71 protein-coding genes, 1 rRNA gene and 2 riboswitches are annotated in these 86,970 nt (G+C 25.7%); of the genes, 22 read left to right on the top strand and 50 right to left on the bottom strand.

All coding sequences use genetic code 11. From position 1 onward, the window contains the following. From ACYUE0_RS10030 to ACYUE0_RS10010, 5 genes are all read right to left on the bottom strand, one after another. A 23S ribosomal RNA gene (locus ACYUE0_RS10030) occupies window positions 1–143 on the bottom strand; the annotation flags it as partial. Window positions 144–921: 778 nt separating this feature from the next. Beyond that, on the bottom strand, window positions 922–1,620 hold the full coding sequence (locus tag ACYUE0_RS10025) for a DUF3298 and DUF4163 domain-containing protein (protein WP_460270422.1): 699 nt from the start codon (window positions 1,618–1,620) through the stop codon (window positions 922–924). Window positions 1,621–1,892: 272 nt separating this feature from the next. After that, window positions 1,893–3,299, bottom strand: coding sequence for a cysteine--tRNA ligase (gene cysS / locus ACYUE0_RS10020; protein ID WP_460270421.1), 1,407 nt, complete (start codon window positions 3,297–3,299; stop codon window positions 1,893–1,895). Window positions 3,300–3,519: 220 nt separating this feature from the next. Then, window positions 3,520–3,972 carry a hypothetical protein gene (locus ACYUE0_RS10015; protein ID WP_460270420.1) on the bottom strand — a complete coding sequence of 151 codons (453 nt, stop codon included), beginning with the start codon at window positions 3,970–3,972 and terminating at the stop codon, window positions 3,520–3,522. Window positions 3,973–4,182: 210 nt separating this feature from the next. Beyond that, window positions 4,183–4,551: a hypothetical protein gene (locus ACYUE0_RS10010; RefSeq protein WP_061995969.1), complete on the bottom strand. Its 369-nt coding sequence runs from the start codon at window positions 4,549–4,551 to the stop codon at window positions 4,183–4,185. Window positions 4,552–4,948: 397 nt separating this feature from the next. Between ACYUE0_RS10010 and ACYUE0_RS10005 the strand changes: the two genes are divergently transcribed. Together ACYUE0_RS10005 and ACYUE0_RS10000 are read left to right on the top strand one after the other, a co-directional pair. After that, window positions 4,949–5,176 carry a DUF378 domain-containing protein gene (locus tag ACYUE0_RS10005; RefSeq protein ID WP_010298401.1) on the top strand — a complete coding sequence of 76 codons (228 nt, stop codon included), beginning with the start codon at window positions 4,949–4,951 and terminating at the stop codon, window positions 5,174–5,176. 129 nt (window positions 5,177–5,305) lie between these two features. After that, entirely contained in the window at window positions 5,306–5,947 is a 642-nt protein-coding gene (locus ACYUE0_RS10000) for a DUF2284 domain-containing protein (protein WP_460270419.1), read from the top strand. Here the strand turns inward: ACYUE0_RS10000 and ACYUE0_RS09995 are convergent. Continuing rightward, window positions 5,937–6,374: a hypothetical protein gene (locus tag ACYUE0_RS09995; protein WP_460270418.1), complete on the bottom strand. Its 438-nt coding sequence runs from the start codon at window positions 6,372–6,374 to the stop codon at window positions 5,937–5,939. The genes ACYUE0_RS10000 and ACYUE0_RS09995 overlap by 11 nt on opposite strands. A 59-nt stretch (window positions 6,375–6,433) precedes the next feature. Here ACYUE0_RS09995 and ACYUE0_RS09990 point away from each other — a divergent pair, with 59 nt between their 5' ends. Then, a complete protein-coding gene (locus ACYUE0_RS09990) occupies window positions 6,434–6,751 on the top strand; it encodes a hypothetical protein (protein WP_061995966.1) in 318 nt (105 codons plus the stop codon). A gap of 115 nt (window positions 6,752–6,866) precedes the next feature. Next, window positions 6,867–8,309 (top strand): NADP-dependent glyceraldehyde-3-phosphate dehydrogenase, encoded by a 1,443-nt coding sequence (locus ACYUE0_RS09985; protein ID WP_460270417.1) that lies wholly within the window; start codon window positions 6,867–6,869, stop codon window positions 8,307–8,309. A gap of 235 nt (window positions 8,310–8,544) precedes the next feature. On the opposite strand, the gene ACYUE0_RS09980 is transcribed toward ACYUE0_RS09985, so the two are convergent. Continuing rightward, window positions 8,545–9,261, bottom strand: a complete 717-nt coding sequence (locus ACYUE0_RS09980) for a lysophospholipid acyltransferase family protein (RefSeq protein ID WP_460270416.1) — start codon at window positions 9,259–9,261, stop codon at window positions 8,545–8,547. Window positions 9,262–9,443: 182 nt separating this feature from the next. Between ACYUE0_RS09980 and ACYUE0_RS09975 the strand changes: the two genes are divergently transcribed. Continuing rightward, window positions 9,444–10,289 carry a ComEC/Rec2 family competence protein gene (locus ACYUE0_RS09975; RefSeq protein WP_460270415.1) on the top strand — a complete coding sequence of 282 codons (846 nt, stop codon included), beginning with the start codon at window positions 9,444–9,446 and terminating at the stop codon, window positions 10,287–10,289. A 320-nt stretch (window positions 10,290–10,609) separates the two neighbouring features. On the opposite strand, the gene ACYUE0_RS09970 is transcribed toward ACYUE0_RS09975, so the two are convergent. From ACYUE0_RS09970 to ACYUE0_RS09925, 10 genes are all read right to left on the bottom strand, one after another. Beyond that, the gene (locus ACYUE0_RS09970) at window positions 10,610–11,509 is read right to left on the bottom strand and encodes an undecaprenyl-diphosphate phosphatase (RefSeq protein WP_061995962.1); all 900 of its coding nucleotides are present in this window, start codon (window positions 11,507–11,509) and stop codon (window positions 10,610–10,612) included. Between the two features lie 164 nt (window positions 11,510–11,673). Then, window positions 11,674–12,807, bottom strand: coding sequence for a hypothetical protein (locus ACYUE0_RS09965; RefSeq protein WP_460270414.1), 1,134 nt, complete (start codon window positions 12,805–12,807; stop codon window positions 11,674–11,676). A gap of 203 nt (window positions 12,808–13,010) precedes the next feature. After that, window positions 13,011–14,582 carry a phosphoenolpyruvate carboxykinase (ATP) gene (gene pckA / locus ACYUE0_RS09960; RefSeq protein ID WP_061995960.1) on the bottom strand — a complete coding sequence of 524 codons (1,572 nt, stop codon included), beginning with the start codon at window positions 14,580–14,582 and terminating at the stop codon, window positions 13,011–13,013. 488 nt (window positions 14,583–15,070) lie between these two features. Next, a complete protein-coding gene (locus ACYUE0_RS09955) occupies window positions 15,071–15,487 on the bottom strand; it encodes an HIT family protein (protein ID WP_061995959.1) in 417 nt (138 codons plus the stop codon). Between the two features lie 144 nt (window positions 15,488–15,631). Continuing rightward, on the bottom strand, window positions 15,632–16,600 hold the full coding sequence (locus ACYUE0_RS09950) for a nucleoside hydrolase (protein WP_460270413.1): 969 nt from the start codon (window positions 16,598–16,600) through the stop codon (window positions 15,632–15,634). A 337-nt stretch (window positions 16,601–16,937) separates the two neighbouring features. After that, a complete protein-coding gene (locus tag ACYUE0_RS09945; protein ID WP_460270412.1) occupies window positions 16,938–17,696 on the bottom strand; it encodes an acyl-CoA dehydratase activase in 759 nt (252 codons plus the stop codon). A gap of 53 nt (window positions 17,697–17,749) precedes the next feature. Beyond that, complete coding sequence (locus tag ACYUE0_RS09940) at window positions 17,750–18,898, bottom strand: double-cubane-cluster-containing anaerobic reductase (RefSeq protein ID WP_460270411.1); 1,149 nt, start codon at window positions 18,896–18,898, stop codon at window positions 17,750–17,752. 235 nt (window positions 18,899–19,133) lie between these two features. Further along, window positions 19,134–19,988, bottom strand: coding sequence for an FAD-binding oxidoreductase (locus ACYUE0_RS09935; protein WP_460270409.1), 855 nt, complete (start codon window positions 19,986–19,988; stop codon window positions 19,134–19,136). 134 nt (window positions 19,989–20,122) lie between these two features. Continuing rightward, entirely contained in the window at window positions 20,123–21,073 is a 951-nt protein-coding gene (locus tag ACYUE0_RS09930; protein WP_460270408.1) for an L-lactate dehydrogenase, read from the bottom strand. A 335-nt stretch (window positions 21,074–21,408) separates the two neighbouring features. Further along, window positions 21,409–22,308: a LysR substrate-binding domain-containing protein gene (locus tag ACYUE0_RS09925; protein ID WP_460270407.1), complete on the bottom strand. Its 900-nt coding sequence runs from the start codon at window positions 22,306–22,308 to the stop codon at window positions 21,409–21,411. Between the two features lie 234 nt (window positions 22,309–22,542). On the opposite strand from ACYUE0_RS09925, the gene ACYUE0_RS09920 reads away from it, so the two are divergent. Further along, window positions 22,543–23,562 carry a YeiH family protein gene (locus ACYUE0_RS09920; RefSeq protein ID WP_061995952.1) on the top strand — a complete coding sequence of 340 codons (1,020 nt, stop codon included), beginning with the start codon at window positions 22,543–22,545 and terminating at the stop codon, window positions 23,560–23,562. Between the two features lie 29 nt (window positions 23,563–23,591). Here the strand turns inward: ACYUE0_RS09920 and ACYUE0_RS09915 are convergent, their stop codons facing one another. The 8 genes from ACYUE0_RS09915 to ACYUE0_RS09880 all read right to left on the bottom strand — a co-directional run bounded on the left by ACYUE0_RS09915 (window position 23,592) and on the right by ACYUE0_RS09880 (window position 31,805). Continuing rightward, a complete protein-coding gene (locus ACYUE0_RS09915) occupies window positions 23,592–24,929 on the bottom strand; it encodes a D-serine ammonia-lyase (RefSeq protein WP_460270406.1) in 1,338 nt (445 codons plus the stop codon). Between the two features lie 327 nt (window positions 24,930–25,256). Beyond that, complete coding sequence (locus ACYUE0_RS09910; RefSeq protein ID WP_061995950.1) at window positions 25,257–25,601, bottom strand: TM2 domain-containing protein; 345 nt, start codon at window positions 25,599–25,601, stop codon at window positions 25,257–25,259. Between the two features lie 6 nt (window positions 25,602–25,607). Then, window positions 25,608–26,054 (bottom strand): TM2 domain-containing protein, encoded by a 447-nt coding sequence (locus ACYUE0_RS09905; RefSeq protein WP_061995949.1) that lies wholly within the window; start codon window positions 26,052–26,054, stop codon window positions 25,608–25,610. 162 nt (window positions 26,055–26,216) lie between these two features. After that, entirely contained in the window at window positions 26,217–27,659 is a 1,443-nt protein-coding gene (locus ACYUE0_RS09900; RefSeq protein ID WP_061995948.1) for an amino acid permease, read from the bottom strand. A 411-nt stretch (window positions 27,660–28,070) separates the two neighbouring features. Then, window positions 28,071–28,205, bottom strand: coding sequence for a hypothetical protein (locus ACYUE0_RS09895; protein WP_279282970.1), 135 nt, complete (start codon window positions 28,203–28,205; stop codon window positions 28,071–28,073). 4 nt (window positions 28,206–28,209) lie between these two features. Then, a complete protein-coding gene (locus ACYUE0_RS09890; RefSeq protein WP_460270405.1) occupies window positions 28,210–29,502 on the bottom strand; it encodes a hypothetical protein in 1,293 nt (430 codons plus the stop codon). 252 nt (window positions 29,503–29,754) lie between these two features. Further along, window positions 29,755–31,395, bottom strand: a complete 1,641-nt coding sequence (gene hcp, locus ACYUE0_RS09885; protein WP_460270404.1) for a hydroxylamine reductase — start codon at window positions 31,393–31,395, stop codon at window positions 29,755–29,757. 218 nt (window positions 31,396–31,613) lie between these two features. Next, on the bottom strand, window positions 31,614–31,805 hold the full coding sequence (locus ACYUE0_RS09880; protein WP_061995945.1) for a hypothetical protein: 192 nt from the start codon (window positions 31,803–31,805) through the stop codon (window positions 31,614–31,616). Between the two features lie 224 nt (window positions 31,806–32,029). On the opposite strand from ACYUE0_RS09880, the gene ACYUE0_RS09875 reads away from it, so the two are divergent. Next, on the top strand, window positions 32,030–33,634 hold the full coding sequence (locus ACYUE0_RS09875; RefSeq protein ID WP_460270403.1) for an amidohydrolase: 1,605 nt from the start codon (window positions 32,030–32,032) through the stop codon (window positions 33,632–33,634). A 72-nt stretch (window positions 33,635–33,706) separates the two neighbouring features. On the opposite strand, the gene ACYUE0_RS09870 is transcribed toward ACYUE0_RS09875, so the two are convergent. Continuing rightward, window positions 33,707–34,666, bottom strand: a complete 960-nt coding sequence (locus ACYUE0_RS09870; protein WP_460270402.1) for a patatin-like phospholipase family protein — start codon at window positions 34,664–34,666, stop codon at window positions 33,707–33,709. A gap of 377 nt (window positions 34,667–35,043) precedes the next feature. On the opposite strand from ACYUE0_RS09870, the gene ACYUE0_RS09865 reads away from it, so the two are divergent. Next, window positions 35,044–36,693 carry a SulP family inorganic anion transporter gene (locus ACYUE0_RS09865; RefSeq protein ID WP_460270401.1) on the top strand — a complete coding sequence of 550 codons (1,650 nt, stop codon included), beginning with the start codon at window positions 35,044–35,046 and terminating at the stop codon, window positions 36,691–36,693. A gap of 36 nt (window positions 36,694–36,729) precedes the next feature. Here the strand turns inward: ACYUE0_RS09865 and ACYUE0_RS09860 are convergent, their stop codons facing one another. The 9 genes from ACYUE0_RS09860 to ACYUE0_RS09820 all read right to left on the bottom strand — a co-directional run bounded on the left by ACYUE0_RS09860 (window position 36,730) and on the right by ACYUE0_RS09820 (window position 47,653). Beyond that, entirely contained in the window at window positions 36,730–38,229 is a 1,500-nt protein-coding gene (locus ACYUE0_RS09860) for a phytoene desaturase family protein (protein ID WP_460270400.1), read from the bottom strand. A gap of 36 nt (window positions 38,230–38,265) precedes the next feature. Continuing rightward, window positions 38,266–38,907 (bottom strand): undecaprenyl diphosphate synthase family protein, encoded by a 642-nt coding sequence (locus ACYUE0_RS09855; RefSeq protein WP_061995940.1) that lies wholly within the window; start codon window positions 38,905–38,907, stop codon window positions 38,266–38,268. A 234-nt stretch (window positions 38,908–39,141) separates the two neighbouring features. Next, window positions 39,142–40,401, bottom strand: a complete 1,260-nt coding sequence (locus ACYUE0_RS09850; RefSeq protein WP_460270399.1) for a Gfo/Idh/MocA family protein — start codon at window positions 40,399–40,401, stop codon at window positions 39,142–39,144. Between the two features lie 49 nt (window positions 40,402–40,450). Beyond that, the gene (gene nagA / locus ACYUE0_RS09845; protein ID WP_460270397.1) at window positions 40,451–41,545 is read right to left on the bottom strand and encodes an N-acetylglucosamine-6-phosphate deacetylase; all 1,095 of its coding nucleotides are present in this window, start codon (window positions 41,543–41,545) and stop codon (window positions 40,451–40,453) included. A gap of 493 nt (window positions 41,546–42,038) precedes the next feature. Then, window positions 42,039–42,965, bottom strand: a complete 927-nt coding sequence (pfkB, locus tag ACYUE0_RS09840; protein WP_460270396.1) for a 1-phosphofructokinase — start codon at window positions 42,963–42,965, stop codon at window positions 42,039–42,041. 5 nt (window positions 42,966–42,970) lie between these two features. After that, complete coding sequence (locus ACYUE0_RS09835) at window positions 42,971–43,822, bottom strand: class II fructose-bisphosphate aldolase (protein WP_460270395.1); 852 nt, start codon at window positions 43,820–43,822, stop codon at window positions 42,971–42,973. Window positions 43,823–43,963: 141 nt separating this feature from the next. Further along, window positions 43,964–45,142: an SIS domain-containing protein gene (locus ACYUE0_RS09830; protein WP_460270394.1), complete on the bottom strand. Its 1,179-nt coding sequence runs from the start codon at window positions 45,140–45,142 to the stop codon at window positions 43,964–43,966. A gap of 24 nt (window positions 45,143–45,166) precedes the next feature. Then, window positions 45,167–46,144 (bottom strand): BadF/BadG/BcrA/BcrD ATPase family protein, encoded by a 978-nt coding sequence (locus ACYUE0_RS09825; protein WP_460270392.1) that lies wholly within the window; start codon window positions 46,142–46,144, stop codon window positions 45,167–45,169. 414 nt (window positions 46,145–46,558) lie between these two features. Then, the gene (locus ACYUE0_RS09820) at window positions 46,559–47,653 is read right to left on the bottom strand and encodes a HEAT repeat domain-containing protein (RefSeq protein ID WP_460270390.1); all 1,095 of its coding nucleotides are present in this window, start codon (window positions 47,651–47,653) and stop codon (window positions 46,559–46,561) included. A 693-nt stretch (window positions 47,654–48,346) separates the two neighbouring features. Between ACYUE0_RS09820 and ACYUE0_RS09815 the strand changes: the two genes are divergently transcribed. The 10 genes from ACYUE0_RS09815 (at window position 48,347) to lipA (ending at window position 58,829) form a co-directional block, all read left to right on the top strand. Beyond that, window positions 48,347–49,423 (top strand): M24 family metallopeptidase, encoded by a 1,077-nt coding sequence (locus ACYUE0_RS09815; protein WP_460270389.1) that lies wholly within the window; start codon window positions 48,347–48,349, stop codon window positions 49,421–49,423. A gap of 188 nt (window positions 49,424–49,611) precedes the next feature. Next, window positions 49,612–50,409, top strand: coding sequence for an N-acetylmuramoyl-L-alanine amidase (locus tag ACYUE0_RS09810; protein WP_460270388.1), 798 nt, complete (start codon window positions 49,612–49,614; stop codon window positions 50,407–50,409). A 174-nt stretch (window positions 50,410–50,583) separates the two neighbouring features. Continuing rightward, on the top strand, window positions 50,584–51,816 hold the full coding sequence (locus ACYUE0_RS09805) for an aminopeptidase (protein ID WP_460270387.1): 1,233 nt from the start codon (window positions 50,584–50,586) through the stop codon (window positions 51,814–51,816). A 259-nt stretch (window positions 51,817–52,075) separates the two neighbouring features. Further along, window positions 52,076–53,344: a hypothetical protein gene (locus tag ACYUE0_RS09800; protein ID WP_460270386.1), complete on the top strand. Its 1,269-nt coding sequence runs from the start codon at window positions 52,076–52,078 to the stop codon at window positions 53,342–53,344. Between the two features lie 46 nt (window positions 53,345–53,390). Then, complete coding sequence (locus tag ACYUE0_RS09795) at window positions 53,391–54,107, top strand: DUF6320 domain-containing protein (RefSeq protein WP_061995254.1); 717 nt, start codon at window positions 53,391–53,393, stop codon at window positions 54,105–54,107. 164 nt (window positions 54,108–54,271) lie between these two features. Then, window positions 54,272–55,576 (top strand): condensation domain-containing protein, encoded by a 1,305-nt coding sequence (locus ACYUE0_RS09790; RefSeq protein ID WP_460270385.1) that lies wholly within the window; start codon window positions 54,272–54,274, stop codon window positions 55,574–55,576. Between the two features lie 23 nt (window positions 55,577–55,599). Next, on the top strand, window positions 55,600–56,316 hold the full coding sequence (locus ACYUE0_RS09785) for a DUF6320 domain-containing protein (protein ID WP_460270384.1): 717 nt from the start codon (window positions 55,600–55,602) through the stop codon (window positions 56,314–56,316). A 313-nt stretch (window positions 56,317–56,629) separates the two neighbouring features. After that, window positions 56,630–56,845, top strand: coding sequence for a hypothetical protein (locus ACYUE0_RS09780; protein WP_061995251.1), 216 nt, complete (start codon window positions 56,630–56,632; stop codon window positions 56,843–56,845). A gap of 105 nt (window positions 56,846–56,950) precedes the next feature. Next, window positions 56,951–57,931, top strand: a complete 981-nt coding sequence (locus ACYUE0_RS09775; protein WP_460270383.1) for a lipoate--protein ligase — start codon at window positions 56,951–56,953, stop codon at window positions 57,929–57,931. A gap of 37 nt (window positions 57,932–57,968) precedes the next feature. Then, a complete protein-coding gene (gene lipA / locus ACYUE0_RS09770; RefSeq protein WP_460270382.1) occupies window positions 57,969–58,829 on the top strand; it encodes a lipoyl synthase in 861 nt (286 codons plus the stop codon). A gap of 57 nt (window positions 58,830–58,886) precedes the next feature. Here lipA and ACYUE0_RS09765 read toward each other — a convergent pair whose 3' ends face one another. From ACYUE0_RS09765 to ACYUE0_RS09735, 7 genes are all read right to left on the bottom strand, one after another. Beyond that, a complete protein-coding gene (locus ACYUE0_RS09765; protein ID WP_157450862.1) occupies window positions 58,887–59,063 on the bottom strand; it encodes a hypothetical protein in 177 nt (58 codons plus the stop codon). 184 nt (window positions 59,064–59,247) lie between these two features. After that, window positions 59,248–59,889, bottom strand: coding sequence for a peroxiredoxin (locus tag ACYUE0_RS09760; RefSeq protein ID WP_460270381.1), 642 nt, complete (start codon window positions 59,887–59,889; stop codon window positions 59,248–59,250). A 198-nt stretch (window positions 59,890–60,087) separates the two neighbouring features. Then, window positions 60,088–61,161 (bottom strand): ornithine racemase Orr, encoded by a 1,074-nt coding sequence (gene orr / locus ACYUE0_RS09755; RefSeq protein ID WP_460270379.1) that lies wholly within the window; start codon window positions 61,159–61,161, stop codon window positions 60,088–60,090. Between the two features lie 452 nt (window positions 61,162–61,613). Further along, window positions 61,614–63,059 carry an amino acid permease gene (locus ACYUE0_RS09750; RefSeq protein ID WP_460270378.1) on the bottom strand — a complete coding sequence of 482 codons (1,446 nt, stop codon included), beginning with the start codon at window positions 63,057–63,059 and terminating at the stop codon, window positions 61,614–61,616. Between the two features lie 190 nt (window positions 63,060–63,249). Further along, window positions 63,250–63,423: riboswitch (Lysine riboswitch) on the bottom strand. A 116-nt stretch (window positions 63,424–63,539) separates the two neighbouring features. Further along, window positions 63,540–66,758 (bottom strand): ligand-binding sensor domain-containing protein, encoded by a 3,219-nt coding sequence (locus ACYUE0_RS09745; RefSeq protein WP_460270376.1) that lies wholly within the window; start codon window positions 66,756–66,758, stop codon window positions 63,540–63,542. A 242-nt stretch (window positions 66,759–67,000) separates the two neighbouring features. Then, window positions 67,001–68,308: a hypothetical protein gene (locus ACYUE0_RS09740; RefSeq protein WP_460270375.1), complete on the bottom strand. Its 1,308-nt coding sequence runs from the start codon at window positions 68,306–68,308 to the stop codon at window positions 67,001–67,003. 390 nt (window positions 68,309–68,698) lie between these two features. Next, window positions 68,699–69,109, bottom strand: a complete 411-nt coding sequence (locus ACYUE0_RS09735; RefSeq protein ID WP_061995243.1) for a hypothetical protein — start codon at window positions 69,107–69,109, stop codon at window positions 68,699–68,701. Between the two features lie 205 nt (window positions 69,110–69,314). Between ACYUE0_RS09735 and ACYUE0_RS09730 the strand changes: the two genes are divergently transcribed. Next, window positions 69,315–69,941: a Crp/Fnr family transcriptional regulator gene (locus tag ACYUE0_RS09730; protein WP_460270374.1), complete on the top strand. Its 627-nt coding sequence runs from the start codon at window positions 69,315–69,317 to the stop codon at window positions 69,939–69,941. A gap of 90 nt (window positions 69,942–70,031) precedes the next feature. Here the strand turns inward: ACYUE0_RS09730 and hpdA are convergent, their stop codons facing one another. From hpdA to hpdB, 3 genes are read right to left on the bottom strand one after another with little or no spacing between them, the layout of a single operon-like run. Next, complete coding sequence (gene hpdA / locus ACYUE0_RS09725) at window positions 70,032–70,967, bottom strand: 4-hydroxyphenylacetate decarboxylase activase (RefSeq protein ID WP_460270373.1); 936 nt, start codon at window positions 70,965–70,967, stop codon at window positions 70,032–70,034. 9 nt (window positions 70,968–70,976) lie between these two features. Beyond that, complete coding sequence (gene hpdC, locus ACYUE0_RS09720) at window positions 70,977–71,234, bottom strand: 4-hydroxyphenylacetate decarboxylase small subunit (RefSeq protein WP_460270372.1); 258 nt, start codon at window positions 71,232–71,234, stop codon at window positions 70,977–70,979. 1 nt (window position 71,235) lies between these two features. After that, window positions 71,236–73,932, bottom strand: coding sequence for a 4-hydroxyphenylacetate decarboxylase large subunit (gene hpdB / locus ACYUE0_RS09715; RefSeq protein WP_460270370.1), 2,697 nt, complete (start codon window positions 73,930–73,932; stop codon window positions 71,236–71,238). Window positions 73,933–74,207: 275 nt separating this feature from the next. On the opposite strand from hpdB, the gene ACYUE0_RS09710 reads away from it, so the two are divergent. Both ACYUE0_RS09710 and ACYUE0_RS09705 read left to right on the top strand, forming a co-directional pair. Beyond that, entirely contained in the window at window positions 74,208–74,969 is a 762-nt protein-coding gene (locus tag ACYUE0_RS09710) for a DUF4931 domain-containing protein (RefSeq protein ID WP_061995239.1), read from the top strand. A 62-nt stretch (window positions 74,970–75,031) separates the two neighbouring features. After that, window positions 75,032–75,241: a cold-shock protein gene (locus ACYUE0_RS09705; RefSeq protein ID WP_010299124.1), complete on the top strand. Its 210-nt coding sequence runs from the start codon at window positions 75,032–75,034 to the stop codon at window positions 75,239–75,241. A 69-nt stretch (window positions 75,242–75,310) separates the two neighbouring features. Here ACYUE0_RS09705 and ACYUE0_RS09700 read toward each other — a convergent pair whose 3' ends face one another. The 4 genes from ACYUE0_RS09700 to ACYUE0_RS09685 form a co-directional block, all read right to left on the bottom strand. Then, window positions 75,311–78,607, bottom strand: coding sequence for a collagenase (locus tag ACYUE0_RS09700; protein WP_460270369.1), 3,297 nt, complete (start codon window positions 78,605–78,607; stop codon window positions 75,311–75,313). Window positions 78,608–78,912: 305 nt separating this feature from the next. Then, window positions 78,913–80,457 carry a methyl-accepting chemotaxis protein gene (locus ACYUE0_RS09695; RefSeq protein WP_460270368.1) on the bottom strand — a complete coding sequence of 515 codons (1,545 nt, stop codon included), beginning with the start codon at window positions 80,455–80,457 and terminating at the stop codon, window positions 78,913–78,915. A 43-nt stretch (window positions 80,458–80,500) separates the two neighbouring features. Beyond that, window positions 80,501–81,505, bottom strand: a complete 1,005-nt coding sequence (locus ACYUE0_RS09690) for a ketoacyl-ACP synthase III (RefSeq protein ID WP_061995236.1) — start codon at window positions 81,503–81,505, stop codon at window positions 80,501–80,503. A 32-nt stretch (window positions 81,506–81,537) separates the two neighbouring features. Further along, window positions 81,538–81,625: riboswitch (cyclic di-GMP riboswitch) on the bottom strand. A 272-nt stretch (window positions 81,626–81,897) separates the two neighbouring features. Beyond that, on the bottom strand, window positions 81,898–82,764 hold the full coding sequence (locus tag ACYUE0_RS09685) for a radical SAM protein (protein ID WP_061995286.1): 867 nt from the start codon (window positions 82,762–82,764) through the stop codon (window positions 81,898–81,900). Window positions 82,765–82,922: 158 nt separating this feature from the next. Here ACYUE0_RS09685 and ACYUE0_RS09680 point away from each other — a divergent pair, with 158 nt between their 5' ends. Then, a complete protein-coding gene (locus ACYUE0_RS09680) occupies window positions 82,923–84,545 on the top strand; it encodes a WG repeat-containing protein (RefSeq protein WP_460270367.1) in 1,623 nt (540 codons plus the stop codon). A gap of 68 nt (window positions 84,546–84,613) precedes the next feature. On the opposite strand, the gene ACYUE0_RS09675 is transcribed toward ACYUE0_RS09680, so the two are convergent. Beyond that, entirely contained in the window at window positions 84,614–86,647 is a 2,034-nt protein-coding gene (locus tag ACYUE0_RS09675) for a methyl-accepting chemotaxis protein (RefSeq protein ID WP_460270366.1), read from the bottom strand. Between the last annotated feature and the right edge of the window lie 323 nt (window positions 86,648–86,970).

Here is an 86,970-nt window from a genome sequence, read left to right as displayed (position 1 = left end):
TAATATAATTAAGTAGGTTTCCCCATTCGGAAATCTCTGGATCACAGGCTATTTGCGCCTACCCAAAGCTTATCGCAGCTTATCGCGTCCTTCTTCGGCTCCTAGTGCCAAGGCATTCACCCTGCGCCCTTTGTAGCTTGACCTAAAAGATTGTCATAAACTTCGTATTACGTCGTCAACTTCAGTTACTGTGGTACTCACTTACATAAGTAAGCTCCGTTCCTCGTTCCTTCGTTTCCTAGTACTACTTGTTTCTGCCAACTTTTCAAATGTTCTTATAAACTACGTACTGTGTCGTCAACTTTCTTCGTTCCGATGCTCATTTACATAAGTAAACTCCGCTTCTCACTCAGTCGTTTCCTAGTACTACTCGTTTCTAAGAATTCTTTGTCATTTATACAAAAGTTCCCATAAAATAGTTTATATTTTAAGGTTTTTATTGTCTTGACGAAATTGTTATATCTTTATTTAAAGGTTTAACAATGTCTTTTTATCACTGTGCAATTTTCAAAGAACAAAATATGTTTTTTTATGTCATTTCTAGACTGCTTTTTTATGGTATCATTTTGTTTTTTATATGTCAATAGTTTTTTATTTTTATTTGAGACATTTTTTCAATATACTTTTAATTATTCTAAAATTATATTGAAATTACGCTTACATTAGTATAACCACATAAAACATTTTTTATTTATAATAAAAAATAAGGGGTAGATACCTTATACTATAAAATATCTATCCCTTATCTTTTTTAATGTAATTTTCTAAACTTTCTATTCCCGTTTTTAAAATTTCTATATCATTTGTATTTATACTATTTGAGGTGGAATTTTCAATACTATCTTACAATATGAACTAATTATAAAAGCTTTCATCCTATATTTTATAAAAAATTTCTTAACATATTCATCATATATATATTTATATACTTTTTAAAGGTATTTTAAATTGTGGTATTCCTAAAGTGTATGGACCTATATCATTCATATCAAAATATATAACTACATCTTTTCCGTCGCAATAAAAATTAAAATTTTCATTTGAATTAATTTTTTCTATATAATACTTATCTTTACTTTTATGAATTTCTTTTCTTAATTGTGTTTTTAGTCTTCTGCACTCTTCATCACTTACTAAATCCTTTAAAGTTAATAATTTGTTTTTCTTTAAATCAATGTTATACGCTTTCTTCTCTTTTATTTCATAATTTCCACCAGTAAACTTATATATATTAAGTACTATACTCATTATTTCTTTTCCTGTTTTTATGTCATAATCCATCTTACATCTATAATTTTTCAAATCATAATCATTTAATTCAGCATATTCATGATCATCTACGCTTAAAGCTTCTATATCTTTTTTTATAAAAGTTATATCATCATGTATTATTTTGTTTATATCCTGTTCTAAATTTTTATCTTGCAACCCTGAAAGTTTAGGACTTTTTATGTTATAGTCTACTTTTCCTGTAGTAAATATTTCTTTATCTTCTATTACTATAATATTAGATGACTCTATAGCTTCAACATTTAAATCCAATTTCACGCAAACAATAAAAGTAAACAAAATACATATTAACAATACAATTTTGTAGTTTTTAAAATACTTTTCAAACATAATTTCACCTCCATATTTCAATAATGATATATCAAAATTTACATAGATCACTTTTAATGTTAAATTAACTTAGGTATATCTTACCATTTTATTCCAGTAAAATCTCAATTATTCTGTAATCTATATATATTTTTTTATTACAATACATCATAATTATTGACAGTTTATGGTTTTTATAGTTCTTTTAATGTCTTATTTTTATATAAACTTTTAAATTTTTGTCATAAAAAAAAGCATCTCAAAATGATTTTATCATTTTGAGATGCTTTTTCTTATTTTAATCTCCAAGTTGTTCCTTCTTTACTATCTAATATTTCTATATTCATTTTTAGCAATTGATCTCTTATCTCATCTGCTCTAGCATAATTTTTAGAACTTCTCGCTTCATTTCTTTCTTTTATAAGATTTTCTATTGATTCAACATCTATATTGGATAAATCTTTTTCTACAGATGTTAATTCTAAAGATAATACTTTATCAAAATCTTCTATTAAAAATTTCTTTTCTAAATTTGTTAAATTTTCATCTTTTAAAACATCTAAAAGCACAGTAAATGCATTTGGAATGTTTAAGTCATCGCTTATTTGTTTTTTAAATTTTTCATTATAGCTATTTATATTTTCATTGTTAAATCTATCATTTTCACAAACATTTTCTAATATTGTAGCAATTCTTTTCTTAAGCGCTTTAAAAGATTTTCTAGCTGCATCTAAATTTTCGAAACTAAATATTAATTGTTTCCTATATCTTGATTGTAAACAAAAATATCTATAATCTAGTGGTGAAAACCCTTCTTCTTCTAATCTTTTTACCGTTAAAAAGTCTCCAGTTGATTTAGACATTTTGCCACCATCTAATACTAAAAATTCACCGTGCATCCAATAATTAACCCATTTTTTTCCGCTATAAGCTTCTGATTGAGCGATTTCATTAGTATGATGTACTGGTATATGATCAATACCTCCACAATGTATATCTATTCTGTCTCCCAAATATTTCATTGACATTGTTGAGCATTCTAAATGCCAACCTGGAAAACCTCTACCCCATGGAGATTCCCATTGCATTATTTGATTTTTAAACTTAGAGTTCGTGAACCAAAGTACAAAATCAAGAGGATTTTTCTTATTTGGATCTACTTCTATTCTACTTCCTGCTTCCAATTCTTCAATACTTAAATTTGCAAGTTTTGTATAGTCCTTAAATTTATCTATTTCAAAATATACATTTCCATTAGATTGATATGTATACCCTTTTTTTTCCAAAACCTCAATGAAATTTATCATCTCTTTTATATGTTCAGTTGCCCTACAAACCACATTAGGCCTTTTAACATTTAATTTTTTACAATCATCTAAAAATGCTTCTTCATAGAATTTTGCTATTTCCCAAACTGTTTTCTTTTCTCTTGAAGCACCAAGGGCCATTTTATCTTCGCCTTCATCACCATCTGATTGAAGATGTCCCACATCTGTTACATTCATTACATGTTTAACTTTATAACCAGCATATTCTAAAGACTTTTTAAGTACATCTTCAAATATATATGTTCTTAAATTTCCTATATGGGCATAATTATAAACTGTTGGTCCACAAGTATACATACCAACTTTCCCTGGAACTACAGGAATAAATTCGTCTTTTTTTCTTGTTATTGTATTGTATACATAAAAGCTCATTTTCAACTCTCCTTTTTGTAGGTTTTTAATCAATAATAATCACTTTAATTCTATTATTTAATCTTAATGTTTTTATATTATTTTACATTAACTCTCAATATTAAACTTATTTAAATTGTATCACATTGAGATAAATTTACAATAATATTTAATAAATTAGTTTAGTATACTAAAATATAAAAATACAGAGTATATTAACTCTCTGTATTTTTATATTTTACTATTTACATATATTTTTTATCCAATTTACTAAACTAATATAAAAATTTTCTGTTTTTATCTCTTTTGTATTTATATACTTCTCACCTATTATATGACATCCTAAAAATAAACTTTCTTTATCAAAACATAAATTTTCATCAGCACCTAATGTAATTAAAATAACTTTTTTCCCATTTAAAATATTACCAAAGCTACTTCTTTTTATACCAAAATAAGATTTATAAAACCAACTAGGAAAAAGTAATATTAAACATTCATATTCCTTAAATTCTTCATTTATTTTTTTCACTAATAATACATCCTGAAAAAATTTAATATACTTATTGTTATTTTTTAAATCAGGCTCTATATTTTGTAATTCTATAATTTCACAATTTAACTCCTTCTTTATCCTATGTGAAACTTCTTTTAATAAACCGTTGCATGAATGAAATACTAAAAGAGTTTTCAAGTTATCACTCCTTATTTTATTGATAATTACTTCTTATATATTTAAATTAATATTTTATTACAATTATATGTAATAAAATCACTTTTATATCTAAAGAGTTGAAAAATACTATTTTTATATTTTAATTCTTTTTTAATTTATATATATATGTATAAACTATAAAAAATTTAAAACCTTTTGATTTAAAAATCAAAAGGTTTTAAATTTTTACTATTTCTTATTTTTCACTCTATTTGGTTTTGCTTTTGGTTTTATAACGTTGTTGTTACTTTTATTGTATTTTTTATAGCCACTATCATTATCTGTTTTTACATTATCAAATCCTTTTAAGAATCCACAAAGATCCATAAACCATAAGAATAATATTACAAATATTGTTGGTATTATATATTTGTTAACAACAATAGGCATTGTTGGCCATAAAAAATTGGGAATTAGAAATATAGCTAGTGCTAAAATTAAAACTACCCATTTATTAATTTTTAATTTTGAAAATACATATACTCTTAAAGCACTGTATGCAATTAAAGAAATAATTGAAAAAAGTATTATTTCTAATATCATAGTTACTATTGCCATTTTATTCTCCCTCTTTCAATATTTTTAATGATTTCAATACTACAATTATATAGTCTTATTAACAAAGTAACAAGTTTTATAACAGATTTTTATTTTTAATCTTTATAATTTATGTTAAAATTTATCTATAGGATTTCAAGTTAACTTTTAAAACTATTTACATCAAAATTTAGATGTCCAAAATAGTGAAACATATTCCAAATACTTTAAATACAAAAAATTTTAAAGTTATTGAATAAATTTGAATTTAAGCTTGTTTCCCTATAACACTATAAAAAATTTGATATAGATGTTTCTAACATTCCTTTTATTTTATTATTACATACATTTTTCTGAATAAATTAATATTTTCAGGAAATAATAACATTTAAATAATAAATAAAAGGAGTGACTATTAATGAAAGTATTAGACACAATAGCTCTTATATTAGTTATAATCGGTGCAGTAAACTGGGGACTAGTAGGATTATTTCGTTTTGATTTAGTAGCTGCATTATTTGCTGGCTCTAGTGCCTTTGGATCAATAAGTGGATTTAGCAGAATAATCTACGGTTTAGTTGGATTATGTGGTTTATATGCAATTTCATTCTTTGCTAAAACAAACGATTCCCATAGAGATATTTAATATTTCTATATTAGTGAATATGATACAAAACTCTAATATATCATATTCACTTTTATTTTTATTAACGCTTAAAATAGAAGGGGGTTAAGGAATGTTATTTATCAAAAATACTTTCCTATAAAAATTCATATGAAGATGTTAAAAGAAAACTTTAATATTAAAAAAGCAACTATTACGGAACTTTTAAATTATTACAAACCTGAAACAATTAATAATTATTGCAAAAAATGCGAAAAATATAATAAAGTTTGGTCTTGTCCAACTTTCAGCTTTGATACTATGAATTACATAAACAATTATGAATTTGCTTATATAATTGCATACAGAATTAATATAAATGCACAAAGCAATATAGAAAATGATTTTAATTCTATAAAAAGACTTATACCTGAAGTAACTGAATATAATGATGATTTTGATAAAATTTTTAAAACCTTATATTATAGTGCACGTTTTCATTTGGACAAGCTTCTGCTTAGTTTAGAAAAAGAATTTCAATCATCTTTAGCTATTTTCTCTGGAAGATGTTTATTCTGCAAAGTGTGTCAAAAGGAATATGGATTAAAATGTTTAAATGAAACTAACTTAAAATACTCTTTAGAAGCACTAGGTTTTGATGTTGCAGATATATTAAAATCATTACTTAATATTGAAATTCAATGGAGTAAGGAATCTTCTTCTCAATATGTTACTTGTGTATCTGCACTTTTCTCAAAAGAAGAAATTGATATTTCAAATTTAAATAAATCCATTTCTAACATTATTGAGTAAATCTAATTTGTACTAATAGATTATTACCAACTTTTCTTATAATTAATATGCTATAAACAACATTTTCCCTTAATAATTCCTCAATTATTTTGCTTATTTCTATATCTAGATTTTTTATGGTGTTTTTATTTTTATCTATAATATTATATGCTTTCCCCTTTTTTTCCAAAAATAAATTATCCCATTGTTCTAAATTTAAATCACCTTCTAAATTGAAAGTGATTCCTTTTTCAATTAGCATTTTTCTTATTTTCTTATATTTAAGTTCCATATTTTCTATTTCTTTTTCTATTTTTTCTAAATTTTGTTTTTTATAATTTATATTTTTTTTAGTAAATTCTATGTTTTTTTCTATATTTAAATTCTCATTGTCTAGTTTATTCATATATTTATTTATTTTTTTTATATATTTTTTACTATTAAACATATTTTTATCTTGCCTTTCTTTTCTTAATATATATACAATATTATTGAGGTGATTTTTAAATGGAAGAATTAGAAAAATTGTTAAGTAGATTGGTTGATTTTCTTATAATTACATTTAAAAAAATAAATATTTTTTTAGTTACTTATTATGATAAACTATTATTTTATTTTAATAAACAAAATACTATTAAAAAAATGTATGAACCGTCTATAAAAAAAAGAACAGAAGAAAATGCTAAATTAAATGATACTTTAAAACAATTAAAATTAGAGGAGTACACACTAAATAACTCCATAAAAAATGCTAAAAATAAACTCTTTATGTTAGAGAAAAAAATAGACTCTACTGAAGATTGTATTAAGAATACTATGCCTTAATACTACCAACTAAATTTATATAAAAATTTCTCTTTATAAATTTTTCAATAATTGCTAATACTAAAACTTGATTATGATTATTAAATAAAAACAATTTATAAAGAGGTGATACATTTTGATTAACTCTATAAAGAAAGATAATATTTATCATAACTTATATGATGGTAAATGGATTATATCTGATAATACTATAGATATATTTTCTCCAATAGATGGAGAACTAATAGGAAAGGTTCCTGCAATGTTAAAAGATGATGTTAATAAGTTTTTAGAAAACTCAAAACTTAGTCAAAAACATTGGGAATTAACTTCTATAGACTCGCGCGCTAATATATTATATAAAACCGCTAAAATTCTTGAAGATAATATAGATGAAATTTCTGAGATTTTAATGTTAGAAATTGCAAAAGATAAAAAATCATCTATATCTGAAGTAAAACGTACTGCTGATTTTATTAGACATACAGCTGATACTGGCCGAAACTTATATGGAGACTTTATCCAATCAGATAGTTTTCCAGGCTTTTCAAGGAATAAATTATGTCTTGCAACACGTGTTCCATTAGGTGTAGTTTTAGCTATATCTCCTTTTAATTATCCTATAAACTTATCAGCATCTAAAATAGCTCCTGCGTTAATGGCCGGTAATAGTGTTTTATTAAAACCACCTACACAAGGCTCGATAAGTGCATTATATTTATCTAAAGCTTTTATGATGGCTGGTCTTCCACATGGGGTTTTAAATACTATTACTGGAAAATCCTCATCTATTGGTGATTATCTTGTATCTCATGAAAACGTAAATTTTATAAATTTTACTGGTTCAACAAAAGTAGGTAATCATATAGCAAGTATCTCTAATATGATTCCACTTATGATGGAATTAGGAGGTAAAGATGCTGCAATAGTTTTAAAAGATGCAGATATTGAAAAAACTGCTAAGGAAATCATTAGTGGAGCATTTAGTTATTCTGGTCAAAGATGTACTGCTATAAAAAGAGTATTAGTAATTGAAGACATAGCCAATAATTTAGTTGATGCTCTTTTAAATGAATTAAAACAACTTAAGGTTGGATTACCTCAAGACAATTGTGAAGTAACACCATTAATTGATAGTAATTCATGTGATTTTGTTATGGATTTAATAAAAGATGCTTTAGAGAAAGGTGCTGATTTAATTACCGGATATAAAAGATCTGGCAATATAATATATCCTACATTATTAGATAACATATCGTTAGATATGGACTTAGCTTGGGAAGAACCTTTTGGTCCTGTTCTCCCTATAATAAGAGTAAGTTCTAAAGAAGAAGCTATACATATAGCGAACAAATCGCAGTATGGCCTTCAATCTTCTATATTTACCCAAGATATAAATGATGCTTTCAACATCGCAAACAAACTGAACGTTGGCACCGTTCAAATTAATAGCAAAACAGAAAGAGGACCAGACCATTTCCCTTTCTCTGGTGTAAAATCTTCCGGTATGGGAACACAAGGAATAAGGTATAGTATAGAAGCTATGAGTAGATTAAAATCTATAGTTATTAATATTTAAACTAAAAAGCAACTTTAAAATAAAATTCACTTTAAAGTTGCTTTTTTATATAGCGTTCCAAATTAAGTTTTAAACTTATTCATTTATCAAATGAGAAAACTCAAATTAATATTTCTATCAATAACTAACAGATTATTTTAGTTAAGAGTTAATTCTTAACTAACTATATTTGTACTTATTTTTCTCAACTGATAACAAAAATTTAATGGATAAATTTAAATTCGAGCTTGTTTCCCTATAGTTTTTTTAAAGTATTGTCTATAATATCCTGACATTTTTCTACTAACCCATTTAACTCATCTTTAGATAAGTCTTTTGTATATATAGGTTCATGAATTATACAAATACAATCTTTATTTTCTTTTTTAGCATCTTTGTATCCTTCATAAATCTTATACGTACCTTTAACTGTAACTGGTATAATTGGCATACCTGACTTTATTGCCATCCTAAGACTACCTTTTTTAAATTCACCTATTTGTCCATTCTTACTTCTTGTTCCCTCTGGGAAGATAAGCATAGACTGTCCATTCTTTAAATTTTCAGTTCCTCTTTGTATGGCTTTTATACCTTCTCTCGGATTTTCTCTGTCTAAAAATACACACCCTATTGCTTTACACCAATATGATAATACCGGTATCTTTTCCAATTCTTTTTTAGCAACAGCTCCTAATGGTTTTTCTACTACTGAAAATATTAATGGTATATCCACTATACTTTGGTGATTAGATACATATAAACACGGACCTTCTATCTCATTTTCTTTGCCTTTTACTATTATATTAAGTCCAGTTGCTTTTAAAAGAAATTTAGACCATTCCTTTCCCTTAACATTTGTGTAGTCTTCATATTCCTTTTTTGATTTTTTCTTTAACTTTTCAGCTTTAGGAATAAAAATAGCCGAAAATACTGTATATATTACAGTTTGTAATAAAAACCAAAATTTTCTCATTTATATCACCTACTCTTTAAAATTTACATAAATTATACCTTTATCTAACTAAGCTCTATTTTTTATTATACCAATATTATAAAAAAAAAGTCTATATGTAAGCATGTTTTTATTAGTTTTGTTTAATTTATTACCTTTTGGATAAACTTTTTAATATCACTATATAATAGAGGTGTAGCTATTTGAAAAAATGTATTTACAAAAATTATATTATTATTTTTATATGTATTATATTTTCTTTATTTTTACTTATCCCTAAAAATAGATATGATAAGGAATTACTTATCCATTATATCGATGTTGGACAAGGTGAAAGTATATTAATACAAAATGAAAATTTAAACATTTTAATAGATAGTGGTACTGAAGATACTTCTGCCAAACTATTAAACTATCTAAAAAAACAAAATGTACATAATCTAAACTATGTTTTTCTAACTCATCCTCATGATGATCACATAGGTGGTATTACTTATATATTAAAAAACATGAAAATAGACAAAATATTTTCTCCTAAAATCACAGCCAATACCCCTATTTTTAAAAATTTCGCAAAAGAATTAAATTCAAAAAATATTAAAATCGATCCTCTTATAGCTCCAAAAACAATGAAATTAAATAAAAACATTAAAATAGAAGTATTTTCTCCAACCAAAGATTATTATGACAACTTAAATAATTACTCTTTAGTGTTTAAATTAAACTTTAAAAATTATAATTTCTTATTTACTGGAGATGCTGAAAAAGAAATTGAAAATGAACTTCTAAATTTAGATATAAAATCTAATATTTTAAAAATTGGACATCATGGAAGCAAAACATCTTCTATTGAACCTTTTTTAGATAAAGTTAATCCTGATATTGCTATCATTTCCTGTGGACTAGGAAATGATTATGGTCATCCTAATAAAACACTTTTAAATAATTTATTAGATAGAAATATTAAGCTTTATAGAACAGATTTAAACGGTTCTATAACCTTAATTTGTGATAAAAACTCTATAAAAATAAAAAAAGAAAAATCTTAACAATTTAATTCTATATTATATATAGGGTTCTAAACTAAATTTTAAAGTTATTAATTTATCAAGTGAGAAAGCTTAAATTAATATTTCACCAATAATTAACAGTTTGTTTTAGTTAAAAGTTGTGGTGATTATTACTTACTTTTATCAGCTGATAATAAAAATTTAATGAATAAATTTAAATTGGAGCTTGTTTCCCTATAGATATAAAATTTTTGTAGCAAACAACTTTTAAAGTTAATCTAAAGTCCTATATTTTATAAACCAAATATTTAAAGAGCATCTTTCTTATATTTATTTCAAAGATGCTCTTTTAATCAATATTATAGGCTTATTACATTTGTAAAAATTAATACAAATAATATTATAGAAACAAATATTCTATATATAGCGAAAGTTTTCATTGGTTTCTTTTTTAAGTAATTAACAAATTTATCTACTACTATTAATGCTACTATAAACGCAACTAAAAACCCAATAGCTAATACTAGCCACTCTCCACTAGTTATTCCATTTAAATTTTTAAATATCTTTAACCCTGAAGCACCAACCATAACTGGTATAGCTAAGAAAAAAGAAAATTCCGTTGCTGCCACAGTAGAAATTCCACCAAACCATCCTCCAATTATAGTAGATGAAGATCTAGACATACCTGGCCACATTGCTAAACATTGAAACACGCCTACTTTTAACGCTTGTGCCGAATTTATCCCATCTATATCCATAGTTTTCTGTTTCTTTTTTAATGGTTTCTCTGTTAATAATAGTAAGAAACCTCCAACAAATAATCCTATAGCCACAGTAAGTGAATTAAACAAATACTTGTCTATTAAATCATCAAATAATAAACCTAATATCATTGCAGGTATAGTTGCTACAATGATGTTTTTCCAAAACTTTATACTAGTTCTTTGCTTATAATTTAAATTTTTCACTCTTCCCTTTTTGGTAATATTATTCATAATATTGCCAAATATAGTCCCTATAGCAATAAATAATTCTTTAACTGAACTGAATAATTTTTCCCAATATAATACAACTATTGCAAGTATAGCACCAAGTTGTATTACTATAGAAAATATATTAGCAAAGTTTCCTTTAAAATTTATTAAATCTCCAACAATAATCATATGTCCTGTAGATGAAACTGGTATAAACTCAGTAATTCCTTCTACTATAGCAATAATTACTGCCTTAAGTATTAATATCAAATTTAATTCCAAATCTTTTTCCTCCTTGATAAATACAAAATTTCTCTAATTAGTATTTCATAAAAATTGTTTTATAATTAACACCACGATTAATATTATATCAAAAATTTAAACCTATTACTATTTTTGCAAAAAATTTTCAAAGCAAAATAGGAAGCAATTTAATGCTTCCTATTTTATTTTCTTTCAAAAAATATTTCTCTTATAGGTTTTTTTCCATCTATTGAAAGAGATATTTTAGTTTTTCCTTCTAAAATTGATAAGTCATAATAATCATTAACTTCTGAGTAAGTTCCATCATTTAAACTTATATAGTATTTTTTCATCATAACACTATCATTAAATACTCCTACTGTAAACTTAATTGCTCCGTCCGTATCTTCTTTTTTATCTTTTTTAGATATTATTAATGTGGGAATTTCATCTTTATTTTTATCACCATTAATTATTTGTGGATTCAAATTAAACACATCGGATTTAGTTACAAATAAAGTTGGACTTATATATCCACTTTGATTTTCAATTTGAATATCCTCCGGATTTTTAATAAATGTTACAAAAGAATTACTTTTAGGCGATATAAACTTATTATTATCTATGGCAATTGTATAAGTATTAAAATACTTTTCCATATCTTTTTTATATTGTTTTATTTCTTTTTCTGAATTTAAACCAACAATCTTTACATTTTCTAATCCATTTTCTATAATTTCAACAGCACTTAGCGGAACATCGTTTAGTGTCATATAACAACTGTTGCCACCATCTATCATTACCCATTTTCCATGTACATTGCTCCATACTTCAACTACTTTAAATCCTTGTCGAGGCTTAGGTTTCATATCGTTTTTAGTAGCTAATGAACCTTTCCTTACATATGTTCCTAATGTGGATAACGATTCTTCTAAAATTATAGAATATCCATCATCAGACAGTGATTTAGTAGTTGTCATTTTTTCTAATATTTCTTTTGTTGTATCTCCATTTTTCATAGCACTAATATTAAATTGAGCTTTTTCATTAATCCAATTGATTATAGCAAAAGCTTTTTCTATATCATTTCCTGATTTTTTTACTATATCATCAAATTTATATTCTTTTTTTATACTTTTTTGATAATCGTTTTCTCCATCCATATAGTAAAATTTTATATTATTTCCTTCATATATATTATTATAATTTGTTATTTTAACATTGTATTTATAATCATAATAGGCAAGTTTATTTTTATTAAGTATAACAAATATTCCAACACATACAATTATCATTAACAAGCCTACTATTTTACCTTTTTTTGGGCCCTTACTCATTTTAAGTCCTCCTAAAATATTTCTTAATATTTTTATCGCCCTTAATTTTAATTTATTAATAGTTATTGTAATTATTTTTTTATATTTATGCATAATTATATTTTTGAAATACTAAAATAAAAAGGTTATACAAAATTTAAATTTTGTACAACCTCTTTAAAAGTTAAAATAATCCTTTTGTTTGGTAACAATTGTATATGAATTTATTTATATTCAGGACCGGCGTTTAATATGTCCTTACTAACATTTTCAAATTTTTTAAAGTTATCTTGGAATTTTCCAGCTAACTCTTTTGCCTTTACATCATAGTTATTTTTATTTTCCCAAGTATTTTTAGGATTTAAAATTTCACTTGGTACATTTTTTATATCTTTTGGCACTAAAACTTTAAATATTTCATGTTCTTCAAATTCAGCTTTTCTAAGGTCTCCATTTAAAGCAGCCTTTACCATTGCTCTTGTATATTTTAAATTCATTCTTTTTCCAACACCATATTCCCCACCAGACCATCCAGTGTTAACTAAATAAACCTCTGTATCATGTTTAATTATTTTTTCACCTAATAATTTAGCGTATACTTCAGGATTCATTAACATAAATGGTTCCCCAAAGCATGCTGAAAAAGTTGCTTTTGGACTTGTTATTCCTCTTTCTGTGCCTGCTAATTTACTAGTGTATCCTGACATAAAGTGATACATTGCAGCTTCTTTTGTTAATTTTGATATTGGTGGTATAACACCAAATGCATCTGCAGTTAAGAATATTACAGTACTTGGGTTTTGACCTTTTCCACTTAATTCAGCATTATCTATATACTCTACTGGATATGCTCCTCTAGTATTCTCTGTTAACTTTTCATCATCAAAATTTGGATTTCTTTTTTCATCTAAGATTACATTTTCTAAAACTGCTCCAAATTTTAAAGCATTATATATTTGAGCTTCTTTTTCTGCATCTAATCTTATAGTTTTTGCATAGCATCCACCTTCAAAATTGAATACACCATCATCAGACCATCCATGTTCATCGTCACCAATTAACTTTCTATCTGGAACAGCTGACAACGTTGTTTTTCCTGTTCCTGAAAGTCCAAAGAACACTGCTGTGTCTCCATCTTGTCCTATATTAGCAGAACAGTGCATTGGGAATACACCTTTTTGAGGTAATAAGAAATTCATTACTGAGAATATTGATTTTTTAATTTCTCCTGAGTATTGAGTTCCCCCTATTAATATAATCTTCTTTTCAAAATTTACTAAAACAAAAGCTTCTGAATTTATACCATCTTCTTTACCATTAGCTTTAAATCCTGGAGCTGCTATTACTGTAAATTCTGTATTATGCTTATTTAATTGTTCTTTTGTAGGTCTTCTAAATAACTGAGTTGCAAAAAGAGCTTGAGATGCGTATTCCGCTACAACTGTTATGTCCATTTTATATTTTTCATCTGCTCCTACGTATCCATCAAATACATACAGGTTTTTGTCTTCTAAATAATTAATAACTTTGTTGTAAAGTTTATTAAAAGTTTCTTCATCTATTGAAAGATTAGTATCATTCCAGTTAACTAATGATTTTATACTTTCTTGACAAACTATAAATCTGTCTTTAGGCGATCTTCCTGTATATTTTCCTGTTTCAACAACAATAGCTCCACTTTGTGAAAGTTTACCTTCTCCATTTTCAAGTGCAAACTCAACTAATTGTGATACTGCTAAATTTCTATATATATTCTCTGATGTTTTAATTTTTAAATTTTCTAAGTTAATACTCATTAATATTCCCCCAAATAATTTTATATTTAATTAATTTACACCTCGTAAATTATATGTATTTTTTTTATTTATTAACACTAAATTTATTAATTTTAAATATATTTGCTATATTTTTTTTATATTTATAATTTTTTATGTTTTCTTCTGACAGTTATTAGTATAACACTTTTTTATAAAAAGTACAGTATATTTTTCGTTTTTCTTCGCAAAATGTTATACTTTATATTTTTTTGACGACTTTATTGTGTATAAAATGAATTTTTTCTTATTTTTTTATTCAATTTTGAGTCATTATTTACTTTTATGAATAATTATATTTTAATGATTTATTAATTGTTTTACATTGGCATATATTCTCCAGCCTTACAAATAGTTATTTTACATGTTCTCATAAATTATGATAATTTTAACATTTATTATATATATTTCTTTCAACTTCACAAAAAAAGCAAGTCCTATATTTTAGACTTGCTTTTTATAATGAATATTTATATTTTTAATTTTTTAATTTTTTCTATTAATTTATTTTGAGTCTTATTTAAAATTAAATTTGCACAATACTTATTCTCTGGATCACCATAATTAAATCCGTCATTTTCATATCTAGGAATTACATTTACATGTAAGTGGGATAAATCATTAAAAATTCCACCATTCTGAATTATAGTTATGCCATCTGGATTAAATGTCTCTTGTAATAGTTTACTCATACTTCTTAAAATATCAGAAAGATTATTTAATTCTTCCAAAGTTAAATCATAGATTTCTTTAACATGCCTTCTAGGTAAAATCAATAAATGTCCTTCATTAAATGGAGCTTTGTCAAGAATTACAGAAAAAAAGCTATTTTCATAAACTTTATAAACCCCTAATTCATTATTAGCCAATCTACACCCTAAACACATAATTTATCACCATACCTTTAAATTTATTAATACTTCATAAGTATTATTTTATATTATAAAGTAATGTATTTCTATAAATTTTGAATTTTCAAGAATAGATTTAATTTTCTAAATTTTCCCATTTATCATTTAATTTTATAATTTTTAAAACAATAAACCTATATATTTCTCCACTTCTTCTTCTTTATCTTTTAATAATAAATTTATAAATTTTTTTAAAAATTTCTCTACATCCACTTCTGTAAGTATTATAGAATTATGTTCCTTTTGCCATAAATTATTTTTATCTACTATACACATCCCCTCTGCAATGCCCTCTTTACAAATTTCTGTGTAAGTAGAAAATCCTTTACATATACTTTTATCTATAAAATATCCTACAGCTAATGGATCATTTATAACTGAACCTATTATTTTATCAAATCTCCAATAAAACTCGCCATAAAATTTTGTTATTTCAGAAACTACTTTTGATAACTTTCCATCAATCATTCTGATAAATTCAACCATGTTTGGGGTCAAAACTGTTTTATTAGTAACATCCAATCCAATAATATGTACTTTTTTACCTAAATTTTTCAATACATAATCTGCAGCATAGGGATCGACATAATAATTAAATTCAGAAACTGGTGTACAATTCCCACATTCTTTAAAGGTTCCCCCCATAGAAACAAATTCATTTAAATTTTTAAATGCGCTCTTATCTTTCATTATAGCTTTAGCTATATTAGTAAGTGGCGCTAATGCTATAATAGATACTTTTTCATTGTTATGTAAAGTTTCTATTATAAAATCTTCTGCGCCATAATTTAATACTCCATTTTTGACTTTTGGTAGATTAGTATTACCTAACCCATCAGCTCCATGTACATTTTCTGCTTTTTCTAATTTTTTATAAAGAGGCTTGTTATTTCCTAAGTAAATAGGTATATGAAGAGAATTAGTAAGTTCTAGTGCTTTTAATGCATTTTCTCCACAAGTATTTAAATCTACATTTCCTCCTACTATAGTTATACCTAACACTTCTAATTCTTCTGAATTTAAAGCTAGCAATAATGCTAAAAAATCATCTATTCCTGGATCACAATCAATTATAACTTTCTTTTTCATAAATTCCTCCTATGTTGTTTAATTTAAATTTAAAATAATATTTTTAATATCTTTTTTATAATGTACATGTTTTAATGTGCAAAGCATTTATAAACGATAAGTCTTATATATCATACAAATTTTCTAATTATTTTTCAATTAGAAAATTTTCAACACAAATATAATATTTTAATAATAGCAAAAGAAATGCCTTAAAATGACGAGTAAATCATTTTAAAGCATTTCTTTTAATTTATATAATAAGAAATAGAAATTTTAGTCCTATAGAAAATTAATTTCCTAGAACTTCAGTTGAAAGTTTATTTACTAACAACCTAAATATAATAATTCATTATAACTATTTAATATTTTTGGCCAAAAGTGCTGCCCCTATTGCCCCTGCATGATGTGCAAGAGTATGAGTTTTTACATCCTTCCCAAGCTTTTTGCCTAAACTTTTAACTACATAAGGGCAATTACTAAGACCACCTGTTAAATAATACTGTTCTCCATCTCCAAATTTATTACAAAGTGATGAAACCTTATTAACTACAGAATCTATAACTGCAAAAGCTATATTTTCCTTTTTTTCACCACTACCAATCAAACTTATGACCTCTGATTCAGCAAACACTGTACACATAGAACTTATAGTTACACCACTACCACCTTCAGCAAAATTACATAACTCCTCTATACCTAAGCCTAAAATATTTGCCATTATTTCTATAAACCTTCCTGTACCTGCTGAACATTTATCATTCATAAGGAAATTAGTTATCATACCTTCTTCTATTGATATAACTTTAGTATCTTGTCCACCTATATCTATAACTATAGCCTTATCGCTCATTAAGTATGCAGCACCTTTCCCATGACATGTAATTTCAGTGATCTCTTTATTTGAATATGGTACAGAAACCCTACCATATCCAGTTGCTACAACTTTTCTTTTTTCTTTTGTTATACCTTTTGAATTTAGTATTTCCTCTATTTCTCTTGCAGTTTCTTTACTATTCCATCCAGTTTTCATTAACAATGTATCTATAAGCTTGTCTTCCTCAAAAACTGCAACTTTAGCTGCTGTTGATCCTATATCTATTCCTATATAATACATCTTTTACTCCTTTTCAAAACTTTCACTTTAGTTATTATCAATCTATAATTTTACTAAAGCATTTCAATAAATGCTGCTATTCTTGTTTTTATTTGACCTAAATCTGTTTTAGAGTAATCAGTTTCTAAGCTCATATATTGTACATTTTTTTGATTTTTGACAAAGTTCTTTACTTTCATTGATTCTACATTATAAGTATGACAAGCTTGTAGTGTAACGTCTATAACACCATCTACTTTATACTCATCTATAAGCTCATCTAAAAGTTCTAATCTACCATCATTATTTGACATTACAGAGCATGGTATTTTTAAATATTTCTCTGCAATAGCTTCAATTGGGTCTCTATTTTCATCTACAAGCTGAGCTTTTTCTTTTACTCCACCACAATTTTCAAAACATACAACTACCCCACCATTTTCTTCCACAGTTCCTACAACTTTTTCTATAGCTCCTCCAATAGGGCATCCTGTAATTAAGATTCTTTTTGCATTTTTTGATATTTTACTTCCATTTTTATTATATTCTTCTTTTATATCATCAATCATTTTTCTCATATTATTATTTTGTTCTATTTTATCAAAACTAAATCCAGTTCCTTCTAGAACCTTATACATTTGAAGTCCTCCTATTGGTGGTGGAGTTAACTTTGATAATGAATAAAACTCTTGAAGTAATTTTCTCTCTTCATTTTTTATTTTTATAGCTTCTCTTAATTTTTCATCTGTAATTTTTACATTAAACTGTTTTTCTAAACATTCTTTTAAGTATTCTATTTCATTTTTCCACACCTTTAATGCATGTTCTCTATCCTGAGCTTGTGGTAAATGCATTACATGCATAGGCTTTATTTTGCCTAAATATTCATACATTTTCTTTTTTCCATCACAAGTAGTTTCTCCAACTAATAAATCTGAAAAATATGTATATGGACATTTTTCTGTTAAGGCAAATCCATAGCTTGATTTTATAAGTGGACATAAATTTTTAGGAAGATGTTTTTCTGCATCTGGTATTGGTTCATCACTCATACCACAAAGTCCTACTGGAATAGCCCCTGATGCATATATAACCTCGTATGGAGTATATGTACAAAATACACCTACTACATTTTTTCCACTTTCTTTAAAATTCTTAACCTTTATAAATCCATTCTTTCTTGCTTCACTAAACTCTTCAAAAATACTTGGTAAATTATTCATCCTTTTTCCCCCATATTTTATATATAATAAATAAAATTTTTCATATTTTTATTTTTCTACTTCTATGTATCATATTATTATACTTAACCATTTTTTTCTATTGTTATAATATTTTCAAATAGTTACTAGTTATTTATTATGAATTTGAATTTTTAAAATTAAAATGTTCTTAAACATTCTTATAATAAAAAGTCTACTTGATAGTAGACTTTTTATTATAAGAATGTTTTTCCCTTTACTCAAGCATATCTTGTTTAGGTCCAAAAAATTCAAAATTAATATATTCTTCTTTAACACCTAATTCTTTTAATGCTTTATAAATTCCTTTCATAAATGGAGGTGGTCCACAAAAGTAAAAATCACCATTTAACGGTAGATTGTTTTTAATCCAATTGTAATCTACTCTCCCTTTAAAGTCATAATCTTTACCTAAACTATCATCATCCTTAGGATTGCTATAAAAAACTATATTCCTTACATTATCTCTATTTTTCATAATTTCTTTCATTTCATCTTTAAAGGTTTCAACATCAGAATTTTGTATAGCCTGAATAAAGAATATTTGTTTTCTTATTTTTACCTCTTCATAAAGCATAGATATAAGTGGAGTTATTCCTATTCCTCCTGATATTAATATAAGTGGTTTTTCTTTATTATTTTCATTTATCATAAACAATCCCATAGGAACCATCCCATAAATAATATCACCTACTTCCACTTTGTCATGCAAATAATTACTTATAAGTCCACTAGGCACTTTCTTTACGCTTATTCTATAAAACTCTTCATTTGGCATCATTGATAAACTATAAGTTCTTATCTCATCTTTATACTTTTCATCTTCACTATTTAATTTTATAGTAAAAAATTGCCCTGGCTTATGTTTCAAAAGCTTACTTTTATCTTTTGCTTTGAAATAAAATGAAATCACATCATTATTTTCTCTAATCTTTTTAACTACTATAAATTCCTTAAACCCATTCCATGCCATAGGCTTTGCAGAATTAACATTAGAATTGCTATACTTACTCATAATTTCTTGTATAGAATATTCCGACTGTTTTCCATAAACATCTTTTATTTTATTCATTTAACTCACCCCTTAAATACATTATACACTATATTGTTTAATATTGACTATCTTTTAGTAAGTATTATCCATGTTTTTGATTAATAAAAAAGACTATATGAAAAATTTATAGAAATTTTTCATATAGTCTTTTTTTAATAACCTAATTTAGATATGTATTCTTTTAAAATAGTGGCTGAATTATTAAATTTATATTTTTCATTTTCTTTTAAATCTAATTCAATTATTTTTTCTATTCCATTCTTACCTAATATACTAGGCACACCCATATATACATTGTTTTGTTCATATTCTCCTTCTAATAAAGCAGAAACTGGAATCACTTTTTTCTCATCATGAAATATAGCTTTAAGAATTCCAACAACAGTAGCTCCTATGCCATAATAAGTACTTCCCTTACCATTTATTATTTTCCAACCAGCTTTAGCAGTTTCTTCTACCATATTATCTAGATCATTCTCTTGAAACTTATCGTAATTACTAATTAATTTTAAAAAGGATTCTCCTGCTACAGTTACACAAGACCATGGAACCATTTGAGAATCCCCATGTTCTCCCATAGCAAATGCTTGTATTGATTTTGTATCTATTCCACCTAGTTTTTCTGATATTATTGATTTTAATCTAGCTGTATCTAGGGCCGTTCCTGTTCCTATTACTTTATTTTTAGGAAGTCCTGATAACTTTAATACGTGATATGATATTACATCAACTGGATTTGATGCTAATATAAAGAATCCATTAAATCCTGATTTCATAATCGGCTTTACTATTGAATTACATATTTTAGCACTGACTTCTAAAGTGTCTAATCTTGTTTGCCCTGGTTGTGGAGGTGGTCCTGCAGTTATTACAACTGCATCTACATCATTACAATCTTCATAACTACCAGCTCTAACTTTAGTTCTTAAAGACATATATTCTACAGAATGCATTAAATCTAATGCCTCACTTTTAGCTCTATCCTTATTAATATCTATCATTATTATTTCTTCACATACACCTTGATTAACTAATGCATAAGCACAACTAGAACCTACTAATCCAGTCCCAACAATTGCAACTTTTCTTGATTTGATTGACATTTTAATCTCTCCTTAAACCTAAAACCTAAATATATTAATTTTATATCAAGTTTCATTTATAAAATCGTTAATATTTTAACATTCAATTCATTAAACATATTGTACAACTTTTATAATAAAATGTGAATACTTTAACGTTTATTCGCAATTTTTGCAACATTAAAGCTTTTAGATTAAAGTTTTTAATTAAAACTTTAATCTAGTTTGAATTTTTTTTAACAATTAAAACATCAAAAATACTTAGGATTTATTTCTTCAACATATTAGCGGATAAATCCACTAATATGTTTTTCTTATCTTGTAAATGTATAAATTAGAGTTTAAAATTCTATATTTTATTTAAGATAATTTATAGTAGCTGAATAATCTATAAGTTTTTTTATAAAAACATCGGTAGCCTTAGAAATCATCATATCTTTTGGCGTTATATAAGAGAAATGTCTTTTATAATTTTCTTTTAATTCTATTACAGACAATTCTTTATTTTTCACTCCTTCTTCAGCTACATAATTTGATATAAGAGTTATACCTAAATTATTTTTAACAGCTTCTTTAACTGAATAATTGCTCCCAAGCACCATCATGGATTTAGGTATAATTTCCTTAGTTGTTAAAAACATATTTAAATACTCCCTAGTTCCTGATCCATTTTCTCTAGCAATCCATCTTCTATCTTTAAGTAAAGTATAAGAAAATTCTTTTGAAACCATTGGGTCATTATAAGGCAACATAAGTACCATTCTATCTTCTAAAAAATAATTTTGATTAAAATCAAAAGATGGCGCAACCCCTTCTATAAGCCCAATATCTATTTTTAAATTCTTTATCTTATCACATATGTTAGTTGTATTTTCAATAAGTAACTCTATCTCAACATCTGGATATTCTTTAGAAAATTCACCTAAAAAACCTGGCAAAAAATATTCTCCTATAGTAAGACTTGCTCCTATTTTTAAATGTCCTTTTATTGTGTTCGATATATTTTTTAATTCATCCTTAGTATTTTCTAAAAGCTTTAAAATTTCTTTTGCTCTTTTATAAAGCAAAACTCCACTTTCAGTGATTACTATAGTTTTTTTCTTTACAGATCTAGTAATAAGTTCTGTATTAAAATAGCTTTCTAAATTTTTAATATGAACACTAACACTTGGTTGTGATAGGTTTATACTTTCCCCTGCCTTTGTAAAGTTTTCATATTCAACAACAGCTATAAATGTTTTTAATTCTTCTAACATAATTTATCTACATCCTAACAATAATATATTTTTTATCACCCAAAAATATTTACTATACAATATTATATATTATTTAACAAAAAATTAAATATATAATCATTATTTTTTTTAATGATTACTATGATATATATTTATTTTACTTATGATTTTTTCAGTATTATACTTTTTATATAGTTTGAAATTACTAATAAATTATTTTAATAAAATACTTTTTACATAGAAAGGGTTGTTATAATGAATAAAAGATTTAATAATTTTATAGATAAAGGTTTTGAGATTTTGCCTGGACTTTTGATTTCTATAATAGTTGCTTATATAAGTATTGCTTTATCAAAATTTTTACCTAAACTTGGAGCATCTTCAATATCTATTTTTCTAGGTATGGCTTTAGGTAACACATGCTTACATAAAAAAAGTTTTCAAAAAGGATATAAATTTGCAGAAACAGACTTATTAGCTTATTCAATAGTACTTTTAGGTGGTACATTAAGTGTGTCTACAATATTAAATTTAGGACTTTCCGGTATTGCATTTATAGTATGCCAAATGTCTGTAACTATTTTTGCTGCTCTTATGATTGGTAAAAAATTAGGTTTTAGCGACAATTTTAGATTCTTAATGGCTAGCGGGAATGCTGTATGCGGTTCTTCTGCAATTGGGGCTACAGCCCCTGCTATAAATGCAACTGATGATGAAAAAGGCATTTCAATAGCTATAGTAAATGTAACTGGTGTAATTTTAATGATTTCATTGCCTTTAATATCAGGACTTTTATACAATCATGAAACTTTTAAAACCTCTGCTATGATAGGTGGTATTCTTCAATCAGTAGGACAAGTTGTTGCCAGTGGTGCTATGGTTAATGATTCTGTAAAAGATTTATCCTCTATATTTAAAATTGTACGTATAATATTACTAGTTGTAGTTGTATTATTCCTTGAAACTCTTAAGAACAAAAAAACTAATAAAGATAACAATATAAATCCTAAAAAGAAAAAATTTAATATTCCTTGGTATGTTATAGGTTTTTTCATTACTTGTGCTCTATTTAGCTTTAACATTATACCAGTTTCTCTATCAAAATCCTTTAAAGTTTTAAGCAATAACCTTGAAATAATAGCACTTGCAGCTATCGGACTTAGAGTTAATTTTAAAGAACTTATAAAACATGGAAAATCAGTCTCATTATATGGACTATTCATAGGAATAATACAAATACTATCTGCTATAACTTTAATAGGCATATTTTTATAAAAATATGCCTATTAAAGTTATATTTTATTTTAAATAATTTCATCCTTTTTTAGTAAATCTAATCCCTTTTCATAATACTTTTTCCATATATCCTGTGGAACCATTGCTCCACCTGTTGCCCATACTATATGAGTTGGAACAATATCTTTTTTAATATAATTTTCTTTACTTAATTTTAATGGGCCAATAAAAGACGCTGCAGCTGAAGGCTCTAATTGTAAATGTTCTTCATTATTCGCTATAGCTAATAACTTATACAGTTCTTTATCTTCTAATGTGTACCCTCCTGCTATCGATTTTTCAAGTAATTTTCCAACAAATCCTGATGGTTTACCTACAGCCAATCCATCAGCATCAGTTTTACCATCTATCCCATATTTTTTTACGGATATATTTTCATGCTGTCCAGTCATAAGCCCCAAAATCATAGCAGGGGCATGAGTAGGTTCTACCAAAAAACAATGAACATTCTCACCAAAAACACTTTTTAGACCAAAAGTTATACCTCCTGGCGCTCCACCTACACCACAGGGCAAGTAAACTAATAAAGGATGTCTTTCATCTATTATTATATTTTTATATTTTAATTGTTTTTCTAACCTTAATGCGGCAACAGCATAACCTAAAAATAAATCTTTAGAATTCTCATCATCAATAAAATATGAATTTTTACTTAAATTAGCTTGTTTTCTTGCAATTTCTATAGCCTTACTATAATCTCCTTCATGTTCAATTACATTTACTCCTAGACCTTTTAAAAGCTCTTTCTTCCACCCTTTAGCGTCGTATGACATATGCACATCAACCTTAAATCCTAATTTAGAAGATATTATCCCTATGCTTAAACCTAAATTTCCTGTTGATGCAACTATTATATTATATCCAGAATAAAATTTTTTAAATTCCTCACTATCTAATTTGGAATAATCATCCTGAACATTTATAAGATTATCTTTAATAGCTAAGTATTCTGCATATTTTAAAACTTCATATATTCCACCTCTAGCTTTAATAGATCCAGATATGGGCAATTCATTGTCACATTTGCAATATATATCTCCAATTACAATTTCATTATAATAATTCTCCATAAAAGCTTTCATTTTATTTATATTTATTAATCTTGACTCTATAATTCCGTTAGATTCATTAGTTTCACAAAAGACTTTATTAATGTATGGTGCAAATCTTTCTAATCTTGATTCTGCATCAATTACTTCTTGAAAATTGATTTCTTCTATTTTCCCATTTGGAATATATTTTTCATTTTTCCAAATGAACTCCTTCATATTTATTATATTATGAAATATAACACAATTTTTAATAACTTTTTTTATTTTTTCTTTATCTAATCTTCCTTTTTTCATTTAATTTGCCCCCCTACAAATATAGTTAAATCCTTTACTTATTTCTATATATGTATATAGTATTCCTTTGTTACAATTTCATATAGGGCTACAAGTTAGCTTTTAAAATTATTAATTTCAAAACTTGCATACCCAAAATAGTTAGACATGCTCCAAATCACTTCAAATTCAACATTGCACTTTGTATGAAAATACTTTAAAGTTATAGAATAAATTTAAATAGGAGCTTATTTTCCTATAATAGTTATTATAAATTCAAATAAAATTTACTATAATCAAAAGGGCATACTCCTTAAGACTAACTTCGAGAATGCCCTTTTTATCTTATTAATTATTAATTATTTCGTTATATATTCTTCTCTCTATTTCGTTATTTGCCTCTTCTACATACTTATTTATAGAAAACAAATCAACTATTATCCATATTAGAACTACAAGTAATCCTAATAAACCAATAATTATTAAACAAGCTACTGCACTTACAATAGTTGTTATTAATTGTGATTTTGCAACATCTTTTCTTCCTAAATATGCATTATGAAATCCTAGCATTCCGCCTAGTACCCATAATATATAAACTAACGGAAGTTTAACCCTTTCCTTTTCCACCAAATATTCATAAATCTTTAATTGTTTCTCATCTAACACTTTTAATTCTTGAGCTGTAATCAAAATATATCACTCCTTATTTAAACTATTGTATATGCTATTTTCTGAATCTTCATTTATGTTATCTATAATGTTTTTAGCTAAAAATAAATCTACAGTAACCCACGCTAATACTATTAAACCTAGTATTGAATTTAAGTTAAAGAAACCAAAAAAACAATTTTTTAAATTTTCAATAGTTATTTGATTACTCATAGCCATATCTACCATTCTTTCCACAGCAATATTGTTATGCTTTAGTATATTTTCTAATATTAAATTCACAATAGTTATACTTAATTGCGCTATAGCTACTTTAGGTCGATTTAAATAAAAATTATGAATTCCAAATTTTTTCCCTATTGCCCATAGTATATAAAATAGAAATACTTTTTTTCTTTCTTTTTTTGTATTATCACAAAAAATACTTAAATCTTTTTCATTTAACACCTTAAGTTCTCTTGCTGTTATATCCATATTTTACCTCCTATCTATAAGTGTTCTCCTTATTTTTATATTATTATATATTACAATATTATTCTATATTTTTGAAATTATTTACAAAATATTAACTATATATTTTTTTAAATAAGAATTGCCTTATAATATAGACTTTATATCATAAGGCAATTCTTAAATTTATTTTAATTTATTTTTTTTAGCCAATGTTGGAAATATAAATCCTAATGCAATAAGAATAAATGGAGTTAATACATTTAATGTTATTTGGAATATCCATTGTGATGAGAATACCTCTACACCCTTAGGGAACATTCCCATTATACATGCAAATGCAGTAAATATAAAGCACCATGAACCTATCACCATTGCTAATTTAGAATTTTTAACAAATTTATACTCTAAATTAAATGTGCCTTCTTTTGCTTTTCTAAGTGCTACATATGCTAAGAATACCCATAAATATCTCATTGGCATTACAATTGAGTTGAGGTCTAATAACCAGTTAAATAATGAATTCATATCACCTATTCCTAATGCAGGAACTATAATTAATATTCCTACTAATATCAATGTTATTTTATATCCTGTTATAGGTGTTCCATTTTCATTTGTTTTTAACAAGCTTTTTGGCACATATTCTTCATCAGCTTCTGCTAAGAATACTTTTAATGGTGCATCTATTGAAAATACTAGTGCAGATATTTGAGCTAATAAGTTTGCTATTGAATATAATACAACGAATGTATTCCCCAATCCATAATAATCTCCAAGTATAGCAAAAGCATAATACTGACCATTCATTTTTAAGTCTGCTGGTATGTTATTTGCATCAAACATCATAGACATTGCTATTGAACCAAGTATGGCACATATTGCAACCATACCTGCTAAAATCATCATTCCTCTTGGAAATTCTTTTGATGAATTTTTAGTATTATTAACATATGGAGATAACTTTTCTGCTCCACCTACTGCAAATACTAACATTGATAATGTAGTAAAATAAGCAAAATTAAATTCAGGCATTATAGATTTAAATGTTATATTTGTAGTTGCTGGTTCAACGCCTCTTAACATAGGTGCTGTAACAACTAACAATATGTACAATAGGGACATGACAAAGACAGCTGTTCCTGCTATTGTTCCAATTTTTTTTATTGAATTTATACCTTTAGCTGCAACCCACATAAAAAATATAAATATTCCTAAAATTAGAAATTGAGCAACTAACGTACTAAATGAATCCATAAATTTACTATCCGGAAATATAGCCCAATCCAATGCTATTAATACTGATTGAGGTTTCTGAGCTAGATAAGGTATATGAACAACCCAATAAGTAAATCCTGCAAAGTATGCTAATTTCCTTCCACTAGCTCCTGTAGTTTCTCTTATCCAAGTACTAACTCCTGCTTTACCATCTTTAAAAGCAGAACCTAATTCACCAACCATTAAAACATATGGTATAAAGTATAAAGCTATAATAAGTACCCATGACACTATAACTTTTAATCCTTGATTTGCATAATTATTAACTACATTACCAAATCCCCAAACAGAAACAAACCCCATTAAACCAAGATTATACCACCTTAACTTTTCTCCTTCATTATCACTCATTTTTTCCAACTCCTTTTTTTTGTATTAAAATTTAAAGATTTCTTTAAAAAATTTTAACACATATTTAAAATTAATCAAAACATTTTATATTATTTATATTTTATTTGATTAAATTATTATAATAATTATTGGTAATATTTTTTATTTTTTTATCTTTTTATAGTTTTTTCGACTTTTTAATTTTTACATATAGTATAACTAAAAATTTTATATCTAATTCATTGTGTATAAATAAAATTACTTTTATTCATAAAACAACGGTATGTTCTTTAAATCAATATATTTATTTGTAATCCTATTTTTATTTTTCTAAATACGAATAATTGTTGTTTATTTTCAAAAAAAGCAATTGAAATAATGAATAGTTACCTTTTTCATTATTTCAATTGCTTTTTACTATATAAATTAGAATTACTTATTCTCTGTTATTTCTTTTTCTATAGTTTTTATAATCTTATCACTCCCCCCCCTATTTTGCTTGTAGCATTTTTTATATTTAAATTTTAAATAATTTACAAAATACTCCTTATTGTTTTTACTATGCATTACATTATTCCTCCTTACAGCATTTAGTTATTTCTCTATAATAATTTTCAAAAAAATGATGATTATATTCTGGCTTAAAATATTGTTTTTTCTTAATCCAAATAAATCCATCTGATTTTGATATCACTGCTACATCTACTGGTCCACCAACTGTTAATGCTTTTTCATCTAATGCTACTTGACGCTTAAACGATGTTAAGTTTACTAAAGACTCTGCCATAGATGATAATTCCTCAATTGGTAAATATCTTATAGCTCTGAGTACAGGCACTAAATATTCTTGTTGAGAATACTCTATTACATTTTTAATAACTTTTTCAAATCTACAATTCATTTCTTTTTTCAGTTCATCTTTTTCATCTTTAGAAACTTTATTTTCATCTATTTCATCTATTAAATTTAAAATATTATAATTAAATGATTTTTCAATTATATTTATATAATCTAAACTTATTCCCCTTAAAAACGTATTTACTATATCTACTTGTGCAAAAGGAATTATGCATTGATCCATTTGTAAATCAACCTTTTCATACATATCCACTTTATATTTTAAAAACCCTTTTATATAACCTGAAATTTTATAGCATACTAATACTGGGAAAATGTCTTTATCTCCAAATCCTGATATTACTACTCCTGTATAATTACTTAAAAATATATCTTTTTCAAACATCATATTACACATATCTATTACTTTTTGGAGATGCGTTTCATCCATACACTCTTTTCCTAAGTATTCATCTATATATTTTTTACAAAGGTCATTATATGAATTTCCTATTAAAACACATAAATCCTCCGGTGCCTCGTCCAATACTTTTGCTTTATCTATTTTTTCATAATAAAAATCTATAACCTTATGGGAAATGCTTTTTAATTCACTTTCTTCTAATGGTCTTTCTAAACCTTCAACTTTTTCAAAATAATTTTTTTCTATTTTTGAATTTATTTCTTTTATAAGCGGTATTACCATTTGCAAATAATATTTTTTCTCATATTTTTCAAATTCATATATATTATTTTTTAACTTTCTTATGAAATCTTCACCGTATTCTATAAGATAGTCCTTTTTTATCTCTCCTAATTTTATTTTATAATCTTTTATTATAATCTCCCAAGGTATTCCCATAAATTCTGCATTATTATAAATCATTATACCTAATGGCTCATATTTGGATAACCTAAAAAGCTTATTTGCAGTATTATAAAATTTATTTCTATCTCCAATAGTTACTGCACTATCTGCTGCTAATGCTATTGCCTTTTTATTCATAATAGCTATTTCTGCAGTCATAGTATCCCTCCTAAGCCAATTTGCACCATGAATACAAACTGTTGTATAAAGTTTTAACTATATTATTTTTAATTTTATAATTTATATTATGATACAACCTTGTTTAAGGTACTTATTTTACAGTTTTTCTATTAATTCAGTAAATTTCATATAATAATTCACCTTTAAATAAGAATAAAAAACATTGAAAGATTTTTTATCTTTCAATGTTTTTTATTCTTATAAGATTCCAGATTGTTTAATTATAAACACTTAGTTTAAAAACATACTTAAATCATCTTCAGCACTTGTTATTCCACCAATATTAAATGTTTCTATTAAAACATTAGCTACATTTTGTGATAAAAATGCTGGCAATGTTGGTCCTAAATGTATATTTTTAACACCTAAATGTAATAATGCAAGTAATACTATTACTGCCTTTTGTTCATACCATGCAATGTTATAACATATAGGTAAATCATTTATATCATTTAGTTCAAATACTTCTTTTAATTTTAAAGCTATTAATGCAAGTGAGTACGAATCATTACATTGACCTGCATCTAGTACTCTTGGAATTCCATTTATATCACCAAGATTAAGTTTATTATATTTATATTTTGCACATCCTGCTGTTAATATAACAGTATCCTTCGGCAATTTTTCTGCAAATTCAGTATAGTAATTTCTTGATTTTGCTCTTCCATCACATCCTGCCATTACAAAGAATTTTTTAATTGATCCACTTTTAACAGCTTCAACAATTTTATCTGAAAGTTGAAATACTTGATTGTGTGCAAATCCACCAATAATTTCTCCTGTTTCAATTTCTGTTGGACTATTACACTTTTTAGCATGCTCTATAATTTGTGAGAAGTCCTTAACCCCATCATTATTTTCATTTATATGTTTTAAATCTGTATGCCCTACTATACCTGTAGTATACACTCTATCTTTATATGATTCTTTTGGTGGAACTAAACAATTTGTTGTCATTAATATTGGTCCATTAAATTTTTCAAATTCTTCTGTCTGTTTCCACCATGCATTTCCATAATTACCTATTAAATGAGAATTTTTTTTAAGTTGTGGGTAATAATGTGCCGGCAACATTTCACTATGAGTATAAACATCCACTCCTGTGCCTTCAGTTTGCTTTAATAATTCTTCAATATCTTTTAAATCATGTCCACTTATTAATATTCCCGGATTATTTCTAACACCTATATTTACTTTGGTAATTGTAGGATTACCATAACTTTCAGTATTAGCCTTATCTAATAAAGCCATTCCTTCTACACCAAATTTACCTGTTTCTAAAGTTAATCCTATCAATTCATCTATAGTTAATTTATCATTTAGTGTTGAAGCTAATGCTTTACTAATAAATGCATCTATATCTTTATTGTAATAGTTCAATTGGCTAGCATGTTTAACATAAGCACACAATCCTTTAATACCATATGTTATCATTTCTCTTAAAGATCTTATATCTTCATTTTCCGTAGATAACACTCCAACAGTTTTAGCTTTAGCTAACATTTCATATTCTGATACATAATTCCAACAAGCTGCTTGTGGTAACCCCTGTAATTTACCACCATTTTTTTCTATTTCTTTTTTTAGATTTTCTCTTAATTCTATGCCGTATTTTATTCTCTCTATAAAAACATCTTCATCCCAATTTGCATTTGTTATAGTTGCAAATAATGATTCTACTATAAATTTGTCTACAAGTTCATTTTCAATATTTAGTTCTCTTCCTATTTCACTTACTACAGAAACACCTTTTACAACATATACTAGTAAATCCTGAATATTAGCAAGTTTTTCACTTTTTCCACATACTCCTTTTATTGTACAGCCTTTACATCCTGCTGTTTCTTGACATTGATAACAAAACATACCCATATCTTTTAGCCTCCTAAATTCTTTAATTTATCTAAATATTTTATAGATTTATTTTCATTGTTTATTTAATTTGCAATTACTTTATGGCTTTATTATAGAGTCTATAAAGATAAACGTCGGTATCATATGTTACGCCTTTTATAAATTTTATTAAATGTGACTATATATTATAAAAATCTAAATTCCTTATACTAAAAAAGAGTTCTATAACATGAACTCTAATTTTCTTCTTTATTTGTAATTTTAACTATTAACTTTTCATCTATTAATTCACTTTTACTAAATCCTTTTTTAAAGCATCTTATTTGTTTGTATTTTGTTCCATTCATAGTAAAGTCTAATACATCTATTCTGTCCCCTATATATATTACAGGATCTTTTTTATCTTTTAATTTTATAATCACTTCCATAATATATTCCTCCATTTTAACTTAGATTATTGTATTATAAATTATATCACAATTAAAATTTACTTTATATAAAAAACAACTATAATATACATATACATGAATTTTAACAATAAACTTTAATTATATAGATATAAAAGTTTAGGATTAATAAATTTTAAAGTCTACTTGGAACTCTATATACTATTGCACTTTAAATTTTATTAAATTTTTAGGGGGAAATGTTTATGAATACTTTATTTATTAATGGGGAAATTTTTTCTGCTAATAAAAATAATGATTTTTTTCAAGTTATTGGCATAAGAGAAAATACTATTGATTTTTTAGGTTATAACAGCGATATTAAAGATATTAAAGCTAATTATGATTCTATAATAGACCTTAATGGAAAACTGATGGTTCCTGGCTTTAATGATAGTCATATGCATCTTTTAGGTTATGGTTATGCTAAGCATATAATTAATTTAAATAAATGTGATTCCTTTTATGAAATTATTAAGACTTCCAAAAATTATATATCAAAAAACAAGTATAATTTACCTAAAGTAATTTTAGGTCGAGGATGGAATCAAGACAATTTAGTTGAAAAGTTAATACCCACTAAAGAAATTTTAGATAAAATCTCTACAAACATTCCTATAATTTTTACAAGAGCCTGTGGTCATATAGCCGTTTGTAACTCTGAAGCATTGAATTTATTATGTAACAATTTCAATAAAAATATTTTACAAAATAATTTAGATTTCAAAACTGGTATTATTAAAGAAGATGGCTTAACTATATTAAATACACTTGTTGAAAATCCTACATTAAATGAATTAAAAGAGATGATTTTATCCACTTGTGATGAACTTATAATTAACGGTATAACTTCTGTTCAAAGTGATGATTTTTGTGCTCTTCCAAATCGTGATTGCAAATTAGTTTTACAAGCTTTTCATGACTTAGCTTCAGAAGACAAACTCCCTGTAAGAGTTTATGAGCAATGTCTATTCTCTAATATAAATGAATTTAAAACCCTAGTTAATAATAAAGATTTACAATTTCATAGTGGAAATAATTTTTTTAAACTAGGGCCATTAAAATTACTTTTAGATGGTGCTCTTGGTGGAAGAACTGCTTATTTAAATAATCCTTACAAAGATGATTTAAATAACTATGGTATCTCAAATTTATCAAGAGAAGAATTAGATGAATTTGTTAACTTTGCTAATAAAAATAAAATTCAAATAGCAGTACATGCAATAGGTGATAAAGCAATAGATTGGGTTTTAGATTCCTACGATAAGTTTACAGAAAAATATAATCCCCTTAGACATGGAATTATTCATTGCCAATTGACTACGGAAAAGTCACTAAAGAAAATGGCTGATTTAAATACTTTAGCATATATTCAACCAATTTTTCTTAATTATGATATTCATATTGTTGAAAATCGCATAGGCTATGATAATGCTAAATTCACCTATGCTTTTAACACTATGAACAACCTTGGCATAAATATTTCAAGTGGTTCTGACGCTCCTGTAGAACATTTTAATGTTCTACATGGGATTTACTGTGCTGTAAATCGAAAAGATCTATGTAATTTCCCCCAAAATGGTTGGTTTAACAATGAATGTTTATCTGTTTTAGACTCTGTAAAATCTTTTACCATAAATGGCTCTTATGCTTCTTTTGACGATAAAATCAAAGGCTCTTTAGAAAAAGGTAAATTAGCAGATTTGGTTATATTAAGTAAAAATATATTTAAAATTGATAAGGAATACATTAAAGACACCTCAGTTTTATTAACTATGATAGATGGTATTATTAGATATAATAACTTATAGAAGTAAAAATTAAAGGGGAAATTTTTTTCGCCTTTAATTTTTACTTTCTTTAATATGTGTCTTAAAATATCCTTATACATCTGAATTATTATTTTTTTCATACATTCCTAAAACATTTTTCACATTTCCAATGATTTTATTAATCTTATTAGGATTATTATTTTTCTCTAACACATCACTATCTACATTTATTTTTCTTACTATACTTTTATCTTCTATAAATCTAGTAAGGTTCATTATTGGATTAAATATATTTATAGTATCTTCATATCCAAGTTTAATGCGCTTTTGTGCCCCTTCTACAGTAAAATCTAGAGTTCCACCTAAAACCCCTTCTTCAATAACAGATGGAACTATATTTATTATTGAAGTATTAGGAAATGCACTCTTATTCACCATATTTTCCTTAGATAGATGGACTAAAATTATCAAATCACATCCTTCGCCGTACACAGGTTGAATAGGCAAGTTATCAACTATCCCTCCATCTAAATATTGAGTATATTCTATTTCTTCACATTCATATATCATAGGCAATGCAGATGTTGCTAATAATATTTTTTTTATATCTTCTTTTTCTCTATTATTTATATAAAAATATTTAGGCATTAATGTGGAAACTTCTGTACATGCAACATAACAATTTTTATTACTGCTTTTTATTAAATCAAAATTTATTTCTTCCATAACTTCTATAAGTCCATCTCTAGATATGTTTCCACCTACTATAACTTTAGGCATATGTTTCTTTATAAATGCTATATTCTTCAACCCTAAAGCTAACAATATACCCTTTTTAGTTAAATCCTTATCATTTATCGGCAATATTTTTTCCTTGGTTATATTTCTCCACATATTTTCTGCTAATTCTAAGTCATTTTGCATAAATAAAACTGCGTTTAAAGCGCCGATTGATGTTCCTGAAATTATATTAATATATTTATCTATTTCCAGTTCTCTCAAGGCCTTCCAAACGCCTATTTGATAAGCACCTTTAGCACCACCACCAGCTAGAACCATACCTATTTTCATAAAAAAATATAACCTCCTACATATAAATTTATAAGATAAAATTAAATTAATATTACAATTTATTACCTCTTATTACCAATATATTATCTTTATTTAATATTGTGTAGTGTAATGACATATTATTAATAATAATTCAAACTAAAATTTTAGTTTATTTTTATAAAATTTTAAGTTATTTTCATATTAATTGCTGATTTTTAAAGTTAATAGCTTGAATTTTTGCTTTAAATTAAGTATTTTATTAAATTTCTCTTGAAGATTTTTTTGAAAGGACTATAATAATATATGGTTTGTTAAAATCATATATTTTTTGTATTACAGTTTGAATTAATTGGATTTAATTCCTTTTATTTAAATAACCACAAGGAGGCAGTTAAATGACACAACCTAAACTTTTACATCTTTTTAGAAAAAAAAGTTTTTCTAAAGAGCAATTTTTCAAAGATATGATAGCTGGAATAATAGTAGCTATTATAGCATTACCACTTTCTATAGCCCTTGGTATATCATCAGGTGTAAGTCCTGAAAAGGGTCTCATAACCGCAATAATAGCAGGTTTTTTTATTTCTTTCTTAGGGGGTAGCAGTGTCCAAATTGGTGGACCTACAGGAGCATTTGTTGTAATTGTTTATGGAATTATTGAACAATATGGCATTGAAGGATTAATAATTGCTACACTGATGTCTGGTATAATTCTTGTAATATTAGGCCTTTTAAAGTTAGGTTCTCTTATTAAATTCATACCATATCCTATAACAGTAGGGTTTACAGCTGGTATTGCAGTAACTTTGTTTACTACTCAAATCAAAGACTTTCTAGGACTTTCTATTGATAAAGTACCTTCTGAGTTCATACCTAAGGTAATTTCCTTTATATCAAATATAAATACTATAAATTTTACAGCATTATTACTAGGAATTGCTTCTATTGCTATAATCCTTTTATGGCCAAAAATAAATAAGACCATTCCTGGTTCATTAATCGCGCTTATTATTACAACATTAGTAGTATGTATATTTGATTTGCCTGTAGCAACAATAGGTAGTCAATTTGGTCAAATAAGTTCTAAATTTCCAAGTCCATCAATACCAAATGTTAACTTAAACACAATTTTAAGTCTTATAAAACCAGCATTTACAATTGCTATACTTGCTGGAATAGAATCTCTTTTATCTGCTGTTGTTTCAGATAAAATGATTAATGATAAACATGATTCAAACATGGAACTTATAGGACAAGGTGTTGCAAATATTTTTTCAGGTTTATTTGGTGGAATTCCAGCTACTGGAGCTATAGCAAGAACTGCCGCAAATGTTAAAAACGGCGGAAGAACTCCAATTTCTGGAATAATACATGCAATTACTTTATTTTTAATAATGAAAATATTTATGCCTTATGCTAAATTTATACCATTAACAACTCTTGCTGCTATTCTTATGATTGTTTCCTATAATATGGGTGATTGGAGTTGCTTTAAATCAATGCTGAAAGCACCTAAAAGTGATATTTTAATATTATTTACCACATTTATCTTAACTGTTGTTTTTGATTTAGTTATAGCTATAGAAGTAGGAATGGTTATAACTATGTGTTTATTTATAAGAAAAATGTCGCTACATACAAAAGTAAATCATTTACCAATAGAAGAAAGTGTACATGATTCTTTAAAAGATCACATAATGATTTATGATATAGATGGACCATTATTTTTTGGTGCTACTGATACTTTTCATGATAGTATAAACAATATAATAGGAAAACATCGCTCTAAAAAAATATTAATACTTAACATGGATAAATCTAAACTTATGGATATTACAGCATATACTGCTTTAGAATCTATAGAAGAGTTTTGTACTGAGAATAAGATTAGACTTATTTTATCTCAAGTTCATCAACAACCTATGAAGGTTATTACTAATATGGGCTTATTAAAAAGACTTGATAAAAATAATATTACAGTATCCTTAAATGAAGCTGTAGAATTAGCTAATTCTATATTAATAAAACAAAAAGTTATTGCATAACAAAAAAGCTGTCTAATAAGGCAGCTTTTTTATTGTTTAATTATAATTTTTAAAATCTTTTAAAATTTCATCAGTAACTATTTTGCTTGATTTTAAAACCATTGCTACCCCCGCTCCAGGGTGTATTGAATCACCGACAAAATATAAATTTTTTAATTTTTCTATTTTACACTGTGGCCTAAACCAATTTGTCTGACTTAATGTAGGACTAATCCCAAAAGCACAGCCATTAAAACAATTAAATTTACTTTCTAAATCTTTTGGCGTTAAATAATTTTCATATATTATATGTTCCTTCAAATCTTCTAAACCATCTATAGATAATAAAATAGATAATATTTTTTCTTTCAAAAGTATTATAGTATTTTCATTCCATTCTACAGAATTTTCGCATAAATTCGGAACTCTAACTATAATATTTAATATTTCTTCTCCATTTTTATTTATTGTATTATCTATTTTACTAGGACAATAAATGTAAATGGATGGGTCTATAGGTAATTCACCTATAAATATCTTTTGCGTATTATCTTTAAAATTTTTATTTAAATATATGTTATGAACTTTTAAAATATCATATTTCTTATTTAATGCTAAATACATTATAAAAGTAGAACAAGTATACTGTATTTTTTTCATAGTATATTTTCCAATTTTTAATTGTGAATTATTTTCATTCAAAAGTTTTTTTATTGTATATGAAAAATCACTATTACAAACTACTATATCGCACTTTTCTAATCCTTTGTTTGTTATTACACCAGCAGCCTTATTATCCTCTATATGTATTTTTTTTACATTTTTTCCACACTCTATTTCTCCACCTAACTCTAATATAAATTTTTCTAATACTTCTACATACCTATACATTCCCCCTTCAATATGCCATAATCCATGAAGCTGAGATATCATAGGAATTAATGTATAAATACTAGGTCCATCAAAAGGAGATATTCCAACATACATACTTTGAAAAGCTAAAAATTCTGTAAGTATATTATTATCTATAAACTTCTTGATATAATGATATGAACATTTACTAGTTTTCAAGCTTTCTATCACTTTAATATTTTTAGGTTTTAAAATTTTAAATTTATTTATTTGGCTTTCACATAAAAAATAGTTATTTGCAGCTATATAATGTTTATATGTATCCCCTAAAAATTTAATATATCCATAAGAATCCTTTTGTGAAAAATCTTCTAATGTATTCATAAGTTTATACAACTCATTATTAAAATCATAATATTTATTTTCATATGAAAATACCCTATATATAGGATTTATACTTTTTACATTAAAAAACATACTAAAATCCTTGTCAATATATTCTATTAGCTCCTTATAAGGTTCTATAATCATTAATATAGAAGCTGTTAAGTCAAATTTAAAATTCTTTTCTTTTAATAAATTAACTTTTCCTCCCACCCTGCATTCTTTTTCTATAATTTTGACATCATAACCATTTTTCAATAGCCTTAAACCAGTTGCTAATCCTCCAATTCCACCACCTATAACTATTACTTTTTCACTCATAAAAAAACCTTCTTACTAATAGAATTTATTTATAAATTAACCACCTAAAGTCACATCTTGTGTATCATACCAATTTAATGCATCTAAAAAGTGTTGTTTTTCAAATTCTGGCCAAAATTTATCTATAACATAAAAATCAGCATATACAGATTGAACTGGTAAAAAACCACTAAGCCTTCGTCTTCCACCCCAACGTATTATAAGATCAATTCTTGAAACTTCTTTTGATTTAATATTATTATTAATATTTTTTCTATTTATATCTGCTATTTTTAATTCATTTAAATCCCATTCCCATCCATAATTCACCAAAAAGTTTACTTTTACTCCACCTTTTCCAAAAACTTTTCTTTTAGTAAAAGGTACCAGTTCTTTTGGAAATACAGGCGATTCAGTATTACCAACTACCAAAAGTTCTGCATTTTCTTTTGACAATATGTTTACAGCACTTATGCATGCATCTATAAAAGCTTTTTTTTGATTTGCAGGTCTTTTAGTATTATCCGTTGTAAATCCATAATAAGTAATTTCTTCTATTCCTAATTCCTCGCAAGTCTTAAAAAGCGCTAATCCTGGGTTTATACCAGATTCATATCCATCCTCTTTGTTAAGACCATTTGATACTGCCCATCTCCTGTTTCCATCTGGGATTATACCTATATGTTTTGGTAATCTCATAAAATTCACCTCTTATAAATTAAGTCTATTCATATTAATTCTTACCAAATATAAAAAATATAATCTTTAAATAAGTATTATTTTTTGCGCATTTTAAAATAAATAGCTTCATACTATACGCTTCGCTTTCACACAAAAATGGAGCTATTGTAAATTTAACCTATATCAGTTAAATTTACAACAGCTCCACTTTTATATTTAAGTTATTAAAATAACTTATACATTAAATATTGATTATATACCTTCTATTTTATTATTCCAAAATTCATTCATATTAACAACTTTCCCTGTTAACCTAGATTCTTCTGCTGCAAAGGCCATAACATGGCTCTCTACAGATTTTATAGCAGGGGTTTTTGCTTGACCACCTTTACCTCCTACTAATGCTATAAAATCCTCCATTATTTTTGTATCGCCGCCTAAATGACCACTTTCAACAACCTCAGGAATTATAGTTTTCCAATGATTTTCTGTAAATTTCTTAACTTCTATTACATTTTTACCATCATGAGCTCTTACTTCACCATTAGTAAACATAAGCTTTAAAGTTCTATTACAATCCTGTGTAAATGCACTTAGATTAAAAGTTGCTGTTATATTATTCTCAAACTCTAATATAGTTACCATATGGTCAACAACATTATTATCACACTTATAGACACATCTTCCATAAGGTCCACTTTTTAAAGCTTCTTTTAAATTTTCTTTTGTTGGTACCGGATGTACTACAGTTTTAAATATAGGTTTTTCCCCTAAATATAATTTCACTGCAGAGTATGGACATTCTTCTTTATATTTACAATCTATACATCTATCAGCCATTCCTTCTTTTAAATTTGAATTATTCATATGAGATAACTCACCGAATGATGCTATTTTTCTACAGTTTGAATTAGAAAACCATAAAAGTATATCCATATCATGACAACTTTTTGCAAGTATTAATGGACTAGTTTCATTACTGTTCCTCCAATTTCCTCTTGTAAAACTGTGTGCAAAATGCCAATAACCTATATTTTCATTATGTTGTATATTTACTAAATCACCTAATTCTTTTGAATCTATAATTGCCTTTAGCTTGCTGAAAAATGGTGTATATCTTAATACATGACATATCATAAATATTTGATTTTTATATTTTTGGGCAAGTTCTCCAAGTTTTATAATGTCTTCTAACTTATTACTCATAGGCTTTTCTAATAATACATTATAACCTTTTTCTAAAGCTATTTTAGTTGGCTCATAATGGGATTCATCATTATTTGCTATTATTATTGCATCTGCCAATCTTTCTTTTTTAAATAATTCTTTCCAGTGTAAAAAAGTATTTTCATCATTTATTTTATATTCTTCTTTAAATTGATTTCTTCTAATATGATTTGGCTCAGCTACTGCTACAAATTCTAAAAGTTCTTCATTTTCTTTTGCATATGGTGCATATGCATACATACCTCTTGCCCCGGCACCTATCAATGCCACTTTTACCTTTTTCATTATAATTCCCCCAATGTTAAAACAAAATTATGTCATAAATGATATTTCTTTATTTGTAAAATACAACTTTTCCTTTTTTATATGTTCTAATCACATCTAAATTTTCATCTAATATACAAATATCAGCTTCTTTTCCTAAATCTAAAGTTCCCTTTCTATTATTTATACCTAATCTTATTGATGCATTAGTACTTGTCATCGCCACAGCATCTTCTAAAGAACAATTTGTGTAATTAATTATATTTTTAAAAGCATCATTCATTGAAATTGTGCTTCCTGCTAAATTGCCTGATTTTAATCTTGCTTCATTACCTTTTTTTATAACATCTAATCCACCTAATTTATATATTCCATCTTTAAGCCCTCTAGCTCTCATAGAATCTGTTATCAATATAATTTTATCACTACCTTTTAATTTTAATGTTGTTTTTACTACATCTTTATTTACATGTATCCCATCACATATCATCTCTATCATGATGTTATCAAAATATAAACCTGCTGTAACTACCCCTGGATTTCTATGACTATGACTACTACATCCATTATAAAAGTGAGTTATATTAAAATCCCTTATTTTTAATGCTTCACTAATTTTCTCAAAATTAGAATCACTATGACCTATTGAAGAAACTATGTTTTTACTTTTAAGATATTTGGTAAATAGAAAGTCAATATCATTTTCTATAGCATAAGTTACTATTTTTATATTTTTGCATGCCTCCTCAAATTTTTTAAAATCCTCTATATTAGGATTAACTATTAAGTGTTCATCATGAGCTCCTTTAAAACTTTTATTTAAAAATGGCCCTTCTAAATGAACTCCTAATATTTCAGCTCCATAATCATTAAAATTTTTCATATAATAATCTATTGTCTTTAAGGATTTTTCTATGTTTTCTTCACTTTCTGTTAATGTTGTAGGATAAAAAGATGTAGTGCCACTTTTTAAACTTTCTTTAGAAATACATTTTAACCCATCAACATCACCGTCCATAGCATCTTTATTAAATCCACCATGAGTATGAATATCAATGAATCCTGGCACAGCTATACAATTTTTAGGTATTTCGATTTTTTCACCATATTTACTTATACATCCATACATTGTGTATATATAACCTTTTTTTATGACTTTACTCATAACGCACCTCCATGTATTATAGGGTTCCAAGTTGACTTTTAAAATTATCCATTTATCAAATGAGAAAACTCAAATTAATATTTCTATTAATAACTAACAGATTATTTTAGTTAAAAGTTAAGAGTGAATAGTGAACAGTTGTGGTTCTTAACTAACTATATTTGTACTTATTTTTTTTCAACTGATAACAAAAATTTGATGTATAAATTTAAGTTATAGATTGCATCCCCATGTGCATAAAGCTAAGCCACTTTATTCCAATAAAATATTTTTCTTTAAGGACGTCGCTTCTCCGGGTAGTCATAAAAATCAGATAAAAATCTATTTAGAGTTTCTTTGAAATTTTCACAGACTAGCATTTTAAATTTTTTCATTATTACTTTTCAACACTATAAATTTGGAATTTTCAGACTTATATTTATTCCTGTGATTGTATCTCTATAGTTAGAGAATCTTCAATTTAAAGCTAAAACAATTTTATATAAGTGAAAAACTAAAGTCTTATTATATCTATTTCTTTTTTTATTTTATTTACCATATTGTAATCTACCTTTCCTGTTTCTAAATGCATAGCATTGCTTATTCCACAACTATTAGCTAATTTTAAGATATCTTCAATAGGATATTTATTTTCAATTCCTACAGCTAATCCAGCAACAACAGCATCACCACAACCAACAGTATTTGTTATATTTATCTTAGGTATTTTTACTAAATAATTTCCTAAATCACCTACGAAAATCATTCCCTCTTCACCTAAAGATACCGCCACATTTTTTACTCCCATACTTTTCACAATATTAGCGCCATTAATTACTTCTTCAATTGAATTTATTTTTATTTTAAGTAATTGCTCTAATTCTTTCTTATTAGGTTTTATGAAAAATGGTTTGCTATTCAATCCATATTCAAGAAATTTTCCACTTGTATCTAAAATAAATTTTACATTATATTCTTTACATTTTTCTCCTATATTTCTATAATAATTTTCAGGTAACCCTTTAGGTAAACTTCCTGATGCTACTAATATATCACTTTTAATCAATTCAGCTTCTAATACATTTTCAAACTTTTCTCTATCGCTTACTGTTATAGTTGGACCACTTTCTAATATTTCTGTAGATATTCCCTTAGCAGTGATAATATTAATACATTGCCTTGTATTATCATTAATTTTTACAAAATTTGTATTTATTTTTTTATGTTTTAATTGATTATTTATTATATTACCATTCACTCCACCTAAAAAACCTATACAGCTTACCTTCTCACCTATTTCATTACAAACCTTTGCAACATTTATTCCTTTGCCCCCTGGTGTTTTGTAATATTTTAAACATCTATGAACTTGTCCAATTTCTAAATCATCAATAAAATAAGAAATATCAATTGAAGGATTCATTGTTATAATAGTTATCATAACTTCTATATCCTATTATAACTATTGCAAAGAATTATTTTTTCTTTTACAACATTACAAATTGCTTCTTTGCCATAAGGAACATATTTTCTTAAATCTATACAATTAGGATTTTTAAATAAATAATTCTTTATAGCATTTGTAAAAGGGACTTTTAATTCAGTTGCTATATTTATTTTATTTATTCCTAAAGATATAGACTTTCTTATATCTTTTTCATTTATTCCTGATGCACCATGAAGTACCAGTGGTATATCTACATTACTTTTTATTTCTTTTAATCGTTGAAAATTCAATTTGGGCTCTTTTATATATAATCCATGAGCAGTTCCAATAGAAATAGCTAAAGAATCTATATTGGTTTCACTAACAAATTTTATAGATTCTTTTACATTGGTAAAAAATTCTTCTCCTTCTAGTTTTTCTAAATCATTAGTCATAACTACTCTTCCAAGTTCTGCTTCAACAGTTACACCTTTTAAGTGTGCATAATCTGTTATCTCCTTCACTACAGCTATATTTTTTTCTAGATTTAATTTAGAACCATCTATCATAATAGATTTAAATCCTAAATCTATACTTTCTTTTAAGTCATCTATGCCTTCATGATGGTCCAAATGAAATACCATTGGTATAGTGCTTTTTTTCATAGCACTATTGGCTAATCCCAGTATATAATCCTTTCCACAATATTCTATAGTTGATGGGCTTATAGCTAAAATTACTGGTGACTTTAAAAATTCACATCCTTTTATTATACTTTGCAGTGTTTCCATATTATAAAAATTAAAAGCTGGAATAGCATAACCATTTTTTTTTGCATCTAAAAGCAACTTCTTACTATTAATAAATTCCATATAACACCTCATAAACCTTCAACTTAATTTTTTATTTTTCAAAATATGGGGTTCCAAGTTAAGTTTTAAAATTACTCATTCCAAAGCTTGGGTGCCCAAAATTGAATAAATTTTATTTTGAACTTATTTCCCTATATAACCTCACTTTTCAAAGTCAAATTCATATATATTAACTCCTTTTACAACTCTATTAACCACTCCACTTGGACAAGGATTATCAACAGTTATTCCTAAATTCCATGATTTATAAAAAGCTAAAAGTTGTCCAACTATTATATATTGTAGTGGTTGTATAATATCAGTATAATTATCTTCTATAAGAGTATTAAAATTTAATAAATAGTCACAAAATCCTTCTATTTCATTTAACTCTTCTCCCACTGCAATTATAATATTTTCTTTCTTTTCACTATGCATTTCTTTTAATAAATCAATTTCATATTTTCTTTTATACTTATCTTTTGAAATATAAAAAACAGTTACCGTTTTATCATTTATAACTGACTTTGGACCATGTCTAAATCCTAATGCAGTATCATAACTAGAATTTACCTTTCCATTAGTGAGCTCTAGCATTTTAAGTCCAGACTCTCTGGCTATTCCTTTTAAAACTCCTGTTCCTATATAAACTATTCTTTCAAAATCTTTCATTGCTATATTTTTTATATAATTTATATTATCTTCTATAAACTTTTCATTTGAATTTATACAACATTTAATGCTATCCACAATATTATCTATATTATTAATATCAAATATTCCAATTGCTGTTAAAAGCATTGTAGTAAAGCTACTAGTCATTGCAAATCCTATATCATTACATTGTTGAGGCATTAATACAATCAAATCCTCATCACTATTTTCAAATCTTTTATATAAGTTTCCATTTTCATTGCAAGTTATAATTAGTTGATTTAAATTTTTCACTACTTTTTCAGCAATGCCCACTGCTGCAATACTTTCAGGGCTATTCCCAGACCTTGCAAAAGATACCATTATAGTTTCTGTATCCTCATACAAATATTCTAATGGATTTAATACTATATCTGTTGTAGCTATACATTCTACAGATTTTTTCAACCTTTTATTTAAATATGGCCCAATGACTTGTCCCGCAAAAGCAGAACTACCAGCACCAGTTAAAATTATTCTGGTTTCTTTATTATTAAATTTCTTTAAAAACTCTTTTATTTCACATGCTTGATTTTCTATATCATATAAACTTTGCATCCACGCCTTACTTTGTTGAAATATTTCTTTTAGTGTATAATAAGAGTTTCTTTGTTTTAATTTTTCTAATGAAATTCCTGCTCTCTTCATATATTCCTCCTATATATATACAATCTATTTATTTTGCTTACATAACATTAAATTATTAATAAAATCATTGACCTTATTGCCATCACTATTAACACTTTTAAAAGCCATTAAACAAGCTCCTAATTCTGGAGATAGTATCGGCTTTACTAAAGTAATATTTTCATAGCATAAATTATTCATTAATGGCGTAAGTATTAAACTTTCTGATTTAAATACTCCCCCTGAATAAGACAAAAGTATTTCTTTATCCATTTTCAGACTTTTAATAAGTGCCTTTATAATAATACTTAACTCTAAGGCGGCTTCAGTAAATATGTTTTTACAGAACACATCCCCTCTAATTGCTGCTTCACAACACAATTTAGATATTTTTGCTATTTCCTTTCTTTTATCTATTAATTTGTTACCAAAATAATCTATAATGTCAAAATTATTACTTATATTAAAATATTCTTTAATCAAATAATATAACATGGTCTTTTCATGCCTTCCATCACACTGCTTTGAAAAGGTCTCTAAAGTTTTCTTTCCTATCCAATAGGCTGAGCCTTCGTCACCAAACACTGGTCCCCACCCCCCAACTCGATTTATTACTCTATCTTCATTTAAGGAAATACCGATAGAACCAGTTCCACTTACAATATGAATACCCTCTTTTCCAGCAAGAGATCCATTAATACTTATTACTCCATCATTTTCAACTATATATTTTTTAACGCAATAAAACTCATCTTTAACTATTTGATCTATAATCTTCGTTATATTGAATACCTCCTTATAACTTGGTATTCCTAAACCTACAACAATATCATCTCTCTTTATATCATTTACATTACATAGAATCTCTTCCAACAACTGATGTAGTACTGTTTTTATACCATGTTTTCCTATTTGATAATAATTTAAACTTCCTTTATACATCGTATATTTCATTTTTCCATGTTCATCGCATAATACTGCTTTTGTTTTACTTCCCCCTCCATCTATACCTAAAAAATACAAAACCTCATCTCCCAATAAAATAGATTTTCAATCTATACTTTCCTTTCTAAATTCACTTAAAATGTTTTTTAATGCCTACTTAGCCCTTTTAGAAAATTTTATTTACTTATATCAAATTATTAGATTTATTATAGGGTTCCAAAACTTGGATACCAAAAACATTGAGACATGCTCTGAATAACTCAAATTCAACACTGTATTTTGTATGAAAATATTTTAAGGTTGTTGAATAAATCTAAATTGGAGCTTGTTTCCCTATATTTATATATATTATAGAAATATAAATTATACCTATATTTTTTTATTTATATATGTTATAAGATTCCACAGTTTTAATTTAAATTAAAATAAAAAAGGATGTTTCAAAATAAAATCTAATTTTATTTTGAAACATCCAAATTATAACAATTTTAATTATAAACTTAAATTAACATCTTTTAAATCATCTAATTTATATTCCACTCGACGCTGTAAGCAATCCATATTTTTAAGTTTAACATTATTTATTTTTGCAGTAGCTAATAACTCTCTTTTTAAATTTAATATACTTTTATTATAGTTTTCATTTTTAACAATATCAGCTATATAATCAATATATTTAACTTCATAACTTTTACATAATGCTGATGCTAATACTCCTCTCATGGTTTTTGTATTTTCTTTTTCAAGCAATTTAAAACATGTTTCTGCTGAAAAATCTGTTTTAATACTCTCAAATACCATGGAAACATATAGCCTAATTGAAGTATTATTACATTCTAACATTTTTTTATAAACAGCTTGTATAACTGTATCTCCACCAATTTTACTTAAAGCTTCTCCTATAACTTCGTTAGTTAAATCATCATTTTCTTTTAATTTTGAAATTAAAATATCTATACAACTTTTATCCCTTAATTCACCTAATATATAAACTAAATAAATTACATAATACTTGCTATTTTCATTTTTTAATTCCTTGATAATATAATCCAAATTTAAATCTTCTCTATCACTTAAAATTTTACCTATATTTATTCCTTTATCATAATCAAAATCATTTTCTTTTCTTTCTTCATTGTTCTTTGCCAAATCTTTTAATTGTTTTAATAAGTTTTCAGTTGAACATTCATCTAAAGTTTTTAATTTATTATAATGCTCAAACAATTCCAAACTATTATCCTTATTAATAAAAAATTTTTTTTCTTGTATTTTATCATAAAAACTTTCTATAACATCAATTCCTTGTTTAATTGTTAATGTCACTATGTTATTTTTAAAATATATATCTTCACCATAATCTAAATTCATTAGTTTATTAATTTGAGTTTCGTTAATATTTAAATTTTCACAATTAGCCATTAAATAATTTCTTTCAAAAGAATCGTCATACTTTCTTACGGCATCAATAACCCTATCAATAACCTCACTATCCCTAGAGTAACTCTCATTAAAATAACTTAATGCTGCACATCTAACAATAAAATCATTAGAGTTAATTAAATCTTTCATATAATTGTCATTTACCATTAAAATGCACTCCCTTCTAACTATTAAATAAATTTGGTTATTTTACAAACTAATGTAAATATTTTGTAATCATTTACATTAGTATACTATATGTTTGTTAATATATTGTAAACAACATGTGAATTTTGTAAATTATTTCAGCCTATATATTTATCTTATATTTTTTAGAGATATAGTGAAACAAGCTCCAATTTAAATTTATTCAATAACCTTAAAATATTTTCATACAAAATACAGTGTTGAATTTGAGTAATTCGGAGCATGTCTCACTATTTTAGGTATCCAAGTTCTGGAATGGATAATTTTGAAAGTCAACTTGGAATCCTATATAGAGGAACAATTTCCAATTTGAATTTATTCAATAACCTTAAAATATTTTCATACAAAATACGGTGTTGAATTTAAGTAATTCTGAGCATGTCTCACTATTTTAGGTATCCAAGTTTTGAAATGAACAATTTTAAGAATCAACTTGAAACTCTATAAAATGCACAAATAAATTAAAGTTTTATTAACCTTATTAATAAAACTTTAATTTATTTGTATATTTTTAATTGAATATATATTACAATTACTATATATAGGGTTGCAAGTTTACTTGCTAAATTATTCTTTTCAAAACTTACAACACCATATGATTATCTAGATTTAATTAAATTTTAATTTAATATAAGTGTATTGGAGGAGATTATTTTGAAACAAAATAGACTTAACAAAGTTATAGAAGGAATGAATGATAGGAAAATAACTCAACTGCTAATATCTGACCCAGCAGCTATTTTTTACTTAACTGGAAAGTGGATTCATCCTGGTGAAAGATTGTTAGCACTATATTTAAATATTAATGGGGATCATAGACTATTTATAAATAAACTATTCCCTGTACATGAAGACTTAGGTGTTGAAAAAGTTTGGTTTGACGATAATAATGATGCTGTAGAAATAATAAATAACTACATAGACAAAGATAAAACTTTAGGTGTTGACAAAAATTGGCCTGCTCGTTTCCTTTTAAGACTTATGGAGCTTAAAGGCGATTCTAACATAGTAAATGGTTCTATAATAATTGATACTTGTAGAATGTTTAAAGATGATGAAGAAAGAGACCTAATGAGAGCATCTTCTAAAATTAACGATATGGCTATGAAAAAAATACAAACTTATATAAAAGATGGACTTAGCGAAAAGCAAATGGCTTCAAAGCTTTTGGAAATATATGAAAATCTTGGAGCTGAAGGTTTTTCATTTGACCCTATAATAGCTTATGGAGCAAATGGCGCAGATCCACATCATGGTAATGATAATTCTATGGTTAAAGAGGGAGATTCCATAATTATAGATATGGGATGTGTAAAAGATTCCTATTGTTCTGACATGACAAGAACTGTATTTTATAAGAATGTACCACAAAAATCTAAAGAAGTATTTGAAACAGTACTTGAAGCTAATAAAAAAGCTATATCAATAATTAAACCTGGAGTAAGATTTTGTGATATAGATAAGGCTGCTAGAGATTATATTGATTCTAAAGGTTATGGAAAATACTTTACTCATAGAACTGGTCATTCAATTGGACTTGAAGTTCATGACCTTGGTGATGTCTCTTCTGTTAACACTGATGCTGTTCAACCAGGAATGATATTTTCAATTGAACCTGGAATATATATTCCAGGTGAAGTTGGAGTGAGAATAGAAGATTTAGTTCTAGTTACAGAAGATGGTTGTGAAATATTAAATGAATTTAATAAAGAATTAGTAGTTATAGAATAGTTTTTAATGTACTATCTTAAAATAGATTTTATTATTTTGAGATAGTACATTTTCATTTATATAATATAAATTTAATTAAATTTATTATTTTAAGCCATAAATTATACACTAACATAAATGTATTATCATATTATATTATGTAAAGTATCTTATATACAAAATGTACTCATATAAAAGAGGTGCAAATTATGAAAATCGGGGGAAGATCTGGTCATAACCCATTGGCTCCAGGTGCTAGTGGTATAATTGATGAAACTACTGAGGCTAGAAAGATATTCTTATATTCTAAAAAATATTTGGAAAAATCTCATCAATTTATAGATTGTTATCCTGGGAATATGAATGATGCTAGTGTAGAATTAATGTGGGGTATAAATAAAGCTAATTCATCAAATGTAGATTTTTTCTATTCTATTCATTTAAATAAAGCATACGATTCATACAACGGGGCTATTGGTTCAGAAATTTGGGTTTATCCAAATTGTAGCCAAGCTACTAAAGATAAAGCTAATAGAATCTTAAGTAATTTTCAAAAACTTGGCTTTATTAATAGAGGCATTAAATTTTCAACTGAGCTTGCAGAGCTCAATTCCACTTCTATGGAAGCCATGATAATAGAATGTTTTTTCTGTGAAGCAACAAAAGATGTTGAATTGTATAAAAAATTTAGTGAAGATAAATTAGGTTTTGCTATAGCAAATGGAATTGATCCTACAATACAAAACTCTACACCAATACCTGAGGTGAATAAAGTGAAAAATTTAATTATATATAATAATGATATAGATAAAAGAGCTGCAGAATATTTAGCTGATTTTCTACTTTCTCCTGTAGTAAGAGAAAGTAATTATAACGCCACTACAATGCCTGCTGAAAAAATCTTTGTAGTTGGTGGTGGTGTAAAAACTAAAGGTGATATTAGATTAGAAGGCAGCGATAGATATGAAACTATAAAAGCTGTTTTAAAATATATGAATAAATTATAAAGTTTTATTTAAAATAGGAATGGATATATGTCCATTCCTATTTTTTTATAAATACCTTATTAATAAAAATATTGATTATTCAAATTTTTTTGCTAATATGTTGTTAATATATTATAATTAATGTATTTTATAAAAAATATAATTGAAATATAATTTATTTAGGAGGAATATAAAATGAATAATTTCCAAGAAACATTAATGAAATATGCAGATCTTGCAGTTTGTGTTGGCATAAACATACAAAAAAATCAAACTTTAGTTGTTAATTCCCCTATTGAATGTGCTGAATTTGCAAGAGCTATATCTGAGTCTGCTTATAAACATGGTGCTAGAAATGTTATAATTAAATGGAATGATGAAAAAGCATCTTTAATAAAATTTTTAAATGCTCCAGAAGAAGTATTTAACGAATTTTCTAAATTTGAAGCTGATGAACTTGAAGATTTAGCAAAAAATAATGCTGCATTTTTAAGTATATACGCACAAGATCCTGAAATTTTAAAACCTGTAGACCCTTCTAGAATAGCGTCTGCTAGCAAAGCCCGTTCATTAGCTACTAAAGCTTTTAGAGAATATACTATGAGTAGCACTGTTGCATGGAATGTAGTGTCTGTTCCTACAGAAGCATGGGCTAAAAAAGTATTTCCTGAAGTTTCACCAAAAGAAGCTGTTGAAAAATTATGGGAAGCTATATTTAAAATAGTAAGAGTTGATAAAAATAATCCTGTTGCTGCTTGGAATGAACACCTAAAAACTCTTGAAAAAAGTACAGCATTTCTAAATGAAAAGAAATTCAAAAAATTACATTATAAATCAAGCATCACCAACCTTACTGTAGAACTTCCTGAAAATCACATTTGGTCTGGTGGCGGAGAATACAATGGTAAAAACACTTTTTTTGTTGCTAATATGCCAACTGAAGAAGTTTTTACGCTACCGCTTAAAACAGGTGTTAATGGAACTGTAACTAGTACTAAACCTCTTAATTATGGTGGAAACTTAATTAATGATTTTGCTTTAACTTTTAAAGATGGAAAAGTTGTTGATTTTACAGCAAAAGAAGGTTATGAGACATTAAAAAAATTATTAGATACAGATGAAGGTGCTCGTTATTTAGGTGAAGTTGCATTAGTTCCTTTTGATTCTCCAATTTCTAATTCAAATACAGTATTTTATAATACATTATTTGATGAAAATGCTTCATGTCATTTAGCATTTGGAAATGGTTATCCTACATGTTTAGAAAATGGTACTGAAATGTCCGAAGAAGAATTTAAAAATGCTGGTGGTAATACCTCTTTAACTCATGTTGACTTTATGATAGGATCAAGTGATCTTGATATAATTGGAATAACTAAAGAAGATGAAGAATTTTATATATTTAAAAATGGGAACTGGGCATTTTAGTAAAAAATAAAATTTCAAAGGGAGTATCTCTAAATGATGAGACTCCTTTTTTTGTATTTTGCCATTAAAATTTAATAGTACTTTTTTTATTATTTTTATAATATGAATATTTATATAAAGCATACAAAAATATCAAGTTAAAATTGTTACACTATATTTTCTGTATGACAGCGAATTTTATTGATGTAGCATAAGGAAATTAGTCTAGTATCACTTGTTATTTTTTAAATATGCTTAAGTATTTTTTTATGAGGTAATTATGAATAATAATAAATTCGACTGGTACGTTCTTGATAATGCAGGCAAATTATATCCCTCAATAATGTCTTGGAGGGTTACTACTGTTTTTAGAATTTCTGCTACTTTAACTGTTGATATAGAACCAAAAATATTACAAAGGGCTTTAAACAAAACAATCAATAAATTTCCTTTTTTTAAAGTCAACTTAAAGCCAGGATTATTTTGGTATTATTTTGACTATGTAAACTTTTTTCCTACAATTGAAAAAGAAACCTATTATCCTTGCACTGGAATGGAACTTAAAAAGAAAGGTAACTTTCCCTTTAAAATTTTATATTATAACAAAAAAATTTCTTTAGAATTTTCTCATTGTATTACTGATGGTCATGGCGCATTAATATTTATGAAAAATTTACTATATGAATATTTTTATTTTAAAAACATTATAAAAGAAACAAAGGAAATCAATAATTACTCTTCTAATTTATTTTTTGAAGATTCCTTTAAAAAACATTTTAATCCAGATATACCTAGTCCATCACCACTACCTTTTGCTTTCCATTTCCCTATGGAGCTAGACTCTAAAGGTATATATTATATAGTTACAGGTTCTCTTCCTTTAGACAAAGTACTTAGTATTTGCAAATCTAAAAATGCCACTGTTACAGAATTTTTCTTAGCAGTATATTTTGATACAATACTAGATTATATTAAATTGTTAGAAAGATTTGATTTACCATTTAAAAAATCACCTATAATACTAAATGTACCAGTAAATCTTAGAAAAATTTATAATTCTAAAACTCTTAGAAATTTTTTTATTTCTATAACACCAATGATTGATCCAAGATTAGGTGAATATACTTTTGATGAGCTTTTAACCTATATTAAAAGTTATATGTATATTAATACTGATAAAAAACAGATTAATCAACATATTAGCAAAAATGTTAAAACAGAACTTTTCTTTTTAAATAGAGCAGTTCCTCTTATATTTAAAAATTTATTTTTACCTATTGCTTATAGCACCTTTGCTGAGGGACATTATACCAGTGGCCTTTCCAATTTAGGTAAAATAACTATTCCTAAGGAACTGTATCCTTATATAGAGAAATTTGAGGCATATCCTCCACCAAGTGAAGGTAATAAAATTAAACTTGTTTTATTAAGTTTCAAAAAAACTCTTTATATAACTTTTGGGAAAGTAACCACAGATTCAAATATTGAAAGAATATTTTTTAATAAACTTAGAAAAATGGGCATACCTATAAAAATAGAAACTAATTAATATGAATATATATTTCTATATTAAGATTTACTGGAGGTGTTAATAGTTGTCTTATTGTCCTAAATGTGGTGTGGAAGTTAACTCTAATGCGAAAAAATGTCCTCTATGTAAGTTTTCTTTACCTTACATAGATACAAATTCTTCAGAAAGTTTTTCTGATAGTTTTCCTAATGCAATTAATATTTATAATAAAAAAGTTAAAGAATTTAAAAAAATACTTTTTTCTATAATTAAAGCATTTTGTATATGTAGCATGTTTATAACCTTATTTTGTAATTTTTATATTTCTGGAAAACTTACTTGGTCAAAATACTCTACAGTTTGTATAGTTGCAGCTATGTTTTATTTTTATCTAATGCTAGATTTACAATGGAAGTTTAAAAATTTTATAATAGGATTTGGTTTAAATACTTTTATATTAATATTATTATTAGATATTTTTGATGGTAAGTTATCTTGGTCTATAAAATTAGGACTTCCTTTTATAGTAATGACTATATGTCTTTTATCCATATGCTATGAAGTTTTTAGAATTGCTAAGCATAAATATTTTAATGTAGCGGGATACACTTTAATTGCCTTATCCTTGTATTGTATTGGAATTGATGGTTTTGTATCTTTAACTTTATATAACTTATTTAAATTAAGATGGTCTTTATTAGTGACTATAGTTTTATTACCTCTAGGCTTAGTGCTTATATATATACATCATAAATTACCTGTTGAATATAAAATTAAATTGAAGAAAAAACTTCATATATAATTAAATTCCAATTAAATCGATATACTATAAATAATATTATTAATTATTTATAGCATAAAAAGTCATTTAAAACTTAATTTTTTGAAAAATTAATCTACTATTTAAATGATTGATGCTATAATTAAATTAGTTTTAAATTTGGGTTTATTGAAAGAGGTTTATTTATGAAAAAAAAATCAAAATCAAACTGGTACCCTTTAGATAATGCAGGAAAATTATACCCTTCCATAATGTCTTGGAGGGTAAGTACAATCTTTAGAATTTCTTCAACCTTAACAGAATATGTAGATTCTACTTTGCTTCAACAAGCCTTAAATCTAGTTATTAAACGTTTCCCTTATTTTCAAGTAAATTTAAGACCAGGATTGTTTTGGTATTATTTTGATCATACAAAAAAAACACCAAAGGTTGAAGAAGAAAAATACTATCCTTGTATTCGTTTAGAGCTTAAAAAAAAGGGTACCTTTCCTTTTAGAGTAATATACTATAAAAAAAGAGTCTCTGTTGAATTTTCACATAGTATAACAGATGGTACCGGTGGAATAATATTTTTACAAAGCCTTTTAAAAGAATATTTTAAACTTAAAAAAATAAATTTTATAGATGAAGATACATCTTTTTTTAATTATAATGATGTTCCAAAAGAAGAAGAGTTTGAAGACTCCTTCAAAAGATACCTTAATAAGACTACGCCACCACCTTATAGATTACCAAAGGCATTTCATTTTCCTATGCCTTTAGATACTAAAGGAGTATACCATATAGTAACAGGAATACTCCCTGTTAAAAACATATTAGAAATTTCCAAAAGCCATGGTGTAACCCTTACAGAATTTATCATAGCGGTTTATTTTGATACTATATTAGATTACATAAAGGAGTTAAAAAAGGAAAATCCTAAAATAAAATTGAATCCAATAATTTTAAATGTACCAGTTAGTTTAAGAAAATTATATGATTCAAAAACACTTAGAAACTTTTTTATATCTGTAACTCCTATGATAGATCCTAGACTTTTAGATTATAGTTTTGATGAAATATTAGCTTATGTTCATCAATATATGAAAGAAAAAACTCACAAACGTTTTATTGATCAGCAAATAACCAAAAATATTAAAAGTGAGTTAAGTTTTTTAAATCGTTCTACACCTCTTTTTATTAAGAATTTAGTATTGCCTATTGCTTATAGCAGACTTGGTGAAGGTAGTTACACCAGTGGAATATCTAATGTTGGTAAGATAACTATGCCTAAAGAGCTTGAACCACTTATAGAGCGTTTTGAAGCATATCCTCCTCCTAGTGAAGGTAATAAAATAAAAATTGTTATGGCTAGTTATAAAGACAATCTTTATATAACTTTTGGAAAAGTAACTTACGATAAAACTATAGAAAAACTTTTTTTTAGGAAACTACGTAAAATGGGTATAGTTTCTAAAATTGAAACAAATAACAACTTTATACATAAATAAGATTAAAGGAGGTATTTTCTTTTATGCCTTATTGTCCAAAATGTGGTGTAGAAGTAGAGTATACTTTAAAAGAGTGTCCTCTTTGTGAATTCTCTATACCAAATATAATTCCAGATATTCAAATTGAAGAAGAAAATAAATTTCCTAATGCTACTAACATTTATTCTTCAAAGCATGAGCAACTTAAAAAAGTAATATTTTCAGTATTATTAGCTATTTCTATATGTGGTATATTTATAGCTACTCTGCAAAACATATATTTTTCTAAAACTATTACTTGGTCAAGATATAGCACTGTAAGTATTTTATCTGGAATAATTTACTTATATATAATACTTAAAACTAACTTATCTTTAGATAAATTTATAAAATCAATGGCCACTAATACTTTTTTTTTAATTCTTTTATTAGATATTGTTGATGGTGAACTATATTGGTCTATTACTTTTGGATTACCTTGTATTTTCTTAGCTACAATATTTATACTGTCTCTTGTAAAATTAATTAGAATAAGTAGAAATCCAGGATTTAATATAGCTGCATATATTATTTTTCTTTTAACTTTATATTCTTTAGCCATTGACACACTAATATGTCTAAACTATAAAGAATTTATAATATTAACTTGGTCAATAATAATTGCCTTTATAGGATTTCCTTTATCTATTGCTTTATTATACATACATTATAAATTACCAGAACAATATAAAGAAAAATTTAGAAAAAAATTCCATATATAATTGTTTTAATATACCTTTAAATAATATTTTTTATTTAAAGGTTTTTTATTTCTAACTTTTTAACTTATATTTTTGTTTTTTATTACATATGTCAATAGTTTTTACCATTTATTGTATTATTTTTCTTTTAATATTCTTGAATTTATTTATATTTAAAGGATATTTTTGAAATAGATTTTACTTTTTCTCAAAACAACTTTTTATTGATTAAATATTGTGTTTTTTTTGAATTTTGTATTTATTTTGTTAAATTTTAGGAGTATAATAATAATCGAAGTTAAAAATATGTATTTAATCTTAGGAGGATTTTAAAATGAAAAAAGTTCTTTCAATCGTATTATCAGTAATGTTAACATTATCTTTAGTTGCTTGTGGTGGAAACAACGCTACTGAGAACAAAACTGAAGGAAATAACACAAAGGTAGAAGACACTAATAAAAAAGATGACACTAAAAAAGATGACACTAAGGATGCAAATGCAAACAAAGATAAAGATACAAATAAAAAAGAAGAAACTAAACAAAACTAATATTATTTATTCTTAATTATTTAGTTTTAAATAAAAAAGAAAGAGTATAAATTTTCTCTTTCTTTTTTATTTTATACATAACTAAAAAAGAAAGGTTGCTAAATAATGATATTTATAAATCACAATAACATAAACCCATATTTTAATCATTCTGCTGAAGAATATATTTTAAAAACTTTAGATAATGATTGTTTTATGTTATGGCAAAATGAGCCTTGCATACTTATTGGTAGAAATCAAAACGCATTTGCTGAAATAAATGAAGATTATGTAAGTAATAATAATATTAAAGTAGTTCGAAGACTTACTGGTGGTGGTGCAGTTTTCAATGATTTAGGAAACATAAATTTTTCTTTTATTTCTCAAAATACTGGTGATGTTAGTTCTAACTTTAAAAAATTCACTCTTCCTATAATTAAATCTCTTCATAGTCTAGGGATAGATGCTAAATTTTCAGGAAGAAATGATTTGGTTATAGATGAAAAAAAATTTTCAGGTAATGCTCAATATTATTATAAAAACAAAGTTCTTCATCATGGTACACTTTTGTTTTCAAGCTCTATAGTAAACTTATCTTCAGCTTTAAAGGTAAATCCTTTAAAATTTAAGCATAAAAGTGTATCTTCAGTTAAATCAAGAGTTACTAATATTTCTGATTACCTTAAAGAAAATATGACTGTGCTTAATTTTAAAAACTATGTATTAAATTTTGTTATGAATGAATTTAATGAAAAAAAACTATATTTTTTTGATGATACAGCTTTAAAAGAAATTAATAATATTATGAATACACGTTTTGCCACACATGAATGGAATTTTGGTAAAAACTCTAAATATAAATACTCAAAAGAAAAAAGATTTAGTGGGGGAACTATTGAAGTTAATTTTAATATTGAAAAAGGAATTATTAAAGATTTAAAGTTTTATGGAGACTTTTTCTTCACAAGAAATATTGAATATCTAGAAAGCAAACTTATTGACAAACCGTATAATCCAACTATATTAAGTACTGTACTAAACTCATTTAATATAGAAGATTATATAAAAGGTATATCGAATAAAGATTTAATTAATCTTATGTTTTAGTATAACAATTATTATATTAAGTTGTGGAGGTATTTTTATGTATAAAAGAAAACCAGATTGGTTAAAAGTAAAATTAGAACATAGTGATAATTTTAAAAAAGTACAAGCTTTAACCCGTTCATTATCTTTAAATACTGTATGCACAGAAGCTAATTGCCCAAATAGATTAGAATGTCATAATAAAGGAACTGCAACATTTATGATTTTAGGTAATACCTGCACTAGAAATTGTAGATTTTGTAATGTAACATCTGGAACTCCATCAGATGTAGATCCTCTTGAGCCTATGCATATAGCAGAAGCTATTCAAAAACTTAATTTAAAACATGCAGTTATAACTTCTGTAACTAGAGATGATTTAGTTGATGGTGGAGCTTCTCACTTTGCTAATGTCATAAAATGTATTCGAAAGCTTAATCCATCTACTACAATTGAAGTTCTTATACCTGATTTAAGAGGAAATTGGAACGGATTGAAAACAATTACAGATGCAAAGCCTGAAATTTTAAATCATAATATAGAAACTGTTCCAAGTTTATATAATACTGTAAGACCTCAAGCAATTTATTCACGTTCTTTAGAACTTTTAAAAATGGTAAAAAAATTAGATCCTAATATTTTAACTAAATCTGGTTTTATGCTAGGTTTAGGTGAAAATGATGATGAGGTAATATCTTTATTAAAAGATTTAAAATCTTATGAATGTGATATTGTTACAATCGGTCAATACCTTCAACCCTCTAAAAACCATGTTGAATTGGTAGAATATGTTCATCCAGATAAATTTAACAAATTCAAAGACATAGGTATGAAAATGGGGTTTCGTTATATAGCATCAGCTCCTTTAGTTAGAAGTTCGTATAATGCCGCTGAAGCTTTAGAATGTAAAGTCTTGTAATTTTTAAGCAACATAAAAAGCAGTGTCCTATTTGGTTATAGAACACTGCTTTTTATATTATTTCAGCTTCTTTTCTACAAATCTAAGAGCAAAAATATCTATGATAATTACTATTAGAAAAAATAACATCCAAAATATCGATTGCTTATAAGCAGAAATTAACATACATATCATAAATAAAGGTATTTCAAAGTTGAATGCTATTTTAAAATATCTTAAGGTTTTTCTATCCATTTTAAGTACATCTCCTAAAGCATATATATGCTATTTACTATTTTTCCTTAGATTAATTAAGTTTTTTATTTTAAGTATTTATAAATTATCTTTATATAACTTATCCATAAAAAATACTTTCTTCCTTTATTCCTCATAGTATATATTTGTTATACTACTTTTTCAATCACTAGTAAAGCTTATTTTAATCATCTAAACTCTTATACATAAACCACGAAGATAGCTTACATATATTTTCTTCTTTAATTCTCTCCTCTGTAACTTCTTCACTACCTCCAATTAAAACTTTATTTCCTATAATCTTATTATTTGGCCAATTTGCTGGTGTAAATAAATGCTTTTCACTAGCTATTTGTAAACTTTTAACTATTCTTATTATTTCATCTATATTTCTACCAATTTCTTTAGGATATTCTAATATAGTTCTTACAGTGCCTTTAAAATCTACTATAACTACTGATCTCGCTGTTGTTGTGTCCTTTTGTTCATCTCTTATCATTCCTAATTGTTTAGATATTTCTTTATTGCTATCATCTATTATTGGAAATTCAATCTCTACATTTAAATTTTCTTTTATCCATAAAATCCAATTTTTATGTTCTTCGATGGTATCAACACTTAACCCTACAAGTTCAGTATTCAACATTTTAAACTTCTCTATCTTTTCTTGAAATGCTACAAATTCTGTTGTGCAAACAGGAGTAAAATCTGATGGGTGACTAAAAAGCACAAACCATTTTCCACTAAAATCATCTGGCAAATTCATCTTCCCTTTTGTAGTAACAACATTCATTTTAGGAAATTTATCTCTTACTAATAACTTCATATAAACTTGAGTTTATAAATAAACTCATCCCCCTTTTCTCTAAATTTTCTGATTTTATTATATCACACATATACTTTTTTCAAAAATGTTCAATTACAGTTATATTTTTCTTTATATATTTACCTTATCTATTTATAAATTTTGTTGTAAAATAAAAAATATCTCAAGATAAATTCTATCTTGAGATATCATCTCATATTACCTATGCTTATAGTACTTGCTTATATATGGTGATGTCATAGCTTGAAGTAAACATCCATACTTAACATCAAAATCCACTATATCCCCAACCCTATAATCTTTCATATTTTCAGTCAAATCTAATATTAAATGATCACTACTTGCTCCTAAAATCTTTATTTTTTCATCCCTAGGGCTCATAGCATCTACCTTTATATCTTGCCTTCCTATAGCTAATATAGCTCTTTTCATAATACCTACATCTTCAAAATGTGGTTCTTCACCAAAAGCATTTAATCCTATAGTCCCCTTAGGAACAGACGGTTTATTTTTTATTTCTACTATCTCTCCTTTTAATGTAAACACATCTTGGAAAGTATTATCAATCTTATTTGCAAAAGATGACTCTGTCCCTAATATAATGCCTTCACCTATTCTAAGTTGATTTATTCCATTAGGTATCTGACCATTTATAACCATATATAAACTACTAGAATTTCCCCCTGATATTATTGGAAGTTCAATGTCTAATATTTTTTCTAGCTTGTCCCTTAACTCAACTAACTTACTAAGATTATCTTCATCTGGCAATACGCCACCATAACAAGTTAAATTAGTTCCAACACCTATTAGTTTTATATTAGGAAGCTTTAATATTTCTTTAACTGTATCTAATAAATCTAATTCTAATACACCTTCTCTTAAATCTCCTAAATCTATCATAAGTATAATATTGTGTGTTTTTTTTGCTCTTTTTGCTGCTTTTGATAATTTCTCTATGACCTTTAATTCAGAATTTAAACTTACATCAGAATATTTAACAACATTAACTGCATCACTTTCCATGGGTATTCTTACTAAATATTTTTCACAATTTAGCTCAGTGACACCCCTCAAGTTCTGAATTCTTGCATCTCCTATTGTTTTAATTCCAGCTTCAACCATAGCATTAACTATAGGCTTTTTTGCACAAAACCCTTTTGTTATAGCAACTACTTCTATTCCTTGATTATTGCATAATTTCAAAATTGTCTTGCAATTATGTGCTAACTTATTCAAATCTACTTCTATACAAGGATAACTTCTTCGCATATTCCCACAACCCCCTATTTAAAGCCTTGTCAAAACATATTATGTTTTTTCAATAATATGCCTTACGTATAACTATATAATTTTTTTAGATAAATTAAATTCCTTTATCATTTTAATCAAAATATTTAGAATTTATAATTTATTATTAGTATAATAATACCATTAAATCACATTATTTCATAGCTGTTATACTATCATTCTACATATTTTTTGAAGGATATCTTGCCCATAACACAATTTCATTTACATATATATTAAAGAAAAATTTAAATATTACATGTAATTAATAGATAGTGAAGAGTATCTTTGGTTTATCTTTCAACGATAAAATTAACATAATTTTAAATAAAATATCTGTTCAATTTTATTTAATTCTCCACTATCTACTTTATATACTGCATTATTATTGTTAAATTTTAAAAGATAATTTTTAAAATTTTTTTACTTTTTAATTATGCTATTTTATTATTATTTTCCTCTTTTTCATTATATATCAAATCAACATCTTCTAATTTTATTACTTTAGTCTTATTTTTAATTTTATATCCAACGTATAAAATTAGGAATAATGGTAATCCAATATAAGATGCTATCAAGCCTTGCCAATCTATTGTATCCCCACTTAAATAGCTATATCCTTGTCCTATTATTATTATTACACACATTACCAATGCAATAATTGGCCCTAGTGGATATAATTTAGCTTTATATTTTAAATCAGATAATTTTTTATCTTGTGCTATATAGGCTTTTCTAAACCTATAGTGACAAAGTGCAATGCCTACCCAAGCTATAAATCCGGCTAATCCTGATGCTGCTACTAACCATACATAAACTGTATTTTCTGCAAAAGCTCCTGTTAAAAAACATATTGATGCAATAGCAGTAGTTAATACTATAGCATTAACAGGAACTCCTTTTGAATTAGTTTTTGCAAAAGCTTTTGGTGCCATTCCATCCTTAGCCATAGCATGTAACATTCTACTTGATGCATACATTCCTGAATTTCCTGCTGATAATATTGATGTTAAAATTACAGCATTCATTATTGATGCAGCCATAGGTATTCCTGCTCTTTCAAAAACAACAGTAAAAGCACTTTGTTCTACTCCTAATTCAGTATAAGGTATTATAGCTCCAATAATAACAATAGTTCCTAAATAAAATATTAATATTCTCCAAAATATAGTACTTACTGCCTTAGGTATAGTTTTCTCTGGATTTTCACTTTCAGCTGCTGCGACCCCAACAAGTTCTGTTCCTTGAAATGCAAATCCAGCCAATAAAAAAATCATAAATATTGAATTTTTACCTCCAACAAAAGGCCCTCCATTTGAAGTAAAGTTTTCAAATCCTATCCTTTCCCCACCTATTACTCCTAAAATAGTTAAAACTCCAATTATCAAAAATATTATTACTGTAACAATTTTTATACTAGCAAACCAATATTCTGATTCTCCAAAAGCTTTAGAAGATAACAAGTTCAATCCTACTATTATAGTTAAAAATATAATACTCCATATAACTGGCTTTACATCTGGAAACCAATATTTCATTATCAACCCACCAGCTACCATTTCTGCTGCTATCGTTATTGCCCAGTTATACCAATAATTCCAACCAAGTGCAAATCCCAATGATGGATCTATAAATTTTGTTGCATAAGCACTAAAGGAACCAGATATAGGCATATATGTAGCCATTTCCCCCAAACTAGTAATTAAAAAATATACCATAACGCCAATTAACCCATACGCTATTAGTGCGCCTCCTGGACCTGCCTTATGTATGGTATCTCCCATTGCAAGAAATATACCTGTACCTATGGCACCTCCCATTGCAATCATGTTTAGATGTCGTGATTTTAAACCTCTTTGTAACTCTTCATTGTTTTGCATTACTTTCCTCCTTATGGGCATTTTATTAGGTAATCCATAATAACTGCTCAATTATTAATTCCCATAAGTAATTAACCAAGATACATCCACATTGAATAAACTGAATAATTATTCATATTCTAAAAAACAAAAAACCATAAGCATATACTTATGGCTTCGAATTCTTTTAAAAAATAATCTTCAAAGTTTATAAAGTAATAGCCCTCCACAAAATATTTTGTGACAGTTTTACATATATTCTATATAAAACCAGCTAATAGCCTTAAAGCATCCGCTATTAACTTCGGCAAAATTTCCTTTTTTATTACTTCATCGTGCTTGTCTCCATAATAATACTCTTAAATTTTGCTCCTCTATCTTAATTATTTACTTTTTAATATATGTATTATTATGCATCTTTTAAACTTTCAAGTCAATACATATTATATTTTTCAGAATTATATCTCATTTCCAATTTTTCTAATTTTCACATATTGAAAATTATTGATAAATTGGCAACGTTATTATAAATTCACTTCCTTTTCCTAATTCGCTTTTCAATTCAATAGTTCCTTTATGAAGTTTTATTAATTGCATTGTAAGTGTTAACCCAAGACCACTTCCACCATGTTCTTCTGACGATTTATCATAAGCTTGAGAAAATCTATTAAATATACTTTCATGATTCTGTTTATCTATGCCAACTCCAGTGTCTCTTACAGATATAGATATGGTATCACCGTTATCAAATATTCTTATTTCTATTAGCCCACCTCTATTAGTAAATTTAACTGAGTTCCCTATTAAATTAATTATGCATCTTTCAATATCACTTGGATCACATTCTATAATCTTTTCCTCAATTTCAGGATCAATTATAAGTTCTATACCTTTATCTTCTATAAATTCTTTCATAGATAAAGCTAATTCTTCAACTAAATAAACTATATCCACCTTTTGTATATGAATTTTATAACTTCCTGAGTCAATTTTTGATGTATCAATTATATTATTTATAAGCCTTAGCAATCTATTAGAATTTTTGGTCATAACATCTAAATAATATATCATTTTTTCATTTTGTATTGTTATTTTATCTATAGTAAATCTATTTAAAAGTTGAAGTGTAGACATAACAACATTTAATGGAGTCCTTAGTTCATGTGATAAATTAATAAAATAGTTGTTTTTATATCTTTCTGTTTCTATTAATTTGTCATATAATTTTTTGTTTTCCTTTAATTTTGTGTTAAGTTCAAAAGTTCTTTGATGTACCATCTTTTCTAATATATTTACATAATTCCATATTATATATATAAGTAAAGTTAATATTAAAATATAAATCAAGTATGCAATAGGAGTTCTCCAAGGAGGATTCATTATATTTATCGATAATTTGGTCTCCTCGCTCCAAATCCCTGCAGTATTTCTAGCTTTAACTGTAAACACATATTTCCCTGGTGGTATATTAGTGTAATTACCATAATTCCTATTTTTACAATATACCCATTCCTTATCAAATCCATTTAATTTATAGCAATATTCAGTTTTAGATGTATTGTTGTATTCTGGAAGAAAAAATTCTACATTAAAGTGATTTTCGTTATATTTAAGTGTAATGTTTTTATTATATTTTAATATATTTCCATTAAATAAAACCTCTTTAATAACTACTTTGGGAATATAATTATCTTGATTTAGATTTTTAGGATAAAACGTGCTAAATCCATTAATTCCACCAAAAAACATTTCTCCTGATTTACTTTTAAACATAGAATAAGAATTAAACTCATTACTTTGCAATCCATCTGTTACATTAAATTTTAAAAATTTATTTTGTTTTATATCTAATTTTGATATACCATTATTAGTACTCATCCATGGATTTTGTTCTTCATCTATAAGAAGACCATAAACAAAATTATTAGATAACCCTTCATTTTCTGTATATACTGTAAATTCCTCTGTTTTAGGATTAAATTTATTTAATCCATAATTAGTAGCTATCCATAAATTTCCTGTACTATCTCCTCTTATACATTTAACACTATTCATACTTAAACAATTACCATCCATTATATGACTTGTATAATTTTTCACTGTTCCTTTTTCTCTATTATACTTTATAATTCCACCATTTAAAGCAGCTCCAATCCATAACTCACCTTTATCATCTTCATATATAGATGTTATGAATTCGTCTGTTAATCCACCTTTTTTAAAAATTTCTTTTTCTTCTTTAAATGTTCCATTTTTATCTCTACAGGTTAGTCCATTTCTTGACCCAATCCACATATTATCTTTGCTATCAAAATAAATATACCTAGTTTCATTAGATGACAATCCATCTTGTATGTAATACCTTGTAAACTTTTCCGTTTTTTTATCAAATTTATTTAATCCATCAGATGTGGATATCCATATCTCATCATTATTGTTTGCATTAACATGCCATATTTCATTATTGCTTATACTATTATCATTATTAGGATTATGTTTATAAATTTTAACTTCTCCAGTTTTTCTATTTAAACAGTTTAATCCACCACTTATAGTTCCAAACCAAATTAAACCATCATCATCTTCATATATACCCATTATAGATTTATCACTAAAAGTTTTTTCAATAGTCGGATTGAATTTATAACTAGTAAAGAAAGTATTGGGATTAAACATATTTATACCATCATATGTACCTATCCAAATAATACCTGACTTATCTTTAAATATACTTAAAATATTATTATTTATTATACTTTGATTGTCATAAATATTATGGGTAAAAGTTATAAACTCATTAGTTTTATGATTATATCTACAAAGCCCATTATCTGTACCAATTAATATTTCATTATCGCTCATAGCTTTTATACATCTAACATAATTACTCGGTATCTGTTTTTTATTATCTTCATCTCCATCATTAACATAGTACTCTACTTGTTCTTTTTTTAAATCTAATTTATTTAGACCACCAAATTTTGTTGCAATCCAAATAATATTATTTTTATCACAGTATACATTAAATATATAATCATCACTCAATGGCATAATTTCACTATCTTTAAAATACCTTGTGATTTTTTTATCATTTATATTCAAACTATTTAGTCCTTTTTTAGTACCTATCCAAATTAAACCATTTTCATCTTCATCTAATGACAAGATAAAATTATCAGACAAACTATTTTCATTTTCTTTGTTATTACAAAACTTTATAAACATATCCTTTTGCTCATCATATAAATTTAAACCGTTTTCAGTACCTACCCATAAGTTACCTTTACTATCTATAAGTAAATTCCATATATTATAATGAGATATTCCTGATAAATTATTTTCATCATAAAAATAATTTGTTATTACTTGATTTTTTTTATCTATTTTACTTAACCCTTTACTAGTTGCTATCCATATATTTCCTTTTAAATCTTCTGTTATATCTGCTATATAACTTCCAGCTATGCCATTTTTACTTCTTTTATCAAATTTATAACTTTCAAAACTATATCCATCGTACTTATTTAAACCATCCGCTGTTCCAAACCACATATATCCTTCACTATCTTGAAATATAGCAGAAACAGAATTTTGTGATAATCCGTTTTCTATGGTTATACTTTTAAAATTTATATTTTTTTCTTTTGCTTCTACATTAAATGTAAATAGTATAGAAAATATTATAACACTTAATATAAATAAACTACTTTTTTTCCTCATATTTCCCTCATCTTAGATTAATATATAACTCTATTTTTTAAAATAAATTTCTTCAAGTTAAATTATATCAATTTTTTTACAAAATTTCTATTATTATTTATTAACTTATATTTTATACATAATATCCAATTTATTTTATATATAAATTTAAATATTATTAAAATTTATATAAAATAAAGTTAATTTAAAAATTCATTTTTAAATTAACTTTATTTCAATTTATTTATCTAATTTTTAAAGTCTTAAATTAAAAATTCTAATATATCTTCTATTATTTCTCGTTCTTCTAATTTATTGTAATATTTTATTAAATTTAAAATGATTATATGATTTTTATCTATTTTATTTTTAGAAACTAATTGCAATATTAAATTCTTTATATTGTTTACTTCCTCATAATTTTCTTCATTCATATATATATCTAATAAAATTAAAATACTTTTTTCTAAAATTATTTTATCATTTAATTCTATAGCAATTTCTTTTGCTTTTTTTAAATATACTACACATTCTTCTTTCAAGTTTAAAGCTTTAGTTGCTATAGCTATGTTAATATATACTTTTGGTTTTAATTTTTTTGGAATTTCAAATTCTTTATCTAATTTTATTAATTTATTAGAGTATTTTTGCAAATTTCTTCTATCTTTTAGTGAGTTATATATTTCAAGTATATTTACATTACATTCAAATTGACGTTGCAAATCATTAATTGATATTATTTTTAATATATTTTTTTCTATATCTAATGATTCTAAAAATGAATTTTTTTCTCTTAAACAAGATGATTTTAGTTTTAATAAGTTTATATATTCATCTGGGTAATTTTTTAAATATTTTTCAAAAGTTTTTTCTAATCTTTTTATGCATTCCAATGAATAATCTATCTTCTTTATTTCTCTATAACAAATAATTTCTTTTATTATTATATTATATTTATATGACTCCTTTAATTCTTCAAACTCATGTAATGTAAAATTTATTAAGCTTAATGCTTGCTCATATTTTTTAGTAATTATACAACAAGAAACTAATTTATCTATTAAATTAAAAAATTCTTCTTTATTATCATTTAATATATAATTTTCATAGGCTTTATTGTAAAAATAATATGCTTTGTTATATTTTTCAATGGTTTTAAATTTATCTCCTATTTTTGAAAATATAATTATTTTTTTTTCTCTACAATTATATTTTTTTAGAAATACTTCAACCTCATCAAATGAGTATTCTATTGTATCCATTTTTTTTATATCTGTTTTTTCTATAAACTCAATATAATTATCACAAATCTTATTTACCTGTGAAGTAATATTCTCTAAAAGATAATCTGCAGTTATATAAAAATCTATTGAATTTCTACTACAATAAATATTTATATTATCCGCTAATATTTTAGCCACATTTTCAGTTAGATTTGCCTTATTATTCTCTATTATACTAATTAAGTTACGTGTAATTTCACCACCAGTTATATCTTGTTGTTTAATTTTAAATCTTTTCCTAATATTTTTTATTTTTTCCCCTGGACTTAAAACTTCGATTGATTTCATAAACCCCACCTCACATTTAAAAATTTATAAGAGGATATACCCTAAATCTAATTTTTTAAATATTTACACATTTGATTTTATTTTATATTTCAATATTAATACTACATCTTATCATTTACATGTAAGCACCTTAAAAAATTCTTTAATTTAAATATCTTTTACTATTAATTTAAATTATAATTAAGGAATAGTAAACCTATTTTATTATAATTTAAAAAATTAACAGTAAATAGTACAAAAAATTAACTGTTATTTAATATATTATACATTAAATAATTCATTATAATAATATTTTTAATAAAAAAATTAAAAATTAATTATTAAATTAAAAAAGCATGAATGAAATACAATCATACTTTCTTATTATATTACAAAATATTTCAATTTTTTTTATTGACTCAAAAGCACTGCTCCACCAATTACAATTTTTTCATTTTTTTTATTTTTAGGTGTTGTAAATCCTCTTACTTTTATTACATCACCAATTTTTACATTTGAAATATTTACATCTTTTTGAAATCCTATAGCTATATCATCTTCTCCTTCATTTGCCATAATTATTCTTTTGCTTGTTGTACTTTTAACTTTCAATGTAATTTCAATAACCTTTTTATAAAATTTTTTATTATTTTTAATTGACATTTCTTCACTTAATTCTTTTGGTGTTATACATACTATATCAACACTTCTAGCCTCTTTCACCTTTTCATTAGCATATTCTATAATTTTATTTATTCCAAATATTCCTCCTGCAATTATAAATAATATAACAAAACTTGATATTATCACAGTTCGTCTCATATTTTGTACCTCCTTAAATGCCTAAGATTTAATTTTAATTTATATATTTATTCTAATAATTTTTTCTATATATACTGTAACTAACATTATATTGTATAAACCTTTAATATATCTTTAATGAACCTTAAACTAATATTAATTTTTTAATATTAGTTTGAAATATGTTACTATATAAATATATAAATGTATAAAATTAGGAGGATTTATGAGTATCTGTGATTATTTTCAACCTTACTTAAAAGAAATGGAAACAATTTTTTTTAAAAAAGGATCTTATATAATAACTTCCGATGAAGAATTTGAGGAAGTTTTTTATATATTAGATGGTGTTGTTACTGTTGAATGTATTAATGCGAAAGGAAAAATGTTTTTAGTAGACTCATTAAAAAAAGGTGATTTTGTTGGAAAACTTAGCTACATATACGAAGCAGATTTTCGTTGTGATATTATAGCCAATACAAATGTAAAACTTTTAAAAATTCACAAATCAACGTTGAGCCATCTAAAAAAGAATGCTGATTTTGTTAATCTATTTTTTTTTAAAACCAGTAAAAGAATATACTACATATATAAAAAAATGTTAATAAAAGATTTGTTTAAAATAGAAGAGATTTTTGCATATCACATTCTTACTCACTCTTTAAATAATGTTTTTGAATTTAAAAGCATGTATGAATTGTGTAAAGAATTATCCATCAGTAGAAAAAGCTTATACAATACTCTAAATAATTTTTTTGCTCTTGGATATGTAGACAAAAAATCTAATTCAATAATTATTTTAAATAGAGCCTATTTAGAAAAATTAAGTGAAAATTTAAAAGAATTTTATTAAATTTGCAATTTTTCTATAAATCCAAAGGATTTGTAGAAGGATTTTTGTCAAAGCAAATTTTATATATTTGACATAATCCTTCTATAATTTTTATATACCTAGAGTGTCGTCCCCTATATAGCAAGCTATCTCTTCTTCTAAAAACATATCCTGAAATTTATTCAATAAAGCTTTATCTATATCTCCACACGTACTATATTCATACTTATTACCTAACTGGTTCCACTTACTTTCCCCTAATCTATGAAAAGGCAATAAATTTATTTCTACCAAATCATTACAATGCATAAAATCTATAGTTTCATGGATATTTTCTATATCATCATTAAATCCACCTATCATTGGAATTCTTAAAACTAACCTTCCATTCCACTGTAATTTAGATAAATTTACTATATTTTCTTTTATTATATCGTTATAAACTCCTGTTTTTTCTTTATGTCTTTTTCTATTCATATGTTTGATATCTATAAAAGCAAAATCTACATACTGCATAACTTCATTAAATATATCAGTATTTTGATATGCACTTGTTTCTATAGCTGTGTGAAATTTCTTTTCTTTACATCTTTTCAACACTTCAATTAAAAATTTATTCTGCATTAAAGGTTCGCCTCCACTAAAGGTAACCCCACCATTTCCTCTCCAATTATTAGAATCTCTTTGCAAGATTTTCATTAATCCTTCTATTGAGTATTCTCTTGAACAATATTTTAAAGCATCATAATAACAAACATTGGCACAATTAAAATCACTACACTCTTTACATATTTCAAAATTTAATATTGGCCTATTATTTTCATCAAATTTTAAACCACCTCTAGTACAACTATTTTTACAAATATTACATCCACTTCTATACTTACAAGTACCTTCACTAAACATTATATTATTACTTCTCCAACTTTCTGGATTTGCACACCACCTACATTTTAATGGACATCCACTCATGAATATGGTAGTTCTGCATCCTGGTCCATCATGAAGTGAAAAACTTTGGATATCGAATATTCGCCCCTTAATCAATATTTTCACCTACTCATTAAATTCATGTTTTTTACAAGTTATAGCATTTAAAGTTTTAAATGACCAATTCTCTTTTTCTAATCCAGTACATAAACCTATTCCCTTTTTATCTTCATTTTTAAAATTTATGCAGTTACCACACTTAGGTGTCAACTCAAATTTATTACAACCTTTCTCATCTATAGATACAAATTTTTTACTTATTCTACAAATACCTTTAGATGCATCTACATTACAAAAATTCTTACACTCTCCATGATATAACATATTATTCCACTCCCTTGTACTCTGTTCTTGCTATTACTTCATCTTGTATAGGTTTTCCAAGTTCGCACCAATATTGAGTAAAACCAGCTACTCTAACCATTAAATCTCTATATTCATTAGGCTTCTTTTGTGCATTTCTTAGCATATAAGAATCTATTATATTATATTGAATATGAAATCCTCCTTTTCTTAAATAGGACCTTGTTAAATCTAATAGTTTTCTACTACCTTCTGTTCCTCTTAAAACCGTTGGATGAAGTTTTAAATTCAATTGTGAATTTTGAGATGTTGTATGATCCCAAACTGTTGCTGACTCAAATAATGCATATACACCATTTTTATCTGTGCCAGGATAAGCTGATACCGACCCATCTGAGTATGTGGTTCCACTTAACCTTCCATCAGCACTTGCAAACGTTGCTGCCCCTTGTGGCCCATGAGTAGACACAGATATTTGACAGGGATACATTTTCTTTCCATATAGTGACTCTGCTTTTTCGCAGGCTTTTTTAAACCATATCTCATATTCCGCTAATATATTATCTACATACGAATTGTTATTTCCATACTTAGGTGCTTTTAAACACTCCCCATATATATTGTCATATTTACCACTACTATCAAATTTAACTTGATCTTTCATTGAATAGCTACCAACTTCTGATGCATTTTTAAAACCAAAATTATTTAACATAGCATCTTTTAATTCTTCCATGCTATATTTATTTTCATAAACAACTTTTTTAATTGCAGCTAAAGTATTTACCATAGTAATTGTTCCACAACTTTCAACATTAAATGTTCCATTATATCTATATCCCATATTTCCTATATGTTGCCCTTTTTCCAAACAATCAGGCTTTAGAAACGAATTTATAACAGACATGTTTTGCTTTCTCCATACATCATGTTGAATATTATTTGTTTTAGCTAAAACATTTATTGTTTCTTCATAATATTGTTTAAACACTTCAAAAAATTCTTCAAAATTCTCAAGTTTTTTATTATGTGGATTATATATTTGTTGTCCCGTTCTATAATCCTTTCCATTTGTTATTACCAACTCTATTATTTTAGGATTTGCTATAAAATGTACTCCAACACTTGTAGGTTGTCCAGCTCCACCAGGTATTTCATAGACTCTATTATTTAAATGTAGTGTTTTAAAACAACAAGGCGAAGTTTCTAAACATCCACCTATAGCAATAGCTCTAGCTTCTTCCAATGTCATTCCTTCATTTCCAAATTGATTAATTAAAAAATCTATAGCATTTCTATTATTAACCCATGCTGGATATCCACATCCTGTTTTATTACTTTCTACTGCTTTTAATAAAAATTCTTCTGGAAGTTTTTCATCATAGAGTATTGTTAGCGTGGGTTGAGGCGTTTTGCACCTTATTCCAGCCTCTAATATTATCATTTCTAATTCATTAGTTGCAGATTTTCCATCCTTAGTTAATCCACCTAAACTTAAATTATTAAATGTATTTCCTGATAGCACCCCTCCATTTACGCCAGCTGATGCAAAACAATCTATACACGTTATCTTAATTCTATAAAGTTCCATAAGTTCCAAAACTTCTTCTTTTGTTATCTCTCCAGTTTTAATGTCATTTTCATACCACGGATATAAAATTTGACCAAGTCTTCCTATAGACATTCCAGAAATAGCATCTTCATTAATTGAAGCTATATGAATAGTATACGAAAGTTGAAGTGCATCTCTAAAGTTTCTTGGTTTATTGTAAGCTATCCATTCTAATGTTTCCTTTATTTTTTTATATTCTTTTTTATCTTCTAAGTTTTTCTCTAGTTCTTCTAAACACTTTGCATGCTCGGCATAATTTAAAATCCAAATTTGTATTCCTTCAATAACATTTATTACTGCATCATAAAAATACAATCTATCCATGCCTATTATTCCATCACCAGATGCATTTCCTGCAACTTCATTAATAGATTCTTTCGCTATATCTTTAATTTTTTCAAAGCCATATTCTAAAGGATAATAATAGTTTATAACCTCTCTTCCTTGTGGAATTGTATATCCTGAATCAAACATACATATTAAACTATTCATTATTTTTTCTTTAGTTTCATACTGTGGAACTAATTTTTCGTATCTATGTCCTACATCTTCAACAGATTTGTTAACCCAACTTTTAGCGATCTTTAAAAGCGCTGTAGCTTCACTTTTTTCCATTCCAAATTTTCCTGCTATAGAAATTACATTCCCAAAACTTTTTGTTACATTTCCTCCACCTTGCCCAAATTGGCTTAATTCATCTCCACTATTCGTACTTGTAATTTCTTTGCTAATGCTATCTTCCTGTGATATGAAAAAATTTTCACTAAGCCATGGCATGGGAAAAGAACCTCTATAATTTTTAGTCTTTTGCATTACTAATTTTTCACCTGGTATAATGTTAGGTGTTAAATGTGAAAATGCATTTTTTAATGCTTTTGCTCTTCTTACTATTGTAACCTCTCCATTTAATTCTTCCCAACTTCTAGTATACCAATAAGGAAATTCCATATCTGTTGTAGATAATGTATTATAAAATATATCTCGTAGTTTTTTAGACCTATCCATTGGTTCTTTAATAATATCTAAATTACTATCATTAGAATCACTATTTTTTATTCCTTTAGCTTTAAGAATGTTTTTTATTTTTTCTTCTTTTTCTTTCAGCATCCAAATCCCCCCTGTTTTTCAATATATAAGCATCTATACTTTAAAATATACTATCTATATACAATTTTAAGGTAGTGTAATTTACACTACCGACATCTTTTTTCACCTTTCATTTAATCTTTTAACCTTAACACTATTTTTATTCTTTTATGTTATAATGTATAAATAAGCATTTCGGATATTATAGACTCTAGATTGACTTTTAATTGAATAAATTTCAATATGTATCCATATATAATTTTGTTTAAATTAATGTTTTATAAGTAGGTGACAATATGAATGGCGATAAGTATATAAACTTTTTATACAGTATAGGTGCAAGTAAGCCTAATAACATAAATAAATCCGATATATCTTGCCCTTTTTGTGATAGATCTAAATTAAGTAATATATTAGATGAAGATGAAAATATTATACTTTTAAAGAATAAATATCCTACCCTTGAAAACTCATTACAGCTAGTAATAATTGAAAGTGATAAATGTGATTTAAATATATCTTTTTATTCTAAAGAACATATAAGAAAATTGTTTGATTTTGCGATTAAACACTGGTTTAAATTAAGAGAAAGTAACAAATTTAAATCTGTAATTTTATATAAAAATCACGGACCTTTATCTGGTGGAAGTTTAAAACATCCTCATATGCAAATAATAGGCCTTAATGATATAGACTATGAGGATACTTTAAAAGACATATATTTTCGTGGAAATATAATCCATAAAAATAAACATTGTGAAATTAATTTATCAGATAAGCCATTAACTTGCTTTACTGAATTTAATGTTATTATAAAAGATATTAAAGATATAGATTACCTTGCAGACAACGTGCAGAAAGTTGTTCACTATATTTTAAATAATTATAGGTCTAACTGTGATAGTTTTAATCTCTTCTTTTACTGTTGGCATGAGGAAATAATCTGTAAAATCACACCACGTTTTGTTACATCACCTTTATTACTAGGATACTCATTAAAACAAGTACCAAATAATAATGATGAAACTATTGATTCAATAAAAAAATTATACTTTTAGTATAATTCCCTTATATTTGCAAACACTAGTTATTGAATTTAATTTTAAAGGAGAGCGTTAAAATGACAATGTATAATGGTGTTATTAAATGGTTTGATAATTCAAAGGGATATGGATTTATTTCTGCAAATAATGGAAATGATATATTTGTTCATCATTCACAAGTAAAAGAAAAAGGAAATGATAAAGATTTACATGAAGGAGAACAGGTTGAATTTGATATAACGGAAGGTTCTAAAGGACCTATGGCAATTAATGTTCAAAAACTTTAATTTTATTATTAAAATTTAAAATAAAAGACCAAAATTTCAATTAATTTTGGTCTTTTATAGTTAATAAATTTAATTTATCTCTACAGTATATTTTCCGTTGTCTTTTGAAAAATTATATACATATAAATAGTATTTACCTTTAGTTGCTTTATATGAATTTTTATAAATACTCCCATCTATTTGAGCAAATGAAACATAGTCATTTAAATCTTCTTCCTTATAAAGCAGCCAATTTAAGCCTATATTATTCATGTTATTTAAAACTATATTTATATCTTTATCTTCATCTAATTGAAATTTAAAAATATCTACATTATCATCATCACTTAAATTTCCATTTATAATTTTATTTAATTCAACTATATTAGCTTTTTCAAAATCATTATTAGGTTCACTTTCCATAATTATATTTTTACTAGATTCACTAGATATTTTAAACTCATACTTACCATCTTCATAATCATACTTATAAATATTTATATAATACATTCCTGGCTTAGTTACTTCATATTCTCCATTTAGTTCACTATCCATTGGATAAGCTACAAATTCATTTAGATTTTCTTCATTAAACAATGTCCAATTCATACCTATATTATCCAAATTATTAACTTCAATCTTTAATTTATCTGGATTTTCAACTTTAAAGCAATATACATCAACATTATCATTACCTAATAAGGACCCTTTATAACTCTTATTTAAGTTTGGTACCAAACTTGCTTCTTTAAAATTATTATTAGGTTCTAAATCGATATTGTCCTCTTCATCTATATTTTTCTTCTCAACTTTTATTGTGAAAATTTTTTCTCCTAATGCACCTTTATCATCTTTAACTTTTAAAACTATATTAAATGTCCCATCTTTTTTATATACATGGGTTGGATTTACTTCATTAGATGTATTTCCATCTCCAAAATCCCAAAAGTATTCTACTATTTTTCCATCACTATCTGTAGAATTTTTTGAAGAAAGTGTAATATTCTCTCCCACTTTACAAACTTTAGGCCCCTCTATATTCGCTATTGGTGGATTGTTACTAATATTTTCATCCCCCAATATACCGGTAAATATAACATCATATTCATATTGACCCTGGCTATTAACTCTATGATTTACAAAATAACAATTTATAGTTTTATAACCTGACCACTCTAAACTGCTTAATTTTTTTACAAAATCATTAGATTTTTCATTCATTTTCTTCCAATCTTCAAGTTCACCATAAGATTTTTCCCCTATATAAGTTCCCCTTAAAGTAAAAGTATTGAAAAATTGTCCTTTTTCTTCATTGACTGTAGTATTTTTAATATTAGAGATTTTCTCTATATTAGAGTATATTAATTTTGAATTTATAGCACTATGATTTTTCAGATAATCGTCTGAAACTAAAGGTGTTGTAAGGTTCTCATAATTTTTCACTAGATTCTCCATATGAGACTGATATTGATTATTTATACCATTATCTAAACCTAAAGTTGATATATAATCATCATATCCCTTTACATCATTTGATTTAATAGTTTTTATAAACTTATTAAAAATATCCATTCTATTGTTATACATATAATCTGAAAATGCAAACCCATAATAATAGAATTCCCAAGATCCATATTTAGAATTAAATAGTTTTTCAGCAGTGAATCTGTTTGATGGATTGCTATCTAAACCTGAAACTTGAGATTTTCTAGCAAGTATATTATTTTCTCTAGTTGAACCTGCAAAGAATTCCGCTGTTCCTTCTTCAAACCATGTTAGTCTTGAATCTTTTTCTTTGTAAAAATCTCCTGTACCCCATAATCCAGGAACTAAATATCTACCTTGAAGATAATGTGTATACTCATGACGGAAAAGTTCCTCTAAACTAAATATACTATCATCCACAGTCCTTTCATATGTGAAAAATGTTCCTATTCCTTCTATATAAATTCCACCATTATCAGTACTATATCCATATAAAGATGAATTCATCTTATATTCTTTAGGGCTATTATAAATAACCATAGTTAATATATCATCAGCATTTCCTTGTTCAAGTTCTTTATCATTTCCAACTACTCTATGAAATTGAGATCTAACTTCTTTAGATGCCCAATAAAGCCTTTCCACCTTTTCTTTTGTTACTTTATCTCCTGACTTTATTATCATTTTACCATCTTCAAATGTATAGGTATTAGGAAGATAATATTTTTTTCCATCTTCTTTTATTTTTTCTAAGTCAATCGTTTTACCTGTACTTAAAATTCCATTAAAATCATATTGAATTGATTCTATAGCTTTGAAGTACTGTTCTCCTAAATACGGATAAACCTTTAAAACATTTTCTACTTCCTTTTGTTTTTCTATTGGACTACTATAAAACTTAGCAAATTTTCCTGTTAAATATATTCCACAATTAATTAGCCAACTATTTTCTTCTGTTACATTTTCATCGATTATAAATTTTGATACTTCATCTATGAATTTATCTATTCTATTTTTCCAAGGAGCATTACTTAAGTCCCCATTATTATTATAAACATACGAAGATAGTTCATATTCTACTCCTTTTACCACTTCAAATACTGCATTTGATTTTGAAATATCTTTTATATATAGATTTTTATTTTCATTATATTGCTTAATTATCTTAGTAAAATTATTTACAATTTCTTCATTACAAGTGGTATTTCCTATTAACATTCCAAGTGATTTAATTGTTTCATTTTGACCACTTTCTCCTAGTTTAAAATTGCTGTTTTTTTGGATTTGTAACATTGAAGGAATACATTTTTCTCTATAACTTAATTCATAGAGTTCATTTAAAGGCTTATTATAATAACCTAAATAAAATCCTGATCTTAAAACTTCTACTATTGTAGGTATACCTTTATCATCTGTTGCAGTGTACATCTTTCCTTTTTCACCTAATGCATTTATTAATGCTTCAATACGATTTTTATCTTTATAAAATTCATAGGAATCATCAGTAAATTGAAATAATCCCTCTATTTCATACCAATTACAATTTGATATTGTTTCTACTAGAGTTTTATAGTCTAGAGTATTTAAATATTTCATTGTATAATTGTTATTGGCTTTTAAATTATATTTTTTTGAATTTTCAGTTTCATCATAAGTTGAATCCAATTTTCCTTTTATTTGATCTTTATAATCATTCTCTGCTTCATCTGTATTTTTAAAATGTTCGAATCCATAGCATTCATTACTATCCATGTTTTTTTCTAATACAGCCTCGCTTTGTATCTGTGGTTCTTTGAAGTTTTGTTCATTATTTTCTTTTGCTAAAACTATAAGATTTGAATTTACGGTAATTACCGCTGTAACTACTATAAAACAAATACTTTTTAAATGTTTTCCTTTCATTTAAGCCCCTCCATCTTTATCTAGAGTTTCTTAATATTTATCTATTAAGATGTTTAATTTAAATAAATTATTATGAAACTCATATTAAAATAAAAAAATAAAATTCAACCTCCTATTTTGAAAATTTTGATAATTTTGATTTTACATCATCATTTTAACTATCGATTCCTAATATAAAAATATTAGCTTTAATTTTTTCATTAATTAATAATTGCCCTTTTATATTATGATAAATATTTTTCATTTGTTAAAATAAAAAGCTGTTTTAAAATAAGTTTCAATTCCTATTTTAAAACAGCTATTGTTTACTTTTCTTCTATTAATTCATTCATTTCTACAGCCATAAATCTTAAACTTTCCGCATTTTCTGCAACTTGCTGACTCATTGCTACATTTTCATTAACAGAATGATTTACTGATAAAAATTTATTTATAGTATCTTCTATACATTCATATATATTAGTATTAAATTCAACAACTTCTTCCATTTGTATTAGCAAGTCACTACTTAAGGTTTTTATTTCTTTTATATTTTCACCAGAATCTTTTAATTTTGTCAACATAATTTTTATATTATTTACACCAGAGTTTATTGTTTCATTTCCATAAGATATTTTGTTTATATTTGCAGCCGTAAGCTTTTCTACATCTTTTAACCTTATTTTAAACTCATTGGTAATTAAAGATATGTTTTTTAATGACTCTTCCGTATTTTTTGCAAGTTTTCTAATTGATTCTGCAACAATAATAAAGCCGGCTCCATATTTTCCTGCTCTAGATGCTTCAATTGTAGCATTTAATGCAAGTATATTAGTTTGTTTAGAGATTTTTTCTATAATAGCTACTACTTCATCAATTTCTTCAGATTTTTTTTCTAATATTTTTGTAGCTTCAAAAGTACTTCCTATACTTACTTTTATATCATCTATTATTACTAATGTTTCATTTAATCTTTTCTCATTATCATTAGATAATATAATGAGCTCATTTGATTTACTTTCATTATCCTCAGTTTTATAAGATATAATTTCATTTGTGACTAATAACTTCTCTAATATTTGTTTATTTTCCATAGCTCTTTTTAGCATGTTGTTAGCATCTACTGAAACTATATCTGTAGTATTAGACAATTCTTCTAATGATTGATTTTCTTCTTCAGATATTTCTGTCAAAAGTTCACTCGCTCCTAATAGTGTTTTTGCATAGTCACCAGTTTTAAAAAATATTTCTTTTATTTGACTATTGTTTTCTTTAAGTTTCTCTTCATTTTTATTTACACTGTCTAATAACTTAGATGCAAATAAAGTAAAAATTAATATTCCAAAGGATATTAACCATATAATAACTATTCTTAAAATTAGTTCCCGTGCAAAAAATTCATTTGGAAGAGTAGTTTTATTTATTGAAAAAACCAAAATTTCAGAAACTATACTTAATCCTATAGAAAGTATATTCATTTTATTATCTAAAAATAATGCTCCAATAATTATAAAGTAAAATACAACTACCCAGAATTCTTTTGAATGAATAAAAATTGACATATATATGTAATTCATATAAGAAAATATAAGAATAAGTTTCTTTAAAAATCCAAATTTCCTAATATCAAACACTATAGCATTTAAAGTTATATTATACATAACTTTAAAAGTTACTAATTCTACTAAAATCATTATTGATAATCCTATAAAAAAACTACATTTTAAATCATCAAACAATCCTAAAATTTTCATAGTAAAGAAAGTAACGCCTGCCATTATAGCACTTATAGAATATAAAATAAGAACATACTTCAACGTATTTTTCTGATATCTGATTATTGTACTACTATCATTTTGTATATTATTCATCTTATAATACCCCTTATACACTTACTACCAATTGTATGTTTTTCTACCACTTATACAATAAAGCACATATACTATATCCTGATGCAACAGAACAAAATACAATTAAATCATCTTTATTAAAATGTTCTTCATTTAATTTATCTTCTAAAGCCATAATAGGACTTGTACATCCAGTGTATCCATACCTATTTCCCACAAAAATCGCCTTTCCCATATCTGTACCTAATTTAGTTACTGTTAACTCTATATCTGCTCTTGAAAATTGAGACATAAGATAGTGAGTAACATCTTTTGTTTCATAGTTATAGTCCCTTAATAATTTTGTTATTGTTTCTGTCCATTTTTCAGATAAAAAACTAAAATCAAAAGGTTTCCATACCATTTTCTTATTTTCGTTATCTATATTCATATCTAAAATATTGGACATTCCACACCCTGGCATAGTTATAGACCAATGATATGAATCATCAGTATACATTCTTGAACCTAAGAATCCTTTTTCTTCATTTTCTTCTCTCTTCTCTAAAACTATCGCTGCTGCACCGTCAGCAGAACATCCAAATGCTACAATATCATCTTCTCTAGCAAACTTACTTATTAATAAAGAACCTACTACTAATATTCTTTTATACTTATTATCAGTTTTTAAATATCTACTAGCTACATCTATAGCAGTTAACATTCCTGTACAATTAGAATTCATATCAAATATAGCATTTGCATTTTTAGCATTAAGTTGATTTTTAATTAAAAGTGCACAGCACGGTGATAAATATTCTGGAGTATCAGATACAGATATAATCATATCTATATCTGATACTGAAATTTCAGCGTTATGTAAAGCTTTTCTAGAAGCCTTTAATGCCATGCTAATACCATTTTCTCCTTCTTCAGCAATTGTTCTAGTATCTCTACCTAACTTGTCCATTAAAGCTTCAGCATAATCTTCTAATTTATATTTTTTAAAATGCTCAACAAAATATTGATTTTTCAATTCCTTTTTGGGATGGTATGTACCGACTCCTATAATGTGTACATTTTTATACATAATAATTCCTCCTTGTTGTATTACAACATTAATCTAGTAACCTAACTATCTTGGGATTATTTATCCTTTAGACTTACGGCTTTGCGTCCTTATTTTTCAATAAGTTTGCCTTTTTTAGATTTATACATTACTTTTTATGTATAAACCACATTTTGTATAATAAGACCTCCTTAATACAATTATATTATTTGTATTTTTTTACGTATATACCTTATTATACTTGTTAATACATTATTTTTCTATTTATTGTTTAAAATATTTTAATTTTAAGTAAATAAAAAAACATTTAAGTATCTAAACTTAAATGTTTTTTGCATTTTTAGTCATAATGTTCTATTTTTATTTTAAATTTATTCTTTAAAGCTAATTTTCTACATTTTTCTTTTTTAACTTTAAAGCATTCTCTCCACTTCATCCCTTATATCTCTATTTTCTAACGCATTATCAATTTCTCTTATTAATTGCTCTCTATCTTTTGGTAAATCCCCTCTTAAAAGCAAGTAATTTGATGCATGGTTACATCTAAATACAATTTTTCCTTTTGTGTTTATGTTCTGAAGAATATTCTTGATTTCTTTTAATACCTCTATATCAGATAAAACTAAAAACTTTCCAGAGCTAATATCTTTATATAGTTCTGTATTCTCTTCTATCATAAGACTAAGAACCCCTAAGAAATCAGGACTAATATTACTAATAAGTTTTCCTGTATTTATGCTATGTTCTATTGTTCTATCCTTACCTCCAATTCCTGCAATCACAGTTACAGATAAAAGTATTCCACTTTCTTTTACTTTTAATCCTGCATTTAATAATTCACTAGAAGCAACACCTTTATTTATATAATTAAGTACCAGATTATCGCCACTTTCAATTCCCATATAAATCATTGATAATCCTAATCTCTTTAATTCTTTAAGCTCATCTATAGTTTTATATAATATAGATTTAGGCGATCCATATAATGTAATTCTCTTACATTCTGGAAAAACTTCTTTTATATATTTAAGTATTTCCTTTAAAGTATCTATCGGAATTATTAGTGCGTCTCCATCTGCTAAAAATATTTTTTCAGCCTTTCCATATATACTTCTAAATATATCTATTTCTTTTTTTATTTCCTTCAATGGTTTTATAGTAAATTTTTTAGATTTATACATACTACAAAAATTACACTTATTATGAGAGCAGCCTAAAGTCACCTGAATAATTAAGCTATACGCTTCACTTGGCGGTCTATATAATGGCATATTGTACATCATAAATTATTTCCTCCCTAGCTTTCACATTGTTATAATCTATCCCTGTAATAATACAATATTTCACTCTAAAATTCAAAAGATTTGAAATTTTTTTTATCTTCCATGTTATAATACTTTTAACTGTAAATATTTTAAATGTACTTAGAGGTGATATAATGAAACTTAAAAAAATTTTTATTACTTTTTTCTTTATTTTTTTTATAACATTTCTTTATGGATGTGAAAATAAAAATTTCAACTTTGAAAATGCCTTTGACTTTAAAGGTGATGTAGCTCGTGTAGAAACAAATAAAAAGTTTGGTTACATAAATAAAGAAGGTAACTTTATAATTAATCCAAAATATGAGGATGCTCTTGATTTTTCAAATAAATTTGCTTGGGTTAAAAAAGATAATTTATGGGGATGCATAGACAAAAATAATAATACTATATTAAACTTTGAGTATGAAGATGTAATACCAACCTATGAAGCTACTTCACTTATTGTAAAACAAGATAATAAGTTGGGCTTATTTTATGATGGTGAAATTACAATATTTCCTATGTTTGATGAAATAACTCCTAATATAAATCCAGATGTATTAATTGTTAATGATGGGAATAAATTAGGCTTGTTTACTTATACTGGAGATACCATATTAGATCCAATCTATTCTGACATTTCATTCAAATCTAATTTAGTATGTTTTATGGTTAATAATAAATATGGAATTTTAAATTTAAATACTAAGGAAAAACTAGAATCACTTTCTGACACACCACTAAATTTTATTGATAATATATCTACTTTTTCATCTAATGGTAAATATGGGTATATTAATGTAGATGGCAATGTTTTAATAGAACCTAAATTTGAAAATGCTCTTTATTTTAATTCCTGTAATTTAGCTAGTGTTAAACTCAATAATAAATGGGGGGTTATCAATAAGAGTGGAGATTTTATAGTAGAACCTAAATATGAAGAAATTGTTTATAATGAATCTTCTGATTATTATTTTAAAGATAAATCTGATTCTTCTACATTTCTGATTAAGTTCAATAATAAATGGGGATTACTAGACTCCTATGGAAAAGAACTTTTAGAACCAACTTTTAATTATGCTACTCCGTTAAATAATGAAACTTTTGCTATAAGTGAAAATTCTTCTATGTGGGCATTAGCTGATACTAAAGGAACTATTCTTAGTGATTTTAAATATAATAGTTTACATTCTATATCAGATAAATTTACATGTGCACAAATAAAAGGAAAAAATACAATAGTTAATTTAAATGGTTTAGAAGTGCTAAAACCTGAATATAATAGTGTATATTTTTTTAATAATAATTTTATTATAGAAAAGGATGGTAAGACAGGCTATGTTTCAAATGATGGTAAAGAAATTCTTCCAATCAAATATGATGAATTAAATTCTTCTCCTGAATTTTTATTACCTGAAAATTATAATGTAAGTATAGAAGACTTTTACTCTTCTTATATAGAGCTTTATAATCGACAACTTAATAATTATATATATATTAAACTAGATAATAAATTTGGTGTCTGTAATAAGGATGGAAAAATAATAATAGAGCCTAAATATTCTAGAATTAAATACTTAAACAAAGATTATTTAGCAGTATTAGAGGATAACCTATGGGGCATCCTTGACATAAATGGAAAAGTTATAATTCCTCCTAAATTTAATGACATAGGCAAATTTAATGCAGATTTAATTCCTGTTAAAGTAGAAAACCATTGGAGATACGTGGATTTAAAGGGCAACCTTGTTATATAAATTTAATTCCTTATAAAACAAATAAGGTATTAACTAAACTTTAAATTTAGTTAATACTTTATTTTACTTTATCTGTCTTCAGTTTTAAATTTTTTTAACTTAACATTTAAATTTTCCGTTAGTTTAAATAAATTATTAGCTGAATTGGCTATTTCTTCACTTGAACTGTTAAACTCCTCTGTTGATGCCGATATTTCCTCTGTAGTTGCTGATATCTCTTGTGATATTGAAGTCGAATTTTCTATTTTTATAATTATATCTTCTTTATCCCTTTTTATATTATTAGAATTATTATAAGTATCTTTTATAATAGGATTTATTTCCGCTAAAGATCTAGATATTTCCTCAAAAGAAAAAATTGCCTTCTGAATATCTTGTTTTTGTAATTGAACTTCATTATCTAAAATATTAGTCTCACTTATAATATTTTTACTTTCATCCAAAACACCATCTATAACATTACTTATTTCAACTGCAGAATCTTTGCTTTGCTCTGCAAGTTTTCTTATCTCATCAGCCACTACAGAAAAGCCTCTACCTGCCTCTCCTGCCCTAGCTGCTTCTATAGCTGCATTTAATGCTAATAAGTTAGTCTGTTCAGCTATACTATTTATAACATATGTTATTTTATTTACCGAATCTATTTTACTATTCATACCTTCAATAGTAACTAAAAACTTTTTAAATATGTCATCAAAATCATTTATAGAATTAAATAAATTTTTCATGTCTTTATTACTAATATTAGCTTTATCTACAACTTTTGTAGAAACTGTATTTATATTTTTTATATTTTCAATCATTGTATTTATTTTATCACTAAAATTATTCATTATATTATCTATATAGTTTAACCCTGAGCATTGATTATCATTACCTTTTACTGATTCCTGTATTGCACTAGCTATATTTTCTGAAGATAATACCATCTCCTCTGATACCGCTGATAATTCTTTTGAATGTTCTGTTATTATATTAGAACTGTCTTTTATAGAAGTTAAGATTTCACCTACAGACTCTTTAGTTTTATTTATAGCTTTATATATATCTCCGATCTCATCTCCTTGATTGATATCCTTTTCATCTATAGTTAAGGTAAAGTCTCCTTGTGATAAAAGTGATAATTTATTTTTTGCCTTAACTAATTTTTTAGAAAATTTACTTGAAATTCCCAAACTTAATATTATAGCTAATAATAAGCTTATTAATACACTTATTGCTAGCGCAAGTTTTAATTTATTTAAACTTTTTAAAACTACAGATTCTTCTACTAAAATACCAACTGACCAACCATTTGTATTTTCAATAGGTGCATAAGCTAAATATTTATCAATGCCATATTTATATTTGGATATACCTGTTTCCCCTTTTATCATTTTTTTATGTATCTCCGCTACATTTTTTGAAAGTTCATCTTTCTCTGCATTTTTTATTTCATTATGCTTATTTATTACATCATCAAAATTGGCACTAGCAACTGAATTTCCTTCCTTGTCCAATATAAATGCTGTGCCTTCTCCTTTTAATGTTACCTTTGCAATATTATTTGACATATCCTTGGCATTTACATTAAACAATAAACAGCCAACAATTTTTTCTTTGCATTTGATTGGAACTGAATATATTACCACATATTCATTTATTTCTTTTATAAATCTTGGTTCTACTAAGGTTTCTTCTCCCTTTAATGCATTTTTAAAAAATTCTTCATCACTTATATTAGAATTTTTTTGACCATCTGTTGATTGATAAATACCATTTAAATCTGCAATTCCTATTGTTAATGCTTTTGTTTTTTCTGTAAAATCATTTAAAGTTTCAAGTTTTTTTTCAAAAGGAATATTCATGTCATTGATTAAATTATTATTACTTAATAATTTTGCTGTTTGAAAATTTTCATTAACATCTCTAGAAACAAGTCCAGCATTCTGTATTATTATATTGCTCATATTATCTAAGTCACTTTTTAATATTATTTTATTTGACATATAATTTACCATAAATAAAATAAACATAAGTATTAAAAAGAATGCCATAGATATAACAAATGTCATTTGAAATTTTATGTTTGCATTTTTCAGTTTAATGTTTTTTAATCTCATATTACTTCTCCCCTTTTTTTAATTAAATTCACCATAACATAAAAATATCCCTTTAACCTAAAAACTTAACACTTAAATAAATTGAAAATTCAACTTTATTCTATCATATAATTTACATATATTTAATTATTTATTTAATTTTATGTTTTTTTACATTTATTTTATACTTATACTTGTTTTAATCGAGTAGGAGGAAAATAATTATTTTATTTTCCGTCCTCTCACACCACCGTGCGTACCGTTCGGTACACGGCGGTTCAATAGAATTACCTAAATCTTAAATAACTCTCGGTTAACGTTATAAACCCTTGTTCTTTTAGGTA

It is taken from the genome of Clostridium sp. CTA-19 (assembly GCF_054767855.1).
Note: the sequence above shows the minus strand (reverse complement) of the source record. Positions and strands in the feature narration are given on the sequence as shown.

Coding starts and splice junctions, on each gene's coding strand:
- ACYUE0_RS09730 (WP_460270374.1), top strand. CDS start 69,315: ATGAGTATCTGTGATTATTTTCAACCTTACTTAAAAGAAATGGAAACA.
- ACYUE0_RS09830 (WP_460270394.1), bottom strand. CDS start 45,142: ATGAAGAGAGCAGGAATTTCATTAGAAAAATTAAAACAAAGAAACTCT.
- ACYUE0_RS09780 (WP_061995251.1), top strand. CDS start 56,630: ATGAAAAAAGTTCTTTCAATCGTATTATCAGTAATGTTAACATTATCT.
- ACYUE0_RS09850 (WP_460270399.1), bottom strand. CDS start 40,401: ATGAAAAAGGTAAAAGTGGCATTGATAGGTGCCGGGGCAAGAGGTATG.
- ACYUE0_RS09935 (WP_460270409.1), bottom strand. CDS start 19,988: ATGAATAAAATAAAAGATGTTTATGGAAAACAGTCGGAATATTCTATA.
- ACYUE0_RS09710 (WP_061995239.1), top strand. CDS start 74,208: ATGAATGGCGATAAGTATATAAACTTTTTATACAGTATAGGTGCAAGT.
- ACYUE0_RS09940 (WP_460270411.1), bottom strand. CDS start 18,898: ATGAATAATTTACCAAGTATTTTTGAAGAGTTTAGTGAAGCAAGAAAG.
- ACYUE0_RS09855 (WP_061995940.1), bottom strand. CDS start 38,907: ATGAGATTACCAAAACATATAGGTATAATCCCAGATGGAAACAGGAGA.
- ACYUE0_RS09905 (WP_061995949.1), bottom strand. CDS start 26,054: ATGGATATAACAGCAAGAGAACTTAAGGTGTTAAATGAAAAAGATTTA.
- hpdB (WP_460270370.1), bottom strand. CDS start 73,932: ATGCTGAAAGAAAAAGAAGAAAAAATAAAAAACATTCTTAAAGCTAAA.
- ACYUE0_RS09875 (WP_460270403.1), top strand. CDS start 32,030: ATGAATACTTTATTTATTAATGGGGAAATTTTTTCTGCTAATAAAAAT.
- ACYUE0_RS09980 (WP_460270416.1), bottom strand. CDS start 9,261: ATGAGAAAATTTTGGTTTTTATTACAAACTGTAATATATACAGTATTT.
- ACYUE0_RS09890 (WP_460270405.1), bottom strand. CDS start 29,502: ATGACTGCAGAAATAGCTATTATGAATAAAAAGGCAATAGCATTAGCA.
- ACYUE0_RS09945 (WP_460270412.1), bottom strand. CDS start 17,696: ATGTATTATATAGGAATAGATATAGGATCAACAGCAGCTAAAGTTGCA.
- ACYUE0_RS09870 (WP_460270402.1), bottom strand. CDS start 34,666: ATGAAAATAGGTATGGTTCTAGCTGGTGGTGGTGCTAAAGGTGCTTAT.
- ACYUE0_RS09835 (WP_460270395.1), bottom strand. CDS start 43,822: ATGGAATTTATTAATAGTAAGAAGTTGCTTTTAGATGCAAAAAAAAAT.
- orr (WP_460270379.1), bottom strand. CDS start 61,161: ATGCGAAGAAGTTATCCTTGTATAGAAGTAGATTTGAATAAGTTAGCA.
- ACYUE0_RS09745 (WP_460270376.1), bottom strand. CDS start 66,758: ATGAGGAAAAAAAGTAGTTTATTTATATTAAGTGTTATAATATTTTCT.
- ACYUE0_RS09865 (WP_460270401.1), top strand. CDS start 35,044: ATGACACAACCTAAACTTTTACATCTTTTTAGAAAAAAAAGTTTTTCT.
- ACYUE0_RS09965 (WP_460270414.1), bottom strand. CDS start 12,807: ATGAGTAAGGGCCCAAAAAAAGGTAAAATAGTAGGCTTGTTAATGATA.
- ACYUE0_RS09900 (WP_061995948.1), bottom strand. CDS start 27,659: ATGAGTGATAATGAAGGAGAAAAGTTAAGGTGGTATAATCTTGGTTTA.
- ACYUE0_RS09740 (WP_460270375.1), bottom strand. CDS start 68,308: ATGAAATCAATCGAAGTTTTAAGTCCAGGGGAAAAAATAAAAAATATT.
- hpdC (WP_460270372.1), bottom strand. CDS start 71,234: ATGTTATATCATGGAGAGTGTAAGAATTTTTGTAATGTAGATGCATCT.
- pckA (WP_061995960.1), bottom strand. CDS start 14,582: ATGAGTATTAACTTAGAAAATTTAAAAATTAAAACATCAGAGAATATA.
- ACYUE0_RS09925 (WP_460270407.1), bottom strand. CDS start 22,308: ATGTTAGAAGAATTAAAAACATTTATAGCTGTTGTTGAATATGAAAAC.
- ACYUE0_RS09760 (WP_460270381.1), bottom strand. CDS start 59,889: ATGAAGTTATTAGTAAGAGATAAATTTCCTAAAATGAATGTTGTTACT.
- ACYUE0_RS09860 (WP_460270400.1), bottom strand. CDS start 38,229: ATGAGTGAAAAAGTAATAGTTATAGGTGGTGGAATTGGAGGATTAGCA.
- ACYUE0_RS09675 (WP_460270366.1), bottom strand. CDS start 86,647: ATGAGATTAAAAAACATTAAACTGAAAAATGCAAACATAAAATTTCAA.
- ACYUE0_RS09680 (WP_460270367.1), top strand. CDS start 82,923: ATGAAACTTAAAAAAATTTTTATTACTTTTTTCTTTATTTTTTTTATA.
- ACYUE0_RS09695 (WP_460270368.1), bottom strand. CDS start 80,457: ATGAATAATATACAAAATGATAGTAGTACAATAATCAGATATCAGAAA.
- ACYUE0_RS09950 (WP_460270413.1), bottom strand. CDS start 16,600: ATGAAAAAGAAAGTTATAATTGATTGTGATCCAGGAATAGATGATTTT.
- ACYUE0_RS09800 (WP_460270386.1), top strand. CDS start 52,076: ATGAATAATAATAAATTCGACTGGTACGTTCTTGATAATGCAGGCAAA.
- ACYUE0_RS09700 (WP_460270369.1), bottom strand. CDS start 78,607: ATGAAAGGAAAACATTTAAAAAGTATTTGTTTTATAGTAGTTACAGCG.
- ACYUE0_RS09790 (WP_460270385.1), top strand. CDS start 54,272: ATGAAAAAAAAATCAAAATCAAACTGGTACCCTTTAGATAATGCAGGA.
- ACYUE0_RS09690 (WP_061995236.1), bottom strand. CDS start 81,505: ATGTATAAAAATGTACACATTATAGGAGTCGGTACATACCATCCCAAA.
- ACYUE0_RS09820 (WP_460270390.1), bottom strand. CDS start 47,653: ATGGTAAATGACAATTATATGAAAGATTTAATTAACTCTAATGATTTT.
- ACYUE0_RS09805 (WP_460270387.1), top strand. CDS start 50,584: ATGAATAATTTCCAAGAAACATTAATGAAATATGCAGATCTTGCAGTT.
- ACYUE0_RS09750 (WP_460270378.1), bottom strand. CDS start 63,059: ATGCAAAACAATGAAGAGTTACAAAGAGGTTTAAAATCACGACATCTA.
- ACYUE0_RS09785 (WP_460270384.1), top strand. CDS start 55,600: ATGCCTTATTGTCCAAAATGTGGTGTAGAAGTAGAGTATACTTTAAAA.
- cysS (WP_460270421.1), bottom strand. CDS start 3,299: ATGAGCTTTTATGTATACAATACAATAACAAGAAAAAAAGACGAATTT.
- ACYUE0_RS09765 (WP_157450862.1), bottom strand. CDS start 59,063: ATGGATAGAAAAACCTTAAGATATTTTAAAATAGCATTCAACTTTGAA.
- ACYUE0_RS10000 (WP_460270419.1), top strand. CDS start 5,306: ATGAAGATGTTAAAAGAAAACTTTAATATTAAAAAAGCAACTATTACG.
- hcp (WP_460270404.1), bottom strand. CDS start 31,395: ATGGGTATGTTTTGTTATCAATGTCAAGAAACAGCAGGATGTAAAGGC.
- nagA (WP_460270397.1), bottom strand. CDS start 41,545: ATGAGTAAAGTCATAAAAAAAGGTTATATATACACAATGTATGGATGT.
- ACYUE0_RS09705 (WP_010299124.1), top strand. CDS start 75,032: ATGACAATGTATAATGGTGTTATTAAATGGTTTGATAATTCAAAGGGA.
- ACYUE0_RS09735 (WP_061995243.1), bottom strand. CDS start 69,109: ATGAGACGAACTGTGATAATATCAAGTTTTGTTATATTATTTATAATT.
- ACYUE0_RS09895 (WP_279282970.1), bottom strand. CDS start 28,205: ATGCATAGTAAAAACAATAAGGAGTATTTTGTAAATTATTTAAAATTT.
- ACYUE0_RS09810 (WP_460270388.1), top strand. CDS start 49,612: ATGAAAATCGGGGGAAGATCTGGTCATAACCCATTGGCTCCAGGTGCT.
- ACYUE0_RS09775 (WP_460270383.1), top strand. CDS start 56,951: ATGATATTTATAAATCACAATAACATAAACCCATATTTTAATCATTCT.
- ACYUE0_RS09920 (WP_061995952.1), top strand. CDS start 22,543: ATGAATAAAAGATTTAATAATTTTATAGATAAAGGTTTTGAGATTTTG.
- ACYUE0_RS09915 (WP_460270406.1), bottom strand. CDS start 24,929: ATGAAAAAAGGAAGATTAGATAAAGAAAAAATAAAAAAAGTTATTAAA.
- ACYUE0_RS09995 (WP_460270418.1), bottom strand. CDS start 6,374: ATGTTTAATAGTAAAAAATATATAAAAAAAATAAATAAATATATGAAT.
- ACYUE0_RS09955 (WP_061995959.1), bottom strand. CDS start 15,487: ATGTGTTTAGGGTGTAGATTGGCTAATAATGAATTAGGGGTTTATAAA.
- ACYUE0_RS10025 (WP_460270422.1), bottom strand. CDS start 1,620: ATGTTTGAAAAGTATTTTAAAAACTACAAAATTGTATTGTTAATATGT.
- lipA (WP_460270382.1), top strand. CDS start 57,969: ATGTATAAAAGAAAACCAGATTGGTTAAAAGTAAAATTAGAACATAGT.
- pfkB (WP_460270396.1), bottom strand. CDS start 42,965: ATGATAACTATTATAACAATGAATCCTTCAATTGATATTTCTTATTTT.
- ACYUE0_RS09880 (WP_061995945.1), bottom strand. CDS start 31,805: ATGGAAGTGATTATAAAATTAAAAGATAAAAAAGATCCTGTAATATAT.
- ACYUE0_RS10010 (WP_061995969.1), bottom strand. CDS start 4,551: ATGGCAATAGTAACTATGATATTAGAAATAATACTTTTTTCAATTATT.
- ACYUE0_RS09685 (WP_061995286.1), bottom strand. CDS start 82,764: ATGTACAATATGCCATTATATAGACCGCCAAGTGAAGCGTATAGCTTA.
- ACYUE0_RS09930 (WP_460270408.1), bottom strand. CDS start 21,073: ATGTCAATCAAATCAAGAAAAGTTGCAATTGTTGGGACTGGATTAGTA.
- ACYUE0_RS09990 (WP_061995966.1), top strand. CDS start 6,434: ATGGAAGAATTAGAAAAATTGTTAAGTAGATTGGTTGATTTTCTTATA.
- ACYUE0_RS10005 (WP_010298401.1), top strand. CDS start 4,949: ATGAAAGTATTAGACACAATAGCTCTTATATTAGTTATAATCGGTGCA.